Here is a 93,540-nt window from a genome sequence, read left to right as displayed (position 1 = left end):
TTAGGGTGTTTGTCGAAAAATATTTTTTTGACATCCCACCAACGGGTCAAACCGTTGATATATCAATATTTATAGAGGGAGGGTATCTTTTATTTATGCATTATTGCTACTAGAGGAGGAAACTATGTTCAAGAAATTAGTAAATAAATATTCTTTCTTATTTATTGCCGCAATGATTATGTGGGTGAAAACGTATGTTGTTTATCAAACAAGCTTTGATATCAAAATAGAAAATCCTATGCAGGCTTTTATATTATTTCTAAATCCACTAAGTTTCTTTTTACTTATTTTTGGATTAGGTCTTTTTATGAAACAGAGAGCAAGAAATATTTATATTATTGTCGTGAGTACAATAGGTACGATTATGTTGATTGCCAACATGATGTTTTACAACTTTTTTAATGATTTTTTAACGATTCCTGTACTCTTTCAATCTAGTAATATGGGAGATTTGGGAAGTAGTATTGAAGAGTTGGTAAAGCCAAGTTACTTTCTATTGTTTGTAGATATCATCTTTTTGATTTGGTTAGCTAGAAAATATAAAAACAAAGTGATTAATGCAGTGACTATAAAAGAAAGAGTTGCTTATTTCTTACTAGTTTGTGCGGTATTTATGTTTAATTTGGGACTAGCTGAAGTACAGCGTCCTCAACTTTTAACTCGTTCCTTTGATAGAGAGATGCTGGTGAAAAATATAGGTATATTTAATTTTCACATTTATGATGCTATTTTACAGTCAAGAACAACTGCCCAAAGGGCACTTGCGGATAGTGACGAGCTAACAAATATTCAAAACTATATTAAAGCAAATAAAAAAGCACCAAATGAAGAACTGTTTGGAATTGCAGAAGGGCGTAATGTGATTTTTGTTTCGATGGAATCGACCCAGAGCTTTGTGGTGAATGAAACATTGAATGGTGAGGAAATTACACCGTTTTTAAATGACTTTATTCAAGAAAGCTATTACTTTGACAATTTCTATCATCAAACGGAACAGGGGAAGACGTCTGATTCAGAATTTCTGACAGCAAATTCACTGTATCCACTTGGAAGAGGTGCAGTATTTTTCACAAATAGTAACAATGAGTATAATGCTACTCCTGAAATCCTAAAGGAGCATAACTATTACTCAGCTACTTTTCATGCGAATAATGCAAGCTTTTGGAATCGGGATATTATGTATAATTCATTTGGTGTTGACCATTTTTATGATATAGATAGCTATGAAGTAACAGCTAAAAATTCAGTTGGTTGGGGTTTAAAGGATAAAGAGTATTTTGAACAATCAGTTGATCTAATGAAAGAACTACCACAACCGTTTTACAGCTACTTTATCACGTTAACAAATCATTTTCCTTTTGAGTTAGGGGAAGAAGATAGATTCATAGATGAATTTGATTCAAATAGTGGAACTCTAAACAGATTTTTTCCAACAGTACGTTATCAAGATGAAGCATTAAAGAGATTTATTGAGAAATTAAAAGAGTCAGGTCTTTATGAGAATTCGATTATTGTGTTAATGGGGGACCATTATGGCATCTCTGAAAACCACAATAAAGCGATGGCTAAGTTTTTAGAAAAAGACGAAATTACACCGTATGATTCTGTACAATTGCAACGAGTACCATTCTTAATTCATATGCCAGGTATAACAGATCAGAATCCTAAATTAATCTCAGATATTTCAGGACAAATTGATGTGAAACCTACTTTATTACATTTGTTGGGTATTGATACAAGTGACATGATTCACTTTGGAAATGATTTATTCTCACCTGAGAGAAATCCTTTTGCAGTATTGCGAAATGGAAGCTTTATAACCGAAGATTATATCTCTGTATCTGATGTCTGTTATGACCGAGAAACAGGTGATATTGTTGACGGTGAGGAAACATGTGATCTTTATGCAGAAAAGGCTCACAATGAGTTAAGTTTTTCGGATAAGATTATCTATGGAGACTTATTGAGGTTTTATAATGAAGAATAACTTTAAATTATTATATGGATTAAAAAATCTAAGGTTAAACTAATATAAACAACATAATAAAAATACAAAAAAGAAAGAACCCTATAGACATCTTAGAAAGGTCTTTTAATAGGGTTCTTTTTTTGTGAATAGAAAAAAATTAAAAAAAGTTTATTTTACTGTTACACCATAATAATTTAAATAAATATAGAAACGTTAAGACAGTTAAGGACCTGAATACATTCAGATTATGGATTCAACATACACGTAGTTAATTTAGGGGAAAAAAATATTTCTATCAAATGTATGTCTTACTTTTTGATTAAATATATCATTTTTTTCTAAAAGTTTACTTATGTATACCGATATAAAACATGACAGAAGTATATCTTACAGAATGAGAGGTGAGACCAAAGATTATTATTTAATGTGATGTTTACGCTGTTAGGATCTGAATACTAAATGTTAGGAATGCAGAGATGAATTTTGAATATTAGGATATCCCTATTTGCTTATATCTATATAATAATAGAATTACTTTTTATTGATTGGATCTGTTTTTGACTAAAGCTAATCTGTTGGATTTGTATTTGATAGTACTAAAGCATTTAAAGGAGTTAATTTGCTATGGGAGGTATATTTTGAAAAAGTTATTCGTATTGTCGATTTTTTCCATATTATTATTAACAGCGTGTAATCAAGATATTACACCAACTGGAAATAGTATATTATCTCATGTAACGACTGCTCACGTAGAAGGCGATGATGTGTATTTTAAAGTGAACGGTACTTATTTAATCGCTGAAAACCAAAAGGAAGCTTTTCAAACCCATCAAAGTAATTATTTTACTTTAATTGAAATGTCTGACGGATCATACGTTATTAAGAAAAACGATAAACAACAACAAGATGGTTACAGTTACGAAGAAGCACAAAAAAAACGTGAGGAAAACCAAGAGATAATAGCTCAAAGGGCTCAAGAAGAAAAAGAAAAAAAGGAAGAGCTAAAAGCAGAAAAAATTCAGTTTCAACGTGAAAAAGAAGAGCATAATAGAGGTATTGAACAGCAAGAAATGGAATTAAAGGCTCAAAGGCAAGAAGAACTGTTAAGGATGCAGGAAGAACAGTTAAAAATGCGAAAAGAAGAAAAAGAAAAAGCGGAATTAGCAAAAGCAGAAGAATTTCAATTTCAACGTGAAAAAGCAGAATACAATCAAGTTATTCAACAGCAAGAATTCGAATTGAAGGCTCAAAGGCAGGAAGAACAATTAAAAATGCAAGCTGAACAACTAAAAGTTCAAATTGAACAACTGAGAAAAGAAATAGGGTATGAAGAATAATATCCAGTTGGATTTAAAAGGAATTATTATAATAATAAAGAAAAGAAAAATGTGGAGGATTAATCTTCCACACCTTTCTATTTTACAATAAGTACAGGACAATTCGCTCTCTTTGCTACTTTATGACTAACACTGCCCAACACAAATTCCTGGATTCCGTTTAAACCTCGACTGCCAATTACTACAATGTCAATATTGTTATCGCTTACATAATTGACAATGCATGGACCTGGTTCGCCATGTAAGATCTTTATTTCATAGGAGACTCCGGCTTCCATTGCTTGTTTTTCAACTTCCTTCATTCGTTCTTTACGCTTATCATTGATATCAATAGAATTCCAGTTGCTTAGGACATCAGATTTAGCTCTATCCGCATCAATAACATAAACAACATCTATGGTTGAACCTTTACTACATGTAGCAATATGAATAGCGTTTTCAGCAGCGCGCTTAGAGTGCTCTGAGCCGTCTGTTGCTAATAAGATCTTCTTGTACATCTTTTCACCTCCTACTCATCCTAATGAGAGCTTAGTTTGTTCGCGAGTTTACCAACTAGTTCTGAGCTTTCCTCGTTTAAGCCGGTCACGTTTACATTCTTACCAGTTTCCTCAAACTTTGAAACAATTTTGTCAATAGCAGCAACTGCAGAATCATCCCAAATATGAGACCGAGTAAGATTTACTTCAACAGATGTAATTTCTTCTTTATAATCAAATTTTGTGAGCAATTCCGTTACCGATGCAAAGAATAGTTCACCATTGATATTATATATTCTTGTATCTCCTTTTAAGTGACTTTCTACACGTATTTTGGAAATTTTAGACACAAAGAAAATCGCACTTAATAAGATTCCAGAAAAGACACCTATAGCTAAATTATGAGTATAAATAACGGTGACAACCGTGATGATCATCACAAGCGCATCACTTCTTGGAATCAAATGAAGGGTACGAATGGAATTCCAATCAAATGTACTAATCGAAACCATGATCATGACACCTACTAAAGCAGCCATTGGAATTTGTACAACAATATCACCTAAAACAATAATTAGAAACATGAGAAATGCGCCTGCAACTAGTGATGAGAGGCGTCCACGCCCACCTGATTTAATGTTTATGACTGATTGTCCAATCATGGCGCAGCCTGCCATACCTCCAAAGAACCCTGTAATAATATTAGCGATTCCTTGACCTTTCCCCTCAGCATTCTTATTACTAGGAGTGTCTGTCATATCATCAACAATAGATGCTGTAAGAAGGGACTCTAATAGCCCGACAATAGTTAAAGCAAGTGAGTAAGGTAAGATAATCATAAAAGTTTCAATTGAAAGGGGGATGTCTGGTATCAAAAAGACAGGTAATGTACGCGTTAATTCTCCCATATCTCCTACAGCTCTAACATTGATATCCATAATAAGAGCAATAGTTGTTACGGCGATAATAGCAACAAGAGTAGAAGGGATTACCTTCGTTAAATAGGGTAATAAATAGATGATCAATAATGTAATTGCAACTAGCAAATACATTATTGATGTTTCGCCTTCAAAATGCTGTAATTGTGATGTGAAAATGAGTATGGCAAGGGCATTTACAAAACCGACCATAACGGAACGAGGTATAAACTTCATATATCTCGCTAGTTTTAAAAAACCGAATATAATTTGAAGTACCCCTGTTAATATAGTTGCAGCTAGCAGATATTCAAGTCCGTGATCTCTAACTAGATCAAGAAATAATAATGCCATTGCCCCAGTTGCAGCTGATATCATTCCAGGCCTTCCACCTACAAAGGCAATCGTTACTGCGATTGTAAAAGAAGCATAAAGTCCAACCATTGGATCAACACCGGCAATAATAGAGAAGGCTATAGCCTCAGGGATTAGCGCAAGTGCAACAACTAATCCTGATAGAACATCTCCTTTTATATTGCCGAACCAAGACTCCTTATATGTTACCTGTTCCAATTATTACTACCTCCTTTATCCTTTTGTTAGTATGTGCAGGTACTTTCTAATAACTCTAAAGAATTTGTCTAGCCATAAGATCATGTCGAAAAAAACCTGTACTTAATGTTTGCGTTTGTTCAATTCATTTGTGAAAATAAGAGTATCTAGTTGATCGTGTGAAACAAGCCAATTATTTTTATATTTTTTCTAGGCTGTTTTCGTAAATATTATATTTTTCAGAATGCAATATTTAAAAATAGTGGAATAGAGCAGAAGTCGCTCGATTCCTGCAGGAGAAGAGGAAATTGCGCGGTCTCACAGGCGAATCCGAGGGAGGATCGGCTTCCTCCCCAGACGAGTGCCTGGATCGCAATGGAACGAACCTGTTTGTACGAGCAATGGCTTAAAAAGAAACAAGAATGCGAAAACAGCCTTTTTCTAAAATATAAAAATTTTTATAAAAAGCATAAAAAGAAATGAATAAAAAGATAAAGGAGGATTCAATGAGTGAAAATGAAGCAGTAAAAGTTATTCCACTAGGTGGAATGGGTGAGATAGGGAAAAATATGTACGTCATTGAATGCATGGATGAAATCATAATTGTTGATGCGGGTGTGAAGTTTGCAACCAATGATTTACTTGGAGTAGACCTACTTATTCCTGATTTCTCATACTTAGAGAAAAATACGGAAAAAATAAAAGGTCTCTTTATCACACATGGCCATGAGGATCATATTGGAGGTATACCGTATTTGCTCAAAAAGATAAACATTCCGATTTACGCGGGAGATTTAGCTTTGGGGTTTATTAAAAGTAAATTAGAAGAACATCAACTCCTCCATATGGCAAAACTCCATGAAATATCAGAGAACAGTAGAGTGGAATATCATCATTCTTTTGTTACTTTTTTTAGAACAACACATAGTATTCCTGACTCTTTTGGGATTGTCATCCATACACCTTTAGGGAATATAGTACATACAGGTGACTTCAAATTCGATTTGACTCCCACCGGGAAACCATCGGATGTGTCGCGTATGAGTGAAATAGGGAACTCGGGTGTATTGTGCCTATTATCCGATAGTACAAATAGTGAAGTTCCCGGATTTTCAGCTTCTGAGCAATATATTAGTGACAATATCTTTGAGGTCATCAAAAGCCAGAAAGGCCGAATCATTGTTGCTTTATTTGCATCGAATGTTTATCGACTTCAACAGGTTATTAAAGCCTCAATTGCGACAGGTCGTAAAGTAGCTGTTTTTGGTAGAAGTATGGAAAGAGCAATTTCGATTGGGAAAGAATTAGGATATATAAAGGCACCGTATGGAACATTTATTGGAGCGGATGATGTTAACAATTTCAAAAAAAGTCAGGTGACGATACTCTGTACTGGAAGTCAAGGAGAGCCTTTTGCTGCGTTATCAAGAATAGCGGAAGGTAAGCATAGATTCATAAGTGTTGAACGTGGAGATACCATTATTTTCTCATCTTCGCCAATACCAGGCAATATTCTTGATGTAAATAAAGTGATCAATAAACTATTAAAAGCCGGAGCCGAAGTTATCGATAATCAATTGTATGATATTCATACATCCGGTCATGGTGGACAAGAAGAATTAAAACTGATGATTAACTTAATGAAGCCTAAATATCTTGTTCCAATTCATGGAGAATATCGAATGCAAAAAATGCATCAATCTCTTGCTCTTAATTGTAAAGTACCGGAAGAAAATATCTTTGTTTTAGATAATGGGGAAGTTATTGAAATCAGTTCTTCAAAAGCTAGTGTTGTAGGGAGTGTACCTTCCGGTACAGATTATGTACAAGGAAACAACGTAGTTAGTATAGGGAAGAAAGTAGCAAGTGATCGAAAAAGACTTGCTGAAAATGGTATCATTACCATTTTTATTCTCAAAGATGGTGTTAACATGATAGATAAGCCTCAGGTTATATCTAGAGGATTTGTTTATATGAGAGATGCAGGACCTTTAATGGGGGAATTACAGAACTTAGCCACTTCATTATTCCATCAATTAATTGATGGAACTGATGTTGAGAGACAAATGATGAATCTCATTTCTGATTTTATATATAACCGATTAAAAAGAAGTCCAATTGTTGTGATTAAACTTATTAATATTTCTTAAGAAGATCTATTTGGATCTTCTTTTCTTTTTGTCAAAGATGATTTTTCCACAAAAAAAGGATGTCAGAAAAATCATTATGTAAGCGCTTCAAATATTAAGCCTACAGTTATATAATAATTATATAAATGCTGGATGAAAGAGGGGGATACCGTGTTTCGTCATATCTTACTTCCAACTGATGGGTCAATCCATTCAATTAAAGCTGCAGAGAAGGCAATTCAAATTGCAAAGTTAAGCACGAACAGCGAGATTGAAGTCATTTACGTAGTAGATGGTAACACATCGAAACAAGATGTTTTGCGAAGTTGGGATTCAGCAGGAATTAGATATAGTAGAGAGAAAAGACTTCATGCAACAGTTAATCTTGCAAATAAAGCAGGTGTTAAGTATGCCATTAAGATATTAAGAGGAGACCCTGCCAAGATTATTTTAACTTATGCTAAAGAAAAACAAATTGACCTAATCGTAATGGGAAGCAGAGGGCTTAATTCTTTTCAAGAAATGCTGCTGGGAAGTGTAAGCCACAGAGTGACAAAGTATTCTCAATGTCCAGTTATGGTTGTTAAATAAGAATAGAGAATGAGGAAAGAGGCTGTCACTAAGATAGCCTCTTTGATGTTTATGGATACCAAAAAATAATTATATTAATTAATACTAAAATATAAATGGTTGTATTTAATTATAATTAAATTATGTAATTTATATTAGGGGTAGTAATTTATAGATATTTAAAGTAAATAAGAGTAAAAATAATATGATTTACGCTTACATCGAATTTTAATTATTTAATTAAAGGTGTTATTATTCAGGTACAAACAACGTCTGACTTTCGTGAGAGTCGAAGGTCGAAAAATACTAAATAGAGGTGAGAAAGTGAAAACTTATAACTTAAAACAACAATGGTTCGGTAATGTTAAAGGAGATGTACTATCTGGTATTGTTGTTGCTTTAGCTCTTATACCAGAAGCCATTGCCTTTTCAATCATTGCAGGTGTTGATCCTATGGTAGGTTTGTATGCTTCCTTCTGTATTGCTGTGGTCATAGCTTTTGTAGGTGGACGACCAGGTATGATATCAGGTGCAACTGGAGCGATGGCTTTATTAATGATTACATTAGTTGCTGATTATGGTCTTCAGTATTTATTAGCAGCAACCATTTTAACAGGTATTATTCAGTTTTTATTTGGAACATTTAAATTAGCTAGCATTATGAAGTTTGTACCTAGATCGGTCATGGTAGGCTTTGTAAATGCATTAGCGATTATGATCTTTACCTCACAGTTACAACATTTTGAAGGAGAATCTTGGGTGATGTACGGTCTCGTCGCCTTAACATTGGCCATCATTTATTTGTTTCCTAAGGTCACAAAAGCAGTTCCTTCTACATTAGTAGCCATTATTGTTGTAACAGCCATTGTGATTTTTGGAGATATTGGTGTGAGGGCTGTTGGAGATTTAGGGGTATTAACTCAGAGTTTACCAGTGTTTTTAATTCCCTCGATCCCTCTTACATTTGAAACATTAGCAATCATATTTCCATACTCATTAGCCCTAGCAATAGTTGGAATGCTTGAATCATTACTGACTGCAAATATCGTGGATGATATGACTGATACTGAGAGTAATAAAAATAAGGAAATACGTGGACAAGGATATGCCAATGTCATAACAGGATTCTTCGGTGGAATGGCTGGCTGTGCTATGCTTGGTCAATCCGTTATTAATGTAAAATCAGGAGGAAATGGTCGTTTATCTTCTTTAGTAGCAGGCATTGTCCTTATGTTTTTGATTATCGTTTTAGGGGGTATAGTAGTACAAATCCCTATGGCAGCACTAGCTGGAGTTATGATCATGGTTTCCATTGGTACGTTTGATTGGAGTTCTATTAAATCTCTTCATAAGATTCCGAAAACTGACGCGGTCGTTATGGTCATCACCGTTTTAACTGTCTTGTACACACATGATCTATCAAAGGGTGTATTAGCAGGAGTTTTATTAAGTATGATTTTCTTTGCAGCAAAAATTTCAAAGGTGCATATTGAAGAAACAGTACTAAATGATAGAAAAAAAGTTTACAAGGTTCAAGGTCAGATATTCTTTGCTTCAGTAGCGGACTTAATAAACAAATTCAATTATAGTGATGATGTAAAAGAAGTTGTCATTGATTTATCTCTAGCGCATCTTTGGGATGATTCAGCAATTGGTGCATTAGATAAAATTGAAATGAAATTTGAACAAAATAATATACATGTTTCTTATGTAGGATTAAACACAGAAAGTCAAAGGTTAAAGAAAAAAATTGGGGGCTTATCAAAGGCTTCTGGACATTAAATATGACAGTAAATGGAGAGATAAACATGCAAATCTTATTACCAGCAGATGGATCAGAACATTCAGTACGTGCAGCAGAAAAGGCCATTGAAGTTGCGAAGATGTTTAAAGGTAGAATCGATGTGCTATATGTTGTTGATGGAGCAACGTCAAAAAGCGATGTCTTGCAAAATGTAAGTAAATTTGAAATCGAAAGAAAAAGAAAAGCTAGATTACAGCCGATTGAAGACAGAATTATACATGCAGGGCTAGACTATTCAATAATCATAGAACACGGTGAACCGGGACCAACCATTGTAGAATTTGCTAATAGAGGTAATTATGAATGTGTTGTTGTGGGAAGTCGGGGATTAAATAAGTTACAAACAATGGTTTTGGGAAGCGTATCCCACAAAGTAGTCAAGCGTGTAGAATGTCCTGTAATGGTCATTAAATAAGAAAACATAAAAGGGAAGCATCTATTTAAAGTTGCTTCCCTTTTATGTTTTATCTTTAGAATATAGGATTAGCTATTAAAGTCGCTCTCCTCTTTTTAGCTTTTCTATATGTTCGTTTAGGTCTTCTTTCTTTACTCGCCAGTGTCTACCTATTTTAAAACCAGGTAATTTCCCTTCTTGGACAAGCTTATATGTAGTCATCTCACTTATTTGCAAATACTTTGCTACTTGAGCTATTGTCATGATCTCAGGTTCCATATAGAAACCTCCTAACTTTGGAATTACAAGTTTATTATATCATAGCAAGTACATGAATTTTTAGAAAAAAGGATCTCTTGGTAAATTTATTATATAGTATTCCCGTAAAGACCAATTAATAGGTGTATTAAAGAAAATTTAAATGTGATTTGGTGAATTTGAAAAATTAGATATGTCTATAAAAGAAATTATTGTAATTTTATGTTAAATTAACTACTAGAGTTAATTTTAAAAATAATGAATTTTAATTCTTCAATGACGATTAAATAGAACTTCTACATATTTTAAAGGGAGTGGAAATGCTTGTATAAGATTGTTTATTTTGATGAAGGTTCTGCAACAGATTTTCTGCAAATCCATTATGGAGGAAATATAGAGGTAGTTGATGAAGATAATGGAAAGTTTACTTATAAAGTTGGTGGTTCAGTCGATGGAAAGGTTGGAGCTGGAAATAGTTTCTTTTCATTGATTAAAGCAAGTATTTCTCTAAATGGTAATGCAAATATAGAAAAGTCAAAGGATTCAATCCTAAAATCTACTATAACCAATACTCTTTTATCAGACTTTGTAAAATTTGCAAATAGTGAAGAAAATAATAAACAAATTAGCGTTTTTAATGGTTTTAATGTAGATTCAATAAGAAATTCATTTACATTTATAAAAATGTATTCTCCATATATTAAGCTACTTAAAGAAGATACCGAATATACAAAAGATTTAGCTGACTTTAACTTTATAGAAATTGACGACATTCTTAAAGGAGCAAAAGGATACTATGAGTTACTAGCTGTTAAAGGTGAAGAAAAATCAATTCTTCGTTTTAATATTAATTCTTTTAGAAATAGTTATACTCTAACAGATTTAACAAAAATGGATTTAACATACTATGGCATAAAAGTGGGGGAATGTAATTTAGAAGATTTATTAGTAGAAAATGAATTTCCTAAGGATGAAGAAATTAAAAAATTGACAGCAGAAGAAATATTTAATGAACAAAAAAATGATGACACAAGAATTAGTTTAAATATTTACGATGTGTTGTTAGCAGGGATTTCAGGAGAAAAAGTATGAAATTTATAGTGTTTAATGGACCACTGGATGAATTTGAAAAAATAGTACCCAGTGAATATACCAATTCATTAACAAGTGTTGTTAGCGCAATGGATATGGTTTTTAAGGGAAACGAAATTAATCTTAGTATATTTGATTCACTTATTGTATATTCAGATGAGTATTCAGGTGTAAAAGAACATTTTATAGATGGGTTTATAAACTATATTTGTCTTTATGCTGAAAGGTTAGAGTTTGAAGAAGTGTATTTACATAATCCCCCAAAGAAAATTGTAGAACAACTACAGAACCATATATCTACTATTGAGTTAGAGGTTATCAATTATGTTTACAAAAGATTAACTGTTAAGAGATTAAGTAATATGAAGGAAAAGTTTGATTCAATTATTTATGGACAGGAACATGTAAAAAAAGAGATATTACAAACATTATATCCATTGACGAATAAGAGGAAGAATAAACCTAAGGTTCTTATGTTATATGGCCCTCCTGGTGTCGGGAAGACTGAGACAGCTAAGTTAATTAACGAGGTTTTAAACGGAAAAAAACTATTTAGGAAACAGTTATCTATGTTCCACAATGATAACATATACTCATATATCTTTGGAGATAAGGTTTTCTCTCTAGCGAAGGACCTTATTGAAAGGGAAACTAACGTTTTGTTATTGGATGAGTTTGATAAAGCACATCCTTTATTCTACAGCGCTTTTTATGAAATGTTTGACGAGGGACAATTTGAAGATAAATATTACAAAGTAAAGTTAGATAATACAATCATATTGTGTACATCTAATTATAATTCTCCAAAAGAAATAAAAGAAAAACTTGGTTCAGCAATATATTCTCGGTTTGACAATATTATTGAATTCAAAGAGTTATCTGAAATAGCGAAGTTGAAAATACTTGATAAAGTATATGAAGAAGAATTAATTCATTTCAAAAAGGCTGATCGTGAGTATCTGAAAAACTTATCTATTTTAGATAAGATGAAAAAAGTAATAAATCAATATGATAATGCAAGGGAAATACGAAAATCATTAATAAAAGTGTTATCGTATCCCTTTGTTGAAAAATTATAATGACAAATCATATAAGATAGAAATTAGAAAAAATTTTGAGTAATTCTTTACTACATTTAAAATTGTGAAATAAAAGGATTTTCATAATAAACAAATAAAGAACAACTTTTATTATAAATATTAACTCTTACAATTATATAGACCTTTCAAGCTAATCACTTCTTAATTTAGTTAAAAGATTTTTTGTATCTACTAATAGTATTATATAATATAAATTTTTCCGATTAATTATGGAAATTATTCTATTTGATTTAAATTAACTAATCTTATTCCGGTTAATTATGACAAAATCACTTTTAGTAAATATTGAATAAATAGGACTGCATTCCGACAAATTATGAAAAATTACAATAAAGAACAATCGACTTTAGCATAAGCTAAGGTCTTTTCTTTTGGGCAAAATAAATTTCAGAAAAACGGTTGACTCTCACGTTACGTTATACCTTAAAGTAATGAATGAAGGGAGGCCAAAGGCATTGAGAATAAAAGAAGTCGCGGATTTAGTTGGGATCAGTGTGCGCACGCTGCATCATTATGATGAAATCGGATTGTTAACTCCAGATGAGGTAACAGGTTCCGGATACCGGCTTTATTCCAATGAAAATCTAGAAACACTGCAGCAGATCTTATTTTTTAAAGAGCTTGGTTTCCCTTTGAAAAAGATTAAAGAAATTATCAACAGCCCTTCTTTTGATCGTGAGGAGGCACTCACGCTGCACAGGAAAATGCTGCTTGAGAAGAGAAATCGTCTTGATCAAATGATTGCAACGGTTGATAAAACAATACAGTATGCGAAAGGAGAAATTGACATGTCCAATAAAGAAAAGTTTGAAGGCTTTGATTTCAGTGAAAATCCTTATGAACAGGAAGCGCGTGAACGATGGGGAGACGAGGCAGTTGATAAGGCTAACGCAAAAGCAGCAAGTATGACAAAAGAGATGCAGGAGAACTTTAATAATCTCTATAGAAAGCTTGCAGATCTACGTCACGAATCACCTTCTTCTGAAGAGTCACAGGCTGCAATCGGAGAATGGTATGTGCTTTTGAATAAATTCGGCCACTACTCATATGATGCTTTTAAAGGCTTAGGGCAGATGTATGTGGATGATGAACGCTTTACGAAGAACATTGATAAGTTCGGTGATGGTCTGGCTGTATTTATGCGGGATGCGATGGGAATTTACGCGGATAATCATAAGAAATAAGAGAGACAAAGCTCATCCAGATTTTTTGGCTGAGCTTTGTTTAATAAACAGAAGTATAAATATTGCGCGTTGATTTCCAGCTTTAGCGCCTAGCTCCCTGTTCATCGCGAATCGACAAAGACTTCTTCCGCTTTTCTAATTAAATGCAAATCTTAAACAAAATAAGATCCATGCATATTTTTTTCCTGGGAGCAGAATATAAGTGATACGTTTCATTGAACTGCATTTTTTTATCAAGTTCTTCTTTGTGATGCATTCTTAATTTTTCAAAAGCGTACGTGTTCATATCCATTTCTGCCGCCTCCTTTTTGATACTTTTACTATATGACAATGAGTGAATGGAGGCGATTCGTCATTGGATTGAAGTTTTCTCCAACTTTAGAATGGGATTCATGGTTGCTCTTTCTGAAAATTACTGGATAATGAAGGTGGAGACTTGAACAGAATGGAGGAAACGAAATGAATTTTCCGAAGGATGAGGATGGAAAAGTTCTAAATATGCTGTACAAAGAAGGATTGAATTTTAAAAAACCTCATATGATTGATTTTTATGTGGCGGTTCCAGATCAAAAGAAGAATGGAGAAGCCATCTTAAAAGCACTATCCGATAAAGGCTATAAATTTATGATGGAGTATGACGATGATGTAGAAGAGTGGACTTGCTTTGGCTCTGTAAAGATGCATTTGAAGCATAATGAGATTGTTGGCATGCAGAAGAAGCTTGATGAGATCTGCAAGCCTCTTGGCGGGTATGCAGATGGCTGGGGTGTCATGACGGAATAGAAAAAGCCAGCCGAATGTCGGCTGACTTTTTTATAAGAATGATACAATGATCAACATTGTAAAGATAATTGTTAAATGATTTAGTGAAAAGATGAACATCATCGTTGCCCATTTGTAGTCATCCATCTTTTTAAAGCTGATGATTCCTGCAAGCATCCAGGCAAGGGTCAGTCCGAACATTGTAAATGCCACCACTTTGCTGAACGATAGGAATAGGAATGATGCTGCAAGCAATAAAGTTAAATAAACGATTGTTTGAATTTTGGCGCGGAATGTTCCTTTTACAACCGGAAGCATCGGCACACTAGCATTCTTGTAATCTTCTAAACGTCTGATCGCAATCGCATAGAAATGCGGCGGCTGCCATAAAAACATTAAGACGAACAATCCGAGTGCAGCAGGGTGGAACAGGTCAGGCGAGATGGCTACCCAGCCAATCAAAGGAGCAATGGCACCGGATAAGCTGCCTACTTCAGTGTTATAAATTGTTCTTCTTTTTGTCCACATTGTATAAGGAACAAGATATAGGAATAAACCGAGTGCTCCTATGAATGCCGTAAGTGGCGAGATCAAGAACAAGAACACGATTCCGCTTATTGAAAGAACGATGCCAAGCCATAAGGCAAACTTGGGATGGATGGACCCTGTAACTGTCGGTCGTTCCATCGTTCTTTGCATAAGAGAATCAATATCCCGGTCATAATAGTTATTAATTGCACCGGCACCGCCTACAACAGATGCTGTACCCAGCAGCGCAAGAATGACAACGAGAATGTTATCGACAAAACTTATATTATATACAGCTAATGCTACAGAAAGGCCGGCAAACATACCAAGAAGATTGGACTTCACAATGCCGTCTTTTACGATAGCCTTAAAATTACTCCAAGAAAAGATGCTTTTTATAGAAAGAGAATCCTCTACAATTACCTCTGTACTTTTCATCACAATTCTCCTTTTCTTTTTAAATCCACACTCTAACTAACATAAACGATTCTCTACAATATTAACAGTTATTTATACTGGAAAGTAATAGACGAGAGCATTTGACAAAAAGATGTCGTATCTTTGTGAACATTTTCTATACGTTTTCTTAGTTTTCTGATAATTATTATGTTGAGAATGTGTTTGTTGGCCACTATAATGACAGTATCATCCATAAAAAGGAGTGTGCTGTTATGAAACATCAAGCAACGCCGTATTTAATGTTTAATGGTAATGCAAAAGAAGCGCTGGAATATTATAAAGGTGTATTCGGCGGTGAAATCGCTGAAATTCAGACGTATGGAGAGGCTGATTATCCGACTCCGCCAGAGGCTGATAACAGGATTATGCACGCTCGCTTTAAAAAAGATGATCTGCTGCTAATGGTATCTGATGCTTTTCCAGGCCAGTCCGTTGATGTTGGCAGCAATATTTCCTTAGTGCTTGAATTTGAAAGTGATGATGAAATCAGAACAGTTTACAGTGCTTTAATTGAAAAAGGATCGATTTATATGGAATTGCAGGATACATTCTGGGGAGCTACATATGCAAAAGTGAAGGATGCTTATGGAATCACTTGGGATTTGAATTACGAGAAGTCTAAATAAAAATGATTTGAAAAGGGGTAACCATTTGTTATCTCTTTTTTAATTAAGTCTATATTCAGAAAATACTTGCATAAACAAGTTTCTTCCTCTACCATTATCTATGGAAAGACTTTAAAGGGAGTTCACAACTATGACTGAGAATAAATATTACTTGGACAACTCGCTTGGATATAAGCTGTTCCATGCTTCAAGATTAATTTGTAACCGTTTAAATCAAAACTTGAGGGATTATTCTGTGACATATGAGCAATGGCAAATCTTATGCAGGCTCTATGAAAAGGATGGCCAAACGCAAAATCAGCTGGCACTCCTTAATGAAAGAGATCAGCCCAGTGTCTCACGCTTGATTGATAATATGATAAAGCGGGGGCTTGTGAAAAGAGTTCCTCATGATAGCGATAAGCGGATCAACCTGATTTTTTTGACTGAAGCAATGAAAGATCTCCAGCCAGAGCTCGAGGGTTTAGCAAGTCAAACCATTGCGGATGCTTCATCAGAGATTAGTGAACACGACATGAACATCTGTCTCGCGGTGCTTGATAAAATCAGAAATAATTTAAAATAACTGTTTTTTTATAAATACTTGTTTAAACAAGTAAATTTATATTGACAAATGATAATGAAAATCATTATCATTTTAGGTGGAGTTACAAACAAGTGAAAGCTTCTTTTTTTTAGGATTAAATGAGAATGATTATCTTTACCAAAGGGGTGAGGTGATTCCATAACCAATTTTGTAGCACTTAAATAAGGGCTCCCGCATAAGATAAGTGCTACATAACCGAGTTTGCAGCACTTAATGTGTTCTTCGATACGAGATAAGTGCTACATAACCGAGTTTGCAACACTTAATGTGGGCTACAACACAAGATTAGTGTTACATAACCGAGTTTGCAGCACTTAATGTGGGCTCCAACACGAGATAAGTGCTACATAATCGGGTTTGCAGCACTTAATGTGAGCTCCGATACGAGATAAGTGCTACATAACCGAGTTTGCAGCACTTAATGTGAGCTCCGATACGAGTTAAGTGCTTCATAACCGGGTTTGCAACACTTAATGTGGGCTCCGACACGAGATAAGTGTTACATAACCGAGTTTGCAGCACTTAATGTGGGCTCCGACACGAGATAAGTGCTTCATAATCGAGTTTGCAACACTTAATGTGGGCTACAACACGAGATAAGTGCTACATAATCGAGTTTGCAGCACTTAATGTGGGCTCCGAAACGAGATAAGTGCTACATAATCGAGTTTGCAACACTTAATGTGGGCTCCGATACGAGATATGCTTCAAAAATAATGCATGTAAGGAACCGTTATGAAAAAGAGATACCTGTTAGCAGCGCTCATCATTTTATCCATTTGCTCCATTTTCATAGGTGTTAAAGATATAACACCGTTAGATCTTATTAATTTGCAGGATGATCAAGTGCAAATCCTCTTAATTAGCAGGCTGCCGCGGCTTGTCAGTATCATTATTGCAGGTGTGAGCATGAGCATCTGCGGTTTAATCATGCAGCAGTTAACGATGAATAAGTTTGTGTCTCCTACAACTGCCGGAACAATGGATTCTGCGAGATTAGGCATTTTAGTCTCGCTGATGATTTTCACATCCGCAAGTCCGCTTGAAAAGATGGGTGTTGCCTTTCTTTTCGCATTAGCGGGAACGTACATCTTTATGAAAATTTTAGAGAGAATTCGATTTAAGGATACGATTTTCATTCCGCTAGTTGGTTTAATGTTCGGGAATATCATCGGTTCGATTACAACCTTTTTTGCTTACAAGAATGATTTGATTCAAAATATGTCCTCGTGGCTGCAAGGCGATTTTTCAATGATTGTTAAAGGGCAATATGAACTGATTTACATAAGCATTCCACTTGTGATAGTTGCTTATTTTTACGCGAATCGCTTTACGGTAGCCGGTATGGGAGAAGAGTTTTCCGTTAATCTCGGGCTGAATTATAAGTATGTTGTCAATATCGGTCTTGTCATCGTAGCACTTGTGACAACAGTCGTGATTTTGACAGCCGGTGTCATTCCGTTCTTGGGATTAATCATTCCGAATATCGTCAGTATTTATTTGGGAGATAATTTGAAAAAGAGCCTATCGCATACAGCTTTACTTGGAGCAGTGTTTATTCTGTTCTGTGATATTTTAGGCAGAATTATTATTTATCCTTATGAAATATCAATCGGTTTGACTGTCGGAGTAATCGGAAGCATCATTTTTATTTATTTACTGTTTAGGAGAAAGGCATATGAATAATAAAACGAAACTGATTATCCTTGCCATCATCGCTGGATTGTTCGCTGCAGCTTTCCTATTCTATGATGTCGGTCGAAACCCTGATTATGTCCTTCCTAAACGGGGAGTCAAAATTTTAGCGATTGTTTTGACGGGAAGCTGCATTGCTTTTTCGACGATGATCTTTCAAACCATCACAAATAACAGGATATTAACGCCCAGCATCATTGGCTTAGATTCGCTTTATCTTTTCATTCAGACGTTTATTATCTTTGTATTCGGTTCGCAGTCGCTGACGATGGCCAATAAGAACGTGAACTTTCTTCTATCTGTTGGATTAATGGTGCTGTTTTCACTGCTTCTCTATCAGCAGCTTTTTAAAAGAGAAGGGAGAAATATTTATTTTCTCTTGCTGGTAGGCATAGTGTTTGGAACGTTATTTGGAAGCATGTCCTCGTTTATGCAGGTATTAATTGATCCGAATGAATTTCAAATTGTTCAGGACCGGATGTTTGCAAGCTTTAATAATGTGAATACGGATTTGCTGCTCGTTGCGATCATATCGGTAAGTGCGGTTACGATCTATTTTATGAAATTCAGTCATTTCCTTGATGTTCTCTCACTGGGGAGGGAGCACGCCGTGAATTTGGGCATTGATTATGATGGCGTTGTCAAAAGACTGCTGATCATCATTGCCATTCTTGTCTCTATTGCAACGGCTCTTGTTGGTCCGATTACATTCCTTGGACTTCTGGTGGCAAATGTTGCACATGAGTTTTTAAGAACCTATCAGCATAAGTACTTAATTACCGGTTCAATTTTAATCAGCATTATTGCTTTGCTCGGCGGTCAATTTATCGTTGAGAAAGTGTTTACCTTTTCAACAACGTTAAGCGTGATCATCAATTTCATTGGCGGCGTGTACTTTATTTATCTGCTGCTCAGGGAGAATAAATCATGGTAGAAGTCAGCAAGGTTACAAAACGATATGGAAATAAGAATGTAGTGGAAGACGTTTCTGTTCACATTGAAAAAGGAAAAATCACCTCGTTTATCGGACCAAATGGAGCGGGGAAAAGTACGCTGTTATCAATGATAAGCCGCTTGATTAAAAAAGATGCGGGGCAAGTATTTATTGATGGGGCAGAAATCGGCGATAGCAAAAGCAATGATCTTGCGAAAAAAATCTCGATTTTAAAGCAATCAAATCATCTGAATATCCGCTTAACGATTAAAGATTTAGTCAGCTTTGGCCGTTTTCCGTACTCTCAAGGAAAATTATCGAAAGAAGATATGAAGTATGTTGACGAGGCTATTCAATACATGGAGCTTCAGAACATGGAGGATAAGTATTTGGATCAGCTGAGCGGAGGACAGCAGCAGCGGGCATTTATTGCTATGGTTATCGCCCAGAATACAGAATATGTTCTCTTGGATGAACCGCTGAACAACCTGGATATGAAGCATTCCGTTCAAATTATGAAAGTGTTGAGACGATTAGTGGACGAGCTTGGCAAAACAGTCGTGATCGTCATTCATGATATCAACTTTGCTTCCTGCTATTCCGATTATATTGTCGCACTGAAGGATGGCAAAATCGTGAAGGAAGGTCCAACGGAAGAAATCATTACATCCCCGGTTTTAAAAGAAATCTATGACATGGATATTGACATCCAAACGATAAATGGCAATCGGATTTGTGTTTATTTTTAAAAATAATGATAGAGGTGAAGAGGATGAAAAAAAATTATTTAATAGTATTATTAACAGTCATCCTAGCTGTGTTTGCTGCAGCTTGCGGAACAAAAGAGGCAACTGAAACAAGTGGAAGTGCTGAAAGCTCTAAAAAAACAGAAGAAATAACAGTTAAGCATCAATTAGGCGAAACTAAAGTGGCTAAAAATCCTGAAAAAGTAGTTGTTTTTGATTTTGGAACACTTGATACATTGGATAAACTAGGCATTGAAGCTGCAGGAATTCCACAAGAAAATGTTCCTTCTTATCTATCAAAATATGAAGATGAAAAATATGAAAATGTCGGCGGTTTAAAGGAGCCGGACTTTGAAAAAATCAACGAAATGGAACCTGATTTGATTATTATTTCCGGCAGACAGCAGGATGCGTATGAAGAGCTGAGCAAAATTGCTCCGACGATTTTCATGGGTGTTGATACGACGAAATACATGGAATCATTTAAGGGAAATGTGACAACATTAGGCGAGATCTTTGGTAAGGAAGAAGAAGCAGAAAAAGAGTTTGAAAAAGTAGAAGAATCTATTAAAGCGCTAAAAGAGAAAGCATCAGCAGGCGGCGGAAAAGCATTAATCATCTTAGCGAATGACGGCAAAGTGAGTGCATACGGTGCAGGTTCACGTTTTGGAATCATCCACGATGAATTCGGATTTGCAGCAGCGGATGAAAAGATCGAAGTTTCCACACACGGACAAAGCATTTCATTTGAATACATTGTTGAAAAAGACCCTGATTACTTATTTGTTGTTGACAGAGGAGCCGTCGTCGGCGGAGAATCTTCGGCAAAGCAGGTTGTAGAAAATGATCTGGTTAAAAATACGAAAGCCTATAAAAATGGCAAGATCATTTATTTAGATCCTGACTATTGGTACTTATCTGGCGGTGGATTGGAATCTGTTGCGGGGATGACTGAGGAAGTATCGGGTTCAATTGAATAGGGATTAATTGGTGAGGCCGCAGAAATGGATTCTGCGGTCTTGTTTATTAGGAGGTAACTGGAAAAAAGAAAGTAAAACACCCAAATCTGAAAGTTAATCTTCATTTTTCGCAAGTATAACGCGAATATCAGCAAGTAAAAGTTTGATATCTGAAAGTAAATCTAGTTTCTACAGGAAAAAAGGACTCGAAACGGATAGGTTGGACTCAATATCAAAGAAAAGCCGTAATAGCCAAGTGCATGTTAGGAAAATGCTCAAATTTGTTTTGGAATTTCATAAAAAAACCCCGCTCATCTACAATGAGCGAGGATCAACTTTAGCTTTTTACCCCAACCGCTTCTCTATTCTGACTCACATAAAAACTCCCTTTAGAAAGCTTTACCGTCACATCAGATATAGCTGCAATGTTTTGATCATGTGTCACTACGATGATGCATTTCCCTTCCTTATGAGCAAGATCCTGAAAGAGACGGACGATGTCTTTGGCTGTGTCTTCATCCAAGTTTCCTGTAGGCTCGTCTGCGATAATTAAGTCCGATTGGCAGGAGAGTGCACGGGCAATGGAGACGCGCTGCTGCTGGCCTCCGCTTAAGGTGAGGACTTTTTGTCCGGCTTGTTTTTCGGATATCCCCACTTTTTCAAGCATTTGCAATGCAAACTCTTTTTTATTCGGCTGAGTGGAACCTGTGATTTCCATAGCGGTAGTAACATTTTGAAGAGCAGTCATATATGGAAGCAGGTTATAGGATTGAAAGACAATCGATACATATTTGTTGCGGAAGTTGGCAAGACCAATCTTTTTAATATTTTTGCCTTCATACAAGACGCTGCCTTCTTTAGCTACGTCAAGTGCGCTTGCGAGCGCAAGGAATGTCGTCTTTCCAGACCCGGATGGACCGACAATCGTATAGAAAATCCCTTTGTCAAAACCAATCGAAATATCGTTTAAAATCACGTGCTTCTTATTTTCATGATGGTACCAGTAGCTGACGTTTTCAAATTGCAGCAGATTGCTCACCTGAAATTCCTCCTTAGTCTTGTTTCGTTAAAATTGTTTTTGGCTGAAGCCGCAGGACAGATAATGCCGGAATTAATGCAGAGATCACTGCAATCAAAAGTCCTATTCCGAAAAGAACGCCTAAATCTTTGCCTGTCACTTCAATTTGAAGCTCATCAATAGGATCAGCCTGTGCAGAGGTTTGCTGCATGCCAGATGGTCCGCCCATCCCCATCCCGCGTCCGCCGCCGAATGAAGCTGGATTTGCTGCTGTTTCTTCGGTTTGGGTCAGTTCCTGAGACAGCAGCTGATCTCCGAATTGTTTTGCCACGGCTTGACCGGAAACAGAGGAAACGCCAATAGCTAAAACGGCAACGATTAAGATCTCAAATAAAAATTGACCTACGAGTTTCCACTTCTTTTCACCAATCGCAAGCAGCACACCCATCTCGTATTTGCGTTCACGAATGGACATCATAATGATGAGTCCTAAAATCACGGCACCGGCAATGGTTACTAAATACACTACATTTTTTGAAAAAGAGGCAACGTTATTAATAGGGCCGATCATTTGCTGATAGGTCTGGTCATTGGCATCTAATTTGAAAGATTCAAAGTCTATTGAGCTGTTTTCTTTTGCTTCATCTACAAAACTTTCAATTTTTTCTGGGTCATTCATGTAATAGATGGCCTGATCGATGGTTCCTTCGTAATCAGCCCCTTTTAAAGCGGATGCTGCGGTATAAGGAACATACATAAGGTTGTAAGGATTCATAGCTGTTACGTTTCTGCCGCCAAGATCTGTGCCGGCAGAGGTTGTTTCGTAAATGCCTACTATTTCAAACTCGACCGTAGCTTCTTCATCCGCTGTTGATTGAACAGTGACTTTATCACCTACTGCAAGCTTATTGTCTTCGGCTAGTGTTTTTTCAATGACCGTTACCTTCTTTTCTAAATCTTCATCAGTCATGTGACGGCCTTCTACTAGAGTAGATTCGCTGTTTAAGAAGGACGCAGCAGAATCTGTAAACATGACACCCTGAAGCGTAACATCAGCTGCAGCCATATTTCCCCCGCCCATTCTGCCGCCGGGAGCTCCTTCTTCTGATTCTGCTGTTTCTGTTGTTTCATTTTCAATTGGCTCAAAATCGCTTGCGGTGCCAAATGTAGAGGATAAAAAATTATAGCCTTTTACCTGTGAGTAGGAGATTAGCTCTTTGGCAGATTCTTCAGGGATTGGAACAGGCTCAAAACGGACTCTGGCCCCTTCCTCTGTGCTTTCGCTGCGCTGCTGATCCATCAGTTTTTCCATATCCACACTTAGGGTCACTTCGCCGCCCAGTGACTCTCGGGCGAGCACACTTGATTTTTCAGCAGCTGACTGAATCGACAGCCCCGAGAGGACAAACACACATATAACTGTAAAAATAAATACCTGCAGCAAGGTTTTTCCAGCTCGTGCTTTCACACTTAAAAAACCGCGTTTTATAAAGTTCATCTCTTTTCTCCTTTTGTTTAGAAATACATTCTATTTCTTGCATTGATTGTCTAGCTCAACCGCCAAGCGGTCATAACGGCTCCACCCATGAAGTCAGACCAGGACTTCCTCGTCGGATGCAAACCCGGTGGTTCCGCTTTTCTAAGAATATTTGATAGAAATGAACAAACTATGTCCAAACTATTTCTTAACCTTTAAAAAACAGGGAAGAATTTAGAAAATGGTTGCGAAACTTTTAAAATCACTTTACTTTGAAAAGAAAGTCATATTTTTGGATGGTGTAAATATGAAGGTTTTAGTCATAGAAGATAATCAAAGCGTCTGTTCAATGCTTGAAATGTTTTTTTCAAAAGAAGGCATTCAAGGCGCTTTTATAAATGATGGGAACGAAGGGTACAATGCTTATAAAAGAGAAGATTGGGACGTGCTGATCATTGATTGGATGCTTCCTGGCATGGACGGGGTCACCCTATGCAGGAAAATTAGAGAAGAGAAAAGCTCCGTTCCGATTATTATGCTGACGGCAAAAGACAGTGAGTCAGATCAAGTGTTAGGCCTTGAAATGGGGGCAGATGATTATGTAACGAAGCCATTCAGCCCGCTTGCCCTAATGGCGCGGATAAAAGCCGTCTCCCGCAGACATTCTGCTTCACATGCTCCCAAAAAAGAGACTGGGAACCTTGAAACGAAATTTTTCAGCATCAGCAAGCAAACAAGAGAAGTTCTTCTAGAACAGAAAAAAGTAGATAATTTAACGCCTAAAGAGTTTGATCTTCTCTATTACTTTGCAGAGCATCCGCGCCAGGTTTTTACGAGAGAACAGCTGCTTGAACGAGTATGGGGCTATCAATTTTACGGGGATGAGAGAACCGTCGATGTTCATATTAAAAGATTGCGTGCAAAACTCGGTTCTCAGGCTAGGCCTTTTTTCCATACTGTATGGGGAGTCGGCTATAAATTCGATGAAACGGTAGATTTGAATGAGGATTAAATATATTTATCAAATGTTTCTCAGTCATATCAGCATCTTAATTATTGCTTTTATGATATTAAGTCTTGTTATAACGAAATATGCGGAATCCTTTGTCTATGAAAACAAGGTGGAAGAGCTTGAGCAATATGGAACGAGAATTTTGACTGATGTGAAAAATAATCGCGGCGAGCGCGCATTAAGAGAATATGAGCATGTTCTGAGTGCGAGAGGAATCCGTTTTAGTCTGTTTGATGAGAAAGGAATGATCTTCTACCCATATGCGGGCAATGCTCCAAGGTTTCAGCCGACAGAAGAAGAATGGCGGAAACTAAAGGAAGGCGAGCGAATCGTTGTCAAACATGAAATTAAGCGATTTGATCAAGAAGTTTCTTTAGTTGCCCTGCCATACATTGAGAATGAAAATCTATCTGGCGGAATCCTCTTAGTCTCGCCAATTAAAGGTTCAAGAGAATCAATCAGCGAAATCAATCGGTACCTTATTTATACGATATTAATTTCCTTATCTGTTTCACTTTTGTTAAGCTGGATATTATCAAAAGTCCATGTGAAAAGAATCCAGCGCATCCGCAACGCTACTTCCATGATTTCAGAAGGAAACTATGATGTTTCAGTTCCATCTTCTAATTTTGATGAAATTGGAGAGCTTGCGAATGATTTCAACGACATGGTGAACCGATTAAAACAGTCAAATGAAGAAATCGAAAGTCTTGAAAACCGCAGACGGAAATTTATGGCGGATGTGTCGCACGAGCTCAGAACACCGCTCACCACGATCAGCGGAGTGATTGAGGGACTTAAAAACAACATGATTGAAGAGGATGAAAAGGAAAAAGGGATTCAGCTTGTCAGTCAGGAAGCAAAGCGGCTCATCAGGCTTGTAAATGAAAACCTTGATTACGAGAAAATCCGTTCGAATCAGGTTAAGCTTTTTAAAGAAGAAATTCAAGTGATTGAAGTGTTTGAAATCATTAAAGAACATTTGATTTTTCAAGCTGATGAAAAACATGTTCATTTAAAGATAGACGGTAACGAAGATCTGACTGTTTATGCCGATTATGACCGCCTGATTCAAATTTTAATAAATATCACTAAAAACAGCATTCAGTTTACAGAGAGCGGGACCGTTTGGCTGCGGGGAAAAAAAGGGTATAAGGAAACAATCATTGAAATTGAAGACACAGGAATTGGTATGGATCCGAAAGAAGTTGAGTCCATTTGGCAGCGTTTTTATAAAGCGGATATGTCGAGAACGGGTCATCAATTCGGGGAATTTGGACTTGGTTTGTCAATCGTAAAGCAGCTAGTTCAGCTGCATCAGGGCGAAATTGAAATCAGCAGCCGAAAAAATAACGGAACGAAATTTACTCTTAAGTTTCCGAATAATAGAAATGAAAATACTCGTTAATAATTTGGACATATTTTATTGATACAATAGATAAAAATCATGTAAGAAGGAGTGAAAATCATGAAAAATAAAGATACAGCATTTATTATCATTGGAGCAATCGTCATGGCAGCAGTAAATGTGCTGTTCTTTACAGCGCCTGGCGGGACAGCTGCACTGACAAACTTATAATGCCCTGACAAAGGACAAGCTGAAATTGTTCTATTTGTCTAAATGTGATATATTTCAAACGAAGTAAACTTTGTGAGGGTAATGTAAATGAACATAGATAATGAAATTTCAAAAAGACGGACTTTCGCCATCATCTCCCATCCGGATGCGGGGAAAACGACGTTAACCGAGAAATTATTATACTTCGGTAAAGTCATCCGTGAAGCAGGTACGGTAAAAGGAAAGAAGTCAGGCAAATTTGCTGCTTCCGACTGGATGGAAATTGAAAAAAACGCGGAATCTCCGTTACATCAAGTGTCATGAGCTTTCCATATCATGATTTTCACGTGAATATTCTGGATACACCAGGACATGAAGACTTCAGTGAAGATACATACCGCACATTAACTGCGGTAGACAGTGTCGTCATGATCATTGATTCAACAAAAGGCGTCGAGCCTCAGACGATCAAGCTTTTTAAAGTTTGCCGCATGAGAGGAATTCCTATTTTTACGTTCATTAATAAGCTTGATCGTGAAGGAAAAGATCCGCTTGAGCTTTTATCGGAGATTGAAGAAGTTCTCGGAATTGAATCCTATCCAATGAACTGGCCAATCGGCATGGGCAAAAGATTCCTCGGAATTATTGACCGTGCACAGCATACCGTTGTCCAATTTAAAGGGAATGAACAGGAAGAAATCATTCCGGCTGATGAAGTGGATGCAAGTGAGCTAGGCAGTCACCCTACCTATTTGGAAACAAAGGATGAGCTTGAGCTTCTGCAGGAAGCGGGAAATCAGTTTGATGCAGAGCGGGTGAAACGCGGAGAGCTAACACCTGTATTCTTCGGAAGTGCGCTTGCAAACTTTGGCGTCAAATCCTTTTTCGATGTGTTTTTGCAGCATGCGGTTCCTCCTCAGCCAAGAAGAACAAATCATGGCTTTATCTCTCCGGAGAAGGAAGATTTCTCAGGCTATATCTTTAAAATTCAAGCCAATATGAATCCGGCTCACCGTGACCGTATTGCTTTTCTTCGAGTTTGCTCAGGGAAATTTGAACGCGGCATGAGCGTTCAGCTGAGCAGAACAAATAAAACACTTAAGCTGAATCAAACACAAGTGTTCATGGCAAAAGACAGAGAAACGGTTGATGAAGCATTTGCCGGCGATATTATCGGAATTTACGATCCGAACGTCTATCAGATCGGCGACACGCTGACTGTTGGAAAAGAAGGCTATCATTATGACGAGCTTCCTCAGTTCCCGCCGGAAATGTTCAAAAAAGTCCGCGTGAAAAACGTCATGAAGGCGAAACAGTTCCGTAAAGGAATTGACCAGCTTGTTCAGGAAGGTGCCATCCAATTTTTCCGCCAGGATACAACGGATGATATCATTCTAGGTGCAGTTGGCCAGCTTCAATATGAAGTGTTTGAATATCGAATGAGAGCCGAATACAACGTTGAAATCGAATTTGTTCCGATGGGCGACCGCATCCCAAGATGGATCGGCAACGAAAAATTCGAAAAACGCTTCTTTGATTCAAGAAGCCTGCTTGTACGTGACCGCAATGATCAATACGCAGTACTCTTTGAAAATGATTTTACCTTCAGGCATTTCAAAGAAAATCATAAAGAGATTGAACTGATTGATCTGCTGCAGGAAAACGATTATCAAAGCTATTCTGCTTCAGAGAAATAGTCAGGAGCTAAATCGATGATCCTAAAAGCGATTCTTGCATTAACACTGCCTTTTATTATCCTGACCTTATTTGCCAGAGTCTGCTATAACCATTACGTAGCTGCTGTCCTGACGATAGCGCTGCTGGCTGCAGCATATACGAAAGGCTACATGGACTCATGGATTATCATTGTTTTAGATGTTATATCGATTACTTTCGGTTTTCTGTATGCTGCCAAAATGGCAAGGCGAACCAGGAGAGAAAAAACGAATTAATTTTACAGCCTGTTCCCGTTTAGGGAGCAGGTTTTTTATGATTTCGTGCAGGCTGCATTTGCGACAGTCGTTTATCAGTGTAAAACGCACTTTTATCAGTGTATATCACTCTTTTATCAGTTTTGGCCTGAATCCTCATCATCGGTTTATCAACTCTCCAATAAAGGTATTTAATAAAGAGTGAGGCATTTAAATAGAAATTTCCGGCGATAATGATAAAATCAAAATTAAAATGTCGAAAGAAAATGCGAACTTTAGTTCGTATTTTTAGTGATTTTTCCCCTGTTTATGGTAAAATAGAAATATTGATTACATATGAGTGGAGGTTCTCCTGTGAGCGATCGTTTTGAATTAGTCTCAAACTATAAGCCAGAGGGTGATCAGCCTGAGGCGATAAGAAAGCTTGTCCAAGGAATTAACGAAGGGAAGAAGCATCAAACCCTTCTTGGCGCAACTGGTACAGGGAAGACGTTTACCGTATCAAACGTCATCCAGGAAGTGAACAAACCAACGCTGATTATTGCTCATAATAAAACGCTGGCTGGACAATTGTACAGCGAATTTAAAGACTTTTTTCCAAATAATGCTGTTGAATACTTTGTCAGCTATTATGATTATTATCAGCCTGAAGCATATGTACCACAGACAGATACCTTCATTGAAAAAGATGCAAGCATCAATGATGAAATAGATAAACTCAGACACTCCGCAACTGCTTCTCTATTTGAGAGGAAGGATGTCATTATTATCGCGAGTGTTTCATGCATATACGGCTTAGGTTCTCCTGAAGAATACCGGGACCTTGTCGTTTCTCTTCGCACCGGCATGGAAATAGAGCGCAATCAGCTTCTCAGAAGACTGGTGGATGTGCAATATGAAAGAAATGATATTGATTTTAAACGCGGTACATTCAGAGTCCGGGGTGATGTTGTCGAGATTTTTCCTGCATCAAGAGATGAGCAGTGTATTCGGGTTGAATTCTTTGGTGATGAAATCGACCGTATCAGAGAGGTTGATGCTTTAACAGGTGAAATCAAAGGACACCGCGAGCACGTCTCGATCTTCCCGGCGTCCCATTTCGTAACCCGGGAAGAAAAGCTTAAAGTTGCGATTACAAACATCGAGCAGGAGCTTGAAGAACGTTTAAAAGACCTCCATGAGAACGGCAGGCTATTAGAAGCGCAGCGTCTTGAACAGCGAACACGCTATGATCTGGAAATGATGCGTGAAATGGGCTTCTGCTCAGGCATTGAAAACTATTCACGGCACCTGACTTTGCGTCCTGCAGGGTCGACTCCTTATACGCTGCTTGACTTCTTTCCTGAAGATTTCATGATTGTAGTGGATGAGTCACACGTTACAATTCCTCAGATCAGAGGGATGTTTAACGGTGACCAGGCAAGGAAACAGGTTCTCGTTGATCATGGGTTCCGTTTGCCATCAGCAAAAGATAATCGTCCGCTTCAATTTGACGAGTTTGAAAAGCACATTAATAACATTCTGTTTGTATCGGCGACTCCAGGGCCATACGAGCTTGAGCATACCCCTGAAACGGTTCAGCAGATCATTCGTCCAACCGGGCTGCTTGATCCGACCATTGATGTCAGACCGATTCAAGGTCAGATTGATGATCTGATTGGAGAAATTCAAGCAAGGACAGAACGTAATGAACGTGTTCTTATTACGACATTAACGAAAAAAATGTCCGAGGATTTAACGGATTATCTTAAGGATATTGGAATTAAAGTCAACTATTTGCATTCTGAAATTAAAACGCTTGAGCGGATCGAAATCATCCGTGAGCTGAGGCTTGGGAAATACGATGTTCTGGTCGGAATCAACTTGCTCAGGGAGGGGCTGGATATTCCTGAAGTTTCCTTAGTCGCCATTCTGGATGCAGACAAAGAAGGATTCTTAAGGTCGGAAAGGTCTCTTATTCAAACAATCGGACGTGCAGCCCGCAACTCGAATGGTCACGTTATTATGTATGCTGACAAAATGACAAAATCAATGGAAATTGCCTTAAATGAAACAAAGCGCCGCCGGGAAATACAGGAGGCTTTCAATAAAAAGCATGGGATTGAACCGAAAACGATACAGAAACAAATTCGCGAGGCAATTCGTGCAACAATTGCAGCTGAAGATGGAGAAGAGTACGATAATCAAATTCCAAAGCTCGGCAAATTGACGAAGAAAGAACGCGAAAAGGTAATCCAGCAAATGGAATCAGAAATGAAAGAGGCTGCAAAAGGCTTGAATTTCGAGCGTGCGGCTGAATTGCGTGATCTGATTTTAGAGCTAAAAGCGGAAGGATGAAAGTAGATGGCAATTGACAAAATTATTGTGAAAGGTGCTCGTGCTCACAATTTAAAAAATATAGACATCACCATCCCGCGCGATAAGCTTGTCGTATTGACAGGCTTATCCGGTTCGGGCAAATCGTCTCTTGCCTTTGATACGATTTATGCGGAAGGCCAGCGCCGATATGTAGAATCTTTATCTGCCTATGCCCGTCAGTTCTTAGGCCAAATGGATAAGCCTGATGTCGATTCGATTGAAGGGCTATCTCCAGCCATTTCAATTGATCAGAAAACAACAAGCCGCAACCCGCGATCAACTGTCGGTACAGTTACAGAAATATATGACTACCTAAGACTCCTGTTTGCTCGAATTGGAAGACCGACTTGCCCGAATCACGGCATTGAAATATCTTCTCAGACAATTGAGCAAATGGTCGATCGGATACTCGAATATCCTGAACGGACAAAGCTTCAAGTGCTTGCGCCGATTGTCTCTGGCCGAAAAGGAACTCATGTCAAAGTATTTGATGATATTAAAAAGCAAGGGTATGTAAGGGTTCGGGTAAACGGAGAAATGATGGAAATCGGTGACGATATCCCACTTGAGAAGAACAAAAAGCATTCGATCGAAGTTGTCATTGACCGTATCGTGATAAAAGAGGGAATCGCTGCACGTCTTGCAGACTCGCTAGAAGCGGCACTGACTCTTGGTGAAGGCAGAGTTATGATCGATGTGATTGGAGAAGAAGAACTTTTATTCAGTGAACATCATGCCTGTCCTCTATGCGGCTTTTCTATTGGCGAGCTTGAACCTAGAATGTTCTCCTTTAATAGTCCGTTTGGTGCCTGCAATGAGTGTGATGGGCTCGGAACAAAGCTTGAAGTTGATCTTGATCTCGTTCTGCCAAATAAAGATTTAAGTTTGAAGGAGGGTGCATTAGCACCTTGGGAACCGACAAGCTCACAATATTATCCTCAGCTTCTGGAAGCTGTGTGCAATCATTATGGTATTCCGATGGAAGTTCCAGTCAAAGATATCCCATCCCATCTGCTGGATAAAATTCTATATGGTAGCGGCGAAGACGAAATTTATTTCCGTTATCAAAATGATTTCGGACAAGTGCGTGAAAACTATATTATTTTTGAAGGTGTGATACGAAATGTTGAACGCCGTTTTAAAGAAACGAGCTCAGATTATATTCGTGAACAGATGGAAAAATACATGGCTCAGCAAGCATGTCCGAAGTGCAAAGGACATCGATTGAAAAAGGAAAGCCTGTCGGTGCTTGTGGATGGAAATCATATTGGAAACGTGACTTCTTTATCTGTCCATGAAGCTGTTGATTTCTTTCAATCGGTGAACCTGACGGAAAAAGAGATGCAGATCTCAAAACTGATTTTGAGAGAACTAAATGAGCGTCTTGGCTTTTTGAATAATGTCGGATTGGATTACCTGTCTTTAAGCAGGGCAGCAGGAACCTTGTCCGGGGGGGAGGCTCAGCGAATCAGGCTTGCTACTCAAATCGGTTCAAGACTGACCGGAGTTCTTTATATATTAGACGAACCTTCAATCGGACTTCACCAGCGTGACAATGACCGGCTCATCCAAACGCTTCAAAGTATGAGAGATATCGGTAATACGCTGATTGTAGTTGAACATGATGAAGACACCATGCTAGCCGCTGATTATTTGATTGATATTGGTCCCGGTGCAGGTGTGCACGGCGGACAAATCATTTCTGAAGGTACACCTGAATATGTGATGAATGATAACAATTCACTCACTGGTCAATATCTATCAGGCAAAAAATTCATTCCGCTGCCGGTTGAACGCCGCAAGCCAGATGGCCGTTATATTGAAATCAAAGGTGCAACCGAGAATAACCTGAAAAACGTGTCAACTAAATTCCCTCTGGGTACATTTGTGGCTGTCACAGGTGTATCCGGATCCGGAAAGAGCACGCTTGTAAATGAGATCCTTCATAAATCTCTCGCTCAGAAATTGAACAAAGCTAAAACAAAACCAGGCGAGCATAAAGAGATTAAAGGAATCGAAGAACTTGATAAGGTCATTGATATTGATCAGTCGCCGATTGGACGGACACCCCGTTCAAATCCTGCTACTTATACAGGTGTATTCGATGATGTTCGTGACGTGTTTGCAACGACAAATGAAGCAAAGGTGCGCGGCTATAAGAAAGGCCGGTTCAGCTTTAATGTAAAAGGCGGACGCTGTGAAGCATGCCGAGGTGATGGCATCATTAAAATTGAAATGCATTTTCTGCCTGATGTGTATGTGCCATGTGAGGTTTGCCACGGCAAACGATACAATCGGGAAACACTTGAAGTGAAATACAAAAATAAGAATATTGCAGACATTTTAGAAATGACGGTTGAAGATGCTGTTTCATTCTTTGAAAATATCCCTAAGATAAAGCGGAAACTGCAAACCATTCATGATGTAGGTCTCGGCTATATAACGCTTGGCCAGCCTGCAACGACACTATCAGGAGGAGAAGCTCAGCGCGTGAAGCTCGCTTCTGAGCTGCATCGCCGTTCAACAGGCCGTTCCCTGTATATTCTCGATGAACCAACTACAGGATTGCATGTTGATGATATTGCCAGGCTTCTTAAAGTGCTTCAGCGTCTGGTTGAAAATGGAGATACTGTTTTAGTCATTGAACATAACCTTGATGTGATTAAGGCAGCAGATTATCTAATCGACCTTGGTCCAGAAGGCGGAGATCATGGCGGACAAATCGTTGCTACAGGAACTCCTGAACAAGTAGCCAAAGTTGACGGATCTTATACCGGAAAGTATTTGAGCCCAATCCTAATAAGAGATCGTGACCGGATGAAAAAGGCGATAAAGGAAAAAGAAGCAGTTGCTAAAGCATAAAGAAATGGCCCTTAAAATCTTTTTAAGGGTCTTTTTCATTGGTATTGACTAGTTTCAGCCTATCCTCAGTGAAAATACAATTCCAGGTCTTCCGTTTTATCTTAAATATAAATTTAATGAAACTTCTCCCTTCATCAATCGTATACTTATTATAAGGAGCTGAGTGAAATTGCAAACTAATAAATTGCTATCATCCCTATGTTATTTCAGCATTTTTTTCGCACCGTTTTTGTTTCCGATCATCGTCTACTTTATTGCAGATGAGCATGAAGTAAAACGGCATGCAAAAAAATCACTGCTGTCACATATCATTCCAGTTGTTACAATTATCGCCCCATTCTTTCTGTTTCTGTTTGCCGGTATGTTCAGTTCTCCTGAAGCCTTCGCGTTCGGGATTGTGATTTTTGGGTTTATTCTTGTCGGAATCGTAAACCTTGTTGCGTTTATTTATAATATCGTGATGGGCATAAAAATACTAAAAACTGTTTAACTGAGAAAAAGCTTTGGGTATCTGCTCAAAGCTTTTCTATTAATGGATGTGTTTGCAAAGCGGTTATTCGTAATCAGACCCATTCACATCCGATAAATATGATTGTAAAGCACCGACGCTTTAGAAAAGTCACTACATAAAGGGAAAAGGGAGATGGAAAAAGTGAAAGAACAGACTAAACGCATTTTAAATCTTGTTGAGCAAGGAAAACTATCTGCAGAAGAGGCATTGACACTCATTGAAAAGCTGGAAGAAGAATATAAACATAAAGAGGACTCAATGAAAACCGCTTTGTCTACAGAAGTATTTTCAAAGGATCCTTTTGTTGAAAAAGAAAAGTCTCCGCAATCTTCGCTTTCTGTAAAGCTTGTTGGTTTTATCGATACGGCAGTAAAAAAAGTCAAAGAGCTAGATCTCGATTCAGCGGTAAAAAAAGTGAAAGAGCTCGATCTTGATTTGAATTTTGGCAGCTCCCTTAATGTTCAGCACATCTATCAGTTCAAGGATGCAGAAGTGCGTGATCTTGATATTCAGATGGTTAGCGGCAGTGTAAACCTTCAATCGTGGACACAAAATGATGTTCGGGTGGAATGTGAAGCGAAAATTTACCGTGCAGAAGACCAGGAACGTGCTAGAGAAATGTTTATGCAAAGTGTGGATTGTTCATTAGACGGCACTAAATTTCGTTTTTTTACTGAAAAGAAGACAATTAAAGTGAACATGACTATCTATGTCCCTGAAAACCAGTATGAGCTTATTAAAATTAAGCTGTTTAACGGTCCAATCAGAGGGGAACATTTAAAAGTAAGGGATTTTAATGCGAAAACGGCAAACGGTGTGATATCAGTTCTGTCTTTCAAGTCGGAAAAAATTGAAGCGGAGACAGCAAACGGGCAGATCCGTCTTACGAACATAGATTCAGAGCACACGGAAGCAGAGACAATCAATGGACTCATCCACATTAATGGAAAGAGCGCGAGAATGGATGTGCAAAGCTTTAATGGCAATATTGTCGTTAAGCTTGACGATGAAACGTGCCATACCCTATATGCAAAAACAGCCACAGGAAACGTTGACATTTACGTTCCAGAAAACGCAAAAATTAATGGTGAACTAAAATCAAACTTAGGAACATTATCCGCTGATCTGACGGATCTGGAGGTTCTTTATGAAAAGAACGAAACGATTCAGAAGGAATTACGCGTGAAATCAAGAGCAGCAAGCGATCAAACCATGTCTGTGTTTGCAGATTCGAAAACAGGTTCGATCTTACTAAAAGGTAAAGAGAGGTAATCTTATATGAAAAAAAAGCTGTATCGGTCCAAGTCGAAAAAAATGCTTGGCGGTGTTCTTGGAGGACTGTCTGACTACATTCAAATCGATGTGACATTGCTGAGAATTCTTTTTGTCATTTTATTGTTAACAACCGCATTTTTCCCATTTGGCCTTATCTACCTGATCATGACCTTTGTGGTTCCAAATGAGGGAGATGTCATTAAGCATGATTAGATGGGCCATCAGTATTTTGGTGAATGCCCTCATATTAATTGTCGTATCAGGGTACTTTGAATCGTTTCATATTAGCGGAGTAGGTGCTGCCATCATTGCCAGCTTGCTAATTTCTGTATTAAATGTATTAGTAAAACCATTTTTAATCTTATTGACACTGCCTGTTACAGTTTTAACACTTGGTCTTTTCCTGTTTGTCATAAATGCTATTACACTTATGATTGCACAGGCTATTATGGGGGATTCCTTCAATATTGATGGATTTGGAACAGCCGTCCTGGCATCGATTGTCATCTCGCTGCTTCACTTGCTGATTCAAAAAGGCGTAGTAGAACCTTTGCGCGAAAGTAAAAAGAAATAGAAAAACGGCGGGATTTTGATCCCGCCGTTTTTAAGTGCTGTTTAATAATTTTGGTTCAAGTATAGCTTTTTAAAATTCCTTTTCATGCTGTACATCTTTTTTTAGTAAATCACGTATTTCAGCCAGCAGTTTTTCCTCATTTGTTAAAGTTGGTAAAGGCTTTTGCTCGTCTTTTCTTTTAAATCGTTCAAAAAAGCGGATAAAGAGAAAGACGGAAAAAGCAATAATAAAGAAATCAAGAATCGTCTGCAGAAAGACGCCGTATTTTACGATGGCTTTGCCAAAATGATATTCGAGCGTTGTAAAATTAACCCCTCCTAAAAGGATGCCTATTACTGGCATAACGATATCATTGACAAGAGACGTGACGATTTTTCCAAACGCAGCTCCAATAATGACCCCGACAGCAAGATCAATGACATTCCCCTTAATCGCGAACTTTTTAAAATCTTTCAGCATATGTAAGTCTCCTTTTTCAATAATTGAGAGGGTATAAAATTTTGCGCATTTATTAAATTTCCACTTCTAGTATAGACTAATGGCGGTAAAAGTAAATCGGAAACATAAGCCTCCAGCAGATGGGCAAGATAAAAATGGGTGAAGGTTATGAAAAAAACAGTTCTTGCCGCTGTTCAAGTGTTGCTTCTGTTTAGTTTATTTGCATCTCCTGTTTATGCAAAGTTTCCTTTTGAGAAAGGCGATGCGACGGTTGTGTGGCTATCTGATACGCAATATTACGCGAAAATGTATCCTGAAATTATGATTAAACAAATTCAATGGATTATTGAAAATAGAGAGAAATACAATATTAAGTATGTTTTCCACACGGGGGATCTTGTTGATCATTCAACAGATGATGTGCAATGGGAGAGAACCGATCAAATCCTGAAAATGCTGGATATGACGAGAATTCCATATGGGGTTCTTGCTGGGAATCATGATTTATTACATTCTGATCAGCCTTATAAATCATTTACAGATCATTTTGGGTATCATCGCTTTATTCGGCAGCCTTTTTACGGGGGATCCTTTGAAAATAATCGCGGCCACTATGATCTTCTTACTATTCATAATCAGCCATACATTATGATCTATATGGGATGGGATTTGAACCGCAGCGCCATGAATTGGCTGAATAAAGTACTGGATGAATATAGTAATCATAGGGCGATCCTTGCTTTTCATGATTATTTAACCTTCAAAAATGTAAGAAGCGAAGCAGGAGAGGAGATATTCAATAATGTTGTTCTCAAAAATGAAAACGTAAAACTGATATTATCCGGACATTATTATGGAACGGGATATTTAGAAACCAAAATTTCCTCCCAACAAAGAGTATTCCAGCTGCTGGCGAATTATCAGGCTGAAAAAAGCGGGGGAAATGGCTTTATGCGGCTGCTCTTTTTCAAACCGGATCAAAATGAAATACAGGTAGATACTTATTCGCCTTACCTGAATAAATTTCGTTCAAAGAAGCAGCTTCCAAAAGAAAGGTTTCTCTTAAAAATAAAAGAGTAGAGACAGCGAATGTAACGCGCCGTCCCTGCTCTTTTATTCATACAAAACATTGACGCTGTATCCTTTGTTTTTCAGTTCATTGGCAAGTGCTGTTGCATTCTGTTTTTCAGTAAAAGCACCGACTTGTACTTTGTACATTTTTCCCGATGGTGAGTTTGGCGGAGGAGCCTGTTTTTTCTTCAGCTTATAAAATGTTGCAAGAGCTTCAGTGATCGCTTCTGCACACGTTTTACGATATGAAGCAGATTTCAGTGCTTGTGCTTCTTCTTGATTTGTCATAAAGCCGCACTCTATTAAAATGGCCGGCATTTTCGTTTCGCGAAGGACATGGAAGTTGGCGAGCTTAACACCTCTGTCAGCTCTTTTTGTTTTTTCAATCAGCTCCTTCTGAACCGCTTCTGCCAGTGCAAAAGATTCCTGCGGTTTAGAGTCATGAACATACGTTTCAATACCTTTGGTGCTATTCCATGTCGATCCGTTTCCAAAAGCATTCGCATGAATCGAGATAAATACATCTGCTTTTCCTGCATTAGCTTTATTTGTGCGTTCATTTAGCGGAACGTCCCGAGTGTCAGAATGAGTGAAAACAACTGAAACATTTTCATAGCCGCCTAACAGCTGCTGCATTTCATTTGCCACCGCCCGGTTGAATTCATATTCTCTCATTCCGTCTGCCGTTCTTTTCCCTGATGTTGTATAACCATGACCTGCATCTACTGCAATTTTCACTGTTAATCCTCCTAGTAAAAAGTCTTTACAAACTAATATATTGTTGAAAGCGCGATAGAGTAGCGGTGAATATCCGATCTTTTTAAAAATTAATAGAGAAAGTAGAATCACCGGGGTTCTGCTCTGAATTCCGCGTTTCCGTTTAATAGGTAAAAGTGCTAAAATAAGAGAGGATTTTAATCGTACCCCTTGAAGAGAAAAGGAGGAGCAGGAAGATGGCGAAAGTTCGCACAAAAGATTTAATTGAAAAATTCCATTTAGAGTTAATTAGCGGCGAGGAAGGAATCAATCGTCCAATTACAACGAGCGATTTGTCTCGGCCAGGGCTCGAAATGGCTGGTTTTTTTACATATTACCCGAAAGAGCGCGTGCAAATACTCGGTAAAACGGAGCTGACGTTTTTTCAAAAGCTGACTGAAGAGGAAAAGGAATTCCGGATGGAGCAGCTGTGTACAGATTCAACACCGGCTATTATTGTTTCAAGAGAAATGGAGATACCGCAGGAATTGATTGATGCATCTGAAGAAAATGCCGTTCCTGTGCTGCGATCTCCGCTTAAGACGACCCGTTTATCAAGTCACTTAACAAACTTCCTGGAAGGCAAGCTTGCGCCAACTACTGCTGTTCACGGTGTTTTAGTTGATGTATATGGGGTAGGCGTTTTGATTGTCGGGAAGAGCGGAGTCGGTAAAAGTGAAACAGCTCTTGAGCTTGTGAAGCGCGGGCATCGTTTAGTAGCGGATGACTGTGTTGAGATTCGCCAAGAGGATCAGGACACATTGGTAGGGAATGCGCCTGATTTAATCGAGCATCTTCTGGAAATTCGCGGTCTTGGCATTATTAATGTCATGACGCTGTTTGGTGCAGGTGCAGTGCGCAGCTTTAAACGAATCACACTGATTATTGATCTTGAGATTTGGGATGCAAAAAAGCAATACGACAGACTTGGACTTGATGAAGAGAAAATGAAAATCATTGATACAGAAGTTCCTAAATTAACAGTTCCTGTTCGCCCAGGCCGTAACTTAGCCGTTATTATCGAAGTAGCTGCCATGAATTTCAGACTGAAACGCATGGGACTGAATGCAGCAGAGCAATTTACGAATAAATTAACAGACGTTATAACAGATACCGAACATGACGATGCATAATATTTATAAGGGGGAGCAGATACAATGGAGGAGAATTTAACGCCAATCGATCCGGTCTTTTTGGAGCTCGGACCAATACAGGTTCATTGGTATGGGCTGATCATCGGGATTGGGGCACTGCTTGGCCTATGGCTTGCCGTCCGTGAAAGTGAGCGAAGAGGATTTCATAAAGATACGTTTGTGGATTTAGTGCTGTTTGCCATTCCAATCGCAATAATTTGTGCACGGATTTACTACGTTATTTTCCAATGGGATTATTACTCTCAAAATCCTGGGGACATCGTAAAAATTTGGAACGGCGGTTTGGCGATACATGGAGGACTCTTAGGTGCGTTTGTTACAGGCTATATTTTCGCTAAAATAAAAGGCATTTCGTTTTGGAAACTTGCTGACATCGGTGCACCAAGCATCATTTTAGGGCAGGCAATCGGACGCTGGGGAAACTTTATTAATCAAGAAGCACACGGCGGAGAAGTGACCCGAGAATTTTTAGAAGGATTATTTTTGCCTGAGTTTATTATTAATCAAATGTATATTAACGGTACTTATTATCATCCGACGTTTTTATATGAATCTCTATGGAGTCTTGTTGGCTTTGTGGGTCTTTTGCTCCTCAGAAAAGCAAACCTTCGAAGAGGCGAACTATTCCTTACCTATATTATCTGGTACTCAATCGGACGATTTTTCATTGAAGGGATGCGGACAGATAGCCTGATGCTAACAGAATCTCTAAGAATAGCACAGGTGATCTCACTCGTATTAATTGCAGTGGCGATAGCTGTATTAATTTACAGAAGAGTCAAAGGGTATTCAAAAGAAAGATACTTAGAATCAGCTAAGTAAGGGGATGTTACTGATTAATAGTGTAAGAAAAGGACTTCAGGCAGGGTTACAGACGACATGGACACTTGGAAAAGTTATCTTTCCGGTTACACTGATTGTCAGCTTGCTTCAGCACACACCTGTGCTGCCATGGCTGATAAAATTAATTCAGCCGGTGATGGGGATTTTCGGCTTATCAGGAGAAGCGGCCATCCCGCTCGTGCTCGGAAATATGCTGAATTTGTATGCTGGCATTGCAGCAATTTTAACGTTAGATTTATCTGTAAAGGAAGTTTTTATATTAGCAGTGATGCTCTCTTTTTCACATAACTTGATAATTGAATCAACAGTTGCAGCTAAAGTTGGAATGAAACTTTGGATTATTCTCGCTGTTCGGATCGGACTCGCGGTTGGTTCAGCCATCATGATTAATCTTTTCTGGCAGGGCGGCCAGGAGATGGCTCAGTATGGATTTATCCCTCAGGACAGCTCTGTGCCTGAAGGCGCTTTTGAAATTGGTTTAAGCGCCATTACGAAAGCTGGACTCGGAATTGTTCAGCTTGCCTTAATCGTTATTCCACTCATGATTATTATTCAGGTGCTGAAAGATAAAGGCTTTTTACTTGTTTTTTCTCGCTGGATGGCACCTGTTACAAGAATGCTTGGGATGAAAGAAAACACATCAATGACGATGGTTGCCGGCTTAACGATCGGCTTGGCCTACGGAGCTGGTGTGATGATTCAAGCGGTGGAAGAGGATGGAGTCAGCTATAAGGATTTGACGCTTGCTTTTATTTTTCTAGTATCCTGTCATGCCGTTGTTGAAGATACACTGATCTTCGTGCCGCTGGGCATTCCGGTTCTGCCGCTGCTGCTGATCAGGATTGTAGCAGCTGTTGTGTTAACAATGGCAGTTGCCGCCATTTGGAACCGATTTGAACATACAGCCAGAAAGGAAGCAACTTATGAAAATTAACACAGTATTATTTGATTTGGATGGAACTTTAATTAATACGAATGATTTAATTATTGAATCATTTTTGCATACGCTGAACCTGTATTATCCGAACAAGTATGGACGTGAAGATGTCTTGCCTTTTCTTGGACCGACACTTCACGAAACGTTTGTTAAAATGGATCCTCTGCGCGTCGATGAAATGATAGCGGTCTACAGGAAATTCAATCACGATCAGCATGATGCATTGGTCACGCAGTTTGAAACGGTCTATGAAACGGTTCAAACGCTGCACGAAAAGGGATACAAATTAGGGATTGTTACGACAAAAATCCGCCAGACGGTAAATATGGGTCTCAAGCTTACAGGTTTAGATCAATTCTTTGAAACAGTAGTTACTCTCGATGATGTGGAGCATGCAAAGCCGCATCCGGAGCCTGTCCTGCTTGCATTAAAACAGCTCGGGTCATTGCCTGAGGAAGCGATCATGGTTGGAGATAATCATCATGACATCGATTCAGGCAAAGCTGCTGGAACAAAAACGGCAGGAGTAGCTTGGACAATTAAAGGCATCCAGCATTTAGAACGGTTTAAGCCTGATTACATGCTCCATCGAATGAGTGATTTGCTGAATGTGCTTGGAGAAGAATAATCGTGCGAAAAACGACGAGATATCCTGTTGAAGGCCCGAATTCCCTCTGGCATGTCTACAAAACTGTCCCATTCTGGAAGGTTGTTCGAAACTTTATCGTCATTCAGCTTGCCCGTTACACCCCTTTTCTTTCTTTGAAAAATTGGATGTATCGGAACTTTCTCGGGTTGAAGGTGGGTGAGCATACATCGTTTGCACTGATGGTTATGCTGGATGTGATGTATCCTGAAAAGATAAAAGTTGGACGGAACACGGTTATTGGGTATAACACAACGCTGCTTGCGCATGAATATTTAATTCGTGAATACAGACTGGGCGACATTGTGATAGGGGATGAAGTCATGATAGGTGCCAATTCTACCCTTTTGCCCGGAGTTGAAATTGGAGATGGGGCCATCGTTTCAGCAGGAACACTCGTGCATAAGGATGTTCCAGCAGGAGCCTTTGTAGGCGGGAATCCAATGAGAGTCATTTTTACGAAGGAAGAAATGGCGCTGCGAAATGAGCAGGATTCTTTTTTTGAAAAAGTATAAAGATCAAAGACATCAGCTATAGGGCTGGTGTCTTTTTTATATGGAGCAGAACTGGGATCAGGGTTTTGCTTTCGGATCATAAGTCAGCCATTTTGGATCATAAAACCCTGTACCAAGATCATAAGCTGACTCAATCGGATCGTAAGGGGTGCGATTCGGATAATAAGGCTGCGGGTTTCTTATTTTGGAAAGCATAAGAAAATGTTCGCTTTTCTTAGTGGAACGAGATGAAATGGTCAAGTGAAGCTAGAAAAAAATTGAATGACCTTGCTAAAAAAAATACCGGCCGATAAACATTCGGCCGGTTTTCTATATGAATCGGGGGAAATAATACTTTCTATTTACCCGTTTTAAACATAATCAAACGTTTGTTTAAACATTTTTATATAGAGGAAAACCGTTAAAAAAAGAGAATGATAAGAGATATCTTTACTTGCACATGTAGCTTTATTTTGGTAGCATGTTACTATATTAGCGAACTAAAGGATTCGGAACTTTTTGTGAAAGAGGTGCCAAAAGGATGTTCATGTTTGAAAAACCTCTCGGAATGAGAGATACATTACCTTTATTATTTGAAACGAAAAAACAGCTGCGTCAGAAGATGACGGGTGCTATAGAGAAGTGGGGCTATCAATTTATTGAAACGCCAACGCTTGAGTTTTACGATACTGTCGGTGTTCAATCTGCGATTTTAGATGGTCAGCTTTTTAAATTGCTTGATCAGGAAGGACATACCCTTGTCCTTAGGCCAGACATGACGGCGCCAATTGCAAGGGTTGCTGCATCAAGGTTTTATCAAGAAAATTATCCGCTTAGATTAGCTTATGATGCGAATGTTTTTCGTGCACAGCAGCGTGAAGGCGGGCGTCCTGCGGAATTTGAGCAGATCGGCACTGAGCTGATTGGGGACGCTACTACAAGTGCTGATGCAGAAATGATCGCTTTAATGATTGCTGTTCTTAAAGAAGCAGGACTTCGCGATTTTAAAGTGGCAATTGGTCATATAGGCTATGCAAATGCTTTATTTAAAGAGATTCTTGGGAATCAAGAACGTGCGGATGTATTAATTAGATACTTATATGAAAAAAATTATGTCGGTTATCGCGAGCATGTGAAGTCATTGCCGCTATCTTCAATTGACAAAGGCAGACTGTTTGAGCTCCTGCAGCTTAGAGGGGGACAGGATCAGCTGGCACTTGCGGCAGATTTAGTTTCAAGCAGAGAAGGAAAAGAGGCTGCCGGAGAACTGGCGAAGCTTTGGTCGCATCTTGAGGATTTTGGTGTATTGGATACGTTAAAGCTTGATTTAAATATCGTCAGCCATATGAGCTATTACACAGGAATACTGTTTGAAGTCTACTCTGGAAATGTAGGTTTTCCGCTTGGAAATGGCGGAAGGTACAACCAGCTGTTTGAAAGGTTCAATACTCCGGCAGCAGCTACAGGCTTCGGCATCAGGCTTGACCGGCTGATTGAATCGCTAGGAGAACAGCAGCTGACGCCAGCCATACATTGCGTGCTTTACAGTCAGGAAAGACGGACTGAGGCGCTTGCATTCACAGCCGATCTGCGCAATCAGAAAAAAAGAGTGATCATGCAGGACATCTCTGGTGTGAAAGATGTGGATGCTTACACGAAACAATATGCAGATGTTGCTTATTTTATTGGTTCCAGAAAGGAAGAGCAGGATGGATAATTTGCTTACAATTGCGATGCCAAAAGGAAGAATTTTTGATGAAGCGGCCAACCTGCTCCGAAAAGCGGGCTACAAGCTGCCGCCTGAGTTTGATGAATCAAGAAAGCTGATCTTAGAAGTTCCGGATGAAAACATGCGTTTTATTTTAGCAAAGCCAATGGATGTAACGACTTATGTCGAGCATGGTGTAGCGGACATCGGAATTGCCGGTAAAGATGTCATGCTTGAGGAAGAGCGGGATGTTTATGAGGTGCTGGATTTGAATATTAGTGACTGCTACCTGGCTGTTGCAGGGCTTCCGGAGGCAAACGGATCTGATGTGGTTGCGCCAAAAGTAGCGACGAAGTATCCGGCGGTGGCTTCTTCTTATTTCCGCGAGCAAGGTGAGCAGGTAGAAATTATTAAGCTGAACGGTTCGATTGAACTTGCACCATTGATCGGGCTTGCTGATCGAATTGTGGATATTGTATCAACAGGACAGACATTAAAAGAAAATGGGCTTGTAGAACTGGAGCGAATTTGCAGCATCACATCCCGTCTAATTGTAAATCCGGTCAGCTATCGAATGAAAGATGCTCAGATTGATGAGCTGGTCAGCCGGTTATCAGCGGTTGTGGAGGGAGAAACAGAATGAGAATTGAGAGATTATCAGGAAATAAAGCTTCCTTAAAGCGTTCCATTGAATCAGGCACAGAAGCACAGCGCGAAGCTGTAAAAGAAATCATTCAGAATGTCAGACAAAAGGGTGACGAAGCTCTTTTTTCCTATACAGAAAAATTTGATTCTGTTCGTTTAGCGGATCTTAGAGTATCTGCTTCTGAAATTGAATCTGCGTATCAAGAGCTTGATCAAGGGCTAATTTCGATCATCAAAGAAGCAGCTGACAACATTCGATTTTTCCATGAAAAGCAAAAACGGGAATCGTGGATCACTTATAAAGAGGATGGAACGATGCTTGGACAGAAAATAACACCGATTGATGCAGTCGGGGTTTATGTTCCTGGGGGTACAGCCGCATACCCATCATCCGTCTTAATGAACGTCATTCCCGCACAGACAGCAGGTGTAAAGCGGATTGTCCTCATTTCGCCTCCTGATTCATCTGGAACTTTACCTGCAGGTGTGCTTGTTGCGGCAAACGAGCTTGGTGTAAAAGAAATCTACAAAGCGGGGGGAGCTCAAGCCGTTGCAGCTCTTGCATACGGAACAGAATCAATTAATCCGGTCGATAAAATAATCGGACCCGGAAATATCTATGTAGCTCTCGCAAAACGAGAAGTATTTGGATATGTTGATATCGATATGATTGCCGGCCCGAGTGAAATTGTTGTTTTAGCCGACCAAACGGCAAAGGCAAATGAAGTGGCAGCGGATTTGCTTTCCCAGGCTGAACATGATGCCCTTGCCTCAAGTGTGCTTGTGACAACATCTATGGAGCTTGCAGAAGCAGTTTCAATTGCAGTAGAGAAACAGCTTGAAGACCTTCCGAGAAAAGAAATTGCCGGTCCTTCTATTGAACAGTACGGATGCATTTATGTGGCAGATACAATGGAAAAGGCTGTTTCGGCCGTAAATGAGCTTGCTCCTGAGCATCTCGAGGTCCTGACAGAAAGCCCAATGGATTTACTTAGCAGCATTCGGCATGCTGGAGCCATTTTTCTAGGCAGATACAGTTCAGAGCCGGTCGGGGATTATTTTGCAGGCCCGAATCATGTGCTGCCTACGAATGGAACCGCCCGGTTTTCTAGCCCGCTGAATGTCGATGACTTTGTGAAAAAATCAAGCATTATTTCTTATAGTGAAAAGGCATTTCTGAACTCTGCAGGAAAAATAGCAGCGTTCGCTCGTTTAGAAGGATTAGAAGCACATGCCCGCGCAATCGAAGAGCGCTTAAAATAGGAGGAAAACAAAATGGAACGAACAGCCAGCCTGCAAAGAAAAACTAATGAAACCGATATATCTCTTGCCTTAGCGATTGATGGTGAAGGGATTTCCGAATTGAATACAGGCGTACCTTTCATGACACACATGCTAGATTTATTTACGAAGCACGGTCAATTTGATTTAACAGTCGCAGCAATTGGCGATACAGATATCGACGGCCATCATACAACTGAAGATATCGGCATTTGTCTCGGACAGGCTTTTAGAGAGGCATTGGGTGATAAAAAAGGAATTAAGCGCTATGGTCAAGCAATGGTCCCTATGGATGAAGCACTCGCACAGGTTGTCATTGATTTAAGCAACAGACCTCACTTTGAATTTAAAGGCGAGTTTCCAAATTCAACTGTAGGAAGCTTTGATACGGAGCTTGTTCATGAATTCCTTTGGAAGTTTGCACTTGAAGCACGGATCAACCTGCATGTCATTGTGCATTACGGACGCAATACCCATCATATGATTGAAGCGGTTTTTAAAGCATTGGGAAGAGCGCTTGATGAGGCATCAACAATCGATCCGCGGATTAAAGGAGTGCCGTCTACGAAAGGAATGTTATAAATGATCGGAATCATTGATTATGGCATGGGGAATTTATATAGTGTCAGCAAGGCGCTAGAACGGCTGAACATTGGCTATTTTATATCAGAAACCCCCGAAGAACTGGAAAATGCGGAGGGTTATATTCTTCCGGGCGTAGGTTCTTTTAAGGATGCAATGGCGATTTTAAATGAGACGAAACTAAAAGACTTTATTCAGAAGATTGCAAGTGAAGGGAAACCGCTGCTTGGCATCTGTCTGGGTATGCAGCTGCTTTTCCAATCCAGTGAGGAAAATGGTTTGACAGAAGGGCTCTCTCTTTTAGAAGGAACAGTCGTTCATTTTCCTGAAGAGCTGATGAAAAAAGAACAGCTGAAAGTACCTCATATGGGCTGGAATCGGTTGAAGATGAATGTTCAAAACGATCTGCTTGAAGGAATAGAAGAAGGTTATTCTTACTTTGTGCATTCTTATTATGTAAAAGCTGAGAAAGATCACACTGTTTTGGCCAGTGCAGATTATGGTGTTGAGGTTCCGGCTGTTGTTGGCGATAAGAATATTTTCGGAACGCAATTTCATCCGGAAAAAAGCAGTCATTTAGGAATCGGGATTCTGCGAAACTTTGTCAATATTGTGGAAGAGAAGGTGAAATCATGAGTGAATTTATAATTTATCCTGCGATCGATATGCGCGGCGGGAAATGCGTCCGTCTTATTCAAGGCGATTATGCAAAGGAAACGGTGTATGGCGATTCACCTTTTGAGATGGCAAAGGTATTCGCAGAGCAAGGGGCAAAATGGATTCATATGGTTGATTTAGACGGTGCTAAAGCAGGCAAACGAGTGAATGACAGCCACGTCCTTGAAGCAGCACAAAAGCTGGATGCGAACGTGCAAATAGGAGGAGGCATTCGGACCGAAGACGATGTTGAGTATTACCTCTCAAATGGTGTATCCCGCGTTATTTTAGGAAGCTCGGCGATTTCAAATCCTGATTTTGTGAAAAAAATGCTTGCCAAGTATGGCAGTCAAATAGCAATTGGCATCGATGCAAAAGACGGCTTTGTTTCTACAGAAGGATGGATTGAGACTTCAACTGTAAAAGCAGCCGATCTTGGTGCCCGACTGGCTGCAGCAGGTGCAGAGGTGTTTATTTTCACGGATATTGCAACTGATGGCATGCTCTCAGGACCAAACATTGCAGCCGTTTCTGAAATGGCAAAGGTTACAGGCAAAGAAGTGATTGCATCTGGAGGAGTGAGCTCGCTCGAAGATTTAGTTGAGCTTTCAGCCTGTCAAAAAGATGGAGTTGCGGGTGCGATTGTAGGCAAAGCCTTGTATACAAACCAATTTACTCTTTCGCAAGCTTTGGAAGAGGTGGGACGTGCATGATCACAAAACGGATCATTCCATGTCTTGATGTAAAAGACGGCAGGGTTGTAAAAGGAATTCAGTTTTTAGGGCTGAGAGATGCCGGCGATCCAGTAGAGCTTGCAACTTTTTATGATAAGGAAGGCGCAGATGAACTTGTCTTTTTAGATATTTCTGCTTCACATGAAGGCCGGAAAACAATGATTGACGTTGTTGAACGAGTGGCAGCAAAGCTTGCGATACCGTTTACTGTCGGTGGCGGCATTAACTCGCTGACTGATATGAAAAATATCCTTCGTGCAGGTGCAGACAAAGTTTCCGTTAATACTTCTGCTGTTTTGCGACCTGAATTGATAGCGGAAGGCGCCCGCTTTTTTGGCTCACAATGTATCGTTGTAGCCATTGATGCAAGATTTGATGAAGAGAGCGGCAAGTACTTTGTTTATACACATGGCGGAAGAAAAGCCACTGAGCGGGAAGTAGTTGATTGGGCTCAGGAGGCTGTTCGGCAGGGAGCGGGAGAAATTCTGCTGACCTGCATGAACAGTGATGGCGAGAAAAGCGGTTTTGACCTTGGATTAAATAAAATGGTAAGCGAAGCTGTTACCGTACCTGTCATTGCTTCAGGCGGTGCCGGCAACGCAGAGCATTTTGCCGAGGCATTTTTGAAAGGAAAAGCGGATGCGGCATTAGCGGCTTCTATTTTCCATTATAAAGAGACGTCCGTAAGAGAAGTAAAAGACTATTTGAAAACGCAGGGAGTGAATGTCAGATGAATCTTGAATCAGTAAAATTTGATCAAAATGGCTTAGTCCCTGCGATCGTCCAGGATGCAGTCAGTAAAGAGGTACTTACGCTAGCTTATATGAATGAGGAATCACTGCAGAAAACGGCAGAAACGAAAGAAACATGGTTTTATAGCCGCAGAAGACAAGAGCTCTGGAATAAGGGAGCGACTTCCGGCAATACTCAGGAGGTTGTGAGCTTAAGATATGACTGCGATCAGGATGCTTTGCTCGTTTTAGTAAAGCCTGCTGGTCCAGCTTGTCATACTGGAGCTTATTCTTGTTTTACAGAGAATGTATTGGGAGATTCCAATCCCTCTGCTGCAGGGCGCTTTGAAATTCTAAACACATTAGAAAAGCTGATTGCAAAGAGAGAGGCAGAACGCCCTGAAGGTTCGTATACGACGTACTTATTTACTGAAGGCGTTGATAAAATATTGAAGAAAGTCGGAGAAGAAGCAGCCGAGGTAATCATAGCAGCAAAAAACCGAGACGCCGATGAACTGAAATGGGAAACAGCCGATTTGCTGTTTCACCTGCTGGTCCTGCTGAGAGAACAAAAGCTGCCGCTTGATGATGTACTGAACGTGCTTGAAGAACGGCATGCGACGAAAAATGAAGGTTAGTAGAGAAGTCCCCAGGATTGGGGGCTTCTATTAATTTTTCAGAAAGAAAGAAAACATAATCCGGCTACTTCTTTAATTTATCCGGCCAAATACGAAGTTAATCCGGCCAAACTATTAGTAAATCCGGCCGAAAATCAATAGTATCCGGCCAAAATCAATCATGATTCGGCCAAATGATAAAATCCGTACCTTCGATGCAGATTTTACTGTTTCCACATTATCTTCATAAAATTACTCCTTTCCTGTTTGCCTCACTTTCATTTTGCCTAAGCTAGGACAAGGTATATAAGGCGAAATCCTTGTTTTTTTCAATGCGTTTAATAATTTTTACCAATCCTATTGTGGTACTTGCCCAGTGTGGTATACTAACCTACGGCAGAAGTAAAGAAATGGAGGATTTCAGTGGGAAAACAGTCGATTAACAGGCAAAAAAAAGCTCAGATTGTTCCTTTCTTCCAAGACGGACAGTACTTTTACCGTAAGGGCATGAAAGCCTATCGGGAACGCGATCTAATGAGAGCCAGCAAGTGGATTCAGCGTGCGATTCAGCTTGAGCCGAATCATGCTGTTATGCTTAGCCAGCTTGCATCCATCTATACCGAGCTTGGGAAATACCAGCAGTCTAATGAGCTATTAACATATATTCTTACAAATATAGATAAAGCATTAACAGAATGCCATTATTTTATGGCTAATAATTATGCGCATTTAGGACTCTTCCATGAAGCCTATAAATGTGCGATTCACTATAAAACAGAAGAACCAAACGGTGAATTTATTGAAGAAACGGAAGATCTCCTTGATTTGCTGACCATTGAGGGAGCAGATGAAGAAGATGCTTATTTGGATTCGGATGAATTAATCGTAAAACAGGATACAGCAAAATCGCTGCTTGAAAACGGGAAATTAGAAGAGGCTATTTCGATGTTAAAAGAGATTGTCACTGAGTTTCCTGAGTTTTGGTCAGCGTATAATAATTTGTCATTGGCTTATTTTTATACGGGAGACGTTGAACAGGCTAAAGTTTATTTAAATATGGTGCTGGACAAAAATCCCGGCAATCTGCATGCGCTTTGCAATTTGCTCGTGTTCTACTATTATGAACGGCAGGATGATAAAGTAGAAGAGTTAGCGCAAAGACTTGGGCAAATTTATCCTATTCTATTTGAACACCGCTATAAGCTGGGAGCGACGTTTGCATTGGTCGGCCAGTACGAACTTGCTTATAAATGGCTGAGAGCGATTTATAGACAAGGCTTTGATGGCGATGACACATTTTACTATTGGCTTTCTTATTCCGCTTACCATACTGGAAAAGAAGACTTCGCAAGAACATGCTGGGAACGGGTCATGGATGTTAACCCTGATAAGGCAGGATCTGAACCTTGGGCACAACAGGAGAAATCAACGGAAAGACCGATGAGCATGTCGATTGAAGAGCGTCTGCTTGCAATCTTTTTAGCCGCTGAAACGAAGCAGCTCGATCAGATTCATGTTTTCCAAACAGCAAAAGTTCCGCAATCATCCTTTGAAAAAGAGTTTATGGATCTCGCAATTGCGCATGTTAATGGAGAGATCAAAAAAAGTGTTTCTGAAAAACTGAAGTTTACGTATCAAGCTGCACAAGTGCTGTTTGAAAATAATAAAACTCTCAACGAAGAACTTTATTTGTTTTTCTTAAAAACAGCCTTAAAAGCAAAAAGAGAAGAACTTCCGCTTAAGAATCATCTTGCATGGGCAGGGGCACTCGAATATGTGTGGAAAAAAGAAAATGGGTTTAAAGTAACACAGACAGAAATGGCGAAGCAATATTCGATTTCCGGCAAAACTCTTTCGAAGTATTCTACCGTCATTAAGAAATTATGGTCGTGAGCAAAAAGATGGCATGGTGAGCTTATTTTTTATAGGATAGGAGTATGATGAAAAGCAAGTTCATAAATGATCAATTGCTGCGAACGCAAGGAGTGATACTAGTATGTCTGAAGAAAAAATTTATGATGTGATTATAGCTGGTGCAGGTCCTGCAGGAATGACGGCAGCCGTTTATACATCCAGAGCGAACCTTTCGACTTTGATGATTGAGCGCGGCGTTCCGGGCGGACAAATGGCAAATACTGAGGATGTTGAAAACTATCCAGGTTTCGATCATATCCTTGGACCGGATTTATCGACTAAAATGTTCGACCATGCGAAGAAATTCGGTGCGGAATATGCATACGGTGATATAAAAGAAATTATTGACGGCGAGGAATACAAAACAGTTGTAGCAGGCAGCAAGCAATATAAAGCCCGCTCAATCATTATTTCAACAGGTGCCGAATATAAAAAAATCGGTGTTCCGGGCGAAAAAGAGTTAGGCGGACGAGGGGTTTCCTATTGTGCAGTCTGTGATGGAGCTTTCTTTAAAAACAAAGAGCTTATCGTCATCGGGGGCGGCGACTCAGCGGTTGAAGAAGGTGTGTATTTAACACGTTTCGCAACTAAAGTGACAATTGTGCACAGACGCGATGAGCTTCGCGCTCAAAAAATTCTGCAGCAGCGCGCGTTTGATAATGAAAAAGTAGAGTTTATCTGGAATCATACAATTAAAGAAATCAATGAAAAAGACGGCAAGGTTGGCAGTGCAATACTTGTAAACACTCAAACCGGCGAAGAGACTGAAATGAATGCAGATGGTGTATTCATTTATATTGGAATGCTGCCGCTGTCAAAACCGTTTGCTTCTATTGGCATCACTAACGAAAACGGCTATATCGAGACGGATGAAAGAATGGAAACGAAAGTGCCGGGCATTTTTGCTGCAGGCGACATTCGCGAAAAATCTTTGCGCCAAATTGTAACTGCTACGGGTGATGGTTCAATTGCAGCTCAAAGTGCTCAGCATTATGTAGAAGAATTGCTGGAAAAAATCAAAGCAGCCAACTAGATTTCATTGCTGCTTTAAACTGTTAACAAAAACGTAACTCGGTTTTAACTATCCTGTAACACCACTGAAACATTAATGGGGTACTATATAAATAGTAATTGACCCCCTTTTATAAATAAACTTTTGAGTACGGGCGCCCTTTCCCGTACTCCTTTTTTTGTACATTTCCTTGAAACCTTTTATACCTTTCACCCGAAATACAATCATTCTCAGATTCCAGCTAAAAAATAAGTCCATTCAAAGCCTGCGTTCATTGTGAGGCTGTCTTTGAAATAGTATAATAATAAATGTATATACCTACCCGAACAAACCCAGAGGTGAAAGACTTTTGCAAAGAGTAACGAATTGCGTGTTAGTACAGGACAATAAAATTCTTCTCCTGCAAAAACCGAGAAGAGGATGGTGGGTGGCGCCTGGCGGAAAAATGGAACAGGGAGAATCGATTAAAGATACTGTCATCCGAGAATATCGCGAGGAAACAGGCATATATTTAAAAAACCCAAAAATAAAAGGCATCTTTACCTTTATCATTAAAGATGGAAATGAAATTGTCTCAGAGTGGATGATGTTTACGTTTTTTGCTTCAGAATTTACCGGGGAGAATGTTGCACAGTCTGAGGAAGGCAAACTTCAGTGGCATAGTACTGAAGAAGTCGGGGCTTTGCCGATGGCTCCCGGTGATCATCATATTCTTGAATTTATGATGAAAGGTGCCGGCTTAATATACGGCACATTTACGTATACACCTGATTTTGAATTACTGGCGTATCGCTTAGATCCTCAGTAATCATCAAAATAAGACATCCATTCATTTATATAATAGCGTAAAAAACGGGAGGAGGCCGATTGGCATGAGTACAGGCAGTGCACAAGACATAAAAATGGTCATCATTACAGGCATGTCAGGAGCAGGAAAGACAGTTGCCATTCAAAGCTTTGAAGACTTAGGTTATTTCTGTGTTGATAACCTTCCGCCTACATTGCTGCCGAAATTTCTGGAGCTCATGAAAGAATCAGGCTCAAAAATGAATAAGGTAGCCCTGGTCATGGACCTGCGCGGCCGTGAGTTTTTTGAAAGTTTATTTCAGGCGCTGGATGACATCGCAGAAACAACCTGGATCAATCCGCAAATTTTGTTTTTAGATGCAAAGGATACAACATTGGTTACTCGCTACAAAGAAACACGCCGTTCACACCCGCTTGCAACGACAGGCCTGCCTCTTGAAGGCATCAAGCATGAACGCGAACTGCTTGAGGAACTGAAAGGCCGTGCCCAGCTGATTTTTGATACATCAGATTTAAAGCCGCGTGAGCTTCGTGAAAAAATACTGCAGCAGTTTGCTGAAGATGCTGAACATACATTCTCTGTCAATGTGCTGTCATTCGGTTTCAAATACGGAGTTCCGATTGATGCAGATTTAGTATTTGACGTCAGATTTTTGCCGAATCCACACTATATTGATCATATGAGACCGAAAACCGGTCTTGAAGAGGAAGTTTCCTCGTATGTTTTAAAATGGACAGAGACCCAGAAGTTTTTAGAAAAGGTATTGGATCTTCTGACTTTCATGCTTCCTTATTATAAAAGAGAAGGAAAAAGCCAGCTTGTCATTGCGATTGGATGCACAGGCGGCCAGCATAGATCGGTTACTTTGGCGGAATACATTGCGAAGCATTATAAAGATGACTACCAAACGCACGTATCACACCGTGATATTGAGCGGAGAAGCCGTCATTAAGTGACAGATTCAAATAAACCAAAAGTAGTCATCATCGGCGGGGGCACCGGTTTATCTGTATTGCTTAGAGGGTTGAAGGTATACCCTGTAGATATTACAGCAATCGTGACTGTCGCAGATGATGGCGGGAGCTCTGGCAGGCTCCGAGATGAACTTAAAATTCCGCCTCCAGGTGACATACGCAATGTGTTAGCTGCGCTTTCAGATGTAGAACCATTAGTAGAAGATTTATTTCAGCACCGCTTTAATAAAGGAAGTAATCTTACAGGCCATTCTCTTGGAAATTTAATTTTGGCGGCGATGACCAACATTACAGGCGATTTTTTTCATGCGGTACGTGAAATGAGCAAAGTTCTGAATGTACGTGGAAAGGTGCTGCCTGCTGCAAACCGGAGTGTCGTTCTTCATGCTGAAATGGAAGATGGAAGCATTGTGTCAGGTGAGTCGAAAATTCCCTACTCAGGAAAGAAAATCAAAAGGGTGTTTCTTACTCCGGAAGCAATCGAGCCTCTGGAAGAAGCCATTGAAGTCATTCGTCAGGCTGATTTAATAATTCTTGGACCTGGCAGCTTGTATACCAGTATATTGCCAAACCTTCTCGTTCCTAAAATAGGAGACGAGGTTTGCAAGGCTAAGGCAAAGAAGGTTTATATATGCAATGTGATGACACAGGCTGGTGAAACGCTTGATTTTACAGCCAGTGATCATGTCAGAGCCCTCTATGATCATATGAAAATGAACTTCATCGATACAATATTAGTGAATGATGATGAAATTCCTGATATGATGAAAGCACTATATGCAGAAGAGCTGGCGAAACCCGTTCACTATGACATAGAAGCACTGCGCGATTTAGGACTGGAAATCGTCCATGATAAAATTGTATCCTATGAAAATAATGTGATTCGTCATGATACGGTAAAGGTAGCTAAGCTGCTGTATGAAATGCTTGTTTAACGAAGGCTGATGTTTTTACAGAATTTACAGGTCTAATTAGTCATGTATCTTCATATTAGAAGAAAAGAACAAGACTGAGAACTAAGTGCGTCTGCAAAACCATACACAAGCATCAATTAATGCGAATACAAGTTTAACGAATAAAGAGTGCAAACGAATGCATTCATAAGGAATGGAGGGTGCAGAAAAGATGTCCTTTGCTTCTGAAACAAAAAAAGAATTAACCAACATAGAAATTAAGCAATGTTGTTTAAAAGCGGAGTTATCTGCACTCATCCGAATGAACGGCTCCCTTTCTTTTTCGAATCGAAAATTAATTTTGGACATTCAAACCGAAAATGCGGCAATTGCTAGAAGAATTTATACGCTCTTAAAAAAGCAGTATGACGTTTCTGTCGAGCTGCTTGTACGGAAGAAAATGCGTTTGAAAAAGAATAATGTCTATATCGTTCGGCTGATTGAGAAGGCTCGTGAAATATTAGAGGATCTTAATATCCTTGGAGAAAACTTTACATTTGTCAGAAGCATTTCTGAAGAACTTGTGAAAAAGAAATGCTGCAAGCGATCCTATATAAGAGGTGCCTTTTTGGCAGGAGGCTCTGTTAATAATCCAGAAACTTCGTCATATCATTTAGAAATCTTTTCATTATACAAAGAGCATAACGATTCTCTTTGTGAATTAATGAACTCCTTTCATTTGAACAGTAAAACACTTGAACGGAAAAAAGGATACATTACTTATTTAAAGGAAGCAGAGAAAATTTCAGACTTTCTCAGCATTATTGGCGGTCATCAGGCATTGCTCCGATTTGAGGATGTCCGGATCGTACGCGATATGAGAAACTCCGTAAACCGTCTCGTTAATTGTGAAACCGCTAACTTAAATAAAACCATTGGTGCAGCCATACGCCAAGTCGAAAATATTAAGTTTATCGATGAAAAAATGGGTCTTGAAGCACTGCCCGACAAATTAAGCGAAATAGCGAGACTTCGGGTAGAGTATCAGGATGTTACGCTTAAAGAGCTGGGTGAAATGGTATCAAGCGGAAAAATCAGCAAATCAGGCATCAATCACCGCCTAAGAAAACTGGATGAAATTGCAGAACAGCTAAGAAATGGTCAGCCGGTCACAATCAAATAAAAAGGGGAAAGAAGAGGGGATCCATATGGTTGAGAAACAGGTCGAAGTTCGATTGAAGACAGGCTTGCAAGCCCGTCCCGCAGCACTATTTGTACAGGAAGCAAATCGATATTCATCAGATATCTTTTTAGAAAAAGACGGGAAAAAGGTCAATGCAAAGAGTATCATGGGATTAATGAGCCTAGCAATCAGCAGCGGTTCAGTTGTAACACTCATTGCAGAAGGCCATGACGAATCAGAAGCTTTAGAGGTTTTAACAGAATATGTGAAGCAAGAAGCGTGAAAAACGGCCTGCGGGGCCGTTTTTTTATATTTGAAAAATGAGGTTTAAAAGGGCATATTTGTAAAAATGAAAATAAAAACCTGATATTTGCAAATTAATGGCCAAAAATTGAAAATGAAAGTCCAGTTTATAAAAATAGGCGGCCGTTATCTTGGAATTTAAGCAGATTCACAATTCAAACTCAAGAGGAAAAGCTTAAATACCCATATGCAGCTCATTCTAAAAACAAAAAAACAGAACGGCAATTTGCCGTTCTGCTGCAATCTCTTATTTTTTATCCGGTAATGTGTTGCGTGTCATTACTTTATCGATCAAACCGTACTCAAGTGCACGTTCTGCTGTCATGAAGTTGTCGCGGTCTGTATCGCGTGCAATCACTTCAATAGGCTGGCCTGTTCTATCAGATAAGATTTGATTTAATTTATCGCGTAAGAAAAGAATGCGTTTTGCCGCAATTTCAATTTCAGTTGCCTGACCTTGAGCGCCGCCAAGTGGCTGATGGATCATGACTTCACTGTTCGGAAGAGCATAGCGTTTCCCTTTTGCACCAGCTGCAAGAAGGAAAGCTCCCATTGAAGCTGCCATCCCGATACAGATAGTAGATACTTGCGGTTTAATAAATTGCATCGTATCGTAAATCGCCATACCAGCTGTAATTGATCCGCCAGGGCTGTTAATGTAGATGGAAATGTCTTTCTCTGGATCTTCTGCTTCTAAGAACAAAAGCTGAGAAACAATTGAGTTTGCTACGTTGTCATCAATACCGCTGCCAAGCATAATAATACGGTCTTTTAAAAGACGTGAGTAAATATCGTATGCACGTTCACCGCGGTTCGTTTGTTCAATAACTGTAGGAATTAAATTCATCGTGTTTCCTCCTTTAAATAAAGGTAAATTTTATGTACTCTCATCATACAACTATGGTCAATAAAGGTCAAACGAAACGCTGTACTTTCATGCTCTTTCTTGCACCTTTTATGTATATGCCCCGAGTTGCTGACTGTAACCATGTTTCCCATATCTTCTTTTTTTCAAACGGTTGAGAACGGCCTTTTCAGCATATGTGCATTGTAACATAACATATTCGGCAGACCTTAAAAATATCCTCTTTTCTGACTTAAATGCCGCTGCTTTATGATAGAAATAGATTGGAGGACTTGGAAGCAAAAAATCCGCTTGCTAATCTGTGCAATATTATCGTATAATAGCGCTACTGACCAATAAAGTTTATATGTGCGCTCGTAGCTCAGTTGGATAGAGCGGTGGTTTCCGGTACCACGTCTGTCGGGGGTTCGAATCCCTTCGAGCGCGTCAACCTGAGAAAGGACCAGTTTTTATTAGCTGGTCCTTTCAAAAATGATAGATTCCTTTAAATGAACAAAGAGAGCCGCCTTTTAGAAAGGCGGCTCTCTTCATTTACATATTAAGGAGTGAAAAATATTCAAATTGAACAGCGCAATATAAAAAAATTTACAAAAAAAAGCCCCGTCAGCAAAAGCTTTCGGGGCATGTTTGAATGGAATAAAAAATAATATGTAAGAGTCCAGTAAGCCGCACTGGACAAGAAGTGTATATTGCCGTGCTTGACGACTCAACAATACCTATTTTAAAGGATGCAGCTCACTTTGTGAACAGGTAAATTTTTCAATTATTTTTCTGATTTGACTGTATTATAAGCTTCGTCCAGATTTTGAATTCGTTTCAAGACAACTGAATTTTTTGTGAGCTGATCTTGTACCAGAGTTGATACAACAGAACGATAATAGCGATTCATAGCATCAAGCTTTGGTACTTGATTTTCGTTTTGTTTAATATGCTCTTTAAAATTTTGCTCAAAATAGGGAATTGAAAATAACTCACTCATTTATATCTCTCCTTTGAAGTTCTTTCCATACAATGATGGACCGTTTTCGTGTAAAATGATTTTAGGGGGAACGAACTATGGATATGAAAGTCGGTTTATTTCAAGAGCAATCATTAAAACTCAATATGACTCAAGAACTAAAGCAAGCGATTACTCTTCTTCAATATTCTTCTATAGAGCTAGTCTCCTATATAGAGGATCTTACCCTTGAAAATCCCCTCGTAGAATTAAAAGAAAAGCAAGATTCAAGCGTATTGTATCATACCTCATCTAGAACACGTGCGACAAGTACGTCAAAGAAAAGCGACATGATTGAAAACGTTTCAAGTCATGTCTCAACTTTGCAACAGCATTTAGAAGCACAGCTTCTCGGCATGAAGCTGTCTGCAACAGAAAAAAGAGCGCTGCATATTCTGATTCAGGCGCTTGATCCGAATGGTTATATAGAAGCCGATCTTAGTCTATTAGCTGATAAATTCAGCATTCGTCTTGAAGATCTGCATGAACAATTAATCGTCCTGCAAAATCTTGATCCCGCAGGAGTAGGTGCAAGAAATCTGCAGGAATGCATATCCATTCAGCTTTCAAGGCTGCCTGAACGGAATAAGACAGCTGAACTGATCGTGAATAACCACTTTTATCTCTTTGCAGAAAAAGCGTGGAAAGAGCTTTCTAAGAAAACAAAACTTGATTTAAAAGAGATTCAAAGTGTTCAGGACTTTATTAAAACCTTGCATCCGCGTCCAGGATTAGCTTATCATCATGTCCATGAAAACTATATCGTACCTGAATTAATTGTGTCGAAAATTCATGATGAGTGGGAAGTCATGTTTAATGATGAAGTTTCCCCAAACGTTACCATCAATTCAAAATATGAAGCTGATTTTTCTTCTACAGAAGATGCAGACGTGAAGAATTATCTCTCTTCAAAGCTTAATCAATGCAGATGGCTCATTAAAACGCTGAATCAGAGAAAAGATACAATGATGAAAGTGATGAAAGAAATAGTGCGCAGACAAACTGATTTTTTTGAAAAAGGCGAACTATTTATGAAACCGCTGACATTAAAGACGGTTGCGGATGCCATCGAAGTTCACGAATCAACTGTCAGCAGAACTGTTAGAGAGAAGTATGTTCAAACACCACATGGACTTTATGAACTGAAGTACTTTTTTTCAAATGGATTGGAGCAGTCTTCTCCAGATATTTCCGCATCTGCTGTTAAAACAATTATTGAACAAATGATAGGGCGGGAGGATAAACTCACACCGCTGTCAGATCAGAAAATTGTTGCCAAACTGTCAGAGGAGCATAATATCGATGTCTCTAGAAGAACAGTGGCAAAATATAGAGATCAATTAGGAATTGCATCATCAGCTGTCAGAAAACGATATTAGGATGTGTAATAGAATGCGTGTCAAAATGTATTCAAGAGCTGGATGTCCGCTTTGCGACGAAGCGTTTGAGGAATTGAATCTGCTTAAACAAAGCATGAATATTGAAATTGAGGTGGTGGATATTTATAAAGATGATGCATTGCTCGAACAGTATCAGCTGATGATTCCGGTCGTAGAGTATGACGGAAAAATGCTTGGCTACGGTAAAATTAAAAAAGATTTTATAAGAAAGCGGTTACTTGACAAAATTCAAGAAACAATAGTTGAATAAGCATTTTCACCCTGTTAAAATGAAGATATAGCAGGGATGATTTTTTTTAGCGTTAGTGGGACATATTACGTCATAGAGGGACATTTTTTGTCCCGTATGTTCTTTGAAAGGGATTTTAAAAATGAGGTCAATTATAGAAGTCCAAAAAAAATTATTGCCTGATCTGCTTCAAGTTATGCAAAAACGTTATCAGATCCTTCAGTACATTCGACTCATGCAGCCAATCGGTCGTCGCAGTTTATCAACTAGTCTGGGGATCAGTGAAAGGGTTTTAAGAGGGGAAGTTCAATTTTTGAAAGATCAAAATTTGATCGATATTTTTCCTTCTGGCATGACATTAACGAAGGAAGGATCATCTCTGTTAAGATTTCTTGAAGAAACAATGAAAGATGTTTTAGGTTTAACGTTTTTGGAAAATACATTAAAGGAACGTTTGAATCTAAACAAAGTCATCGTCGTATCCGGTGACAGCGATCAATTCTCATGGGTTAAGAAAGAAATGGGGAGAGCCTGTGTCGCATGCATAAAAGAGCGGCTGACAGGAGAAAATATCGTCGCTGTCACTGGTGGAACAACACTTGCAGCTGTCGCTGAAATGATGACGCCGGACAGCAAAAATCGCGAACAGCTTTATGTTCCTGCCAGAGGCGGACTTGGAGAGAATGTTGAAAACCAGGCCAACACCATCTGTGCAAAGATGGCTGAGCGAGCGATGGGGAATTACCGTCTGCTTCATGTTCCAGATCAGCTGAGCAAGGAAGCCTATCTCTCAATTACAGAAGAACCATCGATTAAAGAGCTGCTCATGCTTATCAAATCTTCAAGTATGGTTGTTCATGGAATAGGAGACGCTAAGACAATGGCGGAACGCCGTAAAACACTGCCAGAAGACTACATAAAGATAGAAAAGGGTCAAGCGGTGGCAGAAGCGTTTGGGTATTATTTCAATCAAACAGGAGAAGTTGTTCATAAGGTGCAGACTGTAGGCATGCAGCTTAGCGACTTAAAGAACATTCAGGACGTCATCGCAGTTGCGGGCGGAGCATCAAAAGCGAATGCAATTCGGGCGTACCTGAAACAGGCAGCTGATTCCATTCTCATAACGGATGAAGGCGCCGCGAAAGAGTTAATAAGGGATCTTAATCCCTAATTATATATTTTAAAAAATCTCTCACTTATTTAAAGGAGGAAATTTCTATTATGGCAGTAAAAATTGGTATTAACGGTTTTGGACGTATCGGACGTAACGTATTCCGTGCAGCACTAAAAAATCCTAACGTGGATGTTGTAGCGGTTAACGACTTAACAGACGCTAACATGCTTGCTCACCTTTTAAAATATGACTCAATTCATGGCAGATTAGATGCTGACGTGAAAGTAGACGGAAACAACCTGGTTGTTGACGGCAAAACAATCCAAGTATCAGCAGAACGCGATCCTGCGAAATTATCTTGGGGCGAGCGCGGAGTAGAAGTAGTTGTTGAATCAACTGGTTTCTTCACAAAACGTGCAGACGCTGCGAAACATTTAGAAGCAGGCGCTAAAAAAGTTATCATCTCTGCTCCTGCAACAGATGAAGACATCACAATCGTTATGGGTGTTAACCATGACAAATATGACGCTGCAAGCCACGATGTTATCTCAAATGCATCTTGTACTACTAACTGCTTAGCGCCATTCGCTAAAGTTCTTAACGACAAATTCGGCATCAAACGCGGTATGATGACAACTGTTCACTCATACACAAACGATCAGCAAATTCTTGACTTGCCGCACAAAGACTACCGTCGTGCTCGTGCAGCAGCTGAAAACATCATCCCTACTTCAACTGGAGCAGCAAAAGCAGTTTCTCTAGTATTGCCTGAGCTTAAAGGCAAATTAAACGGTGGAGCTATGCGTGTTCCAACACCTAACGTTTCTTTAGTAGACTTAGTTGCTGAGCTTGACACTAACGTAACAGCTGAAGAAGTAAATGCTGCATTCAAAGAAGCTTCTGAAGGTGCTTTAAAAGGAATCCTTAACTACAGCGAAGAGCCTCTAGTTTCTGGTGACTACAACGGCAACCCGGCTTCTTCTACAATTGATGCTTTATCTACAATGGTAATGGAAGACAGCATGGTAAAAGTTATCTCTTGGTATGACAACGAGTCTGGCTACTCTAACCGTGTAGTAGACCTAGTTGACTACATCGCTTCTAAAGGTCTTTAAACCTTAAGTCTTTCGCGACTTGGATACAGACGAAACAAAGGTTATAATGAGTTCAAAGGGGAAGGGGAATACAGTCCCCCTCCCTTTTGCTTTGTATGCAATACCAATCCAATCAAAGGAGGAATTCCTGAAGATGAACAAAAAGTCAGTAAAAGACATCGAGGTAAAAGGGAAAGTTGTCTTCTGCCGTGTGGATTTTAACGTGCCGATGAAAGATGGCCAAGTAACAGATGACACACGCATTCGTGCAGCTTTGCCAACCATTCAGTACTTAACAGAGCAAGGTGCAAAGGTTCTTTTAGCAAGCCATTTAGGCCGTCCAAAAGGACAAGTCGTTGAGGAGCTTCGTTTAAATGCAGTTGCAGAGCGTCTTCAAGAATTGCTTGGCAAAAATGTAGCGAAAGCAGATGAAGCATATGGCGAATCTGTAAAAGCTAAGATCGCTGACTTGCAGGAAGGCGACGTCCTTCTTCTTGAAAACGTCCGTTTCTATGCAGGAGAAGAGAAAAATGATCCTGAGCTTGCGAAAGCATTCGCTGATCTAGCTGATGTGTATGTAAATGATGCATTCGGAGCAGCGCACCGTGCACATGCTTCAACAGCAGGCATCGCAGACCATCTTCCAGCAGTTGCAGGTTTCCTTTTAGAGAAGGAATTAGAAGTATTGGGCAAAGCATTATCAAATCCTGAGCGTCCTTTTACAGCTATCATTGGCGGCGCAAAAGTAAAAGACAAAATCGGTGTGATCGATCACCTCTTAGATAAAGTAGACAACATCATCATCGGCGGCGGTCTTGCTTATACATTCATTAAAGCAATGGGCCACGAAGTTGGGAAATCTCTTCTTGAAGAAGATAAAGTTGACCTTGCAAAATCATTCATGGAAAAAGCGAAAAAGAACGGCGTGAACTTCTATATGCCTGTTGATGTCGTTGTTGCGGATGATTTTTCAAACGATGCAAATATTAAAGTAGTGCCAATCGACAGCATTCCAAGTGATTGGGAAGGTCTTGACGCTGGACCAAAATCACGTGAAATCTATGCAGATGTTATTAAAAATTCGAAGCTTGTGATCTGGAACGGACCGCTTGGCGTATTTGAATTAGATGCATTTGCTGAAGGAACAAAAGCTGTGGCTGTAGCACTATCGGAAGCAAATGATACATACACAGTCATTGGCGGAGGAGATTCTGCAGCTGCAGTTGAGAAATTCGACATGGCAGACAAAATGGATCACATCTCTACAGGCGGCGGCGCATCTCTTGAATTTATGGAAGGAAAAGAACTTCCAGGAGTTGTCGCATTAAACGATAAATAAATTCTTGCTTTTTAAGGACGGTGTTCGTGATGAGAAAGCCAATTATCGCTGGTAACTGGAAAATGAACAAAGTAATGGGCGAAGCAACGGGCTTTATTGAAGAAGTGAAAGGATTAGTTCCTTCCTCTGATAATATTGAAGCTGTTGTTTGTGCTCCTGCACTCTTTTTAGATCGTCTTGTAGAGGCATCTAAAGGATACGATGTGAAAATCGGTGCTCAAAACATGCATTTTGAAGAAAATGGTGCGTACACAGGCGAAATCAGTCCTGTTGCACTTAAAGACTTAGGCGTAAGCTACGTGATCTTAGGTCACTCTGAGCGACGCGAAATGTTTGCTGAAACAGACGAAACAGTAAACAAGAAGACTGCTGCTGCATTCAAGCATGGTCTTGTGCCGATCGTTTGCTGCGGGGAAACGCTTGAAGAGCGTGAAGCAGGCAAAACGAACGATCTTGTTGCAGATCAAGTAACAAAAGCACTTGCCGGTTTAACAGACGAGCAATTAAAACAAACTGTCATTGCTTACGAGCCTATCTGGGCAATCGGCACTGGCAAATCTTCTTCTGCGAAAGATGCAAATGACGTATGTTCCCACATCCGTACAGTTGTAGCAGAACAATTTTCACAAGAAGTGGCTGAAGCAGTTCGCATTCAATACGGCGGCAGCGTAAAGCCTGAAAACATCAAGGAATACATGGCAGAGTCAGACATCGACGGCGCTTTAGTCGGCGGAGCAAGTCTTGAGCCACAATCTTTCTTACAGCTTTTGGAGGCAGGACAACATGAGTAAGAAACCGGTAGCCTTAATTATCCTTGACGGGTTTGCGCTGCGCAGCGAAGTGAAGGGTAATGCGGTTGTTCACGCGAAAAAACCAAACTTTGACCGATACTGGAATCAGTATCCACATGCTACTTTAACGGCAAGCGGCGAAGCAGTCGGTTTGCCTGAAGGACAAATGGGGAATTCAGAGGTCGGGCATTTAAACATTGGTGCCGGCCGTATCGTTTACCAAAGCTTGACACGTGTGAACGTTGCCATTCGAGAAGGCCAATTTGAAAAAAATGAAACCTTCCTTTCAGCAATGAATCATGTAAAAGAAAACGGCACAAACCTTCATGTTTTCGGATTGCTTTCTGATGGAGGCGTTCATAGTCATATTGACCATCTTTTTGCTTTGCTTAGACTGGCAAAAGAAGAAGGGGTTCAGAATGTTTATATTCATGGATTTCTTGACGGCCGTGACGTAGGACCGCAAACAGCAGAAGGTTATATCAGACAATTGAACGAAAAAATAGAAGAGTATGGAGTGGGCGCGATAGCAACGCTCTCAGGCCGTTATTACTCTATGGATCGTGACAAGCGCTGGGATCGTGTTGAGAAGGCATACCGCGCAATGGTTTATGGCGAGGGCCCGACTTATACAGATCCGCTTGACTTAGTTGAAGATTCATATAAAAATGGAATCCATGATGAATTCGTTATTCCTTCTGTTATGACAAAGGAAGACGGTTCACCAGTTGCAACAATCAGTGAGAATGATGCGGTTATTTTCTATAATTTCCGCCCTGATCGTGCGATTCAAATCTCGAACACATTCACAAACCAAGACTTCCGTTCATTTGACCGTGGACCAAAGCATCCGAAAAACCTGCATTTTGTATGTTTGACTCATTTTAGTGAAACAGTAGATGGGTATGTTGCTTTTAAAGCAACGAACTTAGATAACACACTAGGTGAAGTTCTTGCGCAAAACGGGTTAACCCAGCTTCGGATTGCTGAAACGGAAAAATACCCGCACGTGACATTTTTCATGAGCGGAGGACGTGAAGCAGAATTCCCAGGTGAAGAGCGCATTTTAATTAATTCACCAAAGGTTGCTACTTATGATTTGAAGCCGGAAATGAGTGCCTACGAAGTAACGGACGCGTTACTGGGTGAAATTGAAGCGGATAAACATAACGCAATTATTCTGAATTTCGCCAACCCGGATATGGTTGGACATTCAGGCATGCTAGAACCGACTGTAAAAGCAATTGAAACAGTTGATGAATGTCTTGGAAAAATCGTTGATGCGATTCTTGCAAAGGGCGGAGCAGCGATTATCACAGCAGATCATGGGAATGCTGATGAAGTGATAACGCTTGAAGGCACGCCAATGACAGCACACACAACAAATCCAGTTCCTGTAATCGTTACTAAGGAAGTTGCCGGCTTAAGAGAAGATGGTATTCTGGGTGATTTAGCACCAACCATGCTTGACCTGCTGGGAGTAGACCTTCCAAAAGAAATGACAGGTAAAACATTAATTAAAAAATAAACCAATTAAAAGGAGAGAAATAAATTATGCCATACATTGTTGATGTATTTGCACGCGAAGTATTAGATTCACGCGGTAACCCGACAGTTGAAGTAGAAGTACACACAGAAACAGGTGCTATGGGACGCGCACTAGTTCCATCTGGCGCATCTACTGGTGAATATGAAGCAGTAGAATTACGTGACGGCGACAAATCCCGTTACCTTGGAAAAGGCGTTTTAAACGCTGTTAAAAACGTAAACGAAGTGATTGCTCCTGAACTATTAGGTTTCGACGTAACTGAGCAAGTTGCAATCGATCACCTTTTGATCGAACTTGATGGTATGGAAAATAAAGGTAAACTAGGTGCGAACGCAATCCTTGGCGTATCTATGGCAGCAGCTCGTGCGGCAGCTGAGTTCCTTGGACTTCCACTTTACCAATACCTTGGCGGATTCAACGCTAAAACATTGCCAGTGCCAATGATGAACATCATCAACGGCGGAGAGCATGCTGATAACAACGTTGACATTCAAGAATTCATGGTTATGCCGGTTGGAGCTGAAGATTTCCACGAAGCACTTCGTATGGGTGCTGAAATTTTCCACAGCCTTAAATCAGTTCTTCAAGGCAAAGGTCTTAACACTGCTGTAGGTGACGAAGGCGGATTCGCTCCAAACCTTGGCTCAAACGAAGAAGCTCTGCAAACAATCATTGAAGCAATCGAAAAAGCCGGCTACAAACCAGGCGAGCAAGTGAAACTTGCTATGGACGTTGCTGCTTCTGAAATCTTCAACAAAGAAGATGGAAAATACCACCTTACAGGTGAAGGCGTAGTAAAAACATCTGCTGAAATGGTAGACTTCTATGAAGATCTAGTTTCAAAATATCCAATCATCTCAATTGAAGATGGTTTAGACGAAAACGACTGGGAAGGCCACAAACTATTAACTGAGCGCCTTGGCGACAAAGTTCAATTAGTTGGTGACGATCTATTCGTAACAAACACGAAAAAACTTTCTGAAGGTATTGAAAAAGGAATCAGCAACTCAATCCTTATCAAAGTTAACCAAATCGGTACATTAACTGAAACATTTGATGCGATCGAAATGGCTAAACGCGCTGGCTACACAGCTGTAATCTCTCACCGTTCTGGTGAAACAGAAGACAGCACAATTGCTGACATCGCTGTAGCAACAAACGCTGGCCAAATCAAAACAGGTGCTCCATCACGTACTGACCGTGTTGCAAAATACAACCAGCTTCTTCGCATCGAAGATCAGCTTGGTGACACAGCTAGATACGATGGAATCCACACTTTCTATAACTTAAGAAAATAATGTTTGCATGAGAACTGCCCGGGATTTTGATCCTGGGCAGTTTTTTTGTGGGAGAAGAACTTTGGCTGCGTTAGTATGGGGAATGCAGCCAAAGAAACGATTCCTCTCCTAAAAAAAGCGCGCCAATCGTGTGAATGCAGCCAAAAATACGATCCCTCTCCTGAAAAAAGTGCGTCAATCGGGTGAATGCAGCCGAAAAAGTGTCCTCTCGCCAGAAAAAAGTGCATCAATCGTGTGAATGCAGCCAAAAAACGATTCCTCTCCTGAAAAAAGTGCTCCAATCGTGTGAATGCAGCCAAAAAAACGATCCCTCTCTTGAGAAAAGTGCGTCAATCGTGTAATTGCAGCCAAAAAAACGGTCCCTCTCCTGAAAAAAGTGCGTCAATCGGGTGAATGCAGCCAAAAAACGATCCCTCTCCTGAAAAAAGTGCTCCAATCGGGTGAATGCAGCCAAAAAAGTGGCCCCTCTCACAAAAAAAGTGCGCCAATCGTGTGAATGCAACCAATAAAGCAATCCCTCTCCTGAAAAAAGTGCATCAATCGCGTGAATGAAGCCCAAAAAACGATCCCTCTCCTGAAAAAAGTGCTCCAATCGGATGAATGCAGCCAAAAAACGATCCCTCACTTGAGAAAAGTGCGTCAATCGGGTGAATGCAGCCAAAAAAGTGGCCCCTCTCACCAAAAAAGTGCGCCAATCGTGTGAATGTAACCAATAAAGCAATCCCTCTCAAGAAAAAAGTGCATCAATCGTGTGAATGCAGCCGAAAAAGTGTCCTCTCGCCAGAAAAAAGTGCATCAATCGTGTGAATACAGCAAAGAAGGACCTCTCTTATAAACACTCCCTCATTTACTATCAACATAACAACTAGATTTTCCAAAACCGACTCTAACAAAATTCTCACTGAGAATTCTTTGAATCGATCTTTTATTTTTCATTTTTCCGCACCATTCATCTATCTGGTCAGTCGTTATTTTTCTTTCGGGAAAAAGCAGTTTAAATTCCTTTAAACTCCTTAAGACAGCGTCTTTATAGCTCTCTTTTACGCTGCAATGGCTGCAAAACAACACGGTGTTTTTAAGTAACGAAGGGTTCAATCTCCCGCATCTTGCACAAACAATTCCCTTCGCCACTTCTTCATACCTATACTCAGGCAAGCGCGAGTATGGAGATTCATCCACATGAAGTGACAAAAGCTTCTCCGCAAGCTTCGAGTGTACACCCTTTGAAGTGAGATTGTTTATTTTCAATTTCTCTCCAAAACGATTTAATTGGAAAGGATAAACAATTGGTAAAGTAGGGGGAGCTTGATAAAGATGAAATTCGGGGTTAAGAAACACAACATACGCTTCAACTGGAAGCGAGAATTTCATTTCCTGCAGCAATCTCCTGAACAAAGATTCGTTTCTTTTCAGCTGTAAAATGGGATTTTTGATTTCGAGCTTTGAGGCGGAATACCACTTCTCACCTTCAATAAAGAAGTCGCCTTCATAGTTTTTTACTTCAAAAAGATAAATCTTTTGAGCGGTTAAAAACAAGGAGTCTATCTGGAAAATCGAATTGTTTGTTTCGTGCAAAAGATCATTCAAGACCAATCCCCCACTCATACTTGCCTTAAGCCAATCATCAAACATCTTCTCTCCATGATACCCTTTCACAAGGTTATTAAAGTGATTGGTGTCTATTGGATCAAGATCCATTCGAGTGCTCAAGCACTTATAAATCTTCAACTCTAACGGTTCACATCTCTCTTTCATTATCAATGATGATACCTCCTTTCCTATATCATAAAATGAGCATTAGAATACAGCAAATCACCAAAATCCAATTTCTTTAAAGCTATAAATATTATCCATCCAACAAAAAAACAGCATCCTTCAAAAAGGAAGCTGTTTACCCAGAAGACGAGGCTTCATGTTTATTGCGGCGATTCCGAAATCGGAATTCCTCGTACGCACCCGAACCAAATATGACCCCTGAAACGATAAAGAATAGCCCAATTAAATGAGCAGGATAAATCGCTTCTTTTAAAATGAGGGCTGATCCTGCCAGCGCGAAAAACGTGCTTAAGTTCATGAAGATGGATGTTTCTGCCGGTCCGACCATGCCGATCGCATAATTATATGTCATATGCCCAATGGCGGTTGCTAGAATGGCAGATGTGAAAAATACTGCCCAGACAGCAGGCGTTCCATCGTATAGACTTTCTAACCCATTTGGTTCCAAAATCAGACTTATGATAAATAGGATTAATGAACCGAAGAAAAGCATATAGCCTGTCATTAAACGAGGATCAAGCGTTTTACATGCTTTTTTTATTATGATGAAACTGCACGCTTGCGTAAAGATAGAGATAAAGATATAAAGATCTCCCATATTGATGCTGCTGATTCCTTTGCTTCCAGCCAAAATAGTAAAGCCAACTCCGGTCAATCCGAGAACAAATCCGGTGAAACGAAGAGCAGTCAGTCTTTGATTGAGAAAAAGAATGGATAAGATAGCTGTCAGCATTGGGCCAAGACCGAGAATTAAACCGCCGTTCGTTGAAGTAGTCATCGTAAGGCCCACTGATAAAAAGTAATGATGGCACACGACGTTCAGCAATCCTCCGCCGGCAATATAAATTGTTTCTTTAAGTGTCGGTATACGAAATAGTTTTAATGAGAATAATAGGACAAATACACATATACTTGCTGTGAAAATTCGTATGGCTGTCACGGTAACGGGCATAAAGCTATCAACTATGATTTTAAGCAATGGGACATTCAGCCCCCAAATCAGCATAACACCGATCAAAATGAGATAGATGCGTGTGTTTTTCAAGGTGTTCCCTTCTTTCTGCAAACTCCTCTTAGCATATCATAATGAAGCTTTGCCCTCAAAGGAACATCATCCATTATTGAAGAATAAAGAACGACAAACTACTGAATGATAGTGACATTTGCGCGTCAATATGGTAAATTGAAAATAATGCTAACTGGGTTTTAGGAGGTGTCGTCCATGCACATTTTATTAATTACATTACTTGTAATCGTAAGTATTTCTCTTATCACAGTTGTTTTACTGCAATCAGGCAAAAGCGCCGGTTTATCTGGTGCCATTTCCGGGGGAGCTGAGCAGCTTTTCGGAAAACAAAAAGCTCGCGGACTTGACTTGGTGCTTCACCGCGCTACAGTCGTACTATCTGTTCTTTTCTTTATATTGACGATTGCGGTTTCTTATGCCGGATTTTAATACATGACATTGATCGAGCGGGGGTCTGATACTTATCAGGCTCCCTTTTGTCATTTATTCAGTGATCTTCATTTTTATTTGCGAAAAGCGTTCTGAAACCCTTAAAAATCAAGATTTTTGCCCTTTAATCAAACGTTTGTTTAAATAGAAATAGATGATGGAATCTTATAAGTATGAGATTTAAATAAAAGGAGATTTTACATATGAAACGAGTTTTGCCAAAACCATTAACATTTGAAGGAGGAGACCGCGCCGTTCTGCTTCTACATGGATTTACAGGGAATACTGCAGACGTGAGAATGCTTGCCCGTTATTTGAATGAAAGAGGCTATACTTGCCATGCACCGCAGTATAAAGGCCATGGAGTACCTCCTGAAGAGCTTGTGCATACAGGTCCAGAAGATTGGTGGAAGGACGTGATGTACGGCTACAATCTGCTAAAGGAAAAGGGTCACGAATCCATTGCAGTTGCCGGTTTATCTCTTGGCGGTGTGTTTTCTTTGAAATTGGGTTACACTGTACCTGTAAAGGGTATTGTTCCGATGTGCGCCCCTATGTACATTAAGAGTGAAGAAGTGATGTATCAGGGGATTTTAGAATATGCCCGCAATTTTAAAAAATTCGAAGGAAAATCAGAACCGCAAATTGAAGAGGAAATGAAGCAGTTTGAAAAAACACCGATGAACACGCTGAAGGCTCTTCAAGGATTAATTTCTGATGTAAGAAACAATGTCGATATGGTCTATTCGCCTGTATTTGTTGCTCAAGCGAGACACGACCACATGATAAATACAGATAGTGCAAATATTATTTATAACGAAGTAGAAACAGATAACAAACAATTAAAATGGTATGAACAATCAGGACATGTTATCACACTTGATAAAGAGCGCGATCAGCTGCACAAAGATGTGTATGAGTTCTTAGAAGGTCTTGATTGGCAATAATCCCCCAAGGAGGGACGCAAATGGATAATAATATGGAATTACATATTGGAAAATTGCTTTCATTTATGAAAGAAGAAGCTTATAAGCCTTTAACGGTCCAGGAGCTTGAAGAAGCCTTTGGAATCGAGGATTCTTCTGAATTCAAGGAGTTTGTAAAAGCTCTTGTGATGATGGAGGAAAAAGGTCTTGTCGTGCGTACTAGAAGCAACCGCTATGGTTTGCCTGAACGCATGAATTTGATTCGTGGAAAAGTAAGCGGTCATGCGAAAGGGTTTGCCTTTGTTATTACAGAGGATCAAGCGCAGGGAGACATTTTTATCCCGCCGAGCGAGCTGAATAATGCGATGCACGGAGATACTGTATTGGTCAGAATCAGTACAGAATCAAGCGGCAGCAGACAGGAAGGTACGGTAATCCGCATCGTTGAGCGCGGATTAAAAGAAGTCGTTGGAACATATACAGAAAGTAAAAATTTCGGTTTCGTCATTCCTGATGATAAAAAAATTCCGAATGATATTTTTATTCCAAAAAAAGCATCAAACGGTGCGATTGAAGGACATAAAGTCGTTGTTCATCTCACTACTTATCCCGAAGGAAGAATGAGTGCTGAAGGTGAAGTCATTGCAATCCTTGGACATAAAAATGATCCTGGTGTAGATATTTTATCAGTCATCCATAAACACGGTCTTCCGCAGGCATTCCCTGTAGAGGTTCTTGAACAGGCAAATGATGTACCAGAAACCATCAGTGAAGAAGATATTAAGGGTAGACGGGATCTTCGCAATGAAGTCATTGTCACCATTGACGGTGCAGATGCAAAAGACCTTGATGATGCCGTTACAGTAACAGAGCTTGAAAACGGGAATTACAAATTAGGCGTTCACATAGCAGATGTCAGTCACTATGTAACAGAGAACTCGCCAATCGATAAAGAAGCATTAGAGCGTGCAACAAGCGTTTATTTAGTTGACCGGGTTATTCCAATGATTCCTCACCGTTTATCAAATGGAATTTGTTCATTAAACCCTAAAGTGGATCGTCTGACCTTATCATGTGAAATGGAAATTAACGGCCAAGGAGAAGTCGTGAAGCACGACATTTTCCAAAGCGTGATCAAAACAACTGAGCGGATGACGTATTCTGATGTGAAGGAAATTTTGGTCGATCAAAATCCGGAATTGCTCGAAAAATATGAACCGCTTGTCCCAATGTTTCAGCGGATGGAAAAGCTTGCCCAAATTCTCCGCAGCAAACGGATGTCACGCGGTGCTATTGATTTTGATTTTAAAGAAGCTAAGGTCATTGTCGATAAAGAAGGAAAGCCTCAGGAGGTAGTCATTCGCGAACGGACTGTTGCTGAGCGTCTGATTGAAGAATTCATGCTTCTTGCCAATGAAACCGTTGCGGAGCATTTTCACTGGATGAAAGTTCCGTTCATCTACCGAATTCATGAAGAGCCGAATGCAGAAAAGCTGCAGCGCTTTTTAGAATTTGTGACGAACTTCGGTTACACCGTAAAAGGAACAGCAAATACGATTCACCCTCGTGCCCTGCAGGATATTTTAGACGATGTAGCAGGGCAGCCGGAGGAAATGGTAATTTCCACGGTCATGCTGAGATCGATGAAGCAGGCAAAATATGACCCAGAAAGCCTGGGACATTTCGGTTTGTCTACTGAGTTCTATACTCATTTTACATCGCCGATTCGCCGTTATCCCGATTTAATTGTTCATCGTTTAATCCGCACTTATTTAATTGAAGGCAAGATTGATGAGGGAACGAAAACTCATTGGGCTGAGAGACTTGAAATGATTGCTGATCAATCATCTAACATGGAACGCCGTGCCGTTGATGCAGAGCGTGAAACCGATGATTTGAAGAAGGCAGAATACATGCTTGATAAAGTCGGAGAAGAATATGACGGCATTATCAGCTCGGTTACCAACTTTGGAATGTTCGTTGAGCTGCCTAACACAATTGAAGGTCTGGTGCATGTAAGTTACTTGACTGACGATTATTACCGTTATGATGAGCGCAACTATGCGATGATTGGTGAACGTACAGGAAACGTTTATCGAATAGGAGACGAAATTACAGTACGAGTTGTTAATGTCAATAAGGAAGAGCGTGCTGTTGATTTTGAAATTGTCGGCATGAAAGGGACAAGACGCCGCCCTCCAAATGAAGCTCCTAAAGTGATCAGAGGTGACCGCGGCAAAAGAAGCGGTGCAAAAGAAGGCAGAGGCAGAAAAAAACCTTCCGATGACAGAAAGAAACCTGCAGAACGCAGCGGCAGTGTTGAAGACGGTTGGTCAAATCAAAATCCGAACAAAAAGAAAAAGAAGAAAAAATCGTTCCAAAATGCACCTATCAGCAAGCGAAAAGTGAAAAAGAAAAAACGATAATGCAGGGAGCCGCTCCGGCTTCCTTTTTCATTGATATTTTGATAAAATAGAGCCTATCGCTAATGTAATAGAGAGAGAAAGGGGGAATTAGCATGCCAAAAGGATCCGGAAAAGTCGTTGCTCAAAATAAGAAAGCAAATCACGACTATTCGATTGAGGAAACGTATGAAACAGGCATTGTTCTGCAAGGTACGGAAATCAAAGCAATACGTGCAGGACGTGTTAACTTAAAGGACGCTTTCGCCAGAGTACAGCAAGGAGAAGTATTTCTTCATAATATGCACATTTCACCTTATGAGCAAGGTAACCGCTACAACCATGAACCGCTTAGAACGAGAAAGCTTTTGCTGCACCGGAAGGAAATCAGCAAGCTGATCGGACTGACAAAAGAAGAAGGCTATGCGCTTGTTCCCTTGAAAGTCTACTTGAAAAACGGATTCGCCAAGGTTTTGCTCGGATTAGGTAAGGGTAAAAAGAAATATGACAAACGTGAAGACTTAAAGAAAAAAGAAGCAAAACGCGAAGTGGAACGAGCTTTCCGCGATCGTCAGAAGGATTTATAAACTGACAATAACTTACAATTGATTTCTTGTCCTGATTTGATATAATAGAACTTGTAAGACGAACAGCACAATTTCATATCCGCTCTGATCTTTCATGAGCGTTTCCGTTTCCCGTTAAGGGACTTCCCGTAGTGAAGCTGGATTAACTTCCATGCCGAACTTACTAACATGGGGACGTTACGGATTCGACAGGGATAGTTCGAGCTTTAGTTGCGAGTCGAGGGGATCGTCCTCGTTAAAACGTCACGCCAATAATAACTGGCAAATCAAACAACAACTTCGCTTTAGCTGCTTAATAACAGACTATAGCGGTTCCTCCCTCCATCGCCCATGTGGTAGGGTAAGGGACTCACTCTAAGTGGGCTACGCCTGATGCCTCCGTCTGGGGATAAAGGAAGAGACCAATCAGACTAGCTGCTCCGACGCCCGTTGATAGGCATACGAGTTAGCGAATCGCGAATATATCAACTACACTCGTAGACGCTTTAGTGGCGATGTTTCTGGACGTGGGTTCGACTCCCACCGTCTCCACCATACATATTTGGTGAAAAAATTACAGTGATGTGACTTGAACCATAATTTTTTGAAATTAGTTAATTAAATATATACACTAAGAATAGGCATCCAATATGGATGCCTTTTTATTTATCTACTTTAAAGCGTAAAGCTTTAGGGTTTGGATATAAAGTTAAATATGAAATTAGTTAAAAATTCATGCTTTAAATTGGATATTAGTATTTATTATTGAACAATATAGGTAAAATCTATGACAAGCTCAGCAGGTGTGGATTTGAAATAAAGTCGCGATGTTTATAAAAAAGATGCGAAGTTTTACCCCTTTAGATATGAGTATCAAAAGGGGTGATTTTATGTCGAAAAGAAATAGAACATCTAAAATTGAAAAGTGGATTAAAGAAGGTCGTGGCTCGGCCTTGGTTAAAAATTCAAGACTTATCTTCATTATGTCGCTCTACTCGTTTAAAAGGAATAATAACGAGCAGGCAGCATGAGTTTTTATCAGATTTGGAACGAAACTGCTTTTATGTAACTGAATATACTGATGTTTTTTAGATCTTCAAGAACAATTTCCTTTATTGCCGTTGGAAGAAGGTGATGACAACGGATATTTTATTAACGATGCAAAAAGTCCAAGGGAAATATGAAGCTCGTTCAATTAGCCTTTTTTCTAAAAGAGTGTGGTTTCTAATATTAACTAATGTTATTATTCAACTAATAAAAAATATAATTACAAATAATTGAAAATTTTGAATCTATTGGTTATCTAATCCGTATATTTGCTTAAAAATAGTATGGGGGTGAAATTTTGAAGAAATATATTTTCTTCGTATTGTTGGTATTAGTTTTGGAACTTGGAATACTTGTTGGGGTATCAATGTATTTTGATACAAATCTTGTAAATACGATGTTTTTTGGTTCTTTTCTTTTTGTTTTCTTTGCCTTTTTAATTAGTTCTACAGGAGATTCATTATCAAAAAATTCACAAGCAGCTGTTTTTGACTCCCTTTTAGGGAGTTATAAACCTCAGCATGAAAAGACAACATTAACAATTAGTCCTTTTTTAGTAGGGTCTATATTATGTCTTGCAGCTTATTTTCCTTTATATTATTTAGGAGTTATTGGAAAGTAAATTTTAGTACAAGAAAATAAAGACAAGTCTAAAAAAAGCTTCGTTAAAACTCAAGCGGAGTTTTTTTATTATTTTATTTGTATTAGACATCATCGAAATGATTTATAGAATTTTCTAAAAGCTTGGTTCAACTGAAAGAACATATTATGCAATAGGGCAGTATTCCTGTAATGAAGGAAATTGGAGTTTGGAGCGGGCAGCATAACTGACATCCGCCTCATGGAAAGGTTGGACGAAGGAATTTGAGAGCGAAGACCCTTTGAGGCATGGGAGGGTCGAACTCAATGAGAAATGTGGACATCCACCAGTGCGATCATAACATGACATCCACCAATATTTGTATGTGAGTGGCTGAAGAGGTATAAAATCTTTTTGCTTTCAAAGTCCAAATTTATTCTAACTAGATAAATCCAACCATAATGACGGATATAAGCCCTAAATTAATTCTTTATTAAATACTGAGAAAACCGGAGTAAATGGGCATTTTCTCTTCTTTCATTGATGGATGTAAGTTTAATAATAAATTTCAATACAAATAGAGGTTGGTTGCTAGAACCAACCTGATATTATTTTAATAATAATTGTATTCTCCACTCTGCTGTTCACTTCCAGTAGGAACCGAAACACCCATCGTTCGCAAAGATTCTTTTGCTTGATTTAAATAGGATTCAGCTTGTTCTTGCCACTTGATAATTACTTTAATAAACGGTTTAAACTCAGGACTTGCATTTTGCTCCATCGTTATTAATCCTTCACGTACATTTTTATCATGATTTTCAGCATTTTTTATACAAGCCACCAGTGTTTCTACAATTGATTGCTGTTGCTCACCATTTACTAGTCTCTGGGATGAACCTACTGCTGTAACGCGATGATAGGAAGCTGGAACTAGATGATTATGCATCTCGCGATTCCCTTTTAAGTCTTTGGTCTTTGGTATATGGAAAAGTTCAGAGCTCATGGCACATACCATTTCTTCAGCATATAAACTTTGGTGTAATAAATTTAAGATATGTCCCCAGTTGTTAACTCGATAAAAATAGTAAGGCTGCAAAAAAACATCTCCTTTTTATAGAAAATTGGAACCCTCATCTCCATATTATGATTAAGTATCGAAATTAATGTAAATGTATTACCTGGCAGTAAGACCTTCTTCTTAAGGTAACGGGAGGGTGCGTTAGGTGAAGAATTCCAATGCTGTTTACGCATCTTTTTATTGAATTAAATTATATTTCGTTAATATTCTATATGTTTAAATCTAAAGATATATAAAAGTCATTCTTAGCCATACTAATAAAGATTAAAATTTCATTAGGAGGCAATATTATGGGAAGATCAAACAATCATAAACCATCTAGTAGTAAAAATTCATTACCTCAAACTCCAAAAAACTTAAAAATAGAACCAGATCGTGTGGATGAAGAATTTTCTCGTGAGCTAGGTGAGAGTGGAAAAATAAAAGCTACAAGACCTAAATGAAACTACAAAAAAACAAAAAAGGTACAGATTGAGATTGATTAACTCCTTTATAAATTTTTGTAATACAGATACATTAGAGGCCGCCCATAACTCATTATATTGACTTATGGCTGGCCCCTTTTTTATACCAAAAAATCTTAATGTTTTTTAATAATTTCTAACGGGTGCGATAGATAATTAAGACGTCTATATAAAATGCCATTTTCTTTGGTCTAAATAGCAGCCTACTTTGTAAAAGAGCTTCTTAAAATGAAGCATTCATGTGAAATAGCTAATAGCTGCGAAGAATCATAAGTTTTCTTGAAGTAACAATAATTTTATTTTCAACTTTATAAATAGTGTTTATCTAGACATATAAATAGGAAAGAGATGTAAGTTAATCTTGAAGAAGTATTGATAAATAAAGGTTTGGAAAGCATATGATTCAGGTCACAATGAATTCAACCTATACACTTTGATTATTAATGAGATCTATAAATAAATGCAATACATCCAAAAAATGAATCTTTTGTTTTATTTTTGTTTTGACCTCCACAATTTCTGCACATTTTATTGATAAGATTCTTTAAAAGGTAAAGGAGGAATATAACATGGTGAAAAATAATAAGAATAATTCCCTTAGTTTATCGTTATTTGCATCTCTTTTCTTAGTATTGGGTGCCTGCTCCAACGATAATGATGAAAACGCTGGTAAAAAAGAAAGTACAGAAGAAAAAGAGAACATGGAAGGTATGGATCACAGTAATATGGACCATTCTAGCTCAGGTGAAGTTCCAGAAGGTTTAAAAGAGGCAGAAAAACCAGCTTTTGAGGTCGGCAGTCAAGCAATTATCAAATCAGATCACATGGAAGGTATGAATGGAGCTGAAGCAACAATTGTGGGTGCTTATGATACCACTGTGTATACTGTTTCATATACGCCGACAACTGGCGGAGAACGAGTAGAGGATCACAAATGGGTCATTCATGAAGAACTGAAAGATGCTGGTAACGAGCCTTTGGAACAAGGGGCAGAAGCTACTATTGAGGCAAGTCATATAGAAGGAATGGACGGTGCAACAGCTGAAATAGATTCACCAGAAAATACGACTGTTTATATGGTTGATTTTACCCCTGTCGGCGGTGGAGATGAAGTTAAAAATCATAAATGGGTAACAGAAAGTGAATTATCGCCGGCCGAATAATTTCGAACTAAAAGAATGTAATTTTCAAACAGAAAAAGAGCTTATTCATTATTTAGGTAAGCTCTTTTAGAAAGGCTCTTTTTGTAAAGTTTGTTGCTTTTAGAAAAAATGATTAAAACCTTAAGTGGATTGCAACGGAAATCTACGGGTAAAATTTATAACCAATAACAACATTCAATGCGAAAACAGCCTTTTGAAAAAATGGGTATAATAGCAGATGAACAAAACTTTACATAGGGTAGAGGGGTATGGTATATTATTTTTAAGGAGGGAAGTCAATGGATAAAAATATTGAGAAAATGGATCATTCGATTGAGGATAACAGTTTTATTGCTTCTTCCCGAAAAAGTCATCACTCAGATGCAGTAAAGAAAAATTTAGTAACCCGTTTGAATCGCATAGAAGGACAAATCAGGGGTATTAAAGGTCTTATAGAAAAAGATACTTATTGTGACGATGTTATTACGCAAATAGCAGCGACCCAAGCAGCACTGAACAGTGTTGGGAAAATTCTGCTTGAAGGCCATTTAAAAGGCTGTGTAGTTGACCGGATCAATGAGGGTGATATGGAAGTACTTGATGAGTTTGTTGTAACGATACAAAAACTAATGAAAAAATAAAAGGAGAAGTGAAAAATGGTAAACGTAAACTTGAATGTAAGCGGAATGTCTTGCGGGCACTGTGTAAAAGCTGTGGAAGGCAGTGTTGGAAAACTTGAAGGCGTCAGTGAAGTGAAAGTACATTTAGAAGATGGAAAAGTTAATGTTGCGTTTAACCCTGAAAAAGTTTCTTTAGATAAAATTAAAGAAACAATTGATGACCAGGGCTATGATGTTGAATAAAAGATGAAAGTGCTGCTTTATAGCACTTCTTTTTCTCAATCAAATATACCCCTATATGGTATAAGAGGTGAAATGGTAATGAGTAATCAATTAAAAGAAACAAGCGTTCAAATATCAGGTATGACCTGTGCAGCTTGCGCAATTCGAATCGAAAAAGGATTAAAGAAATTAGACGGTGTAGAAGATGCCAGCGTCAATTTGGCACTTGAAAAATCAAATATTCGATATAACACCGATAAGGTTACTATTCAGGATTTCGAAAAAAAAATAAAAGATCTAGGCTATGATGTTGTTAAAGAAAAAAAGGATTTTAACATAACGGGAATGACCTGTGCAGCGTGTGCGACAAGAATTGAGAAGGGCTTAAACAAAATGGATGGAGTTTCAGTCGCAAATGTAAACTTGGCACTGGAAAAAGCTATTGTTGAATATGATCCATCACAAGTTTCAGCTGGAGACATTATCCAGCGTGTTGAAAAACTTGGATATGGTGCAGCCATTAAGGAAGATGAGAAAGAAGCAATCGATCACCGACAAAAAGAGATTAAAAAACAGACGCAAAAATTTATATTATCGGCTTTATTATCAATCCCTTTATTATGGGCAATGGCAGGCCACTTTTCTTTTACATCTTTTTTATATGTACCAGAAATTTTAATGAACCCTTGGTTCCAAATGGCACTAGCTACTCCCGTTCAATTTATGATAGGCAAGCAATTTTATGCAGGAGCTTATAAAGCCTTACGGAATAAAAGCGCCAACATGGATGTATTAGTTGCACTTGGAACATCAGCAGCTTATTTTTACAGCGTATATCAAGCCTTTATTTCAATTGGATCACACCATTCCGCAGAACTGTATTTCGAAACAAGTTCTATCTTAATTACATTGATTTTGTTAGGAAAACTGTTTGAAGTAAAAGCAAAAGGACGATCTTCAGAAGCGATTAAAAAGCTGATGGGCCTCCAAGCTAAAACGGCTTTGGTCATTCGAAACGGCGACGAAGCAGAAATTCCCCTTGAAGAAGTCATTACTGGTGATATTCTCTTAGTAAAACCAGGAGAAAAAATTCCGGTAGATGGGGAAGTATTAGAAGGAAATTCTGCCGTTGATGAATCCATGTTAACTGGAGAAAGTGTTCCTGTTGATAAAATGGCTGGAGACAATGTGATAGGATCAACAATAAATAAAAATGGTTTTATTAAAATGAAAGCAACAAAGGTAGGCAGAGATACTGCCTTATCTCAAATTATTAAAGTGGTTGAGGATGCCCAAGGATCAAAGGCGCCTATTCAGAGACTCGCAGATCAAATATCTGGTATTTTTGTTCCAATCGTCGTCGGAATTGCAGCACTAACCTTTCTTGTTTGGTTTATTTGGGTCAACCCTGGTGAATTTGCCAGCGGATTTGAAGCGATGATTGCTGTTCTTGTTATTGCATGTCCATGTGCTCTTGGTTTAGCTACTCCTACATCCATTATGGCAGGATCAGGACGTGCAGCTGAGTTTGGGATTCTTTTTAAAGGCGGAGAACACCTTGAAACAACTCATCACATTGACACAGTTATTTTAGACAAAACAGGAACAGTAACAAACGGAAAACCTGAATTAACGGATGTTCTAATAGAAAATTCGTTCGAAGAAAACGAATTTCTATCTCTTGTCGGGACGGCAGAAAAGCAATCTGAACATCCGCTGGCACAAGCAATTGTTCATGGAATAAAGGCTAAAGAGGTAGAATTGGCTCAAGCTCAGGAATTTGAAGCCATTCCGGGCTATGGAGTAAAAGCGATCGTGAACCAGAAAGTGATCCTTGTAGGAACCCGCAAGCTTATGAAACAAAATGAAGTAGATGTTTCAAATGCTGTTTTGCCTATGGAAGATCTGGAAGGTCAAGGGAAAACAGCCATGTTGGTCAGTATTGATGGCCAATATGCTGGTCTTCTTGCAGTGGCTGATACTGTAAAGGAAACTTCAAAGCAAGCCGTATCACGCTTAAAAGAGATGGGTATTGAAGTGTTTATGATTACAGGTGACAATCACCGAACTGCTAATGCAATCGGAAGTCAGGTAGGGATTGATCATGTCGTGGCAGAGGTCCTTCCAGAAGGAAAAGCAGAAGAAGTGAAAAAACTTCAAGATGCAGGAAAAAAAGTTGCGATGGTTGGAGATGGGATAAATGATGCCCCTGCTCTAGCACTTGCGGATATCGGAATGGCAATCGGTACAGGTACGGATGTAGCGATGGAAGCTGCAGACATTACCCTCATTCGCGGAGATCTGAATAGTATTGCGGATGCGATTTTAATGAGCAGAAAAACCATGCGGAATATTAAGCAAAACTTATTCTGGGCCTTTGCATATAATGTGCTTGGAATCCCAATTGCCGCAGTGGGACTGTTAGCCCCGTGGCTTGCGGGAGTTGCGATGGCGTTCAGTTCAGTATCTGTTGTATTGAATGCATTGCGTTTACAGAGGATAAAGTTATAAGTATTTGCAGAAATCAATAGTTCCTTAAGAAGCAGGGCCAAGATTGGTATTGCTTCTTTTTTATCCTGTATAAAAAACTTGCAGAGTCCTATGCTGCTTCATTTGAAGAATTAACTTCATTTAATGAAAAAAGGGAAGAAGTATTTTTACCTCTTCCCTTTTTTCTATGGTCTGGATCATTTTATCTACCCGATATATATACAGCAGTTTAAGGAATTTTCTTTAATTCTTCAGTTAGTCGCATGAATTCTTCTCTGTTTTTATCTCGTAACGACTGATCAATTTCTTTATGGATTTGCTCTTTACGGAAATTAAAAAGAACTTTGTCTAACACCATTTCAGCGAATAAAGAATCCAGGATGTTTGCATCAGGTTGTTGTGGGGGATTAAGCAAATACTTTTTTTCCATAAGAACCATCTCCTTACCCTTTTTTATATTATAAAGATAAATTTCTAAATATTCAAATATTTTAATGTAGTAAAATTTGGATATAAGGTAAAGCAAACAATTGGGGGTACACGCTGCTGCATATTATGATGATCCTTTTATGTGAATAGCTGGAGTGTGAACTGGGAGGGTGAACCTTCAGATATGTAAAGATTCATATTTTTAGAACCCATGCATATTGGAACTATTCATATAGAACAATGGGCAGTAATAAATACCGTTTGAAAAATTCGAACGGTATTTATAGGAAACCGGACCCTTTGATTGCGGTACAAGTACCTAAGACGGTTTTTTTAATTCAATTAAGTGATCTGATTGAATTTTGAGTTTTTTTCTGTATACAAACTTTGATAATGTTACGCTAAATTCATATAAAACTAAAAGCGGCACGATAACTAATAGATCTGATACAAAATCAGGCGGAGTAATTAATATCGATACAACGATAAGTGCAAAGTAAGACATCTTTCGAGCTTTTGAAAGAATCATAGGATTAATGATTCCAAGAGAAGTGAGGAACATAACAACAAGTGGAATTTCAAACATAAAACCAAACGGCAACGTCAAATTAATCATGAATTTAAAGTATTTTTCAGATGTAAATATCATTTCAAATTGCCCTTCAGACAAGGATAATAAAAAAGATAGAACAGTTGGATATACGACAAAATACCCGAATGATAAACCAGCAAGAAAAAGAATGAATAGTCCGGGAATGTACGAAAGCGTTGTTTTTCTTTCTTTTACAGAAAGCGCCGGTTTGACAAATAACCATGTTTGATAAGCGGAAATTGGAATGGTTAGAGCAATTGCAATCACGCCTGAAATCATAAAATATACCCAAAGGATTTCACTTGGACCCAATACAGCTAAATTATGGTCGAGATCCCGAATAAGCCATGCATAGATTTCTTGTACATAAATGAAGGATCCAATTAAAAAAATTATAAAAGCAATCAATGTATAGATTAATCGTTTCCTAAGTTCCTCAAGGTGCTCTAGCAAAGGAATTTCTTGATTAGTCATAGATTTTCTCCTTTCCAAAAAAGTGGAAGATGTAAGCTTTCTGCTCACATCTTCTTAATATTAACGGGCAGTAAGGCTTAATGGCACTGAGCTGCAAAGGTTGGTTAACTGCCCGTAAAAGTCCGATTGGCTTTAGCTAACCATCAGTGGGATGAAGCAAAACCTCCACTAATGAAAGTTCCAATTTATTTAGATTGTTCTTTTTCTTCTTTTTCGTCTGAAATTAAATCCTTAGTAGAGCTTTTAAATTCGCGCAGTGTGCTGCCAAAGGCCCGTCCAATTTCAGGTAACTTTGATGGACCAAATATGATGAGAGCAATGATTAATATTAAAATTAATCCGGGTACGCCGATATTTTGAAACATGATGTTTCCTCCTTTAATTATGATCAGTCAACCAAATTGTCGTATCTTATTAAATGTTTAAGATTTTACTAATACTATGCATTACTTCCTACTGTGAATGTTGTTGAAGCGACAGACTCATAACCGCTGCCGTAGAAATAGACAAATTTATAAGTTGAACCTTCTTTGTATCTGCCTGGATTTGCATTATTTTTTGGATCATAAGTAACTTTAAATGTTCCATCTGTTACTTTCGTATACATCCACCATATTGAAGCGATATCTCCCGGTTTTTCATTTACTTCATATAAACCAATCCAGTCACTCTGAGGGATTCTAGCATTTTCAACCGTAACGTCTACAGTATCATCTACTCCATTTAACACATTTTTGGATAAGGTAATCGTTGTATCTTTAACAACCCCGTCCAATGTTTTTCCTAATACTTTCAGAGAATTTTTACTTACATTGCCATATGCATCAAGGGCATGTACTTCTATCTCATATAATGTATTAGGGAGCAATCCGTCGATTGGCAATGTCAAAGGATTTGGGACTGGGTCTTTGTAAAACTCTGAGAACGCAAGGAATTGTTTAGCAATTTCCTTTGTATCTGCTTTTTTTACTGATACTTTATAGTCGTGCAGCATAAGATTATCTTTAGCTTGGGTAAACATGATTGCTAAGCTTGAAGCCGTCGTTTTATCATGATCAATGGCAAGCATAGAATTTGGCTTAAAGAAAGGTGCATTTTTGTCTCGAATTTCTGTATATTTAAATTTACGCTTATTAGCAGGATAGCTAATCTCAAATGGTTCTCCTGTCCAAGCATTTTTATGTATATCGCGGCGATGAAGCAATACTTTGTTGTCATAAACCTCTACAACAAGAGCTTGGTTCAGGATATCTGCTCCTTCAGGGACTTCTCCTTGAATTCTTCCGCTATCAAGCCACAGATAAGCACCTGTAGAAGTCCCAATAGTAGTAAAATCTTTTTGATGGATAATTCTTGGATCATCTAAAGGGTAATGTGTGTGACCGGAAAAAGTGATGGCTTGCGGATATTCTTTCAACGTATTGTAAAAAAGATCTCTATTTTCTGTGAAGCCCCATTCGCTTCCGTAAATCGTATCTTTGATAGGCTGGTGATGGAAGACGAAAATTGGTTTTTTTGGATCATCAGCGTTTGCTTGTCTTAACTGTTCACCCAGCCATTCAATTTGCTTTCCTGTAAATTTGCCTTCTGTTGTACCATCTTCAGTGCCAAGAACAATAAAATGATAGCCTTTAATTACATTGTGGTAGTAAATAGATTTCATGCCTGTTTTCTCAAAAAATCTTTTTTGAGCATCAGATACTGATAATCCATTCCAGTAGTCATGATTACCGATTGCTATCATAGAAACTGCTCTTGATTGTTTTTTGGCATTGTAAGCAGACATAAACTTATCATACTCAGATGTAACACCATTATCTGTTAAATCACCAACAACAACAAAAGCATCTTGCTTTGGAACTACCCGATTTAATTGTTCTAGAGTAGTGATAAATTTTTCTAATGTTTGATTACTGTCCGCATTAATATGGACATCACTGATAACTGGAAATATTAAATTTGGTTTTTTTCCTTTTGGATTAATAAAGGAAGGGCTGGCAGAGATAGATGCTGCACTTACAGGAATGCCAGTTAGTGAGCCTGCTAGAGTTAAACCTAGTGCAACTCCGGCCACTCCAGTTGTCTTTTTTATAAAACTGCGTCGGTCCATTCCTTGGTTAAACGTATCAACATGCAATAATTCTTTTGTTTTATTTTGTGATTGGTCCTTGCTCATTGATTTACCCCTCTTTTCATGAAATGTAGTGGTCAAAACATGTCATTCATTGATATCGTTTTTTCTTTCCAGATAGCTCTGCAAGTTTACTGATTCATGCTTTCGGCAAAGTCACGGCCTTAATAATCACTCTGTTCTCATTCTGAAATTAATGCTTATGTTAAAACTAAACTTCTTGAATAATGATGCTTAAGCAATATCTTAAACGAATCCAATAATTCCTTTAATCCCAGTGATGATCACCTCCTTCTCATCTTATAAATGATCTTGCCGTATCGATATAGATGAAATAATCTTTACTCCCAAATGAACCTGCCGTTTCCATCTATAAGATAATCGACACTCGGAATGATAAAGTGAGCCAGCTGATGCAGTTCTTGATAAGAACCAACTCCTGACAAAACACCTACTCCAAAACGAGCGCAGCTATTTTTAGCCAGCTGCATATCAATGATTGTATCTCCAACAATGACAACTTCTTCTTTTTCTAGATGAAACTTTTTGCAGAACTCTTCAACCACTTCAGGATAGGGCTTTTTTTTATATAAATCTGCCGTTCCTAAAAATTGAACTTCATTTAATATGCCTAACTGCTGTAAACAAAGTTTTGTATTCTCATAGTCATCTGCCGTAGCGATCCCTGCTATGATCCCCTTATTTTTTAAGGAAGAAAAAAGCAGAGACAGGTCGCAAACAGGTTTAATTTTATCTATATGCTCTTTCGTCTTTGCCAACAAACGCTCAGACAGCCACTGATGCATATGCGGCATTTCTTTTGGCAGTACTTTATTAAAGGCCTCGGCAATATCTTTAGAAGTTCCCCAAGCTAAATAACCTTTTTCATCGACTTTACCATTTCTTAATCCTATTGAATGACACAGCTTCTCTTTTAATGTTGTCTTGCGCTTATCCTCAATGCTGATTAGTAGCTCATCAATGATTTCATAAGAGATTTGAATCCATATTTCGCTAAATCGTAATAGTGTACCGTCTTTATCAAACAAAATTCCTTTAATCCCCAAATTGAAAATTCCTTTCTTGCCCATTAATTATTTATATCCAAAGCCTTTTGTAACGAACTATATGAAATACACAAAATAACACTTTATTACACAAAAACCCTCTTTCATCAATAAATAATACTCGGTGATTATTGATTTAATTTAATAATTGTGTAAATTATTGTTGAATCTTTGTTAATTAACACACATAGACACATTTATGCTATTTCACTATTAAATGTTATTTATTTACACTCCATGGATTAACGATCTATTCATCAAAGAAATGCGTGGTTTTATTGAAGTTAGAGGGGAATGAGGTATTTTGCGGATTAGGAAAAACACGGCCTGTCATGACTTTATGGACGCTTTGGGTAACAATATATACGAAAAGGGCAAATAAAAAAAGGAAAAGTGGACGGTCACTTTTCCTCAATCATAGACATATTTGCAATTTCGATACCTTCGTTTTTGTATTTCTGCAGTATCTTTTCTGAAAGTTTGGAATCAGAAATAATGCGCTCGATCCTGTCAAAATGACAAACTTTCAACAAAGATGCAACATCGAACTTGCTGCTATCAGCCAGCACAATGACATTTTGAGAATTTTCAAGCATACTCATTTTCACTTGGTATTCTCCCAACCCATAATCTGTAAGTCCTTCAGTCAAAGAAATACCACTTACACTCATAAAAAATGTATCAATGTGAAACCCCTTAAAAAATTCCTCTGCTAAATGACCTACCAGGCATAATTCTTCATTTCGAAGTACACCTCCGGGCATCAAAATTGTATATTGAGGCATTTCTGAAAGTTCATTAGCAATGATTAAGGAATTTGTGATAACGGTAAGTCTTTGAAACCTCTGTTTTAATTCCTTCGCAAATTCAGTATTTGTTGTACTGACATCCAAAGCAATGGATTGACCTTCCGTAACATATTGTACAGCAATTTTTGCTATTTCCTTCTTTTCCTGAATATTTTTGGCTTCCCTTAATGTGAAATTAACTTCTTGACTGTTCACATTGTCTAAAACCGCGCCTCCCCTTACCCTTCGTAAATAGCCTTCTTTCTCGAGATGTTCTAAATCCCTGCGTACTGTTTCAGTAGATACTCCGAACAGTTTCGTGATCGAAGAGACCTTTAATGATTTATTATTTCGTAAATATTCCATAATATTTTGATGACGATCATGAGCTAACAACCTTTTCACCCGCTTTTGTAATGGATAACCTATTATTAACATAAAAATACACAATTTCACAACCAGGAATTTGTGAATTAATTAATATCGGGCTTATAGATAGGTCGTAAATCATTTCTATCATAACGTTTAAAAAAAGGTAACGAACTTTTCACTACCTCTCTTCACCATTTAGAAAGATATCAAGGTTAGCCAGAGAATTTTGTATCGTGAAAATCAGTTGTAAGACTAGAGTCCAATTCAGGAAGTTAAAAAGGAAAGATACAAACATGTCTTTCAAACTATTTTCTTTTCCAATGATATATTTTTCGAAAAAAATAAATTTTCATATAATATAAATAATGATAAAATGGGAAAGCGTTAAATGTTTCTATATGTTTTATAAGGAAATGTTAACGCTTACATAAATAGGGAGAAATATATTCAAGGGGGATTCCATGTTAGAAAATGGCCAAGAATTAAAAAAGGAACTAAAAGACAGGCATATATTTATGATTGCGCTAGGCGGGGTAATTGGAACAGGATTATTTCTAAGCTCGGGATATACTATTAGCCAGGCGGGACCGGGCGGGGCAATTGCCGCCTATCTTGTTGGAGGCATTGTCATGTATTTGACTATGCTTTGTCTTGGTGAACTAGCAGTTGCATTACCAAATGTCGGATCTTATCAAACATATGCAACAAAATTTATTTCACCGGGAGCAGGCTACGTGGTAGGGTGGATGTCGTGGCTAAACTGGTCTGTTACAATCGGTTTGGAATTGCTGACAGTCAGTATTTTAATGAAACGCTGGTTTCCTGATGTATCATCCTGGGTTTGGTGTATACTATTTGCCCTTCTTCTTTTTGGTATTAATGCTTTGTCCACAAGAAGTTTTGCAGAGGTAGAGTTTTGGTTTTCAAGCATTAAAGTCATTACAATTATTGCATTTATTCTCTTAGGCGGAGCAGCTATGTTTGGCTTTTTGGATATGAGCGGCGGTGAGCAAGCTCCTTTTTTCAGTAACTTTACAGATAATGGAGGTCTATTTCCACATGGTATTACCGCTATCTTAGTTACAATGATTGGTGTTAACTTTTCCTTTCAGGGAACAGAACTTGTAGGAATCGCTGCAGGTGAAAGTGAAAATCCTGAAAAAACAATTCCTAAAGCAATTAATAACACGGCTTGGCGTATTTTAATCTTTTTTATCCTTTCTATTTTTGTTCTTGCAGGATTGTTTCCGTGGCAGCAAGCAGGATTGGTAGAAAGTCCGTTTGTTGTTGTATTTGATAAAATTGGGATTCCGTATGCTGCAGATATTATAAACTTCGTTATTATTACGGCTGTATTATCTGTCGCAAACTCTGGTTTATACGCAACATCGCGTATGCTTTGGTCCATGTCAAAACAAGGCATGATCAATGAGAAATTTGGAAAGCTAAATAAAAGAGGTGTTCCAATCAACGCACTTATTGCGAGCCTGGTTGTAGGCTGCCTATGTTTATCGTCCGGTTTTTACGCGGAAGGCACAGTCTACTTATGGCTTCTTTCCATCGCAGGTTTTGGTGCAGTATTCGTATGGTCTTCCATCGCTCTTTCCAATTTTTTAGGAAGAAGAGACTTCTTGAAAAAAGGGGGAAATATAAAGGATTTAAAATTTAAGACGCCATTATATCCTTTTGTTCCATTAGCTGCATTATTCGCAAACGTTTTTGTCATGGTTAGCCTTGCATTTATTCCAGACCAAAGAATGGCTCTGTATTGCGGAATTCCTTTTCTTATCTGGTGCACCCTATATTATTATTTTGTAGCTAAGCATCACATGAAAAAAAGAGATTTGATGCATGAGCAAGAGTTGGATTTAAAGAAGTTGGAGAAGGTTTCTCTTTAAAAAAGGCTGTTTTCGCATTGATTGTCCCGTGGATTTCCGCTTCAGGCACTTGCTTTCCGCTGTGAGGGATGGGAGCCTCCCAGGCTATGCCTGTGGGGTCTCCCATTTCCCTCTATTTCCCACAGGAGTCAAGTGCCTTCCGCTCCAATCCACTAAAGTTTTTAACCATTTTTCTATAAGCAACAAACTTTACGAAAAGAGCCTTTAAATAAATATGTGTAACGTTCATTAGGTTTATCTTGGATGGATATTTTGCAACAAAAAAAGCAGGGATTTCTAAAATAGAATTCCCTGCTTTTTTAGCTGTATTTCGTCTCCCCAATAGCAGAAATAACAGACCCGATGGCCTGAATCCAGCTGCCGGCAACATTGATATTACCTGGATCTTCTCCTTTTAGCTCCATACTTCCTGCTAGCGCCTGCATGGAGTTTCCGATGACTTGAAGCAGGTTGCCATAGATGCTGTACATCTGTTCGATAGACTTTTCCTGTTCATATGCATCTGCGAGAGCCACTCCGCCGCCTGTCGCTTGAAGCAAATTTCCTTGTATTTCTAAAAGCTGCTTTGTCCTTTCATTAAAATCAATGATGATACTGGTTACAACGGTAGAATTTCCGATTGCCTGCAGCATATTTCCGATTTTGTTCAGGGTGAGAGAGTCTTCCATATCTGCCAGGATTGCATTTCCTGTCGCTTGCAGAACATTCCCAATTAAATTCAAGTTTTCAAGCTGTTGATCTGTTAGTACGTTGGATGGCGTGCTTCCTACAGCAGCTGTAATCGTACCTATGGCCTGAATCCATGAACCAAACACAGCTTTTTGTTCATCGCTCATTTTGTGATCACCTACTCTGCATTTTCCATAAGTGTTTCATCTTACTAAGATATGCAGAAGATTAAGTCATGCACGTTTATTCGTTTAAATTGGCACTTGTCCTGCTTTTTAAATTGGAAAAAGAGTTGTTAGATAAGTTCAGTCCGGAAACGTTTGCGACCATATTCACTCCGTATCGGCCATTTTCTAAAGAGTTGTTGGAAATGGTTATATCTCTGAACTGGCTTTTACCGTCGACCCCTTTATTAATCCGAATTAAATCGGAGCTTTGAGATACTGACCCATTTGCAATGGAGTTATTCTTTACAGCTACATGATTTCCGCCTGCGATATCGATGGCTGCAGAATAGCTGCCAGGTCCCGTAATTGTATTTTTTTCAACAGTTACATGATTGGCATAAACAGAAATGGCAGACCACATATCATAGGTTTTGTCTTCTTTATAGGTATCATAAAAATTATCTGACATAAAGCTATTATGAATTCGGTTATCTTTAATAACGGCTCCAGGTGATTGAATTTTGATGGCGCGTTTATGGTTTTTCTCGAACGTATTCCCTAGAATGTTAACATCGACGTTCTCTTTAAAACCTTGTACGACAATACCATCTCCATCGTCTTTTGGACCAATTTTCAAAATTGATGAGTTTTGAATCGTGATATTCTTGCTGCCCGCCTGCGTTTCAAGAGCAGGGCTGATTAAAATTCCGCGTGCAACTTTATGATTCCAGCCAACATGTGATGAAATATTTTTTGCGAAAACATCTTCAATAATCAATTCATCCATCATCACGTTTTCTACACCGCCTTCTATCCGAATGCCAATGGGGGTAGAGTGCGAATAAGGCTTAGATGATGGCTGGCCAAAATGCTTGAATTCTGCTGAATGAATACTCACGTTTTTGCTTCCGTTCATTACGGTTAATCCGCGTAATACAAAGCCGCTGCCATCAAAGGCGAGATCCCTGATGGTAATGTTTTCACCGTAAGCTCTTAGAAGTGTATATCCTTCCTTATTGGCTTTAATAATAGCTTTCGATCCATAGACATCTGTATTTCCTTTTATAGTAAGTGTGTCAGAAACAGAATACGTACCTTCCGGGAAAAAGATCTTTTTATTTTTCCCTTTATACAAAGCTTTTTTAATAGCAGACGTGTCATCCGTCACACCATCGCCTGCTGCTCCAAAATCCTTTACGTTTAATATCTGATTATCTGCACCAATTGAATTTGAAAGTCCCAGAAAAGTTAAAAGTAACATAGCAACCATTATAGCTGTTTTTTTAAGAATCATGAAATGTCCCTTCTTATTAAGAATAATTTGCACAACTAAAGTATCGGTTTCTTTTTACCTATTTTTAACTCATTATCAAAAATTTAATAAATTATTAGGTATTTTGTAGTTATCAGTTATTAAGTAGTTTTAATCGGTGAGCCCTCCTGTTAAAATTAGGGAGATGCAATACATATGAGAAAGGGTGAAAAGCTATGTTTAAGAAATTTGCTTCTGACGCATTAGGTTTATCTGATATTGGGACGATTATCAGTCCGGCTGATTATGACAAAACAGATGCTGATGATTATGTGATGCACGAGGATAATGAAAAGATTTACTTTTTAATCAAGACAAAGGCTGACGAATACTGCTTTACAAATTTGGCTTTTATCCATGTAGATGGTGCAAATGCCGTTTCTTCTAAAAGAACGCTCAAGCGCTATACGTATGCACAATATAAATTTTCAAACGTTATGCTTGAAACAGCCGGTAAAATCGATATGGATGTTGAAATTAAATTCAGCCTAGGCAATCAAACGTTCGACATTGATGTAAGAAAAGATCAGATTGAACAGTTAAAAGATCTCTATAAATCTCTTCTTCGCATTGCTGAAACAACGCACGAAAATGCCATCTACATCGATATGGCATCACAAAGTCTTGATAAAGCTGTAAATGTACTTCAGAACTCAAGAACAGATGATAGCAAGTTAGCAGATACATACAGAGATTTGACTGACTTTGGCTTTACATGGATGACGTCTGTCCGTGAGCAATACCACATTAAAGATTTCGGCGAAGTGTTCGAAAAATATATTAATAACTAAATAGAATTCGGAAGGAAGAGTCTGTTCATCTGAGCAGGCTTTTTTATATTATGAAAAAACTGGATTTTAATAATGAAATAAGTTATTCTGTGACTATATAAACAATATAGTCACACAGATTTCAAAAGGGAGTGAAGAAATGCCACGAGCGTTTACTGATGAGGAAAAACAGAGAATTAGGCAAACTCTAATTAAAAAAGGGAAAGAATTGCTTGCCAATCACGGGATCCGTAAAACAAATGTTGAAGATTTGACAATTGCTGCTGGTATTTCAAAAGGAGCTTTTTATAAATTTTATCCTTCGAAAGAAGCGTTGTTTTTTGAAATTCTGGAGGGGCTTGAAAATGATATGCGTACAGCATTTTTCAGTGAATTTCTTGTTCCGGGCCTTACACCAAGGGAGAGCTTTCAATCAAAGATGCACAGAGTTCTCAGTTTTATTGAAGAAAATCCTTTAATGGGAAAAATGAATTCGGAGGAAATGAATCATTTGCTTCGAACCTTGCCCAAGGAAATGTTGGAGGCTCATTCAAAAAATGATGATCGGGAATTGAGTGCTTTCGTGAAGTCGTGGAAAGACGAGGGTTATTTGCGGGATTTTGATCAGGAGACAGTGGCGGCATTTCTGAAAAGTATGTTTATACTTGCCTTGCAAAAGCAGGAAATTGGACCTGAGTACGATCGGATGATGAAGATGATGATTGATATGGCAGGTCAATATTTGATCAGAGACTAGGGGGGAGGATTAATATGAAGAATCAGCGCAAGTGGTATCGCATGTGGAAGGTTCTTTCCTTGGCATTTTCAGTATTGATTCAAGTTTATTGGTATCGAATTTTAAGAAAACCAGAGTCAGAATGGGAGAAGTTATGGGAAAATATTGGCTGTCGTTTTCGTCAAACTCTATTTGAATTGGAAGGTTTGCTGATTAAGGTGGGCCAGCTTCTAAGCATTCGTGCTGACCTCCTCCCGAAAGGTTTTATTAAACAAATTCAGGATTTAGTTGATCAAGTGCCTCCATCGTCATGGGAGGAAATGAAAAATGTTATGGAAAAAGAGTGGGGTAGCCCGATTGAAAATACGCTTCAACTTATTGATCCAAAGGCAGTGGCATCGGCATCTATTGGAGAGGTTTTTCGCGGAAAGTTAAAAGATGGGACAGATGTAGCCATAAAAGTGATGCGCCCAACGATAAGATCGATTGTAAAAGTTGATTTACGTTCACTCTCAATCATTATCTGGTTTGCCCATTACCTAGCCCCTGTACCTAAAGGTTTTATTGACTTTAGGCTGCTGTATAAAGAGCTCAAGCATGTGATAGGAAGAGAATTGGATTTTATGATAGAAAAGGATTCAGCGAAACGCTTTCGG

General features: G+C 38.9%; 91 protein-coding genes, 1 tRNA gene, 1 other RNA gene and 3 pseudogenes (1 of these 96 only partly in view). 72 read left to right on the top strand and 24 right to left on the bottom strand.

Annotated features, from left to right (window positions below):
- Positions 1-124: 124 nt before the first annotated feature.
- Both CYJ36_RS15370 and CYJ36_RS15365 read left to right on the top strand, forming a co-directional pair.
- The gene (locus CYJ36_RS15370) at positions 125-1,987 is read left to right on the top strand and encodes an LTA synthase family protein (protein WP_101568134.1); all 1,863 of its coding nucleotides are present in this window, start codon (positions 125-127) and stop codon (positions 1,985-1,987) included.
- A gap of 620 nt (positions 1,988-2,607) precedes the next feature.
- The gene (locus tag CYJ36_RS15365) at positions 2,608-3,306 is read left to right on the top strand and encodes a hypothetical protein (RefSeq protein ID WP_101568133.1); all 699 of its coding nucleotides are present in this window, start codon (positions 2,608-2,610) and stop codon (positions 3,304-3,306) included.
- A 77-nt stretch (positions 3,307-3,383) separates the two neighbouring features.
- Here CYJ36_RS15365 and CYJ36_RS15360 read toward each other — a convergent pair whose 3' ends face one another.
- Positions 3,384-3,803: a universal stress protein gene (locus CYJ36_RS15360; RefSeq protein WP_101568132.1), complete on the bottom strand. Its 420-nt coding sequence runs from the start codon at positions 3,801-3,803 to the stop codon at positions 3,384-3,386.
- Positions 3,804-3,823: 20 nt separating this feature from the next.
- Entirely contained in the window at positions 3,824-5,272 is a 1,449-nt protein-coding gene (locus CYJ36_RS15355; protein ID WP_101568131.1) for a SulP family inorganic anion transporter, read from the bottom strand.
- Between the two features lie 485 nt (positions 5,273-5,757).
- Between CYJ36_RS15355 and CYJ36_RS15350 the strand changes: the two genes are divergently transcribed.
- The 4 genes from CYJ36_RS15350 (at position 5,758) to CYJ36_RS15335 (ending at position 10,169) form a co-directional block, all read left to right on the top strand.
- Positions 5,758-7,401, top strand: a complete 1,644-nt coding sequence (locus CYJ36_RS15350) for a ribonuclease J (protein WP_101568130.1) — start codon at positions 5,758-5,760, stop codon at positions 7,399-7,401.
- 150 nt (positions 7,402-7,551) lie between these two features.
- The gene (locus tag CYJ36_RS15345; RefSeq protein WP_101568129.1) at positions 7,552-7,971 is read left to right on the top strand and encodes a universal stress protein; all 420 of its coding nucleotides are present in this window, start codon (positions 7,552-7,554) and stop codon (positions 7,969-7,971) included.
- A 303-nt stretch (positions 7,972-8,274) separates the two neighbouring features.
- Positions 8,275-9,732, top strand: coding sequence for a SulP family inorganic anion transporter (locus CYJ36_RS15340; RefSeq protein WP_101568128.1), 1,458 nt, complete (start codon positions 8,275-8,277; stop codon positions 9,730-9,732).
- Between the two features lie 20 nt (positions 9,733-9,752).
- Positions 9,753-10,169: a universal stress protein gene (locus CYJ36_RS15335; RefSeq protein ID WP_101568153.1), complete on the top strand. Its 417-nt coding sequence runs from the start codon at positions 9,753-9,755 to the stop codon at positions 10,167-10,169.
- Positions 10,170-10,244: 75 nt separating this feature from the next.
- On the opposite strand, the gene CYJ36_RS15330 is transcribed toward CYJ36_RS15335, so the two are convergent.
- Positions 10,245-10,427, bottom strand: coding sequence for a helix-turn-helix domain-containing protein (locus CYJ36_RS15330; RefSeq protein WP_101568127.1), 183 nt, complete (start codon positions 10,425-10,427; stop codon positions 10,245-10,247).
- A gap of 303 nt (positions 10,428-10,730) precedes the next feature.
- Between CYJ36_RS15330 and CYJ36_RS15325 the strand changes: the two genes are divergently transcribed.
- The 3 genes from CYJ36_RS15325 (at position 10,731) to CYJ36_RS15315 (ending at position 13,782) form a co-directional block, all read left to right on the top strand.
- On the top strand, positions 10,731-11,498 hold the full coding sequence (locus CYJ36_RS15325; RefSeq protein WP_101568126.1) for a DUF6414 family protein: 768 nt from the start codon (positions 10,731-10,733) through the stop codon (positions 11,496-11,498).
- Positions 11,495-12,577 carry an AAA family ATPase gene (locus tag CYJ36_RS15320; protein ID WP_101568125.1) on the top strand — a complete coding sequence of 361 codons (1,083 nt, stop codon included), beginning with the start codon at positions 11,495-11,497 and terminating at the stop codon, positions 12,575-12,577. Before CYJ36_RS15325 ends, CYJ36_RS15320 begins: the two co-directional genes overlap by 4 nt.
- A gap of 452 nt (positions 12,578-13,029) precedes the next feature.
- Positions 13,030-13,782 carry a MerR family transcriptional regulator gene (locus CYJ36_RS15315; protein WP_101568152.1) on the top strand — a complete coding sequence of 251 codons (753 nt, stop codon included), beginning with the start codon at positions 13,030-13,032 and terminating at the stop codon, positions 13,780-13,782.
- A 139-nt stretch (positions 13,783-13,921) separates the two neighbouring features.
- Here the strand turns inward: CYJ36_RS15315 and CYJ36_RS23725 are convergent, their stop codons facing one another.
- The gene (locus CYJ36_RS23725; RefSeq protein ID WP_180850349.1) at positions 13,922-14,074 is read right to left on the bottom strand and encodes a hypothetical protein; all 153 of its coding nucleotides are present in this window, start codon (positions 14,072-14,074) and stop codon (positions 13,922-13,924) included.
- A gap of 167 nt (positions 14,075-14,241) precedes the next feature.
- Between CYJ36_RS23725 and CYJ36_RS15310 the strand changes: the two genes are divergently transcribed.
- The gene (locus CYJ36_RS15310) at positions 14,242-14,565 is read left to right on the top strand and encodes a ribonuclease E inhibitor RraB (RefSeq protein WP_101568124.1); all 324 of its coding nucleotides are present in this window, start codon (positions 14,242-14,244) and stop codon (positions 14,563-14,565) included.
- Between the two features lie 30 nt (positions 14,566-14,595).
- Here CYJ36_RS15310 and cyoE read toward each other — a convergent pair whose 3' ends face one another.
- Positions 14,596-15,510: a heme o synthase gene (cyoE, locus tag CYJ36_RS15305; protein ID WP_101568123.1), complete on the bottom strand. Its 915-nt coding sequence runs from the start codon at positions 15,508-15,510 to the stop codon at positions 14,596-14,598.
- Positions 15,511-15,743: 233 nt separating this feature from the next.
- Here cyoE and CYJ36_RS15300 point away from each other — a divergent pair, with 233 nt between their 5' ends.
- From CYJ36_RS15300 to CYJ36_RS15275, 6 genes are all read left to right on the top strand, one after another.
- Positions 15,744-16,157, top strand: coding sequence for a VOC family protein (locus CYJ36_RS15300; RefSeq protein ID WP_101568122.1), 414 nt, complete (start codon positions 15,744-15,746; stop codon positions 16,155-16,157).
- A gap of 130 nt (positions 16,158-16,287) precedes the next feature.
- Entirely contained in the window at positions 16,288-16,722 is a 435-nt protein-coding gene (locus tag CYJ36_RS15295) for a MarR family winged helix-turn-helix transcriptional regulator (protein WP_101568121.1), read from the top strand.
- A gap of 756 nt (positions 16,723-17,478) precedes the next feature.
- The gene (locus CYJ36_RS15290) at positions 17,479-18,429 is read left to right on the top strand and encodes an ABC transporter permease (RefSeq protein WP_101568120.1); all 951 of its coding nucleotides are present in this window, start codon (positions 17,479-17,481) and stop codon (positions 18,427-18,429) included.
- On the top strand, positions 18,422-19,372 hold the full coding sequence (locus CYJ36_RS15285) for an iron chelate uptake ABC transporter family permease subunit (protein WP_101568119.1): 951 nt from the start codon (positions 18,422-18,424) through the stop codon (positions 19,370-19,372). Before CYJ36_RS15290 ends, CYJ36_RS15285 begins: the two co-directional genes overlap by 8 nt.
- Positions 19,366-20,121, top strand: a complete 756-nt coding sequence (locus CYJ36_RS15280) for an iron ABC transporter ATP-binding protein (protein WP_101568118.1) — start codon at positions 19,366-19,368, stop codon at positions 20,119-20,121. Before CYJ36_RS15285 ends, CYJ36_RS15280 begins: the two co-directional genes overlap by 7 nt.
- A 23-nt stretch (positions 20,122-20,144) precedes the next feature.
- On the top strand, positions 20,145-21,098 hold the full coding sequence (locus CYJ36_RS15275) for a siderophore ABC transporter substrate-binding protein (protein ID WP_101568117.1): 954 nt from the start codon (positions 20,145-20,147) through the stop codon (positions 21,096-21,098).
- A 316-nt stretch (positions 21,099-21,414) separates the two neighbouring features.
- On the opposite strand, the gene CYJ36_RS15270 is transcribed toward CYJ36_RS15275, so the two are convergent.
- Positions 21,415-22,116, bottom strand: coding sequence for an ABC transporter ATP-binding protein (locus CYJ36_RS15270; RefSeq protein WP_101568116.1), 702 nt, complete (start codon positions 22,114-22,116; stop codon positions 21,415-21,417).
- Between the two features lie 13 nt (positions 22,117-22,129).
- The gene (locus CYJ36_RS15265) at positions 22,130-23,593 is read right to left on the bottom strand and encodes an ABC transporter permease (protein WP_101568115.1); all 1,464 of its coding nucleotides are present in this window, start codon (positions 23,591-23,593) and stop codon (positions 22,130-22,132) included.
- 286 nt (positions 23,594-23,879) lie between these two features.
- Here CYJ36_RS15265 and CYJ36_RS15260 point away from each other — a divergent pair, with 286 nt between their 5' ends.
- The 10 genes and pseudogenes from CYJ36_RS15260 (at position 23,880) to CYJ36_RS15215 (ending at position 35,653) form a co-directional block, all read left to right on the top strand.
- Entirely contained in the window at positions 23,880-24,584 is a 705-nt protein-coding gene (locus CYJ36_RS15260; protein WP_101568151.1) for a response regulator transcription factor, read from the top strand.
- Positions 24,574-25,992, top strand: a complete 1,419-nt coding sequence (locus tag CYJ36_RS15255; RefSeq protein ID WP_101568114.1) for a HAMP domain-containing sensor histidine kinase — start codon at positions 24,574-24,576, stop codon at positions 25,990-25,992. Before CYJ36_RS15260 ends, CYJ36_RS15255 begins: the two co-directional genes overlap by 11 nt.
- A 258-nt stretch (positions 25,993-26,250) precedes the next feature.
- Positions 26,251-27,839: pseudogene (locus CYJ36_RS15250) on the top strand (peptide chain release factor 3).
- A 15-nt stretch (positions 27,840-27,854) separates the two neighbouring features.
- Positions 27,855-28,094: a DUF2198 family protein gene (locus tag CYJ36_RS15245; RefSeq protein ID WP_101568113.1), complete on the top strand. Its 240-nt coding sequence runs from the start codon at positions 27,855-27,857 to the stop codon at positions 28,092-28,094.
- Between the two features lie 333 nt (positions 28,095-28,427).
- Positions 28,428-30,410, top strand: a complete 1,983-nt coding sequence (uvrB, locus tag CYJ36_RS15240; protein WP_101568112.1) for an excinuclease ABC subunit UvrB — start codon at positions 28,428-28,430, stop codon at positions 30,408-30,410.
- A gap of 6 nt (positions 30,411-30,416) precedes the next feature.
- Positions 30,417-33,293: an excinuclease ABC subunit UvrA gene (gene uvrA / locus CYJ36_RS15235; RefSeq protein WP_101568111.1), complete on the top strand. Its 2,877-nt coding sequence runs from the start codon at positions 30,417-30,419 to the stop codon at positions 33,291-33,293.
- Positions 33,294-33,462: 169 nt separating this feature from the next.
- Entirely contained in the window at positions 33,463-33,783 is a 321-nt protein-coding gene (locus tag CYJ36_RS15230) for a DUF4870 domain-containing protein (RefSeq protein ID WP_101568110.1), read from the top strand.
- A 162-nt stretch (positions 33,784-33,945) separates the two neighbouring features.
- Positions 33,946-35,076 (top strand): DUF4097 family beta strand repeat-containing protein, encoded by a 1,131-nt coding sequence (locus CYJ36_RS15225; RefSeq protein ID WP_101568150.1) that lies wholly within the window; start codon positions 33,946-33,948, stop codon positions 35,074-35,076.
- 6 nt (positions 35,077-35,082) lie between these two features.
- On the top strand, positions 35,083-35,292 hold the full coding sequence (locus CYJ36_RS15220) for a PspC domain-containing protein (RefSeq protein WP_101568109.1): 210 nt from the start codon (positions 35,083-35,085) through the stop codon (positions 35,290-35,292).
- Entirely contained in the window at positions 35,285-35,653 is a 369-nt protein-coding gene (locus tag CYJ36_RS15215; protein WP_101568108.1) for a phage holin family protein, read from the top strand. Before CYJ36_RS15220 ends, CYJ36_RS15215 begins: the two co-directional genes overlap by 8 nt.
- Before the next feature lie 69 nt (positions 35,654-35,722).
- Here the strand turns inward: CYJ36_RS15215 and mscL are convergent, their stop codons facing one another.
- The gene (mscL, locus tag CYJ36_RS15210; RefSeq protein ID WP_101568107.1) at positions 35,723-36,112 is read right to left on the bottom strand and encodes a large-conductance mechanosensitive channel protein MscL; all 390 of its coding nucleotides are present in this window, start codon (positions 36,110-36,112) and stop codon (positions 35,723-35,725) included.
- Positions 36,113-36,259: 147 nt separating this feature from the next.
- Between mscL and CYJ36_RS15205 the strand changes: the two genes are divergently transcribed.
- Positions 36,260-37,171 (top strand): metallophosphoesterase, encoded by a 912-nt coding sequence (locus CYJ36_RS15205; protein ID WP_101568106.1) that lies wholly within the window; start codon positions 36,260-36,262, stop codon positions 37,169-37,171.
- Positions 37,172-37,204: 33 nt separating this feature from the next.
- Here the strand turns inward: CYJ36_RS15205 and CYJ36_RS15200 are convergent, their stop codons facing one another.
- Positions 37,205-37,900 carry an N-acetylmuramoyl-L-alanine amidase gene (locus CYJ36_RS15200; protein WP_101568105.1) on the bottom strand — a complete coding sequence of 232 codons (696 nt, stop codon included), beginning with the start codon at positions 37,898-37,900 and terminating at the stop codon, positions 37,205-37,207.
- Between the two features lie 215 nt (positions 37,901-38,115).
- Here CYJ36_RS15200 and hprK point away from each other — a divergent pair, with 215 nt between their 5' ends.
- The 5 genes from hprK to CYJ36_RS15175 are packed head-to-tail and all read left to right on the top strand — an operon-like array spanning position 38,116 to position 42,013.
- Positions 38,116-39,051, top strand: a complete 936-nt coding sequence (gene hprK, locus CYJ36_RS15195; protein ID WP_101568104.1) for an HPr(Ser) kinase/phosphatase — start codon at positions 38,116-38,118, stop codon at positions 39,049-39,051.
- Positions 39,052-39,075: 24 nt separating this feature from the next.
- The gene (gene lgt / locus CYJ36_RS15190; RefSeq protein WP_101568103.1) at positions 39,076-39,894 is read left to right on the top strand and encodes a prolipoprotein diacylglyceryl transferase; all 819 of its coding nucleotides are present in this window, start codon (positions 39,076-39,078) and stop codon (positions 39,892-39,894) included.
- Between the two features lie 4 nt (positions 39,895-39,898).
- On the top strand, positions 39,899-40,849 hold the full coding sequence (locus CYJ36_RS15185; RefSeq protein ID WP_101568102.1) for a nucleoside recognition domain-containing protein: 951 nt from the start codon (positions 39,899-39,901) through the stop codon (positions 40,847-40,849).
- Complete coding sequence (gene ppaX, locus CYJ36_RS15180; protein WP_101568101.1) at positions 40,839-41,480, top strand: pyrophosphatase PpaX; 642 nt, start codon at positions 40,839-40,841, stop codon at positions 41,478-41,480. The genes CYJ36_RS15185 and ppaX overlap by 11 nt, the downstream gene beginning before the upstream one ends.
- Before the next feature lie 2 nt (positions 41,481-41,482).
- Complete coding sequence (locus tag CYJ36_RS15175) at positions 41,483-42,013, top strand: acyltransferase (RefSeq protein ID WP_101568100.1); 531 nt, start codon at positions 41,483-41,485, stop codon at positions 42,011-42,013.
- 57 nt (positions 42,014-42,070) lie between these two features.
- On the opposite strand, the gene CYJ36_RS24100 is transcribed toward CYJ36_RS15175, so the two are convergent.
- Entirely contained in the window at positions 42,071-42,208 is a 138-nt protein-coding gene (locus CYJ36_RS24100) for a hypothetical protein (RefSeq protein WP_219621111.1), read from the bottom strand.
- A 325-nt stretch (positions 42,209-42,533) separates the two neighbouring features.
- Here CYJ36_RS24100 and CYJ36_RS15170 point away from each other — a divergent pair, with 325 nt between their 5' ends.
- The 15 genes from CYJ36_RS15170 (at position 42,534) to CYJ36_RS15100 (ending at position 56,014) form a co-directional block, all read left to right on the top strand.
- Positions 42,534-43,709 carry an ATP phosphoribosyltransferase regulatory subunit gene (locus tag CYJ36_RS15170; protein WP_101568099.1) on the top strand — a complete coding sequence of 392 codons (1,176 nt, stop codon included), beginning with the start codon at positions 42,534-42,536 and terminating at the stop codon, positions 43,707-43,709.
- Complete coding sequence (hisG, locus tag CYJ36_RS15165; protein WP_101568098.1) at positions 43,702-44,343, top strand: ATP phosphoribosyltransferase; 642 nt, start codon at positions 43,702-43,704, stop codon at positions 44,341-44,343. Before CYJ36_RS15170 ends, hisG begins: the two co-directional genes overlap by 8 nt.
- Positions 44,340-45,608, top strand: a complete 1,269-nt coding sequence (hisD, locus tag CYJ36_RS15160; protein WP_101568097.1) for a histidinol dehydrogenase — start codon at positions 44,340-44,342, stop codon at positions 45,606-45,608. The genes hisG and hisD overlap by 4 nt, the downstream gene beginning before the upstream one ends.
- 12 nt (positions 45,609-45,620) lie before the next feature.
- The gene (gene hisB / locus CYJ36_RS15155) at positions 45,621-46,208 is read left to right on the top strand and encodes an imidazoleglycerol-phosphate dehydratase HisB (RefSeq protein ID WP_101568096.1); all 588 of its coding nucleotides are present in this window, start codon (positions 45,621-45,623) and stop codon (positions 46,206-46,208) included.
- Complete coding sequence (gene hisH, locus CYJ36_RS15150; protein ID WP_101568095.1) at positions 46,209-46,844, top strand: imidazole glycerol phosphate synthase subunit HisH; 636 nt, start codon at positions 46,209-46,211, stop codon at positions 46,842-46,844.
- The gene (gene hisA / locus CYJ36_RS15145; protein ID WP_101568094.1) at positions 46,841-47,578 is read left to right on the top strand and encodes a 1-(5-phosphoribosyl)-5-[(5-phosphoribosylamino)methylideneamino]imidazole-4-carboxamide isomerase; all 738 of its coding nucleotides are present in this window, start codon (positions 46,841-46,843) and stop codon (positions 47,576-47,578) included. Before hisH ends, hisA begins: the two co-directional genes overlap by 4 nt.
- The gene (gene hisF, locus CYJ36_RS15140) at positions 47,575-48,333 is read left to right on the top strand and encodes an imidazole glycerol phosphate synthase subunit HisF (RefSeq protein WP_101568093.1); all 759 of its coding nucleotides are present in this window, start codon (positions 47,575-47,577) and stop codon (positions 48,331-48,333) included. The genes hisA and hisF overlap by 4 nt, the downstream gene beginning before the upstream one ends.
- Positions 48,330-48,968, top strand: a complete 639-nt coding sequence (hisIE, locus tag CYJ36_RS15135) for a bifunctional phosphoribosyl-AMP cyclohydrolase/phosphoribosyl-ATP diphosphatase HisIE (RefSeq protein ID WP_101568092.1) — start codon at positions 48,330-48,332, stop codon at positions 48,966-48,968. The genes hisF and hisIE overlap by 4 nt, the downstream gene beginning before the upstream one ends.
- Positions 48,969-49,370: 402 nt before the next feature.
- Positions 49,371-50,840: a tetratricopeptide repeat protein gene (locus tag CYJ36_RS15130; RefSeq protein WP_257962491.1), complete on the top strand. Its 1,470-nt coding sequence runs from the start codon at positions 49,371-49,373 to the stop codon at positions 50,838-50,840.
- A gap of 103 nt (positions 50,841-50,943) precedes the next feature.
- Positions 50,944-51,894 (top strand): thioredoxin-disulfide reductase, encoded by a 951-nt coding sequence (trxB, locus tag CYJ36_RS15125; protein ID WP_101568091.1) that lies wholly within the window; start codon positions 50,944-50,946, stop codon positions 51,892-51,894.
- Between the two features lie 328 nt (positions 51,895-52,222).
- Positions 52,223-52,681, top strand: coding sequence for an 8-oxo-dGTP diphosphatase (locus CYJ36_RS15120; protein WP_101568090.1), 459 nt, complete (start codon positions 52,223-52,225; stop codon positions 52,679-52,681).
- A gap of 64 nt (positions 52,682-52,745) precedes the next feature.
- Positions 52,746-53,633, top strand: a complete 888-nt coding sequence (gene rapZ, locus CYJ36_RS15115; RefSeq protein WP_101568089.1) for an RNase adapter RapZ — start codon at positions 52,746-52,748, stop codon at positions 53,631-53,633.
- The gene (locus tag CYJ36_RS15110) at positions 53,634-54,590 is read left to right on the top strand and encodes a gluconeogenesis factor YvcK family protein (protein ID WP_101568088.1); all 957 of its coding nucleotides are present in this window, start codon (positions 53,634-53,636) and stop codon (positions 54,588-54,590) included.
- Positions 54,591-54,780: 190 nt separating this feature from the next.
- Positions 54,781-55,731 (top strand): DNA-binding protein WhiA, encoded by a 951-nt coding sequence (whiA, locus tag CYJ36_RS15105; protein WP_101568087.1) that lies wholly within the window; start codon positions 54,781-54,783, stop codon positions 55,729-55,731.
- Between the two features lie 25 nt (positions 55,732-55,756).
- Entirely contained in the window at positions 55,757-56,014 is a 258-nt protein-coding gene (locus CYJ36_RS15100) for an HPr family phosphocarrier protein (protein WP_101568086.1), read from the top strand.
- 267 nt (positions 56,015-56,281) lie between these two features.
- Here CYJ36_RS15100 and clpP read toward each other — a convergent pair whose 3' ends face one another.
- Positions 56,282-56,881 (bottom strand): ATP-dependent Clp endopeptidase proteolytic subunit ClpP, encoded by a 600-nt coding sequence (gene clpP / locus CYJ36_RS15095; RefSeq protein WP_101568085.1) that lies wholly within the window; start codon positions 56,879-56,881, stop codon positions 56,282-56,284.
- A 368-nt stretch (positions 56,882-57,249) separates the two neighbouring features.
- On the opposite strand from clpP, the gene CYJ36_RS15090 reads away from it, so the two are divergent.
- Positions 57,250-57,325: transfer RNA gene (locus CYJ36_RS15090), tRNA-Arg, on the top strand.
- Between the two features lie 337 nt (positions 57,326-57,662).
- Here the strand turns inward: CYJ36_RS15090 and yvfG are convergent.
- Entirely contained in the window at positions 57,663-57,878 is a 216-nt protein-coding gene (gene yvfG / locus CYJ36_RS15085; RefSeq protein WP_101568084.1) for a protein YvfG, read from the bottom strand.
- A 77-nt stretch (positions 57,879-57,955) separates the two neighbouring features.
- On the opposite strand from yvfG, the gene rpoN reads away from it, so the two are divergent.
- The 8 genes from rpoN to eno all read left to right on the top strand — a co-directional run bounded on the left by rpoN (position 57,956) and on the right by eno (position 66,710).
- On the top strand, positions 57,956-59,275 hold the full coding sequence (rpoN, locus tag CYJ36_RS15080) for an RNA polymerase factor sigma-54 (protein WP_101568083.1): 1,320 nt from the start codon (positions 57,956-57,958) through the stop codon (positions 59,273-59,275).
- Positions 59,276-59,288: 13 nt separating this feature from the next.
- A complete protein-coding gene (locus CYJ36_RS15075; protein ID WP_101568082.1) occupies positions 59,289-59,546 on the top strand; it encodes a glutaredoxin family protein in 258 nt (85 codons plus the stop codon).
- 121 nt (positions 59,547-59,667) lie between these two features.
- Positions 59,668-60,696 carry a sugar-binding transcriptional regulator gene (locus CYJ36_RS15070; RefSeq protein ID WP_101568081.1) on the top strand — a complete coding sequence of 343 codons (1,029 nt, stop codon included), beginning with the start codon at positions 59,668-59,670 and terminating at the stop codon, positions 60,694-60,696.
- A gap of 50 nt (positions 60,697-60,746) precedes the next feature.
- Positions 60,747-61,754 carry a type I glyceraldehyde-3-phosphate dehydrogenase gene (gene gap, locus CYJ36_RS15065; RefSeq protein ID WP_101568080.1) on the top strand — a complete coding sequence of 336 codons (1,008 nt, stop codon included), beginning with the start codon at positions 60,747-60,749 and terminating at the stop codon, positions 61,752-61,754.
- Between the two features lie 133 nt (positions 61,755-61,887).
- Entirely contained in the window at positions 61,888-63,072 is a 1,185-nt protein-coding gene (locus tag CYJ36_RS15060; RefSeq protein WP_101568079.1) for a phosphoglycerate kinase, read from the top strand.
- A 29-nt stretch (positions 63,073-63,101) separates the two neighbouring features.
- The gene (gene tpiA, locus CYJ36_RS15055) at positions 63,102-63,863 is read left to right on the top strand and encodes a triose-phosphate isomerase (RefSeq protein ID WP_101568078.1); all 762 of its coding nucleotides are present in this window, start codon (positions 63,102-63,104) and stop codon (positions 63,861-63,863) included.
- Positions 63,856-65,391 (top strand): 2,3-bisphosphoglycerate-independent phosphoglycerate mutase, encoded by a 1,536-nt coding sequence (gene gpmI, locus CYJ36_RS15050; RefSeq protein ID WP_101568077.1) that lies wholly within the window; start codon positions 63,856-63,858, stop codon positions 65,389-65,391. The genes tpiA and gpmI overlap by 8 nt, the downstream gene beginning before the upstream one ends.
- 26 nt (positions 65,392-65,417) lie before the next feature.
- On the top strand, positions 65,418-66,710 hold the full coding sequence (gene eno / locus CYJ36_RS15045; protein ID WP_101568076.1) for a phosphopyruvate hydratase: 1,293 nt from the start codon (positions 65,418-65,420) through the stop codon (positions 66,708-66,710).
- A gap of 226 nt (positions 66,711-66,936) precedes the next feature.
- Here eno and CYJ36_RS15035 read toward each other — a convergent pair whose 3' ends face one another.
- The 3 genes from CYJ36_RS15035 to CYJ36_RS15025 all read right to left on the bottom strand — a co-directional run bounded on the left by CYJ36_RS15035 (position 66,937) and on the right by CYJ36_RS15025 (position 69,531).
- Complete coding sequence (locus CYJ36_RS15035; RefSeq protein ID WP_101568074.1) at positions 66,937-67,371, bottom strand: hypothetical protein; 435 nt, start codon at positions 67,369-67,371, stop codon at positions 66,937-66,939.
- A gap of 182 nt (positions 67,372-67,553) precedes the next feature.
- A complete protein-coding gene (locus CYJ36_RS15030; RefSeq protein WP_257962497.1) occupies positions 67,554-68,465 on the bottom strand; it encodes a nuclease-related domain-containing protein in 912 nt (303 codons plus the stop codon).
- 136 nt (positions 68,466-68,601) lie between these two features.
- Positions 68,602-69,531 carry a DMT family transporter gene (locus CYJ36_RS15025; protein WP_101568072.1) on the bottom strand — a complete coding sequence of 310 codons (930 nt, stop codon included), beginning with the start codon at positions 69,529-69,531 and terminating at the stop codon, positions 68,602-68,604.
- Between the two features lie 177 nt (positions 69,532-69,708).
- Between CYJ36_RS15025 and secG the strand changes: the two genes are divergently transcribed.
- From secG to CYJ36_RS14990, 7 genes and pseudogenes are all read left to right on the top strand, one after another.
- A complete protein-coding gene (gene secG, locus CYJ36_RS15020; protein WP_101568071.1) occupies positions 69,709-69,942 on the top strand; it encodes a preprotein translocase subunit SecG in 234 nt (77 codons plus the stop codon).
- 203 nt (positions 69,943-70,145) lie between these two features.
- Entirely contained in the window at positions 70,146-70,889 is a 744-nt protein-coding gene (locus tag CYJ36_RS15015; RefSeq protein ID WP_101568070.1) for an alpha/beta hydrolase, read from the top strand.
- Between the two features lie 32 nt (positions 70,890-70,921).
- Positions 70,922-73,294: a ribonuclease R gene (rnr, locus tag CYJ36_RS15010; protein ID WP_374702817.1), complete on the top strand. Its 2,373-nt coding sequence runs from the start codon at positions 70,922-70,924 to the stop codon at positions 73,292-73,294.
- A gap of 92 nt (positions 73,295-73,386) precedes the next feature.
- Positions 73,387-73,857 carry an SsrA-binding protein SmpB gene (gene smpB / locus CYJ36_RS15005; protein WP_101568068.1) on the top strand — a complete coding sequence of 157 codons (471 nt, stop codon included), beginning with the start codon at positions 73,387-73,389 and terminating at the stop codon, positions 73,855-73,857.
- A gap of 170 nt (positions 73,858-74,027) precedes the next feature.
- Positions 74,028-74,391, top strand: a transfer-messenger RNA (tmRNA) gene (ssrA, locus tag CYJ36_RS15000).
- Between the two features lie 335 nt (positions 74,392-74,726).
- Positions 74,727-74,966: pseudogene (locus CYJ36_RS24665) on the top strand (heteromeric transposase endonuclease subunit TnsA); the annotation flags it as partial.
- A 215-nt stretch (positions 74,967-75,181) separates the two neighbouring features.
- A complete protein-coding gene (locus CYJ36_RS14990) occupies positions 75,182-75,505 on the top strand; it encodes a hypothetical protein (RefSeq protein WP_101568067.1) in 324 nt (107 codons plus the stop codon).
- Positions 75,506-76,076: 571 nt separating this feature from the next.
- On the opposite strand, the gene CYJ36_RS14985 is transcribed toward CYJ36_RS14990, so the two are convergent.
- Positions 76,077-76,559 (bottom strand): hypothetical protein, encoded by a 483-nt coding sequence (locus CYJ36_RS14985; RefSeq protein ID WP_101568066.1) that lies wholly within the window; start codon positions 76,557-76,559, stop codon positions 76,077-76,079.
- 272 nt (positions 76,560-76,831) lie between these two features.
- On the opposite strand from CYJ36_RS14985, the gene CYJ36_RS14980 reads away from it, so the two are divergent.
- The 5 genes from CYJ36_RS14980 to CYJ36_RS14960 all read left to right on the top strand — a co-directional run bounded on the left by CYJ36_RS14980 (position 76,832) and on the right by CYJ36_RS14960 (position 81,500).
- Positions 76,832-76,984, top strand: a complete 153-nt coding sequence (locus CYJ36_RS14980; RefSeq protein WP_101568065.1) for a YfhD family protein — start codon at positions 76,832-76,834, stop codon at positions 76,982-76,984.
- Between the two features lie 590 nt (positions 76,985-77,574).
- Positions 77,575-78,168, top strand: a complete 594-nt coding sequence (locus tag CYJ36_RS14975) for a YdhK family protein (RefSeq protein WP_101568064.1) — start codon at positions 77,575-77,577, stop codon at positions 78,166-78,168.
- A gap of 278 nt (positions 78,169-78,446) precedes the next feature.
- Complete coding sequence (locus CYJ36_RS14970) at positions 78,447-78,788, top strand: metal-sensitive transcriptional regulator (RefSeq protein WP_101568063.1); 342 nt, start codon at positions 78,447-78,449, stop codon at positions 78,786-78,788.
- A gap of 15 nt (positions 78,789-78,803) precedes the next feature.
- Entirely contained in the window at positions 78,804-79,010 is a 207-nt protein-coding gene (copZ, locus tag CYJ36_RS14965) for a copper chaperone CopZ (protein ID WP_101568062.1), read from the top strand.
- A 78-nt stretch (positions 79,011-79,088) separates the two neighbouring features.
- Positions 79,089-81,500: a heavy metal translocating P-type ATPase gene (locus tag CYJ36_RS14960; RefSeq protein WP_101568061.1), complete on the top strand. Its 2,412-nt coding sequence runs from the start codon at positions 79,089-79,091 to the stop codon at positions 81,498-81,500.
- 208 nt (positions 81,501-81,708) lie between these two features.
- Here the strand turns inward: CYJ36_RS14960 and CYJ36_RS14955 are convergent, their stop codons facing one another.
- From CYJ36_RS14955 to CYJ36_RS14930, 6 genes are all read right to left on the bottom strand, one after another.
- A complete protein-coding gene (locus CYJ36_RS14955; protein WP_101568060.1) occupies positions 81,709-81,909 on the bottom strand; it encodes an IDEAL domain-containing protein in 201 nt (66 codons plus the stop codon).
- A 318-nt stretch (positions 81,910-82,227) separates the two neighbouring features.
- Positions 82,228-82,974 (bottom strand): twin-arginine translocase subunit TatC, encoded by a 747-nt coding sequence (gene tatC / locus CYJ36_RS14950; RefSeq protein ID WP_101568059.1) that lies wholly within the window; start codon positions 82,972-82,974, stop codon positions 82,228-82,230.
- A gap of 185 nt (positions 82,975-83,159) precedes the next feature.
- Entirely contained in the window at positions 83,160-83,339 is a 180-nt protein-coding gene (locus CYJ36_RS14945) for a twin-arginine translocase TatA/TatE family subunit (RefSeq protein ID WP_101568058.1), read from the bottom strand.
- Positions 83,340-83,413: 74 nt separating this feature from the next.
- On the bottom strand, positions 83,414-85,150 hold the full coding sequence (locus CYJ36_RS14940; RefSeq protein ID WP_101568057.1) for a metallophosphoesterase family protein: 1,737 nt from the start codon (positions 85,148-85,150) through the stop codon (positions 83,414-83,416).
- A 296-nt stretch (positions 85,151-85,446) separates the two neighbouring features.
- Positions 85,447-86,154 carry an HAD family hydrolase gene (locus CYJ36_RS14935; protein WP_180850347.1) on the bottom strand — a complete coding sequence of 236 codons (708 nt, stop codon included), beginning with the start codon at positions 86,152-86,154 and terminating at the stop codon, positions 85,447-85,449.
- Positions 86,155-86,573: 419 nt separating this feature from the next.
- Positions 86,574-87,356 carry a DeoR/GlpR family DNA-binding transcription regulator gene (locus CYJ36_RS14930; RefSeq protein ID WP_101568055.1) on the bottom strand — a complete coding sequence of 261 codons (783 nt, stop codon included), beginning with the start codon at positions 87,354-87,356 and terminating at the stop codon, positions 86,574-86,576.
- Positions 87,357-87,793: 437 nt separating this feature from the next.
- Between CYJ36_RS14930 and CYJ36_RS14925 the strand changes: the two are divergent.
- A pseudogene (locus tag CYJ36_RS14925) lies at positions 87,794-89,140 on the top strand (amino acid permease); the annotation flags it as partial.
- A gap of 389 nt (positions 89,141-89,529) precedes the next feature.
- Here CYJ36_RS14925 and CYJ36_RS14920 read toward each other — a convergent pair.
- On the bottom strand, positions 89,530-90,066 hold the full coding sequence (locus CYJ36_RS14920) for a DUF6944 family repetitive protein (protein WP_101568053.1): 537 nt from the start codon (positions 90,064-90,066) through the stop codon (positions 89,530-89,532).
- Between the two features lie 76 nt (positions 90,067-90,142).
- On the bottom strand, positions 90,143-91,360 hold the full coding sequence (locus CYJ36_RS14915) for a glycosyl hydrolase family 28-related protein (protein ID WP_101568052.1): 1,218 nt from the start codon (positions 91,358-91,360) through the stop codon (positions 90,143-90,145).
- Between the two features lie 194 nt (positions 91,361-91,554).
- On the opposite strand from CYJ36_RS14915, the gene CYJ36_RS14910 reads away from it, so the two are divergent.
- The 3 genes from CYJ36_RS14910 to CYJ36_RS14900 all read left to right on the top strand — a co-directional run.
- Positions 91,555-92,169: a PH domain-containing protein gene (locus CYJ36_RS14910; protein ID WP_101568051.1), complete on the top strand. Its 615-nt coding sequence runs from the start codon at positions 91,555-91,557 to the stop codon at positions 92,167-92,169.
- Between the two features lie 139 nt (positions 92,170-92,308).
- On the top strand, positions 92,309-92,905 hold the full coding sequence (locus CYJ36_RS14905) for a TetR/AcrR family transcriptional regulator (RefSeq protein WP_101568050.1): 597 nt from the start codon (positions 92,309-92,311) through the stop codon (positions 92,903-92,905).
- Between the two features lie 14 nt (positions 92,906-92,919).
- Positions 92,920-93,540: the beginning of an ABC1 kinase family protein gene (locus CYJ36_RS14900; RefSeq protein ID WP_101568049.1), read on the top strand. The gene runs 981 nt beyond the window's last position; only the first 621 of its 1,602 coding nucleotides appear in the window; it begins with the start codon at positions 92,920-92,922; its stop codon lies off the right edge, out of view.

It is taken from the genome of Bacillus sp. UMB0893 (genome assembly GCF_002858905.1).
In the GTDB taxonomy this organism is placed as follows: Bacteria; Bacillota; Bacilli; order Bacillales; family Bacillaceae; genus Bacillus_P.
The sequence above is the reverse complement of the archived record's forward strand: the minus strand, read 5'-3'. Positions and strand labels throughout refer to the sequence as shown.

What these genes read in the sequence shown, in the direction of transcription:
- CYJ36_RS14910 (WP_101568051.1), top strand. Translation starts at nt 91,555, where the DNA reads ATGTTTAAGAAATTTGCTTCTGACGCATTAGGTTTATCTGATATTGGG.
- CYJ36_RS14980 (WP_101568065.1), top strand. Translation starts at nt 76,832, where the DNA reads ATGGGAAGATCAAACAATCATAAACCATCTAGTAGTAAAAATTCATTA.
- CYJ36_RS15320 (WP_101568125.1), top strand. Translation starts at nt 11,495, where the DNA reads ATGAAATTTATAGTGTTTAATGGACCACTGGATGAATTTGAAAAAATA.
- CYJ36_RS14920 (WP_101568053.1), bottom strand. Translation starts at nt 90,066, where the DNA reads ATGAGCGATGAACAAAAAGCTGTGTTTGGTTCATGGATTCAGGCCATA.
- tpiA (WP_101568078.1), top strand. Translation starts at nt 63,102, where the DNA reads ATGAGAAAGCCAATTATCGCTGGTAACTGGAAAATGAACAAAGTAATG.
- hisB (WP_101568096.1), top strand. Translation starts at nt 45,621, where the DNA reads ATGGAACGAACAGCCAGCCTGCAAAGAAAAACTAATGAAACCGATATA.
- CYJ36_RS15215 (WP_101568108.1), top strand. Translation starts at nt 35,285, where the DNA reads ATGATTAGATGGGCCATCAGTATTTTGGTGAATGCCCTCATATTAATT.
- CYJ36_RS15030 (WP_257962497.1), bottom strand. Translation starts at nt 68,465, where the DNA reads ATGAAAGAGAGATGTGAACCGTTAGAGTTGAAGATTTATAAGTGCTTG.
- gpmI (WP_101568077.1), top strand. Translation starts at nt 63,856, where the DNA reads ATGAGTAAGAAACCGGTAGCCTTAATTATCCTTGACGGGTTTGCGCTG.
- hisA (WP_101568094.1), top strand. Translation starts at nt 46,841, where the DNA reads ATGAGTGAATTTATAATTTATCCTGCGATCGATATGCGCGGCGGGAAA.
- CYJ36_RS23725 (WP_180850349.1), bottom strand. Translation starts at nt 14,074, where the DNA reads ATGGATATGAACACGTACGCTTTTGAAAAATTAAGAATGCATCACAAA.
- tatC (WP_101568059.1), bottom strand. Translation starts at nt 82,974, where the DNA reads ATGACTAATCAAGAAATTCCTTTGCTAGAGCACCTTGAGGAACTTAGG.
- CYJ36_RS14955 (WP_101568060.1), bottom strand. Translation starts at nt 81,909, where the DNA reads ATGGAAAAAAAGTATTTGCTTAATCCCCCACAACAACCTGATGCAAAC.
- eno (WP_101568076.1), top strand. Translation starts at nt 65,418, where the DNA reads ATGCCATACATTGTTGATGTATTTGCACGCGAAGTATTAGATTCACGC.
- yvfG (WP_101568084.1), bottom strand. Translation starts at nt 57,878, where the DNA reads ATGAGTGAGTTATTTTCAATTCCCTATTTTGAGCAAAATTTTAAAGAG.
- CYJ36_RS14905 (WP_101568050.1), top strand. Translation starts at nt 92,309, where the DNA reads ATGCCACGAGCGTTTACTGATGAGGAAAAACAGAGAATTAGGCAAACT.
- uvrA (WP_101568111.1), top strand. Translation starts at nt 30,417, where the DNA reads ATGGCAATTGACAAAATTATTGTGAAAGGTGCTCGTGCTCACAATTTA.
- CYJ36_RS15070 (WP_101568081.1), top strand. Translation starts at nt 59,668, where the DNA reads ATGAGGTCAATTATAGAAGTCCAAAAAAAATTATTGCCTGATCTGCTT.
- CYJ36_RS15285 (WP_101568119.1), top strand. Translation starts at nt 18,422, where the DNA reads ATGAATAATAAAACGAAACTGATTATCCTTGCCATCATCGCTGGATTG.
- CYJ36_RS15370 (WP_101568134.1), top strand. Translation starts at nt 125, where the DNA reads ATGTTCAAGAAATTAGTAAATAAATATTCTTTCTTATTTATTGCCGCA.
- CYJ36_RS15280 (WP_101568118.1), top strand. Translation starts at nt 19,366, where the DNA reads ATGGTAGAAGTCAGCAAGGTTACAAAACGATATGGAAATAAGAATGTA.
- secG (WP_101568071.1), top strand. Translation starts at nt 69,709, where the DNA reads ATGCACATTTTATTAATTACATTACTTGTAATCGTAAGTATTTCTCTT.
- CYJ36_RS15315 (WP_101568152.1), top strand. Translation starts at nt 13,030, where the DNA reads ATGAATGAAGGGAGGCCAAAGGCATTGAGAATAAAAGAAGTCGCGGAT.
- copZ (WP_101568062.1), top strand. Translation starts at nt 78,804, where the DNA reads ATGGTAAACGTAAACTTGAATGTAAGCGGAATGTCTTGCGGGCACTGT.
- CYJ36_RS15265 (WP_101568115.1), bottom strand. Translation starts at nt 23,593, where the DNA reads ATGAACTTTATAAAACGCGGTTTTTTAAGTGTGAAAGCACGAGCTGGA.
- CYJ36_RS15185 (WP_101568102.1), top strand. Translation starts at nt 39,899, where the DNA reads ATGTTACTGATTAATAGTGTAAGAAAAGGACTTCAGGCAGGGTTACAG.
- CYJ36_RS15170 (WP_101568099.1), top strand. Translation starts at nt 42,534, where the DNA reads ATGTTCATGTTTGAAAAACCTCTCGGAATGAGAGATACATTACCTTTA.
- hisF (WP_101568093.1), top strand. Translation starts at nt 47,575, where the DNA reads ATGATCACAAAACGGATCATTCCATGTCTTGATGTAAAAGACGGCAGG.
- CYJ36_RS15275 (WP_101568117.1), top strand. Translation starts at nt 20,145, where the DNA reads ATGAAAAAAAATTATTTAATAGTATTATTAACAGTCATCCTAGCTGTG.
- CYJ36_RS14915 (WP_101568052.1), bottom strand. Translation starts at nt 91,360, where the DNA reads ATGATTCTTAAAAAAACAGCTATAATGGTTGCTATGTTACTTTTAACT.
- hisH (WP_101568095.1), top strand. Translation starts at nt 46,209, where the DNA reads ATGATCGGAATCATTGATTATGGCATGGGGAATTTATATAGTGTCAGC.
- CYJ36_RS15220 (WP_101568109.1), top strand. Translation starts at nt 35,083, where the DNA reads ATGAAAAAAAAGCTGTATCGGTCCAAGTCGAAAAAAATGCTTGGCGGT.
- CYJ36_RS15260 (WP_101568151.1), top strand. Translation starts at nt 23,880, where the DNA reads ATGAAGGTTTTAGTCATAGAAGATAATCAAAGCGTCTGTTCAATGCTT.
- CYJ36_RS15100 (WP_101568086.1), top strand. Translation starts at nt 55,757, where the DNA reads ATGGTTGAGAAACAGGTCGAAGTTCGATTGAAGACAGGCTTGCAAGCC.
- rapZ (WP_101568089.1), top strand. Translation starts at nt 52,746, where the DNA reads ATGAGTACAGGCAGTGCACAAGACATAAAAATGGTCATCATTACAGGC.
- mscL (WP_101568107.1), bottom strand. Translation starts at nt 36,112, where the DNA reads ATGCTGAAAGATTTTAAAAAGTTCGCGATTAAGGGGAATGTCATTGAT.
- hisD (WP_101568097.1), top strand. Translation starts at nt 44,340, where the DNA reads ATGAGAATTGAGAGATTATCAGGAAATAAAGCTTCCTTAAAGCGTTCC.
- clpP (WP_101568085.1), bottom strand. Translation starts at nt 56,881, where the DNA reads ATGAATTTAATTCCTACAGTTATTGAACAAACGAACCGCGGTGAACGT.
- CYJ36_RS14970 (WP_101568063.1), top strand. Translation starts at nt 78,447, where the DNA reads ATGGATAAAAATATTGAGAAAATGGATCATTCGATTGAGGATAACAGT.
- CYJ36_RS14960 (WP_101568061.1), top strand. Translation starts at nt 79,089, where the DNA reads ATGAGTAATCAATTAAAAGAAACAAGCGTTCAAATATCAGGTATGACC.
- CYJ36_RS24100 (WP_219621111.1), bottom strand. Translation starts at nt 42,208, where the DNA reads ATGCTTTCCAAAATAAGAAACCCGCAGCCTTATTATCCGAATCGCACC.
- cyoE (WP_101568123.1), bottom strand. Translation starts at nt 15,510, where the DNA reads ATGAAAAGTACAGAGGTAATTGTAGAGGATTCTCTTTCTATAAAAAGC.
- CYJ36_RS15310 (WP_101568124.1), top strand. Translation starts at nt 14,242, where the DNA reads ATGAATTTTCCGAAGGATGAGGATGGAAAAGTTCTAAATATGCTGTAC.
- CYJ36_RS15075 (WP_101568082.1), top strand. Translation starts at nt 59,289, where the DNA reads ATGCGTGTCAAAATGTATTCAAGAGCTGGATGTCCGCTTTGCGACGAA.
- CYJ36_RS15330 (WP_101568127.1), bottom strand. Translation starts at nt 10,427, where the DNA reads ATGGAACCTGAGATCATGACAATAGCTCAAGTAGCAAAGTATTTGCAA.
- CYJ36_RS15205 (WP_101568106.1), top strand. Translation starts at nt 36,260, where the DNA reads ATGAAAAAAACAGTTCTTGCCGCTGTTCAAGTGTTGCTTCTGTTTAGT.
- CYJ36_RS15060 (WP_101568079.1), top strand. Translation starts at nt 61,888, where the DNA reads ATGAACAAAAAGTCAGTAAAAGACATCGAGGTAAAAGGGAAAGTTGTC.
- CYJ36_RS15255 (WP_101568114.1), top strand. Translation starts at nt 24,574, where the DNA reads ATGAGGATTAAATATATTTATCAAATGTTTCTCAGTCATATCAGCATC.
- rpoN (WP_101568083.1), top strand. Translation starts at nt 57,956, where the DNA reads ATGGATATGAAAGTCGGTTTATTTCAAGAGCAATCATTAAAACTCAAT.
- whiA (WP_101568087.1), top strand. Translation starts at nt 54,781, where the DNA reads ATGTCCTTTGCTTCTGAAACAAAAAAAGAATTAACCAACATAGAAATT.
- ppaX (WP_101568101.1), top strand. Translation starts at nt 40,839, where the DNA reads ATGAAAATTAACACAGTATTATTTGATTTGGATGGAACTTTAATTAAT.
- CYJ36_RS15295 (WP_101568121.1), top strand. Translation starts at nt 16,288, where the DNA reads ATGACTGAGAATAAATATTACTTGGACAACTCGCTTGGATATAAGCTG.
- CYJ36_RS15300 (WP_101568122.1), top strand. Translation starts at nt 15,744, where the DNA reads ATGAAACATCAAGCAACGCCGTATTTAATGTTTAATGGTAATGCAAAA.
- CYJ36_RS15360 (WP_101568132.1), bottom strand. Translation starts at nt 3,803, where the DNA reads ATGTACAAGAAGATCTTATTAGCAACAGACGGCTCAGAGCACTCTAAG.
- CYJ36_RS15245 (WP_101568113.1), top strand. Translation starts at nt 27,855, where the DNA reads ATGATCCTAAAAGCGATTCTTGCATTAACACTGCCTTTTATTATCCTG.
- hisIE (WP_101568092.1), top strand. Translation starts at nt 48,330, where the DNA reads ATGAATCTTGAATCAGTAAAATTTGATCAAAATGGCTTAGTCCCTGCG.
- smpB (WP_101568068.1), top strand. Translation starts at nt 73,387, where the DNA reads ATGCCAAAAGGATCCGGAAAAGTCGTTGCTCAAAATAAGAAAGCAAAT.
- CYJ36_RS14945 (WP_101568058.1), bottom strand. Translation starts at nt 83,339, where the DNA reads ATGTTTCAAAATATCGGCGTACCCGGATTAATTTTAATATTAATCATT.
- gap (WP_101568080.1), top strand. Translation starts at nt 60,747, where the DNA reads ATGGCAGTAAAAATTGGTATTAACGGTTTTGGACGTATCGGACGTAAC.
- CYJ36_RS15350 (WP_101568130.1), top strand. Translation starts at nt 5,758, where the DNA reads ATGAGTGAAAATGAAGCAGTAAAAGTTATTCCACTAGGTGGAATGGGT.
- hisG (WP_101568098.1), top strand. Translation starts at nt 43,702, where the DNA reads ATGGATAATTTGCTTACAATTGCGATGCCAAAAGGAAGAATTTTTGAT.
- lgt (WP_101568103.1), top strand. Translation starts at nt 39,076, where the DNA reads ATGGAGGAGAATTTAACGCCAATCGATCCGGTCTTTTTGGAGCTCGGA.
- hprK (WP_101568104.1), top strand. Translation starts at nt 38,116, where the DNA reads ATGGCGAAAGTTCGCACAAAAGATTTAATTGAAAAATTCCATTTAGAG.
- CYJ36_RS15015 (WP_101568070.1), top strand. Translation starts at nt 70,146, where the DNA reads ATGAAACGAGTTTTGCCAAAACCATTAACATTTGAAGGAGGAGACCGC.
- trxB (WP_101568091.1), top strand. Translation starts at nt 50,944, where the DNA reads ATGTCTGAAGAAAAAATTTATGATGTGATTATAGCTGGTGCAGGTCCT.
- CYJ36_RS15290 (WP_101568120.1), top strand. Translation starts at nt 17,479, where the DNA reads ATGAAAAAGAGATACCTGTTAGCAGCGCTCATCATTTTATCCATTTGC.
- rnr (WP_374702817.1), top strand. Translation starts at nt 70,922, where the DNA reads ATGGAATTACATATTGGAAAATTGCTTTCATTTATGAAAGAAGAAGCT.
- CYJ36_RS14975 (WP_101568064.1), top strand. Translation starts at nt 77,575, where the DNA reads ATGGTGAAAAATAATAAGAATAATTCCCTTAGTTTATCGTTATTTGCA.
- CYJ36_RS14940 (WP_101568057.1), bottom strand. Translation starts at nt 85,150, where the DNA reads ATGAGCAAGGACCAATCACAAAATAAAACAAAAGAATTATTGCATGTT.